Origin of the sequence: Raoultibacter timonensis (assembly GCF_022845715.1) — a bacterium.
Taxonomy (GTDB): Bacteria; Actinomycetota; Coriobacteriia; order Coriobacteriales; family Eggerthellaceae; genus Raoultibacter; species Raoultibacter timonensis.
In genome coordinates this window covers 3229600-3344942 of the sequence record NZ_AP025564.1, presented here as the reverse complement: position 1 = coordinate 3344942, position 115343 = coordinate 3229600, and the positions used below count along the sequence as shown (strand labels likewise).

General features: G+C 59.7%; 87 protein-coding genes (2 of these 87 only partly in view). 60 read left to right on the top strand and 27 right to left on the bottom strand.

The window, feature by feature from the left end; translation table 11 throughout:
- Positions 1-1205 carry the 5' portion of an AIPR family protein gene (locus tag MWL89_RS13690; RefSeq protein WP_244386740.1) on the bottom strand. 466 nt of this gene lie to the left of the window's left edge, so 1205 of the gene's 1671 nt are visible here — the first part of the coding sequence; its start codon is at positions 1203-1205; its stop codon lies beyond the left edge, outside the window.
- Between the two features lie 917 nt (positions 1206-2122).
- On the opposite strand from MWL89_RS13690, the gene MWL89_RS13685 reads away from it, so the two are divergent.
- Positions 2123-2929 carry an SH3 domain-containing protein gene (locus MWL89_RS13685; protein WP_244386738.1) on the top strand — a complete coding sequence of 269 codons (807 nt, stop codon included), beginning with the start codon at positions 2123-2125 and terminating at the stop codon, positions 2927-2929.
- A 168-nt stretch (positions 2930-3097) separates the two neighbouring features.
- Here MWL89_RS13685 and MWL89_RS13680 read toward each other — a convergent pair whose 3' ends face one another.
- Positions 3098-4678 carry a helix-turn-helix transcriptional regulator gene (locus MWL89_RS13680; RefSeq protein ID WP_244386736.1) on the bottom strand — a complete coding sequence of 527 codons (1581 nt, stop codon included), beginning with the start codon at positions 4676-4678 and terminating at the stop codon, positions 3098-3100.
- A 155-nt stretch (positions 4679-4833) separates the two neighbouring features.
- On the opposite strand from MWL89_RS13680, the gene MWL89_RS13675 reads away from it, so the two are divergent.
- From MWL89_RS13675 to MWL89_RS13665, 3 genes are all read left to right on the top strand, one after another.
- On the top strand, positions 4834-7113 hold the full coding sequence (locus tag MWL89_RS13675) for a molybdopterin-containing oxidoreductase family protein (RefSeq protein WP_244386734.1): 2280 nt from the start codon (positions 4834-4836) through the stop codon (positions 7111-7113).
- Between the two features lie 27 nt (positions 7114-7140).
- Positions 7141-7785, top strand: coding sequence for a 4Fe-4S dicluster domain-containing protein (locus MWL89_RS13670; protein WP_102379907.1), 645 nt, complete (start codon positions 7141-7143; stop codon positions 7783-7785).
- Positions 7786-8065: 280 nt separating this feature from the next.
- Positions 8066-12460, top strand: coding sequence for an SdrD B-like domain-containing protein (locus MWL89_RS13665; protein WP_244386728.1), 4395 nt, complete (start codon positions 8066-8068; stop codon positions 12458-12460).
- A gap of 98 nt (positions 12461-12558) precedes the next feature.
- Here the strand turns inward: MWL89_RS13665 and MWL89_RS13660 are convergent, their stop codons facing one another.
- Positions 12559-14400, bottom strand: coding sequence for a flavocytochrome c (locus tag MWL89_RS13660; RefSeq protein WP_244386726.1), 1842 nt, complete (start codon positions 14398-14400; stop codon positions 12559-12561).
- Positions 14401-14636: 236 nt separating this feature from the next.
- Here MWL89_RS13660 and MWL89_RS13655 point away from each other — a divergent pair, with 236 nt between their 5' ends.
- The 11 genes from MWL89_RS13655 (at position 14637) to MWL89_RS13605 (ending at position 29297) form a co-directional block, all read left to right on the top strand.
- Positions 14637-16124 (top strand): response regulator transcription factor, encoded by a 1488-nt coding sequence (locus MWL89_RS13655; protein ID WP_244386724.1) that lies wholly within the window; start codon positions 14637-14639, stop codon positions 16122-16124.
- Between the two features lie 287 nt (positions 16125-16411).
- Positions 16412-20050 (top strand): InlB B-repeat-containing protein, encoded by a 3639-nt coding sequence (locus MWL89_RS13650; protein ID WP_244386722.1) that lies wholly within the window; start codon positions 16412-16414, stop codon positions 20048-20050.
- 267 nt (positions 20051-20317) lie between these two features.
- A complete protein-coding gene (locus MWL89_RS13645) occupies positions 20318-21589 on the top strand; it encodes an ammonia-forming cytochrome c nitrite reductase subunit c552 (RefSeq protein WP_244386720.1) in 1272 nt (423 codons plus the stop codon).
- Positions 21590-21867: 278 nt separating this feature from the next.
- A complete protein-coding gene (cgr1, locus tag MWL89_RS13640; RefSeq protein ID WP_102379903.1) occupies positions 21868-22575 on the top strand; it encodes a cytochrome c-type protein Cgr1 in 708 nt (235 codons plus the stop codon).
- A gap of 297 nt (positions 22576-22872) precedes the next feature.
- A complete protein-coding gene (locus MWL89_RS13635) occupies positions 22873-23538 on the top strand; it encodes a cytochrome c maturation protein CcmE domain-containing protein (RefSeq protein ID WP_102379902.1) in 666 nt (221 codons plus the stop codon).
- 3 nt (positions 23539-23541) lie between these two features.
- Positions 23542-25857: a heme lyase CcmF/NrfE family subunit gene (locus tag MWL89_RS13630; protein WP_244386717.1), complete on the top strand. Its 2316-nt coding sequence runs from the start codon at positions 23542-23544 to the stop codon at positions 25855-25857.
- Positions 25858-25862: 5 nt separating this feature from the next.
- Entirely contained in the window at positions 25863-26579 is a 717-nt protein-coding gene (locus MWL89_RS13625) for an ABC transporter ATP-binding protein (protein WP_102379900.1), read from the top strand.
- A gap of 1 nt (position 26580) precedes the next feature.
- Positions 26581-27297, top strand: a complete 717-nt coding sequence (locus MWL89_RS13620) for a heme exporter protein CcmB (protein ID WP_102379899.1) — start codon at positions 26581-26583, stop codon at positions 27295-27297.
- Positions 27298-27382: 85 nt separating this feature from the next.
- Positions 27383-28153, top strand: a complete 771-nt coding sequence (locus MWL89_RS13615) for a cytochrome c biogenesis protein (protein WP_102379898.1) — start codon at positions 27383-27385, stop codon at positions 28151-28153.
- Positions 28154-28168: 15 nt separating this feature from the next.
- Complete coding sequence (locus tag MWL89_RS13610) at positions 28169-28357, top strand: hypothetical protein (RefSeq protein WP_244386714.1); 189 nt, start codon at positions 28169-28171, stop codon at positions 28355-28357.
- 127 nt (positions 28358-28484) lie between these two features.
- Entirely contained in the window at positions 28485-29297 is an 813-nt protein-coding gene (locus tag MWL89_RS13605) for a UTP--glucose-1-phosphate uridylyltransferase (RefSeq protein ID WP_244386712.1), read from the top strand.
- Positions 29298-29396: 99 nt separating this feature from the next.
- Here the strand turns inward: MWL89_RS13605 and MWL89_RS13600 are convergent, their stop codons facing one another.
- The 3 genes from MWL89_RS13600 to MWL89_RS13590 form a co-directional block, all read right to left on the bottom strand.
- The gene (locus MWL89_RS13600; protein ID WP_244386711.1) at positions 29397-30359 is read right to left on the bottom strand and encodes a D-2-hydroxyacid dehydrogenase; all 963 of its coding nucleotides are present in this window, start codon (positions 30357-30359) and stop codon (positions 29397-29399) included.
- Positions 30360-31731: 1372 nt separating this feature from the next.
- Entirely contained in the window at positions 31732-32046 is a 315-nt protein-coding gene (locus MWL89_RS13595) for a hypothetical protein (RefSeq protein WP_244386709.1), read from the bottom strand.
- Positions 32043-33929: a hypothetical protein gene (locus MWL89_RS13590; RefSeq protein WP_244386707.1), complete on the bottom strand. Its 1887-nt coding sequence runs from the start codon at positions 33927-33929 to the stop codon at positions 32043-32045. Before MWL89_RS13590 ends, MWL89_RS13595 begins: the two co-directional genes overlap by 4 nt.
- A 623-nt stretch (positions 33930-34552) precedes the next feature.
- Between MWL89_RS13590 and MWL89_RS13585 the strand changes: the two genes are divergently transcribed.
- The 3 genes from MWL89_RS13585 (at position 34553) to MWL89_RS13575 (ending at position 37295) form a co-directional block, all read left to right on the top strand.
- Positions 34553-36013, top strand: a complete 1461-nt coding sequence (locus tag MWL89_RS13585) for an APC family permease (protein WP_244386705.1) — start codon at positions 34553-34555, stop codon at positions 36011-36013.
- 134 nt (positions 36014-36147) lie between these two features.
- On the top strand, positions 36148-37038 hold the full coding sequence (locus MWL89_RS13580; protein WP_244386704.1) for a homocysteine S-methyltransferase family protein: 891 nt from the start codon (positions 36148-36150) through the stop codon (positions 37036-37038).
- Between the two features lie 8 nt (positions 37039-37046).
- Positions 37047-37295: a hypothetical protein gene (locus MWL89_RS13575; protein WP_244386703.1), complete on the top strand. Its 249-nt coding sequence runs from the start codon at positions 37047-37049 to the stop codon at positions 37293-37295.
- A gap of 7 nt (positions 37296-37302) precedes the next feature.
- Here MWL89_RS13575 and MWL89_RS13570 read toward each other — a convergent pair whose 3' ends face one another.
- Positions 37303-39618 carry a putative bifunctional diguanylate cyclase/phosphodiesterase gene (locus MWL89_RS13570; protein ID WP_244386701.1) on the bottom strand — a complete coding sequence of 772 codons (2316 nt, stop codon included), beginning with the start codon at positions 39616-39618 and terminating at the stop codon, positions 37303-37305.
- Between the two features lie 508 nt (positions 39619-40126).
- Here MWL89_RS13570 and MWL89_RS13565 point away from each other — a divergent pair.
- The 4 genes from MWL89_RS13565 (at position 40127) to MWL89_RS13550 (ending at position 45069) form a co-directional block, all read left to right on the top strand.
- Entirely contained in the window at positions 40127-42457 is a 2331-nt protein-coding gene (locus MWL89_RS13565) for an anaerobic ribonucleoside triphosphate reductase (protein ID WP_244386700.1), read from the top strand.
- A gap of 162 nt (positions 42458-42619) precedes the next feature.
- Entirely contained in the window at positions 42620-43165 is a 546-nt protein-coding gene (nrdG, locus tag MWL89_RS13560) for an anaerobic ribonucleoside-triphosphate reductase activating protein (RefSeq protein WP_102379887.1), read from the top strand.
- 9 nt (positions 43166-43174) lie between these two features.
- Positions 43175-43963, top strand: a complete 789-nt coding sequence (locus MWL89_RS13555) for a mechanosensitive ion channel family protein (RefSeq protein WP_244386699.1) — start codon at positions 43175-43177, stop codon at positions 43961-43963.
- Between the two features lie 23 nt (positions 43964-43986).
- Positions 43987-45069 carry a DUF2804 domain-containing protein gene (locus tag MWL89_RS13550; protein ID WP_244386698.1) on the top strand — a complete coding sequence of 361 codons (1083 nt, stop codon included), beginning with the start codon at positions 43987-43989 and terminating at the stop codon, positions 45067-45069.
- Between the two features lie 78 nt (positions 45070-45147).
- Here MWL89_RS13550 and MWL89_RS13545 read toward each other — a convergent pair whose 3' ends face one another.
- From MWL89_RS13545 to MWL89_RS13515, 7 genes are read right to left on the bottom strand one after another with little or no spacing between them, the layout of a single operon-like run.
- Positions 45148-46221 (bottom strand): type IV pilus twitching motility protein PilT, encoded by a 1074-nt coding sequence (locus MWL89_RS13545; protein WP_244386697.1) that lies wholly within the window; start codon positions 46219-46221, stop codon positions 45148-45150.
- Positions 46222-46240: 19 nt separating this feature from the next.
- Positions 46241-46690, bottom strand: a complete 450-nt coding sequence (locus tag MWL89_RS13540) for a S4A5 electrogenic sodium bicarbonate cotransporter 4 (protein ID WP_244386696.1) — start codon at positions 46688-46690, stop codon at positions 46241-46243.
- On the bottom strand, positions 46687-47133 hold the full coding sequence (locus MWL89_RS13535) for a hypothetical protein (protein WP_244386695.1): 447 nt from the start codon (positions 47131-47133) through the stop codon (positions 46687-46689). Before MWL89_RS13535 ends, MWL89_RS13540 begins: the two co-directional genes overlap by 4 nt.
- A 2-nt stretch (positions 47134-47135) precedes the next feature.
- Positions 47136-47672 (bottom strand): DUF4860 domain-containing protein, encoded by a 537-nt coding sequence (locus MWL89_RS13530; protein WP_244386694.1) that lies wholly within the window; start codon positions 47670-47672, stop codon positions 47136-47138.
- Positions 47669-47995, bottom strand: a complete 327-nt coding sequence (locus tag MWL89_RS13525; RefSeq protein ID WP_244386692.1) for a hypothetical protein — start codon at positions 47993-47995, stop codon at positions 47669-47671. Before MWL89_RS13525 ends, MWL89_RS13530 begins: the two co-directional genes overlap by 4 nt.
- A 6-nt stretch (positions 47996-48001) precedes the next feature.
- Complete coding sequence (locus tag MWL89_RS13520) at positions 48002-49054, bottom strand: type II secretion system F family protein (protein WP_244386690.1); 1053 nt, start codon at positions 49052-49054, stop codon at positions 48002-48004.
- A 36-nt stretch (positions 49055-49090) separates the two neighbouring features.
- On the bottom strand, positions 49091-50092 hold the full coding sequence (locus MWL89_RS13515; RefSeq protein WP_425226273.1) for a transglutaminase-like domain-containing protein: 1002 nt from the start codon (positions 50090-50092) through the stop codon (positions 49091-49093).
- Between the two features lie 544 nt (positions 50093-50636).
- On the opposite strand from MWL89_RS13515, the gene MWL89_RS13510 reads away from it, so the two are divergent.
- On the top strand, positions 50637-58745 hold the full coding sequence (locus MWL89_RS13510; protein ID WP_244386684.1) for an Ig-like domain-containing protein: 8109 nt from the start codon (positions 50637-50639) through the stop codon (positions 58743-58745).
- Positions 58746-59249: a hypothetical protein gene (locus MWL89_RS13505; RefSeq protein WP_244386679.1), complete on the top strand. Its 504-nt coding sequence runs from the start codon at positions 58746-58748 to the stop codon at positions 59247-59249.
- Between the two features lie 84 nt (positions 59250-59333).
- Here the strand turns inward: MWL89_RS13505 and MWL89_RS13500 are convergent, their stop codons facing one another.
- On the bottom strand, positions 59334-59546 hold the full coding sequence (locus MWL89_RS13500) for a TOBE domain-containing protein (RefSeq protein ID WP_102379875.1): 213 nt from the start codon (positions 59544-59546) through the stop codon (positions 59334-59336).
- Positions 59547-59815: 269 nt separating this feature from the next.
- Here MWL89_RS13500 and MWL89_RS13495 point away from each other — a divergent pair, with 269 nt between their 5' ends.
- From MWL89_RS13495 to MWL89_RS13470, 6 genes are read left to right on the top strand one after another with little or no spacing between them, the layout of a single operon-like run.
- Positions 59816-60745, top strand: a complete 930-nt coding sequence (locus MWL89_RS13495) for a substrate-binding domain-containing protein (protein ID WP_244386676.1) — start codon at positions 59816-59818, stop codon at positions 60743-60745.
- 43 nt (positions 60746-60788) lie between these two features.
- Positions 60789-61652 (top strand): phosphate ABC transporter permease subunit PstC, encoded by an 864-nt coding sequence (gene pstC, locus MWL89_RS13490; protein WP_102379873.1) that lies wholly within the window; start codon positions 60789-60791, stop codon positions 61650-61652.
- The gene (pstA, locus tag MWL89_RS13485; RefSeq protein WP_244386674.1) at positions 61649-62629 is read left to right on the top strand and encodes a phosphate ABC transporter permease PstA; all 981 of its coding nucleotides are present in this window, start codon (positions 61649-61651) and stop codon (positions 62627-62629) included. The genes pstC and pstA overlap by 4 nt, the downstream gene beginning before the upstream one ends.
- The gene (pstB, locus tag MWL89_RS13480; protein WP_482124267.1) at positions 62622-63497 is read left to right on the top strand and encodes a phosphate ABC transporter ATP-binding protein PstB; all 876 of its coding nucleotides are present in this window, start codon (positions 62622-62624) and stop codon (positions 63495-63497) included. Before pstA ends, pstB begins: the two co-directional genes overlap by 8 nt.
- Positions 63498-63507: 10 nt before the next feature.
- Positions 63508-64200, top strand: coding sequence for a response regulator transcription factor (locus MWL89_RS13475; protein WP_244386672.1), 693 nt, complete (start codon positions 63508-63510; stop codon positions 64198-64200).
- A 10-nt stretch (positions 64201-64210) separates the two neighbouring features.
- On the top strand, positions 64211-65605 hold the full coding sequence (locus MWL89_RS13470) for a sensor histidine kinase (protein WP_244386670.1): 1395 nt from the start codon (positions 64211-64213) through the stop codon (positions 65603-65605).
- Positions 65606-65694: 89 nt separating this feature from the next.
- On the opposite strand, the gene MWL89_RS13465 is transcribed toward MWL89_RS13470, so the two are convergent.
- The gene (locus tag MWL89_RS13465; RefSeq protein WP_102379868.1) at positions 65695-65913 is read right to left on the bottom strand and encodes a helix-turn-helix domain-containing protein; all 219 of its coding nucleotides are present in this window, start codon (positions 65911-65913) and stop codon (positions 65695-65697) included.
- A gap of 116 nt (positions 65914-66029) precedes the next feature.
- Between MWL89_RS13465 and MWL89_RS13460 the strand changes: the two genes are divergently transcribed.
- The 21 genes from MWL89_RS13460 to dxs all read left to right on the top strand — a co-directional run bounded on the left by MWL89_RS13460 (position 66030) and on the right by dxs (position 88683).
- The gene (locus MWL89_RS13460) at positions 66030-66962 is read left to right on the top strand and encodes a helix-turn-helix domain-containing protein (protein ID WP_244386668.1); all 933 of its coding nucleotides are present in this window, start codon (positions 66030-66032) and stop codon (positions 66960-66962) included.
- Between the two features lie 485 nt (positions 66963-67447).
- Entirely contained in the window at positions 67448-68761 is a 1314-nt protein-coding gene (locus MWL89_RS13455; protein WP_102379866.1) for a replication-associated recombination protein A, read from the top strand.
- 172 nt (positions 68762-68933) lie between these two features.
- Complete coding sequence (locus MWL89_RS13450; protein ID WP_244386666.1) at positions 68934-69758, top strand: DUF948 domain-containing protein; 825 nt, start codon at positions 68934-68936, stop codon at positions 69756-69758.
- A 5-nt stretch (positions 69759-69763) separates the two neighbouring features.
- Positions 69764-71194: an AI-2E family transporter gene (locus MWL89_RS13445; protein ID WP_102379864.1), complete on the top strand. Its 1431-nt coding sequence runs from the start codon at positions 69764-69766 to the stop codon at positions 71192-71194.
- Positions 71195-71218: 24 nt separating this feature from the next.
- Positions 71219-73852, top strand: coding sequence for an alanine--tRNA ligase (alaS, locus tag MWL89_RS13440; RefSeq protein ID WP_244386664.1), 2634 nt, complete (start codon positions 71219-71221; stop codon positions 73850-73852).
- A gap of 19 nt (positions 73853-73871) precedes the next feature.
- Positions 73872-74285, top strand: coding sequence for a Holliday junction resolvase RuvX (gene ruvX, locus MWL89_RS13435; protein WP_244386662.1), 414 nt, complete (start codon positions 73872-73874; stop codon positions 74283-74285).
- Between the two features lie 41 nt (positions 74286-74326).
- Positions 74327-75475 carry an endolytic transglycosylase MltG gene (gene mltG, locus MWL89_RS13430; RefSeq protein ID WP_244386660.1) on the top strand — a complete coding sequence of 383 codons (1149 nt, stop codon included), beginning with the start codon at positions 74327-74329 and terminating at the stop codon, positions 75473-75475.
- A 27-nt stretch (positions 75476-75502) separates the two neighbouring features.
- Positions 75503-76045 (top strand): YqeG family HAD IIIA-type phosphatase, encoded by a 543-nt coding sequence (locus MWL89_RS13425; protein ID WP_102379860.1) that lies wholly within the window; start codon positions 75503-75505, stop codon positions 76043-76045.
- Between the two features lie 30 nt (positions 76046-76075).
- On the top strand, positions 76076-76999 hold the full coding sequence (locus tag MWL89_RS13420; protein ID WP_244386658.1) for a shikimate dehydrogenase family protein: 924 nt from the start codon (positions 76076-76078) through the stop codon (positions 76997-76999).
- A gap of 83 nt (positions 77000-77082) precedes the next feature.
- Complete coding sequence (aroC, locus tag MWL89_RS13415; protein ID WP_244386656.1) at positions 77083-78255, top strand: chorismate synthase; 1173 nt, start codon at positions 77083-77085, stop codon at positions 78253-78255.
- 12 nt (positions 78256-78267) lie between these two features.
- Entirely contained in the window at positions 78268-78855 is a 588-nt protein-coding gene (locus MWL89_RS13410) for a shikimate kinase (protein WP_102379661.1), read from the top strand.
- Positions 78837-79943, top strand: coding sequence for a 3-dehydroquinate synthase (gene aroB / locus MWL89_RS13405; protein ID WP_244386654.1), 1107 nt, complete (start codon positions 78837-78839; stop codon positions 79941-79943). Before MWL89_RS13410 ends, aroB begins: the two co-directional genes overlap by 19 nt.
- Before the next feature lie 3 nt (positions 79944-79946).
- The gene (gene aroQ / locus MWL89_RS13400; protein ID WP_244386652.1) at positions 79947-80390 is read left to right on the top strand and encodes a type II 3-dehydroquinate dehydratase; all 444 of its coding nucleotides are present in this window, start codon (positions 79947-79949) and stop codon (positions 80388-80390) included.
- Positions 80362-81480 (top strand): M24 family metallopeptidase, encoded by a 1119-nt coding sequence (locus MWL89_RS13395; protein WP_244386650.1) that lies wholly within the window; start codon positions 80362-80364, stop codon positions 81478-81480. Before aroQ ends, MWL89_RS13395 begins: the two co-directional genes overlap by 29 nt.
- A gap of 68 nt (positions 81481-81548) precedes the next feature.
- Positions 81549-82109, top strand: a complete 561-nt coding sequence (gene efp, locus MWL89_RS13390; RefSeq protein ID WP_102379856.1) for an elongation factor P — start codon at positions 81549-81551, stop codon at positions 82107-82109.
- 331 nt (positions 82110-82440) lie between these two features.
- Positions 82441-84336 (top strand): acetyl-CoA carboxylase biotin carboxyl carrier protein, encoded by a 1896-nt coding sequence (gene accB, locus MWL89_RS13385; RefSeq protein WP_102379855.1) that lies wholly within the window; start codon positions 82441-82443, stop codon positions 84334-84336.
- Positions 84336-85694 (top strand): acetyl-CoA carboxylase biotin carboxylase subunit, encoded by a 1359-nt coding sequence (accC, locus tag MWL89_RS13380; RefSeq protein ID WP_244386648.1) that lies wholly within the window; start codon positions 84336-84338, stop codon positions 85692-85694. The genes accB and accC overlap by 1 nt, the downstream gene beginning before the upstream one ends.
- On the top strand, positions 85687-86034 hold the full coding sequence (locus MWL89_RS13375; RefSeq protein ID WP_102379853.1) for an Asp23/Gls24 family envelope stress response protein: 348 nt from the start codon (positions 85687-85689) through the stop codon (positions 86032-86034). Before accC ends, MWL89_RS13375 begins: the two co-directional genes overlap by 8 nt.
- Positions 86035-86057: 23 nt before the next feature.
- On the top strand, positions 86058-86492 hold the full coding sequence (gene nusB / locus MWL89_RS13370) for a transcription antitermination factor NusB (protein WP_102379852.1): 435 nt from the start codon (positions 86058-86060) through the stop codon (positions 86490-86492).
- Positions 86482-86793, top strand: coding sequence for an exodeoxyribonuclease VII small subunit (gene xseB, locus MWL89_RS13365; RefSeq protein WP_102379851.1), 312 nt, complete (start codon positions 86482-86484; stop codon positions 86791-86793). The genes nusB and xseB overlap by 11 nt, the downstream gene beginning before the upstream one ends.
- 12 nt (positions 86794-86805) lie before the next feature.
- Entirely contained in the window at positions 86806-88683 is a 1878-nt protein-coding gene (gene dxs, locus MWL89_RS13360) for a 1-deoxy-D-xylulose-5-phosphate synthase (RefSeq protein ID WP_244386646.1), read from the top strand.
- Between the two features lie 183 nt (positions 88684-88866).
- On the opposite strand, the gene MWL89_RS13355 is transcribed toward dxs, so the two are convergent.
- On the bottom strand, positions 88867-90528 hold the full coding sequence (locus MWL89_RS13355; RefSeq protein WP_244386640.1) for an FAD-dependent oxidoreductase: 1662 nt from the start codon (positions 90526-90528) through the stop codon (positions 88867-88869).
- A 222-nt stretch (positions 90529-90750) separates the two neighbouring features.
- Here MWL89_RS13355 and MWL89_RS13350 point away from each other — a divergent pair, with 222 nt between their 5' ends.
- Complete coding sequence (locus MWL89_RS13350) at positions 90751-92187, top strand: response regulator transcription factor (RefSeq protein ID WP_244386638.1); 1437 nt, start codon at positions 90751-90753, stop codon at positions 92185-92187.
- Between the two features lie 91 nt (positions 92188-92278).
- On the opposite strand, the gene MWL89_RS13345 is transcribed toward MWL89_RS13350, so the two are convergent.
- Positions 92279-93811 carry a WD40/YVTN/BNR-like repeat-containing protein gene (locus tag MWL89_RS13345; protein WP_244386635.1) on the bottom strand — a complete coding sequence of 511 codons (1533 nt, stop codon included), beginning with the start codon at positions 93809-93811 and terminating at the stop codon, positions 92279-92281.
- A gap of 57 nt (positions 93812-93868) precedes the next feature.
- A complete protein-coding gene (locus MWL89_RS13340; protein ID WP_341801924.1) occupies positions 93869-94393 on the bottom strand; it encodes a GNAT family N-acetyltransferase in 525 nt (174 codons plus the stop codon).
- A gap of 183 nt (positions 94394-94576) precedes the next feature.
- Between MWL89_RS13340 and MWL89_RS13335 the strand changes: the two genes are divergently transcribed.
- The 6 genes from MWL89_RS13335 (at position 94577) to MWL89_RS13310 (ending at position 100766) form a co-directional block, all read left to right on the top strand.
- Complete coding sequence (locus MWL89_RS13335) at positions 94577-95851, top strand: ammonium transporter (RefSeq protein ID WP_102379845.1); 1275 nt, start codon at positions 94577-94579, stop codon at positions 95849-95851.
- Between the two features lie 16 nt (positions 95852-95867).
- Positions 95868-96206 (top strand): P-II family nitrogen regulator, encoded by a 339-nt coding sequence (locus MWL89_RS13330; RefSeq protein WP_102379844.1) that lies wholly within the window; start codon positions 95868-95870, stop codon positions 96204-96206.
- A gap of 312 nt (positions 96207-96518) precedes the next feature.
- Positions 96519-96935: a phasin family protein gene (locus MWL89_RS13325; protein ID WP_244386632.1), complete on the top strand. Its 417-nt coding sequence runs from the start codon at positions 96519-96521 to the stop codon at positions 96933-96935.
- Positions 96936-97128: 193 nt separating this feature from the next.
- Positions 97129-98610: an ABC1 kinase family protein gene (locus tag MWL89_RS13320; protein ID WP_244386627.1), complete on the top strand. Its 1482-nt coding sequence runs from the start codon at positions 97129-97131 to the stop codon at positions 98608-98610.
- A gap of 185 nt (positions 98611-98795) precedes the next feature.
- On the top strand, positions 98796-99221 hold the full coding sequence (locus tag MWL89_RS13315) for a Fur family transcriptional regulator (RefSeq protein WP_102379842.1): 426 nt from the start codon (positions 98796-98798) through the stop codon (positions 99219-99221).
- Between the two features lie 204 nt (positions 99222-99425).
- On the top strand, positions 99426-100766 hold the full coding sequence (locus MWL89_RS13310; protein WP_244386623.1) for a GGDEF domain-containing protein: 1341 nt from the start codon (positions 99426-99428) through the stop codon (positions 100764-100766).
- Between the two features lie 3 nt (positions 100767-100769).
- On the opposite strand, the gene MWL89_RS13305 is transcribed toward MWL89_RS13310, so the two are convergent.
- Complete coding sequence (locus tag MWL89_RS13305) at positions 100770-103568, bottom strand: EAL domain-containing protein (RefSeq protein ID WP_244386621.1); 2799 nt, start codon at positions 103566-103568, stop codon at positions 100770-100772.
- Between the two features lie 500 nt (positions 103569-104068).
- Here MWL89_RS13305 and MWL89_RS13300 point away from each other — a divergent pair, with 500 nt between their 5' ends.
- Positions 104069-107710, top strand: coding sequence for a cell wall-binding repeat-containing protein (locus tag MWL89_RS13300; protein ID WP_244386618.1), 3642 nt, complete (start codon positions 104069-104071; stop codon positions 107708-107710).
- Between the two features lie 307 nt (positions 107711-108017).
- Entirely contained in the window at positions 108018-109238 is a 1221-nt protein-coding gene (rpsA, locus tag MWL89_RS13295) for a 30S ribosomal protein S1 (RefSeq protein ID WP_244386617.1), read from the top strand.
- A gap of 126 nt (positions 109239-109364) precedes the next feature.
- Here rpsA and MWL89_RS13290 read toward each other — a convergent pair whose 3' ends face one another.
- From MWL89_RS13290 to MWL89_RS13260, 7 genes are all read right to left on the bottom strand, one after another.
- Positions 109365-110903: a LuxR family transcriptional regulator gene (locus MWL89_RS13290; RefSeq protein WP_244386615.1), complete on the bottom strand. Its 1539-nt coding sequence runs from the start codon at positions 110901-110903 to the stop codon at positions 109365-109367.
- Between the two features lie 192 nt (positions 110904-111095).
- Positions 111096-111284, bottom strand: coding sequence for a hypothetical protein (locus tag MWL89_RS13285; protein WP_102379836.1), 189 nt, complete (start codon positions 111282-111284; stop codon positions 111096-111098).
- A 43-nt stretch (positions 111285-111327) separates the two neighbouring features.
- The gene (locus MWL89_RS13280) at positions 111328-111666 is read right to left on the bottom strand and encodes a SpoVA/SpoVAEb family sporulation membrane protein (RefSeq protein WP_102379835.1); all 339 of its coding nucleotides are present in this window, start codon (positions 111664-111666) and stop codon (positions 111328-111330) included.
- A gap of 10 nt (positions 111667-111676) precedes the next feature.
- A complete protein-coding gene (locus tag MWL89_RS13275; protein WP_244386614.1) occupies positions 111677-112066 on the bottom strand; it encodes a SpoVA/SpoVAEb family sporulation membrane protein in 390 nt (129 codons plus the stop codon).
- Between the two features lie 66 nt (positions 112067-112132).
- The gene (locus tag MWL89_RS13270) at positions 112133-112465 is read right to left on the bottom strand and encodes a 4Fe-4S dicluster domain-containing protein (RefSeq protein WP_244386613.1); all 333 of its coding nucleotides are present in this window, start codon (positions 112463-112465) and stop codon (positions 112133-112135) included.
- Positions 112466-112467: 2 nt separating this feature from the next.
- Positions 112468-114711: a molybdopterin-dependent oxidoreductase gene (locus MWL89_RS13265; RefSeq protein ID WP_244386612.1), complete on the bottom strand. Its 2244-nt coding sequence runs from the start codon at positions 114709-114711 to the stop codon at positions 112468-112470.
- Positions 114712-115049: 338 nt separating this feature from the next.
- Positions 115050-115343, bottom strand: partial view of an acyltransferase family protein gene (locus MWL89_RS13260; protein WP_244386611.1) — the 3' end only. Its footprint extends 1551 nt past the window's final position; only the last 294 of its 1845 coding nucleotides appear in the window; the start codon falls outside the window, past its right edge — the gene reads right to left on this strand; the stop codon is at positions 115050-115052.

The following is a 115343-nucleotide window of genomic DNA, read 5'->3' as shown; positions in this document are numbered from 1 at the left end:
TTGCAGGAAGTTTTACGCCGGTCATAATGAAGGCCATGCTCGAGAAAGTATCTTTCAATTTTCAGATGAATTGACTCTAGTGACCGTAAATATGCTGGAGGGATAGATGTTTGCTTGTTTGTAGCAGCGATGATTCGGGCGCGAACAGCCTGGTCGTTAGAAGCTATACATTTTACCAACACCTTTCTATCGTCATGTTCTGTGCTATTGGAATCGCAGTATCGCTTTATCATATTTGAAGTTTGAAGACCATTGACGATTCGGGGGTTCGAAAGTGTAAGTGAATGGCTCATATCTCTGGTTACCGAATCTGCAACAATGGTGACGCCATTGTTGAGCCACCAAAAATCCACGTCTCCCTCTTTTTCCAAGGTGTCTTCTATCGCTTTATTAACCGCTGTTCGTCCTTGGTAATCGCGTATGTTGGCTTCGAATAGGGTCTTGTTTATCTGCCCATCGGGTGTAGAAATAAATGAATTGTAGTCATGTAGCGATACTGTCATGATTGCGCTCGATTCATCGGGGCACAAAGGCTCTTTTGTTCCAGTTAAAGTTAGGGTTTCCTCAGGCTGTCGCATAATAAGTTCAAATAGGTCGCCTGCGGTAACAAACTGAAAATTTACGGCTACATTTCCTGGAACCGAGGAAGCTACTCTGCTCTTGCAATCGTCTAGGGCTTTTCTAGTGTTCGGGTGGACCTCCTCTCCCAACGATACGACCCAGAATGAAACCGTAGTCCTTAGTTTCAATACGACAGCTTTCGTCAATATCGAACGAATGAGAGTAAAAGCGTCTATCACGTTAACGTTGTAACGTTCGAGATCTCCATCTTCGTTTTCCAGAAGATTCTGGAAAGATGAATTCCATTTATCGAACACGGATTCGCTGAAACCTGATGCGTTTTTTGCCTGAATAAAGTGAATATCCACTTCAGCTTTGGTCGGAATGTTTAAATTGCTAACGTCTTCGCCCGATATGAGCGTTTCGTTTAGAAAGACGTAGATCCCGTCGTATCCTCCGTCGCTTCCTCCGCCCGTGAGTCCCCGCTCTGTTTCGTCATCGTCTATTCCGTAGGGTTTAAGAATTTGTTGACAGGCTACATATTCGAATATTTCATCACTGCTCAGTCCGTTATCAAGGCGGTCCCTCTCACTGTCGATAAAACTCTTAATACTTGACTGGGTCATTGTAAGTTGCCTAGCCATACTGAGCCTCTACTCTCTTTCAGCGCGAAAGACATTCCATCCCTTCCTTATTATTGCAGATCGAATGGCTTATATAAAACAATTCTGGCACGTAAGTAGGGAAAAGTGTTTGTTGGTTGATTTGCTGCGCCGTCGGACGTGGACCCTAGCCTCCCTCAAAAGAAATCTGGTTGGATTACAAGGGAAGGATTTTAGTGGGTCTTGCCTATTCCTTCGGTGGTATGAATTCGCCCCATTGAATGAGGAGGGGGCACATCACAATTTTAGTTACTAAAGCAATAGTGATGTTATACGGACCTTTTGGGAGAGCATCACGTTCGCAACGTGGGGGTCGTGGGTTCGAATCCCATCCCATCCCACCACGGAAACTTGATCGGGCCGGAAGTTGCTTCCGGCCCGATTTGCGTTTTAGGCTTTCCCCCTTGGCGCGGGCGGGCACGCTGCGATGCGAGCCTGCTATTCGGTAGTGCACCGTATCGGGTTTCGTGCGCTTTCCTCTATCTCATGTTGTCCGAGGCGCTTTTGGACTTGCCAAAAGCAGCGCTCGCTCGAGACGAAACCCCACCAATGGGCTCGGTGGCAGAAGCCGTCGGGTCTTCGCGCTCAAATGCGCTCGCTCTTTGCGCGCGTCCCTCTGTTTCTCGCAACTGTTCGTTTAGGGAAGCGTGTTTTATCCGAAACGATGGGTGGCGAGAGTAGAATTGCTAGGTTCGGAGGCGCAGTCCATCGCTTTGGCCAAGGAAGCTGCGAGCTGTAATCGCGTAAAGCATCGAATGCTCTACTTGCCAAAGTGCTGTCGATGCGCATTTCGCTTGTTACTCCAAGAACACTGATGATTGCGGATGCGAACGCCGAGAAGTCTTCAACGGCCATTCGCGTAGCAACGCGCAGGACAATCTAGAGACGAGGAGCATTGCATGAGGAAAGCGAAACTGACGATCGGGGCGGTTCTTGCCGTCGGTATGCTGGTCATAGGCGTTGGCACGGCGTTTGCCATGCCGGGCGACATCGAGGAAGCGGTCAACGCGGGGGACTATGATTCCACGCAGTACCAAAACGGTACGGCAACTTACGAAGACTCGGATCTTCTGGCCATCGGCGCCGACTACGCAGCGACTGCCTATGCGAACATCCGCACGGCACCTTTCGGAGAGATCATCGGAGGTACCGTTCCAGGACAGACGTACTACGTTGTGGGGGAGTGCCCCGATTGCATGTGGTACAAGGTTTCGGGGGAGGTGAGCGGATACGTGTATGCCGACTATCTGGTTCCCCAGGCCGACTACAACGCGGGGACGAACAGCAACACCGACTCCGGCTATAACGTGCGTCCGCTCGACATGAAGATGACCGTCGATGCCGTAGCTCTTAACGTACGCAGCGCGCCTTCCCTGGATGCCCAAGTGCTGAAGTCTCTTTCCGAGGGTACTGAAGTACATGTGACCGGAAAGGTTGCGAACGCCGAATGGTACGAGTGCGATGTGGATGGGCAGAAGGTGTACCTTTCCGATAACTACCTCAAACCAGAGCTTCCCCAAACCTTGACCTGCACCGTTGATGCGTTGAACATCCGCGTCGGCGCGGGCACGGATACGGAGGTTATCGGTACGTTGCGCAAGGGGGCGAAAGTCGAAGTGACCGCCGACGAGAACGACTGGTTGAAATTCACGCTTTCTGACGGCCGGGAAGGCTACGTGTATTCCGAGTACATGGCAGTGGTTTAAACGCCGCTGAAAATCGCTTTGTCGGTTGATGCGTGAACGGCAGGGCCCGCCGATCGGCGGGCCCTGCCGTTGCTTTCGGTCCTGAGACGGCCGAAAGCAAGCCGAGGCGCTATTGTCTCGGCAGGCAACGCGGCACGCGCTTCGGCATCGAGCGCGCTTTCGCTCCGCTCATGTTTCTGTTCGCTGTGCTTTGCGCAGCTTGTCGGCCCGCGCGTCTACGATGTTCATGAGCTCTTGCTGCGAGTGCACGTCGAGCTTGCGGTAGATGTTGCGTAGGTGCGATTTGGCCGTATCCCTCGAGATCACCAGTTGATCTTGGACGATCCCGAGATTTCTGCCGTGCGCAAGCAGCATGAACACTTCGGTTTCGCGAGGCGTGAGCTGCGCCTCGGCGGCCACTTCGTCGCAGGCGATCCTGAAGGCGCCCTTTCGGGGCAGGGTCGCTTCGGCGGGTTTCGCATCGCCGAGATCTTCCCAAATCGGATTTCCTTTGATCAAGATCAAGCTTCCCAGCAGAAGGGCGAACACCGCGAGCATGCACAGGTCCGTTCCGCTGACTTGAAGCGCGCTTCCCCCTGCGCCCGCAAGGTAGCCCACCGCCTGTCCGGCTAAAAGCAGAAAACCCACGGCGGAGAAAAACACCGCCTCCTGCGGCTTTTTTCCTGCGATCAGGTGCGAGCAAAGCGTCTGTATGATGGCGAAAACGTAGAAATACCCTGCTGTGTACAAGATTTCCCCGATTACGAAAAGATCGCCGGTCATCTGCGTGTCGTTGTTGATGACGATGCCTCCGTTGAAGGAGATGACGATGAACGCCAGCGCCATGAACGGGATGCCTATCTGATAGATGAGACGTCGGAAGTTCAGATGAAGCACGTAAGCCGTAAGCAGCAGAAGCGCGAACGCCAGCAAGAAGCCGAGAATGCTGGTGAATCCGACGAAATCGAGAAACCCCAACGTGCCGAAGACGCTCGACATCTCGCGCCATATGCAGAACTCCGCAGAGCATTTGACGATGGTGACCGATTGGAATATGAAGTGCCACAATCCGATGGCGGCACCCTGCAAAAACACGGTACACATAAGGCGCCAGGGCATGTTTTTCAGCAAAGCGCTTCCCTTGGCCGGCTCTTCAAAGCGCTCGATCGGTTCGCTTGCGTTGCTTTTGCGCGCCGTTTTGCTTGCGGGGGAGCTGCCGTCGGTGCCTTTGCGAAGCTGCGGCACCAGGAGAATGACGCTGCAGAGGGGGACGAGGGAAAGCAGCATGTCCTGCTTGCTCGCATCGAGCAGGAAGATGACGATCGCACAGAGCGATGCTGCGGCAAGCGCGAGGGAGGCGATCCTGATAACGCGCCCCGAATCGTACTGCGCGATGAGCATGTTCCACGAGACGAAGAGCAGGGCGGCGAAAGCGCCCGAACAAACGCTTTCTACAGGTTGCACCAGCGCGGGGGAGACGCTCGGTATAAACGATGCGATCGTTGCGATGGCGAACGCGGCAGCCGTCAGGGGCACGATCGTGTTGATGCGTTCACGCAGGGGGCAAACGAGGAGAAAGGCGGCGAGTGCTGCGGCAACCATGATGCAGCGATCGTCGAGAAGGATTGTGGAGCTCGACACACCTATCGCGGTGCCGAGTGGTTTGACGAAAAGAAGCCAGAGCCAATTCCAGAAAAGGCCGTATCCGAGCCAAATCGGCCAATCGTTGAAAAGCCTGTCGAGCAGGCTTGCATTACGTTGTGTGTTCATCCCCGCACCTCCGTGTTCAGTATACGGCACGCGGGTGCGGTGTGGTGCACCAGGGGTGTGGAAAGAGCGTCTCACACCGCTGGTGTGATGCGGTGGTTGCAGCATCTTCTTACCTTCGTGTTCCGGTCAATCAAACGGCAGGGAAAGGGAGAGATATGGATCTGACAAGACGACAATTTGCCGCACTTGCATCATCGGCGGCGGGCGCTGCTGCGCTCGGTATGGCTGGCTGCAGCCCGAGCAAAGGCGATGCGGATTCGGAATCGTCCGACGAGCACGCTGAGTACAGAACGCCTGTAAGCGAGGGAAACATCACCAAGGTTCGTACGGCATGCGGAAACTGCCATAACAACTGCGGCATGATAGCCAACGTGAAAGACGGGGTGATCGTTTCACTCGAAGGCGACCCCGAGCATCCTCACGGGAAAGGGTCGCTTTGCCCTAAGGGGCAGGCGTTTCTCGATGTCGTGTACGCGCCCGATCGTGTGACGAAGCCGCTTAAGCGCGCAGGCGAGCGCGGCGAGGGCAAATGGGAAGAGATGGAATGGGACGAAGCGCTCGACTATATTGCCGAGAGGCTTACCGACATAAAGGAAAACTACGGTCCCGAATACCTATGCTACAGCAACGGCGCTCCCGTGCAGAACATCGTCCGCAACGCCTTCTGGGAGTTCTACGCTCGCTTCGGTACGCCGAACCAAGCAGCCGTTCCCAACTTATGCTTCGTTCCGCGCCTGGTGGCGCTCAACACCACCTACGGATTCCGAAACGAAGACGACTACAACAATGCCGATTTCATCATCCTGTGGGGCGCCAACCCGTTTGCATCCATGCGCCCGAGCTCGTTTATGTGCTACGAGCGCAAGGGCTGCCTATCCTCGCTGATCGATGCGATGGATCGCGGTGTCGATGTGGTGGCGATCGATCCGATATGCTCGGAAACTGCGAACAAGGCTACGACGTGGATTCCCATCCGTCCGGGAACCGACGGGGCCATGGCGCTCGCCATGATCTACACCGTGATCAAAGAGGATCTCTACGACCACGATTTCGTAGAGCAATGGTGTCAGGGGTTCGACGAGCTGTCGGCATTCATCGAGCAGTACACGCCCGAATGGGCCGAAGCGGAAACCGACGTTGCGGCGCAGACGATCGCCGACCTTGCGCGAAGCTATGCCACGACTCCGCGCGCAACCATTCACGACGGCAACAACTTTGCACTTCAGACGAACTGCGTGCAGGCCACGAGGGCTATCGCCATCTTGGAGGCGATCACCGGGCATCTGGACGTCGAGGGCGGCAACTGCTGCTTCCCCGATGTCATCGGAAATCCGAAGGCCGTTGAAATGGGCAACTCTGCCGGCATCAAGACGACGGTTACCGTCGATACGCCGCCTCTGGCGAGCAAATACTACCCGATGCTTGCTTCCGGCATGCCTGCAACGCTCAAGGCCATCGAAACCGGCGAGCCCTATGTGCCGAAGGCCATGATGATGTACCACACCAACGGAGCGATCACGCAAGCGCAGCCGCAACGGACGATAGAGCTTTTGCGCAAGCTCGATTTCATCGTGGTCAACGACCTGTTCATCACCGAGACGGCGCTGCAGCTTGCAGACGTGTTCATTCCCGACTGCACGTTCCTCGAGCGCTACGACTATCGCACCTATCCGTCTGCGCAGGGTACGGTGGTAACGCTTCGCCAGCAAGCTATCGAGCCGCGCGACGGCATTATGAATACCTACGACTTCGAGTATGCGCTGGCCGAGCGCATGGGATTGGCTGAGGGCTACCCGTGGACGAACCAGGAGGAATTCATCACCTACGCGTTCACTCCCTGCGGGCTCACCTTCGAGGATCTCAAGGCCAATCCGACGAAAATCGTCGGAACCCATGAGTACCGAAAGTACGAAACCGGTGGATTGCGACCGGATGGCGAACCGGGTTTCAACACGCCAGACGGCAAAGTCGATCTCGTCAACCTTGCCTTCAAGAAGAACGGCTACGATCCGCTGCCCGTCTACGTGCCCCCAGCGGCCTCGAAATCGGCGCATCCCGATGTGGCGGAGCAGTACCCGCTCGTGGGCATCAACAGGCGCGTCGTATACTACGCGCACTTCAAGTACCGCAACAACCCCTACTTGCGCGAGGTCAGGCCCGACCCCGTTGTGCTTATGAACCCCGCCGATGCCGAGGCCCGTTCGCTTGCCGATGGGAGCTGGATCAAGCTCACGTCGCCGTTCGGCGAGGCGAAGTTCCTCCTTCAGGTTTCCGAGCGCGTGACGGCCGGTGTGCTTTGGGTCGATGGCGGCTGGGGCGACCCTTGGGATTACGAGGACAGCAACTTGAACGTGCTCGTCGACGGTACGGACCTCGACCCCGTTTCTCAATCGCCGTCGTTGCATTCGTTCTTGGTGGAAGCCAGCAAAGCATAAGGAAGCGCGGGAGGAAAGGAATCAACAATGACCCATTATGGAATGACGATAGACCTCGATCGCTGCGTTGGGTGCAGGGCGTGCTCCGTCGGATGCACGATGCATAACGGACTTTCTAAAAACGTGAGGTACAGCTTCGTAAACGAGCAGGAATCAGGTGCGTTTCCCGATGTGAAAGTCGATTATCTGCCGCATGCTTGCATGCAGTGCGTCGATGCGCTCTGCATGGCGGCCTGTCCGACGGGGGCAACGTATCAGACCGACGAGGGCGTTGTCCTGGTCGATCCCGAAACCTGCATCGGGTGCCAAAGCTGCGTGACCGCCTGCCCGTACGGAGCCAGAACGCTGGTTTCCGAGCTCGAGCCGAACCATGAGGAAGGCGAGACCGCGTACGAGGAAGCGGTGTTTCCGTATCATAAAGCGAACACAGTGGAGAAATGCACGTTCTGCTACGACCGCGTTGCGCTGGGAGAGCAGCCCGTATGCGTGGCGACGTGCCCTGCGCACGCACGTCGGTTCGGCGATCTTGACGATCCGGGATCGGACGTTGCGAAGATCGTTGCCGAGGGCAACGCGCACACTGTATTCGAAAGCAACAACATGGCGCTTTCCGTGTACTACACGTACGAGAAGGACATTGATATCGACGCCCTCATGACTTCGGGGGAGTAGGTGCCAATCCGTCGTAGACGGCGGGTCCGGCGAGCAAACCGAATCCTGATAGTTGGACTGGAAACAAACGTTTCCAGTCCTTTTCGGGTCTGTGAGCCGGTCCGGGGCGCGCGCCGATTTCGTTCGGCCGCGTGGCGTTCGACCCGTCTCGTTCGTGCTAATCAGTAACTACTTATGATTTTTGTCACCAAATCGATGACAAATCACCAAGTATGTATATAATCTCTTCCATAAATATAGAACCACTTATATAAATGGTTCGGATGAACAAGGAGAGATTATGATCGGGAACGCTCAGTCCTCGCGCGGGACGGGAAAGCTGCTTGCGCTGCTCGTGACGCTGTGCTTGCTCTTGTCCCTCGTGCCGGTATCGGGTTTTGGTTTTGCGGAGGACATGGATGCGGGCCCCGCATCCGGTTCCGAGGCGGCGCTTGCGGAAGGATCGGATGATCGTGAAGCCGCTTCTGGGGAAGAGAATCAGGCGACTCCGAACGATGAGCCTTCCGCGGCTGGCGAAACCGCCTCCGACGCAGGCTCGGCTGCATCGGGCGATGCGGCCGATAGCGCATCGTCGTCCGATCCGACCACGTCGGGCTCGGGCGCCATCGCACCCTTGGCGGGCGAGATAGCCTACCTTACCGGGTCGGTAACCACGACGCCCGTCGATCCGCTTTCGGGTGCCGCCTTCAAGATGACCATCGAGCTGAACAGCAACAGCACCGGCGCTTCGACGACCGAGGGACTCAAAGACGCGAAGGTGTCGTTCACCATTCCGAGCAACGTGGAGATCCAGTCGCTTCCGACGTCGAACGGGCAGTACACGGTATCGCCTGCTAACCCGCAGCCGGGCGATACGGTAACCATTGCGTACAGCGGCGAGCTTTCGGTGGGATCGCTCCACAAACTCGAATGCTGGTTCCGCTTTCCCGCGGGCGTGAGCCTCGAAAGCGAGTCGTTCAAGCCCGCGATCGAGTTCACCGCGTCGAATGCGTTTTCCCACAGCATGGTGTCCGACGAGGTGAATCCCCAAAACCTGCCGCTTGAAGACGTGATGAAGGTAACGCCGCAGCTCATCAACCCGATCTTTCTCCATACGGCCGAGATCGACCTTACGCGCGAGGCGTATCTGGGCGGACTCAACCAAAACGACGCGTCGGTGAAGATCGAATTCCCCGGCGATGCCGAGGTGCTCTCGGTCACGTACGGCGGGGTCGATTATCCCGTCGTCGACGACGGGCTGGGCGGCAAGGTCGCTACGATCCCCATCGGCACGCTTGCAGTCGGTAACCAGGGCACGAAGGAGAAGATAACCGTCCTGTACAGCTATCCGCCGATGACGACACCCGGCACGACCGACTACGAGATCAAGGCAACCTACACGGCCACGCGCTTCGACGGCACTCCCATCGAGGAGACGGGCTTCATCAACGAAACCGTCTCCCACGAAAACGGCGGTGCCGATGCGAATGCCTTCTTCATGAAGCACGCCACCTATCAGGTATACCGTACGGGCGGGCAGGCAGTCACGTTCGAGCTCGATTACACCCCTTATGCAGACATGAGGGACGCGACGCTCACCGACGATCCGATTCGCGCGGGGGAGACCGACTTCTTCGACGCCGTCGAGTATCGGACGGTAACGTGGACTCCCTACGCTGTTCTCGATCCCGTCAACGGGCAAACGGTGCGCACCCAGATGCTCTACCAGACGAATTCCGATCCCGGCACCTGGAAGAGCGCGGGCTCCCCGAGCGCCAACGGCAGGGTCAACATCGACGACCTCGGCCTGGCGGCAGGCGATTTCGTCACGCAGGTGCAGTTCAAGTTCTTCGGCGCGACGGGCGACGAGGTTACCGCCGGGTCGAGCCCGGTGAAGATCAGGATCCTCGGCACCTCGACCGATGCCATTACGGCTTCGGGCACTTCCTTTGACGATAACCGGCTCACCAACGGCGCGTACCTGACGGGCGAGATCCGCTTTCCCGGCAGCCCGTCGTATGCGCCCATCGAAGACGAGGGCGTGAAGAACGCGCGCACCACAACTACCAACGTCGTGGCGAACAACCCCCAGGTGGGCATAGCCGGGCATGAGAACCCCTTGTCGCCCAACCCCATCGTTCCCGGTGAAGAACTGACGTACAACATCCGCCACTACATCCAGAACTCGGTGCTGCGCGATGCCGTATCGTATCTGATCGTCGATCCGAACATCGAGATTCTCGATGTGGAGCTCGATAGTCGCTTCCCCGATGCCACGTGGTCGGTCACCACGGCGAACAACGGCTACCAGCTCGTCAAGGTCGAATGGAACGGCGATATCACAAGCGCATGGACCCAGTACGGCATCGGTCTCAAGGGCATTGCGAAGCCGGGTATCGGGTCGAGCGCATACTTCCGCTACCTCGTGGCGAGCGACGATCCGACCCAGCTGTACTCAGGCGGCGGCGTCATCGATAACTGGTGGCTTAACCAAGGGGCCGACTGGGCCATCATCGATGCGGCATCGGGTGACGGATTCGGGGCAACGTACCGCAACTACTACCCCGTGGACAACGGCCTCGGCATGAATCCGCAGAAGCTCGCTTCGCTCGATGGAGCCGACTACGCCCTGACCCAGACCGTCGACACCTCGTCGGGTGCGACAACCGGCTATTACTCGCTCGATGTGACTAATCCCGAATCGACCAATCTCGAAGAAGTGCGTATCATCGATATGCTTCCCCTGGTGGGCGACCAGATGACGCTCACCTCCAATGCGAAGAAGAGCACCGTGCAGCTGCAGGTCGACGGCATGACACTCGCCGACGGCAGCGCGCTCCCCTCATCGTGCGAGCTGTACTATTCGGAAGACGCCACCCCGGCCACCAACCTCGTCGAACTCACCGATTTCACGGTTCCGTCGGGTGCGACATGGATTCCGTGGGACGGTGCTTCGACGCTTCCCGCGAGTGCTAAGGCGGTCAAGCTCGTGAAGACCGACGGCCTTAACGCCACCGAATCGTTCGGCGTCCGCTTGCAGGTGACCATTCCGAAAAACGATTCGGGTTCGACGCTTGTCGGATGGAACGCGATCTCGGCGGGCGGCAAGCATGCAGGCGGCTACATCGTTCCGGGCGAGCCGCACAAATCGGGCTTCTACATCAGCGAAAACGCTGCTACCGAGAAGCTCGCGGGCATCCTCTGGGAAGACGACAACGGAAACGACGTGCGTGATGAGGGCGAACCCGTCTTTGCGAAGAAGACCGTGCGCCTCTACGACTGGGACGACAGCCTGGTCGCACAGACCGAAACCGACGACGATGGGCGCTACGAATTCGATGGGCTTCTGCCCGAGCGGTACCGCGTCGAGGTCGACATGCCGTCGAACTTCGAGGTAACGGGCTATCGGGTGGGATCCGACAAATCCGTCGATAGCGATTTCGTGCGCACCGGCACCTACCTCGTCGGCGCGACGGTCAACCTCGCTACCGAAACCCATCCGCTTGCCATCGACGGGGGCTTTTACAAGAAGGCGAGCCTCGGCGACTACGTGTGGGAGGACTCCAACGGCAACGGCCTGCAGGATTCCCATGAGACGGGGATTCCGAACGCGAACGTCACGCTGTACCGCATGACCGATGGCGCGCCTTCGGTTGCCGGCACGGCGACAGCGAGCGAAAGCGGGCGCTACTCGTTCACGGGCCTCAAACCGGGCACCTACAAGATCGGGGTCGACGCGCTCGACGGGTACATTCCGACGAGCCATGCGGCCGGCGGCGCAGGAGCCGAGAACGACTCGAAGCTCAAAGATTCGTGGGATACCGAGGAGCTCGCCCTTGCGAGCGGGCAAGCGCGTACCGATGTCGATGCGGGTTTGGCGAACGCGCTCGACGGAACCGTCACGCTTGCCAAGGTCGACGAAAGCGGAGCTCCGCTTGCCGGGGCCGAGTTCGGCATCTGGCACGCTTCTGCCGATCCGGATAGCGACGCGCCGCTCAAGACGGTCGAGAGCGGCTCAGACGGCGTGGTGGCCTTCGCCGATATGCCGAGCGGAGATTACCAGGTCAAAGAGGTGGCCGCACCGTACGGCTACGATGCGGTGGATACGGTGTACTCGGCGAAGATCGTGAGCAACTCCCAGCTTTCCGTCGATCTCGGGGAAGTTGCCAACACGCTCAGCCTCGGGTCGGTCGCGCTCGTGAAAACCGACGGAACGTCCCCGCTCGCCGGAGCCGTGTTCGGCATCTGGCCCGCTTCGGCTGATCCCGAATCGGACGATCCGCTCGAAACCGCCGAAAGCGGGTCGGACGGCTCGGTCGTGTTTGCGGACATGGATCAAGGGTCCTATCTCGTCAAGGAGATAACCGCTCCCGAGGGGTACACGATGAGCGATGCGGTGTACCGGGTGACGCTCGACCGTATGACGCTTTCGTTCAGCATCGGCGAAGTGGTGAACCAGAAGATCGCCGATCCGACGCCGCCTGATCCGACGGATCCGACCGATCCTGCCGATCCCGCCGACCCCGACGATCCTGCAAATCCTATACCGGGGAAGGCGCCGAGCGCCAAAGGCGGTGCCGCGGCGGTTACGGGCGATGCAGCCATGCCCGTCTTCGTTGCGATCGGGGCCGCCATGGTGCTTGCCCTCTGCGCCTTAGCGGTTGTAGCGGTGAAGCGCAGGGCTTCTCGTCGGTAGCGGATGCAAGCACATCCGAGGGAATAAAGAAGGATGGGCGGTTTCGGCCGCCCATCCTTCTGCGTGCGAGGATATGCTCGTGTTCGCCCGCCGATCGATCAGGCGCCCGCGTTCGCCGCGGCCTGCTTGCCGGCGACTCTGCCGAACGTCATGCAGTCGGCGATGGCGTTGCCGCCGAGGCGGTTGCTGCCGTGGATGCCGCCCGTGCATTCGCCGCAGGCGTACAGGTTCTTCACCGGCGCCCCCGTCGCATCGAGTGCGTGGCAGTCCACGTCGATCTTGATGCCGCCCATGGTGTGATGGACGGTCGGAACCTTCTTGCAGGCGTACCAGGGGCCTTCGGTCAGCTGCGTGTCGGCGGTGTTGCCGGCCTTGAACCCGAACTCGTCTTCGGCTTCGCCTGCCACCACGGCGTTGTACGCATCGATGGAGGCCTGCAGCTTCGCTGCGTCCATGCCGGTCTGCTCGGCAAGATCCTCGATCGTCTCGCCCTTGACGATGTGGCCGAGGGAGAGCATGTTCTCGATGGTCGCGCCGTTTGCATCGGGCTCGGTCTCGGAAGGGTAGCGCACCTTGTTGACTACGATCCAGTACGTCGATTCGGGCTGCGCGAAGATGGCCTCGCACAGCTTGTCGCGCTCGGCGCCCTCGTTCACGAAACGCGATCCTTCCTTGTTGACGAACACGCGGTTCCTACCCGACGTGCGGATGTCTTCCATGAGGCCCGTGCCCGGCGTTCCGCACGGATGCAGCTGGATGTCGGAAAGGCCGATCAGTTCGGCACCGGCTCCCTCGGCCAGTTCGAGCCCCTCGCCCTGTGCGCAGGGTTTGATGTTCGTGCAGCCGATCGTGTCGTCGAGCTTGACGCTCGACCATACGCCGGTGTTCACCTTCTGGCGGTACTCGACGTTCGCCCCGAAGCCGCCGGTGGCGATGATGACCGACTTCGCTTCGACGGTGACGGGCTTCGTGCCGCGATGCGTTGCCTCCACGCCGGTTACGGCACCGCTCGAATCGGTTACGAGCTTGGTAACCTGCATCTCGTTGAGCAGGGTGATGGTGTCGGAATTCTGTTCGATGTAGGAAACGAACGAGCGGATGTAGGTGTTGCCCGAGGGGGTTGCGGGGTAGTGGCTGCGCTCTCCGAGCGATCCGGTCGCCGAGCCCACTTCGTCTTTGAACTGCACGCCGAGCGATTCCATCCAATGGACCGAATCGAGCGCGTTGTCCGTCAGGTAGTGGACGAGCGTCGGGTCGCCGAGGTTGTGGCCGCCCTCGATGGTCGACTGGTAGAACGTATCGACGGAGTCTTCGATGCCCTGCTTTTCCTGGCGCTCGGGGTCGACCGCGTTGAGCGCGCCCTCCGAGACGTTGGTGGAGCCTCCGGTGATGCCGCATTTCTCGACGACAACGACCTTCGCTCCTTCCTGGGCTGCCGATATCGCTGCAGCGAGTCCCGCGCCGCCGCCGCCGACAACGCATACGTCGGCGGAGTACGTATCGGCGATCTCCTCTTCGGGCGCCGGGCTCGCTTCGAGGTCTTTGAGCGCGCCTGCCTGTTCGGCGCAATCCTTGATGCCCTGCTGCAAGCACATGCTCGAGAGGGTGGCGCCGGTGACCGCATCGAGGTTGAGCGTCTGGTACTCCATCATTTTCGCAGTCAGGTCTTCGAGTGCGTAGGCACCCACGCCGAGCGATTCCTGGTTCGTACTGGCATCGATCGCCGTGATGGCGGTGTCGGAGAACGTCACGTCGATGGTGAACGGTGCGTTGTGGCCGACTACGTCGGCGCTATACGTTCCGGCCTTCCAGGCCGCTGCAGCTTGCTCCTCGGGTTTCGCCGCGCATCCGGTCAGTCCGAATCCCATCAGTCCCCCGTATATGCCGAGCATGGCGGCGCCCTGCACGAACGTCCTTCGGCTTATACTCCCTGGCATCATCTGCCTCCTTTCGCCCGTTAATCGGGCTCCGATTGTACATTTGCTCGAGTGCACGAGCTCGGGCCAGCTTAGGATCGAGCGCTGCGCCAGGATAGGCTCGAAAGGTATCTCGCGGTGTCCAAAATGTACCTTTTTCAAAAACCGCAGTTCAGAGGGCCGACCGTGCGAGCAACGATATCGCTGAACCAGGAAAAGCGCGGCGGGCCAATGCTATAATCCCTTCTTCGGGGGTGCGCATGAGGAAGCGGTCACAACAGGCGGATACCGATCCCGATTTGCATACGGGGTCGTTCGCAGACTTCAAGGCAGTGTTCCTGCCTGGTCTCTCCATTGCCTTTTTCGGTATGGGACTCATGCGGCTGTGGTACCAGTACAACTTCTACAACCTGCATTTCTCGGCCGATTACGGGTATGTGACGGTGGGTGCCAACATCGTGCGCGTCGGCGTTATCGCCCTGCTTTTGTTCCTGTCGTATCGAACGCGGTTTTCGCATGGTGCCCATTCGATCTTCGTGTGGTCGGGGCTTGTGCTCATGACGCTGTCGGGTGTGTTCTATCTGGTCGATCTGTTTTTCGGCACGGTGACGTTCGAGGTGGCACGCTTCGTCGTGGGGGGCATGGGGCTCGTGGGCGGCGAGATCATCTGGGTGTTCTTCCTGCAGCGCCTCAAGCCGGGCGAAGCGTTTCTCTATGCGGCAGGCGGCCTGGCCCTGTCGTGCTTTCTTTCGCTGGTGGCGGGTTATTTGAGCGCGGAGGTCGTCGGCATTCTCAACCTCTTCATCCCCGCCCTCTCGGTGATCGCGTACTGGCAGTCCATGGCGATTCTCGATAAGCGGGGCGATCCTGCGGTCGCGAAGTGCGATACGGTCTACACCGATCGGTATCGCCCTTACATCCTTCAGCTCGTCATCGCCTTCTTCCTGTACGCGCTGCTGCTCGGCTTGGCGCTGGGCTATCCCGACGGTCGCATCCGCGAGCTGTCGCAAACGGTGCGTTCCGTCCATCAGCTTCTCGTGATTGCCTGCATCGTCTTTGCCGTGTGGTGGGTGCTCGTGAGGGGCCGTGGCTTCAGGCTCTCGACGTATTGGGGTTTCGAGAACGCGATCATGATAGCCTGCATCGGGTTTCTCATGAGCGGATGGCCCGGGTCCCAAGAGATCGGGACGTTTTTCGCAACGAACGCCATCACCTGTTTCTACATACCGCTCGTCTTCTTCATCTATCTGATCGGGCGGCATTCCCGTAGGGATACGGCGCTCGTATACGGCATCGTCTACGGTGGTTCCCTGCTCGCGATGAGCATCGGGCGCATCATCGTGTACGTGGTCGGTCCGACGCTCGATCACAGCCTGTGGCTGCTCATCTGCATGGCGTTTGTCGTGCTGATCGAGATGGTGCTCGTTTTGCGCCCCCAGCCCCAGATAACGCAACCGCTCGCCTACGAGCTCAAGGCCCTGCCGCGCCATTCGCCAGGGCCCCTTGTCGAAGAGGGGGTCGCCCGCGATCACGGCACGCTGGATTCGTTCGGCGAGGCGTTCGGACTCAGTGCGCTCGAAGTGGACATCGTGCGCCTGATTGCGCAGGGGAGAAGCAGGGGCGTCATCGCGAAGCAGCTCAGCTACTCGGAAAACACCGTGCGCAACTATACGCGCAACATCTACCGCAAGGTGGGCGTGCACTCGAAGCAGGATCTGCTCGACGCGCTCGATCGGTTCGACGGCTGAACCCGCGCCGCTGATCTTCTAGCCCGCTTTTCTGTTCTGCGGCTGCTCGGATGCCTTTTAGCCGGCACCCGCTTTGTCTTGCTCCTTCGCACTCGGCAGGGACGGCACGTCGTTGCGCAGCTTGCCAAGGCAACGGGAGCGGACGGTTGCCAAAGCCTTCTACCTGCATTACGTATCAAGTTATGAATTTTTTAACGCAAACCCTGCGCAATCGTATCATCGAAATATACTATGTTATATTGTAACAAATTACATAGCATATGGATTGAGGTGCGACGGGAATGCGCATGGATATAAAAAAGAAAGCGGCAGCAGCGCCGCAACGGGCGATCGCGTTGGCTCTCGCGCTCGTTTTGACCCTTTCGCTTGCGGGCGTGCCGGGTACGCTCGGCGGCATCGCCCTTGCCGAAGCGTTTGCTGCGCCGGTTGCGGTCGATGCCGGCGGAAGCGACGGGGCCGATGCCGGAAGCGAGGGTGCCGCCTCTCTCGACATCGGCGGTGCCGATGCGAACGACGGGAACGCTTCGGGCGAATCCGGCTCGTCAGGCGAGGGGTCGGGCGAGGGAGCCGGGGCCGAAGGGCAGGGCGGCTCCGAAGGTTCCCAGCAAGGTTCGGACCAGGCGGACGGGCAGGCGGCCGAAGGATCGGATGCCGGGGACGCGTCTGCAGGAGAGAACGGCGTTGTCGGCGAGGGCGCCGCGGCGCTGCTTTCGGACGAACGGGGATCCGCCGGCGAGAATAACGCTGCCGAAGACGGGGCGTCGCTTCTGAGCGCGAACGAGGCGTCGACCCTCGCCGAGCTGAAAAACGCGATCTCGTCGGCTCCCGACGGAAGCACCATCCAGCTCAAAGCCGACATAGCCATCGACAGCCAGGTGAGCATGGGCATGGCTACCGCTAAAAGCCTGACGATCGACGGCAGCGGTGCGCCGGCGGGCTCCTTTGCGCTCGAGCGGGGTGCGGGATACTCGGGCTACCTGTTCCGCATCGATAACGGCAACAGCCTTTCGTTCGAGAACGTTAGGGTGGACGGTTTGGGCATTGCCGGGGCCCGCTCGCTCGTCTACCTGACGAACGGTTCGGTAAGGCTCGGTTCGGGAGCTCTGTTCCAAAACAGCTACTCGATCGGCAACGGCGGCGCGATCAACGCGATCGGCGGCTCGGTCGAGATCGGGGCGGGGGCAACCGTTGCGAACAATCGGGCGGCCGGGGGCGGGGGCGGCGTCAACATGACCGCGGGCAGCCTCGTGCTCGAAAGCGGATCTCTGATTTCGAACAACAACGCGAGCGGTGACGGCGGCGGCGTCAACGTCTATACGGGCGCATCCGGCACGTCGCGGATCTCGTTTACCATGGCGTCGGGAGCGACGGTGCGCGACAATTCGGCGGCCAACGGCGGCGGGGTGGTGGTCAGGCCGACGCGCGCCGACGATTCGATTTCGGTTGCCGGAACGATATCGGGCAACCGGGCCTCGACGCACGGGGGAGGTCTGTTCGTCAACCCGCGAACGGCGTCGACGATGCCGGTTGCGATTGCGGGCGCGGTCCTTTCGGGCAACTACGCTGAAAACGCGGGCGGCGGATTCTACCTTGCGAGCAGCAACCCGCGCGATTCCCTCACGCTCACCGGTGTGTCGATGACGAACAACACGGCGAAAACCGGAGGCGGAGCATACATATACCATCGCGACAGCCCGATGCTTTTCGGGCTCATCGTCACGGACGCGACGGTTTCCGGCAATTCGGCATCCGATCTGGGCGGCGGAATGTACGTAGCGGCCGACGGCGCTCTGGATGCGGCGTTTGCCCGTACGGCAGTTGCCGGCAACGGGTCGGGCACGCAAGGCGGAGGCCTGTGGCTCATCGGGAGGGCGCCCGGTGCGTCGAGCGCGCTTTCCCTGATCGATGGAACGTCGATCACATCGAACACGTCGGGAACGGGCGGCGGCCTCTACTATCGTGCGACTACCGAAACGAGCTCATTCGGCCTTTCGGGCGGTGCCGCGATCGAAGCGAACGAGGCCGTGTCGAACGGCGGCGGTGCATATTTGCAAGGCTCCGATACGGTGCGCATGCAGGCGCTCGTCGAGCATGCTTCGGTATCCGACAACGAGCAGACCGGGCAGGACGGGCTCGGCGGGGGAGGCCTGTACCTTTCGTCGGTCGATGCGACGTTCGGTGCAGCCGCAAACGTAGCCGACAACCGCGCGGCTATGCGCGGCGGCGGCGCCATGGCGGCGCATTCGGCGATTGCCATGGAGCCGGGCTCGGCGGTGTCGGGCAATACGGCAGGACATAACGGCGGCGGCTTCTTCATCCAGGCAGACGGCTCGCTCGCCACGGCGAAGGATAGCTCCGTCGCTTCGAACAGCGCCGTCAACGGCGGCGGCGCGTTCGCCATCGGCGGCTCCGTCTCCATCGGCGGTTCGGTGAACGATAACACGGCAACCAGCAGGGGCGGCGGAATCCACGTGACGAACGAGGGCGAGCTTTCGCTGCTCGAAGGATCGCTCGTCAGCGGAAACGTCGCCGCCGACGGCGGCGGTGTCGCGCTGACGGCGTTTTCGCAGGGCACGATTGCGGGCACGGTATCGAGCAACCAGGCGGGAAGCCTCGGCGGCGGCGTTTTCTACGGATGGCCGTGGAACTACACTCCGGCAGCGGTGCCCGCTACGCTCGACCTGCGGTTCGCCGCCACGGCGCGCATCGAGGACAACGGCGCTGCGAACGGTGCGGGGCTCTACGCTACGGGGGCCGGCAACGCAGGCGCCACTGCCGTGCGCGCGACGATCGAAGGTGCAACGTTCGAGGGCAACGAAGCAAAAGCCAAGGGCGGCGGCGCCTACGTTGCGACGGCTACGCTCGATATCGAGTCGGGCTTGCTTGCGGGCAACGCATCGGGCGAGAACCGGGGCCACGACCTGTGGGTCGATCCGGCTTCGCCTTCGGGCGGCGCTTCCGAAGGGGCTACGGTTAACCTCGATGTCGGAGAAGAGTCGTTTTCGGACGATGCTGACCGCGATAAAGTGCTTATCGGCGCAGGGCCTTCGGGGACGGTGAGCTTCTTGCAGGATTTCACCATGAAGAACCATCTGCTGCTGCAGAGCACCGCAGCCGACCGTTCGACGGCGACGGTTGCAGCCGGAGCGGTTCTGACGCTATCGGGCAAGCTTACCGTGGGCGTTGACGGCGGCGGTGCGAACCACGAACTCGTCGTCGATCCCAACGGCGGATCGGTGCTGTATAAAAACGACGCGGAAGCGTCGGGGGCCGATCCCCTAACCGGCGATACCGTTGCGGATATGTACGCCTTTCCCGGTTCGAGCGCGACGGTGTACCTCCAGTGGCCCGATCGGCTGCCCGACCGCGCAGACGAGCCGTTCAAGGGCTGGAGCGACGATGGCAGCGCGCTTGCGAACCGCGGTGTAGAATATCTTACGCTTGCGGGCGATGCCGCGGTAGCGGCGCAATGGGGAGCTTATGCCATCCGCTACTTCGACGAAGACGGCGTGACGCCGCTCGGCTCCCTCGAGCCGTCGGAGTACGCGTACGGTGCCGAAACGACGACGCTTCCGGAGCCCGTGAGAGAGGGGTATCGATTCGTTGCCTGGTACGAAGGTGCGGATCATTCCGGAGCGCCGGTAGCATCGTTCGCGAACGCCGATCGCGAAGATAAGGCCTACTTTGCGAAATGGGAGGCAAGCCCCGTTCCCCCGGGGCCGACGCCGCCCGACCCGGACCCGGATCCCACGCCGGATCCCGCTGATCCCAAACCGTCTTCGAACCCCGGTTCCGGTTCTGCGACGGGCAAGGGCGCGAGCATGGCCGTTACGGGAGATTCGCTTATCGGGCTCGGAGTGTTGGGCCTCCTGATCGTGCTGGCAGGTGCGATCGTCTTCGCGGCACGACGGAGAAGCGAAAACTAGGCTGGTTTGGACGGAGCCTTCGCGCCTTCGGGCGCGAAGGCTCCGCTGTCGTACGGCGTTTCGGACGAAAGGGCCCGTCAAGGGGTGTGCGCCCTGCCGCGGCTGCATGCGCATCTGAGACAGCCGAATCGATCTCTCGCGTCTAAGGATAAAGGGTTTTCCCCTAATCTTGGACGGTGCAAATTCCCATGACGTAACGTCGCCGCCGTATTCCCCACCGAATGTGTGTATATTTCGTGATGGAGAGACGTGGGAGAGGAGAGATTTATGAGAAAACGCAACAAACTTGCCCTCTGGTTGAGTTCGATGTGCGCCATTGCGCTGTTCATGGGCTTGGTGGCCTGTGCTCCGCAGGCGGACAACTCGGCAGACCAGAACAAGGGCGCAGACGAGCCGAAGGAAGAACCCAAGCAGGTCGAGACTCCCGAGCCGGACAAGTTCGGCGTCGTGACCGCGGAGATGTGGAAAGACATCTATCCGAACGAGTACGCTACCTACGAGGAGAACGCGGCGAACTCGCCCGATTCGGGCAAGCACAACTACCTCGAGCTGTATCCGGCGCTCAACACGATGTACAAGGGCTATGCGTTCGCCTTGGGCTACGACGAGGCATCGAGCCACCTGTATTCGCTCGAGAGCGTGAAGAACTCGCCGAGGACCATCGAGAAGGAGCAGCTCGCCAACTGCATCAGCTGCAAGACTCCGCAGTTCACCAACATGGTGAACACCGAGGGCGAGCAGGTGTACACCGAGAAGTTCAACGATCTTATCAACGAGTTCACCGAGCCCATCAGCTGTGCGAACTGCCACGCGAACGACCCGCAGTCGCTCACGGTGGGCAACCAGTTCTTCGTGAAGTCCATGGGCGGCGACACGAAGAACGTCCCCATGGAGGCCCAGGTATGCGGCCAGTGCCACAACGAGTATTACTTCGATCCTGACACCAAAGCCACGAGCAATCCTTACACGGGCACCGACGCCATGACTCCCGACGCCATCCTCGCCTACTACGACGAGATGGGCTTCAAAGACTGGGAGCATCCGGACACCGGCGCAGCGATGATCAAGGTGCAGCACCCCGAGTTCGAGACGATCTACGGCGGTAAGCAGACCCAGATGGCCAAGAACGGATACAGCTGCTCCGACTGCCACATGGGAACGACCACCTCCGACGACGGTACCGAATTCGTATCGCACGAGTGGAAGAGCCCGCTCGAGAACCAGGAGCTGCTCGACGGCGACTGCAAGAACTGCCATGCGGACCTGAAGAAGCAGGTTGCCGATTGGCAGGCTGAGGAAGAAGAGCGCGTTACGGCTATCAGCGAGAAGATCGAAGACATGATCAACAAGATCGCCGAACAAAAGGATTCGCTCCCCGAAGATCAGCTGGCCGAGCTCCAGAAGCTCCATCGCACGGCACAATTTTATTGGGATTTCGTGATGGTTGAAAATAGCGAGGGCGCCCATAACCCCGAGCTGACCTTCGAAACGCTCGATAAGGCAGAAGCCGCCGTCGACGAAGCTTTGGGCATGCTGTAAACCATGCATCTTTGAGTCTCTCCTAATGGGAGGGAGGTCCAGTGGGCCTCCCTCCGCGCAATTACCCCGGCAAGATTGGATAATTCTGCCGTTTCACTCAAAAATGTGGGGCATTTCGGGCTAATTCCCCCTAAATGGGTGATAGGTTTTTGGGGTCTTGTCGGATACCATTCGTGTGGTAAAGTGCTTTTGTTTCGTATTGCGGCGAAGTTGCCGCAATGCCGCGAGGGGCACAACCTATATAAGCGAGAGAAATGAAGAAAGGGGGTAAAGAAGAGATGAGCGAAGAGGAATCCAAAGTGGAAGCCGCCACTGAAGAAGAAACCGTAGCGACTCCGGAGGCCGCTCCGAAGAAGAAAAAGAAGAAGTGGCCTATCGTTGTAGGCGTCGTCGTGGTAGTTCTCATAGCAGCCGGTGCCGGCTTCTGGGTTTGGCACGAACAGCCCAGCTTCTGCAACGCCATTTGCCATACTCCGATGGACCCGTACGTACAGGGCTTCGAGCAGGAGCCTGGTGCTGCTGGCGTCGACAAGTACGGCAACGAGGTCACGAACACCAATGCCATGATGGCAGTGGCGCACAAGGTCTCGAAGGACGAAGGCGGAGCTGGTACCGATTGCCTCGGCTGCCACGTTCCGACTCTGGGCGAGCAGATCTCCGAGGGTATGAACTGGATCTCGGGCAACTATCAGTATCCGCTCTACGAGCGTACTGACGAGGACCTGGTCGAGGCCCGCGGCCTCGAGGCCGACGAGTTCTGCCTCAACGAGGGCTGCCACAACCTGACCCGTCAGGACCTGATTGCGGCAACCTCCGACATGGAGCGCAACCCGCATGTGGCTCAGCACGGCGAGATCGCCTGCACCGAGTGCCACAAGGCTCACCGCGCGTCGGTGAACTACTGCTCGCAGTGCCACAGCGATGCAGAGATCCCGGATGGCTGGCTGACCACCGCCCAGGCTAACAAGCTTGAGGGTGTAGCGTAGTCGAAGGGTCCTAACCGCCGCGAGGGTTCGCCTTCGGCGACGGGCTGCGAGACCGTACGGTTGAGCAGCGAACACAATTGCATATGCAAGAGGGAGCCCGCCAAGTGCATTTAGCGATGCCTTGACGGGCTCTTTTCAAGAGCCGGGAAGCTCGATGGAGCACAAGAGCGGTCTGTCGGATGTCCGAAAGGCGTAATGATGCGGATCATTCGGTAAAAACTCTGTTTTCCTCGCGCATCGCGCTTTCCCGGACGTAAAGGTGTTAGACAATTGACGAGTTTATTCGAGGAGGCGAACGTGAACGCGAAAACGAAAAGGCGTATGGTTGTAGTGACCGGCATCATCGTCGTCGTGTTGATCGTCGTGCTGGCCGTTGTGGGCGGCTCGACGGCGGCGAAGTCGATATCCGTAGCGCAGGCTGCCGATGGCAGCCATGCCAACGAACGTGTGCAGGTTTCCGGCAATGTGGTCGAGGATTCTTTTTCCACCACCGGGAACATGTTGACGTTTGCTATTTACGATCCGGACGGCGATTCGTCCGTCCACCTGTCCGTGAGCTATGAGGGCGGCGTGGCGGCAACGTTCGGAAACGACGTGACGGCAATATGCACCGGCAAGATCGACGAGGACGGCGTGCTGCATGCCACCGAACTGGTGACCAAGTGCCCGTCGAAGTACGAGAATGCAACCGATGCCCTGAGCGTTTCAAGCCTGCTCGACTATGGCGAGAGCGTCTACGAGAAACCGGTGAAGGTCGCCGGTACGGTGAAGGAAGGAAGCCTTAAGGCCGCAGGCCAAGGCGACCGCTTCATCCTCGTCGATGCGTCCGACGGCACCGAGATGGCGGTCTTGTTCGATGGGGCCCTCTCCGACGAGATCAAAGACGGCTCATCCCTTGTGCTGACCGGCTCGCTCAATTCCGATTCGAAATTTAGTGCAACCGACGTTGCGCTGGAAGGATAATTCATGTCGACATACGGTTTGATCGGCCTGCTTATCGCCTTTGCTGGCGTTGCGGTGTCCATCGTGTGCCTGCTCGTGGGGCACCTAATGGGTCGCAAGCGTACGAGTAGCGCCGCCGAGACGCTCACCTGGGGCGGCTACATCGCCTCCATTCTGTCCGCGGTGGCGCTCACGTTCTGCTGCGCCCTGCTCGTGTACTGCTTCATGACGGGCGATACGTCCATCCAATACGTCGTCCAGAACCACAGCGACGCTTCGGGCGAGCTCGGATGGCTCTACAAGCTTTCGGGACTCTGGGGCGGTCGCGAGGGCTCTCTCCTCTTCTGGGCATGGCTGATTTCGGTGTTCAACGCCGTCGTCGCCATCCGCTCGATGAAGAAGATGGAAAGACTCGACAACATGGCGCTGTTCGTCTCGCAGATCGTGCTGGCCGCTTTTACCGGCGTGCTTCTGTTCTCTGATACCAACATGCCCTTCACGGCGCTGCCCGCCATGTACTTCGATTCGACGGGCGCGCTCACCAACGGCGCTCAGATCTGGGGAATGAACGCGCTTCTCGAGCACTGGGCCATGGCCATCCATCCGCCCACGCTGTTCATCGGCTACGCGGGTCTCACGATCCCGTTCGCTTACGCCATCGCGGCGCTCATCGTGAACGATCCCTCGAAGGCGTGGGTCGAGCGCAGCTCCCGTTACGCCATCTTCTCCTGGCTGTTCCTCGGTATCGGCATCGGCCTCGGCGCCGTGTGGGCCTACGTCGTGCTCGGTTGGGGCGGCTACTGGGGTTGGGACCCGGTCGAGAACGCAAGCTTGCTCTCGTGGCTCGTCGGCGTCGCTCTCATCCACAGCTTCACGGTCTACCGCCAGCGCGGCGCGTTCAAGCGCTGGAGTGTCATGTGCACGTGCCTGACGTTCGCCTTCGTCATCGTGGGCACGTTCATCACCCGCTCGGGCCTCGTGCAGTCGGTCCATGCGTTCGAGGGCGATAACGTCTCGCTCGTGCTGTTCTTGGCGCTCATCATCCTTTCGGTGGTCGCCGGCATCGTCGGCCTCGCCATCCGCTGGAAGAGCTTCGGTCCCGCCAAGGGTGGCGAAGACAGCATCGAGAACATGATCTCGAAGGATGCGGCCTATTACTTCAACAACGTCATCATGGTGATCTTCGCGTTTTTGCTCGCCTACATGACGGTTTCCTCGGCGCTGCCTTCGTGGCTGCCGTTCGGCGGCCAGTCGCTTTCGGCCGGGACGTACAACGCGATCGCCCGTCCGCTCGGCATCCTCTACTGCCTGATCCTCGCTGTTTGCCCGCTGCTTTCGTGGGGCAAGACCGAGGGCAAGCAGTTCTGGAAACGCGCCCGCGTTCCCGGCATCTGCGCGCTCGTGCTCTTTATAGGCCTTATGGTGTACTTCGTCACGTACTTGCTCCCGAGCTACAACGACATGGTCGCTGCCGGCGGATCGACCGCTTCGAGCGTAACCGACTACGGCCCGTCGTGGTACTACAACGGCCTTGCCGTCGTCGGCTTCATCGTGGCGAGCCTGCTGTTCTTCAACTCGCTTTTCATGCTCGGACGCGGTCTTCGCGCCTATAAGAAGAAGCATGGCAAGAACGTGTTCGCCTCGCTGTTCGGCATGTTCAAGGATCATGCGGCTACCTACGGCGGGTTCGTTGCCCATATTTCGATGGCCCTCATCCTCGTAGGCCTCATCGGCTCGTCGATGTACGTGACCGAGAAGGTCGAGTACCTCACCTACGATCCCGAGATCGACGGAACCACCGAAGACTTCGTCATCCAGGACTTCACGCTCAAGTACACCGGCAACTCCATCGAGGAGCTCGAGAACGGCACCGACGTTCTCTATACCCTCGAGTTCGACGTGTACAAGGGCGACGACTACGTCGGCCATGTGAACCCGTCGGTTCAGCTTGTGACCAGCACCCAGCAGCAGAAGCTGCTCGCGAGCGTTATCAGCTATCCCGAGGAAGACCTGTTCGTGGTCTACCGCGGCGTCAACACCGACGGCGACTACGCCCTCGATGTGCGCGTGAACCCGTGCATCTCGCTCGTGTGGGTCGGGTTCGGCCTCATGATGGTCGGCATCCTGATCGCCCTTATCGGCAAGCGCAGGCCCATTAAGAAGGGCAAGCCCGGCGAGATCGATGCGGATACCGAGAACGGCACCGCCAAAGTGGTTGCCGTAATGGAATCGGTCGAGATCGCGCAAGATGCCGACGGCGGCGTTGCCGTCGTATCCGAGAAGGTCGTTGTGGCCGAGACGGCTGACGACGAGATGCCGTCTTCCGGGAAAGAGGCGTAAGAACCGTGGGCGACGCTGCCATTACAACGTCGAAGCTCTCGAAGGTGTTCGGCAACCGCAAGGCGGTCGACAACGTGACCTTCGATCTTCCGAAAGGTGCGTTCCTTTCGATCTTCGGACCGAACGGAGCGGGGAAGACGACGCTTCTGCGCGTGCTCTCGACGCTGTCGAGGGCCACGTCGGGGAGCGCTGCGCTCATGGATATCGATATCAAGGAGGAGCCCGATAAGGTGAGGGACCATATCGGGCTCATCTCCCACAATTCCATGCTCTACATGGATTTGACCGCCGAGGAGAACCTGCTGTTCGCAGCGCGCCTTTACGGCGTTGAGAACCCCGAAGAGCGGGTGCTCGAGCTGCTCGAGGCGGTCGAGCTCAAACACCGTCGCCTCGACACGGTGCGCACGTTCTCGCGCGGCATGACGCAGCGCCTCTCCATCGCACGTGCCCTCATCCACGATCCGGACGTCGTGTTCCTCGACGAGCCGTATTCGGGGCTCGATCCGCATGCCGTCGAGATCTTCGACGGGCTGATCGATCAGGTGCGCGAGAACCGCACGTTCGTGATGGTGAGCCACGATCTGCAGAAGGGCTTCTCCATGTGCTCTCATGCGCTCGTGCTCGCAAAGGGGCGCATCGTTGCGTTCGACGAGAAGGAAAACCTCGATTTCGACGAGTTCTCGCAGATATACCGAGCGACCGTCGGCATGGGGGTGGCGTAACATGAGCGTTACCGTCAAACGCCCCTCGACGTTTACCCAGTACAAAACACTGCTCGTGAAGGATCTCAGACAGGAGTTCCGCACCAAGGAGATGCTCACGTCGATGGGCATCTATGCGCTGCTCGTGCTCATCGTGTACGGTGCCGCCCTTGCGCAAACGGCCCAGGTTTTCGACATCCTGCAGATGAGCGGCGGTCTTCTGTGGGCACTCATCGTGTTCACGTCTCTTCTTGGCTTGAACCGCTCGTTCACGGCCGAAAAGGAGCAGGGATGCCTCGAGGGCATTCTGCTCGTGCCGCTCGACCGTTCGGTGGTGTTCCTTGCGAAGGCCACGTCGAACCTGTTGTTCTTGCTGGTGGTCGAGATCATCACCATTCCCTTGTTCTACTTCTTCTTCCTTACGTCGACAACGCCGTCGGACAGCTTCTGGCTCATCGTCGTGCCGCTCGTCGTGGGGACGATCGGCGTTGCGGGCATCGGCACGCTGCTCTCGACGATCACCATCAACACGCGCGGCAAAGACGTCATGCTCGCCGTGCTGTTCATCCCGCTCATCTTCCCGCTCTTGTACGCTTGCGTTTCGGCTACGACGGCGGCTATCGTGGGCGGCGATCTGTTCATGGAAACGTTTACGATGTCGCTTGCGCTCGCTGCCGGATACGATGTGATCATGGTTCTGCTGAGTTGGGTTCTCTACGATTTCGTAATCAGCGTTTAGGGTTACAATGGGCGGGACTTCGCTCGCCTTGGGATAACGGAGTCAGATGTGGCTAACATGCCGCACGGAGAAGAAAAGGAGTGTTATGGCCGAAAAAGCGAAAAAGGCCCTCAAGCTGCCCGAATCGGGTCAGTGGCCCGATTCTGTCGTACCGATTGCGCTCGTTGGCGCTGCGGTGTTCCTTGTGGCCGGGTTCCTTATGGCGTTTCTGTACGCATCGCCTGTCAACGGAGCTGCGCTCAGCGAGCCGGTTCTGGTCGGCGATCAGATGGTGACCAACGTGCAGCTGCTGTCCCAGAAGATCTTCTACTTCCATATGCCGGTTGCGCTCGTTTCGTTCGGCGCACTGGCTTTCGCAGGGTTCTATAGCGTTCGCTTCCTCATGACGAAGGAGCAGCGCTTCGATACCTGCACGAAGATCGCAATGGAGATCGCGCTTCTGTTCGTTGTACTCACCATGATCACCGGTGAGATGTGGACGCGCTTCGAGTGGGGCTTGTGGTGGACGTGGGATCCGCGCCTGACCACCTACCTCATCCTCATGATCATCGTGATCGCCTACTTCATCCTGCGCAACGCCATCGACGATCCCGAGCGCCGTGCCACGTACGGCTCGGTTATCGCGATCATCGCACTGGTGGATGTGCCGATCTGCTACATGGTGACGCGCGTGATTCCCTCGAGCATCCACCCAGTCGTTCTGCGCGAAGGCGGCATGACGGGGGATATGGGCATGACGGTTGCCGTCGTCATGATCGGCATGATCATGCTCGGATTCGTCCTGTACCGCATGCGCTTCCGCCAGGTGAGGCTCACGCAGCGTGTCGAGGCCATCAAAGAACAGCTCGAAGACTAGAAAGAAGGATCGCATATGAATGCCGTTCTTGTAGAGATATACAGCACCGTCATCCCTTCCGCTCCGTACATCATCGCAGCGTATGCGCTGCTCCTCCTCGTCCTGTTCGTGTATGCGTTCATGATCATGCGCGGTACGAAGAAGGCCGAGGCGCAGATCGCCGTGCTCGAAGAGGCTTTAGCGGAGAAGAACGCGGCCAAATAGCCGTTCTCACGTATCATGATACAATCGACCGATGCGCCCGATGCCGTATGGCTCGGCATCGGTCGATTTGCTTTGTTCGGATCGCGCTGCCGTTTGAGCGGCGGCGCAGTCGAGATCGAGGAGGAACATGAAGGCTCTCATTCCCGCCGCAGGCATGGGTACGCGGTTTTTACCTGCGACCAAGGCGCAGCCGAAGGAAATGCTGCTGGTCGTTGATCGGCCGGCTATCCAATACGTCGTCGAGGAGGGGCTCGCCTCTTCGGCCGACGAAGTCGTCATCATCAACAGCCGCGAGAAAAAGGCGATCGAGGATCATTTCTCGCCGGCACCCGAGCTCGAGGCGGCGCTGCGCGCCAAGGGCAAGGATGCCTACGCTGACGCGGTCGCGCATGCGGGAAGCCTCAATGTAAGCTACGTGTATCAGGACGAGCCCCTCGGTTTGGGCCATGCCATTCGCTGCGCTGCCGAGAAAACCGCCGACGAAGCGTTCTACGTGCTTTTGGGCGATGTGCTCGTACCCGACAACAAGATGCTGCCGCGTATGAAGGAGATCTCCGATGCGCATAGGGGGGCGAGCGTCATTGCCGTCGTGCCCGTACCGGACGATCAGGTGAGCCGATTCGGCGTGATCGCGGGCGAGGCTGTCGCAGACGATGTGTGGAAGATCGATTCCCTTGTAGAGAAGCCGGCGCTCGAAGACGCACCGTCGAACCTCGCCGTATTCGGTCGCTATCTGCTGAGCCCTCGCGTGATGGAGCTTCTGGCCGATGTGCAGCCAGGTGTGGGCGGCGAGATCCAGCTCACCGATGCGCTCGATGCCGTGCTCCGGGAGGAAGAGATGTATGCGCTCATCATCGATCCCGCCGACGGCTTCGATACCGGAACGGTCGAGAGCTGGCTCGAGACGAACAACGTCCTGTACCAGCGGATGCACGGGTAGGGCGATATCCTCGTCGGCGCATTTCCGCGCAATACGTGGGGGTCTCAGATGCTTGCTGAGACCCCTTGTATGTTCGGATGGCTGCTGCTCACACGGAGCTCAGCTCACCACGTTTTGCGGGTGCTTCTCGATGAACGCTCGGATGTTGGCGAATACCGTATCGAGGAGCCGTGCGCGGGCCTCGTGGGTAGCCCAGGCGATGTGGGGCGTGATAACGAGGTTCTTGTCCTTGGCCTCGAGCAGCGGATTGTCGGCTCGCATGGGTTCGACCGCCACCACGTCGGCACCGAAGCCGCCGAGTTTGCCCGAGAGCAGCGCATCGGCAACGGCCCGCTCGTCAACGAGCGTACCGCGCGCGGTGTTCAGCAGCATCGCGCCATCCTTCATTTTCTCGATCGCTCTCGTGTCGATAAGACCGTTCGTCTCTGGGGTTGCGGGCGCATGAAGGGTAACGATGTCGGAATCGGCAAGGAGGGTGTCGAAGTCGACCTGCTTGCAATGCTCGTTTTCGCAAGCAGGTTTTGCGGAGCGATTGTTGAACAGCACTTCGAGACCGAATGCGTTTGCAATGCACGCCACCGCCTGGCCTATGCTGCCCATCCCCACGATGCCGATCGTCTTTCCTGCGATTTCGATGAGCGGATGGCTCCAATAGGAAAAGTCGACGCTTCGAACCCAGGTGCCGGCCAGCACGTCATGGGAATGATCGCCCACGTGCAAGCACAATTCGAGCAACAGCGCGAACGTCATTTGGGCAACGTCGGGCGTGGAATAGGCGGGCACGTTGCATACGGTCACGCCGCGCTTCCGTGCCGCTTCGAGGTCGACAACGTTGAAACCCGTTGAGGTGAGGGCGATGAGCTTGAGGTTGGGGCACGCGTCGAGGGCGGCAGCGTCCCAAGCGACCTTGTTCGTGACCGCGATATCGGCATCTGCTGCACGCGTTGCAACCTTGTCTGCCGATGTGCGGTCGTACAGGGTTACCGTCCCGAATTGCTTCAGGGGCTCCCAGCTCAAATCGCCGGGATTGTTGACGTAGGCGTCTAATACGACGATGTTCATGGCGCTCCTCTGCATAGTTTTCCTGATGGCATGCCGAAATTGTAGCACTTGGCCGCACTGCCCCCTTTGAAAGCACTGCACTGTTCGGCGGATGCTGATAGGCCTTGCTGCCGTTAACGGAAGTGCGGTAGATCGTGCACGGTCGACGAAGGATATCGAAAAATCGTTCAAGTATGGCAGAGATTTACGATTCTGATCCCCTAATGGGAGGTAGTTATATTTTGACCTGCATATCTCATGCGATCGCACAAAAGTATCATCCTCGCATAAGCCCGAAAACCCCGTTTCGCGGATCACAATCGTAAATCTCTGCCAAGGTTGGGCGTGTTTTAAGGTTTTCGCCGGCACGTTGCGTCCGAACTCTTGCGGGCGCATGCGGTGCCTTTCGGTTTTTGTGCGTGCAATGGCGGCTAAACTCGTTTGGAATGAAAATCGGTTCCTTGAGGGGACCACCGACTCGAGTCCGCAGGGACGCAACCGGTCTCAGGAAAAGGATCGGCCCGGGGGAGAGGGGAGCTCCACCCGGGCCCACAAGGAGGGGATGATACGGTGCCTAGCACCGCTACTGCTTTATTGAGGGGTAAAAGCAGTGCAAACTGAAGGGGGGATGAACCTTCTTTTGTTTGCGTGAGGCCAGTATAAAATTTCGCCTTGCAGATGGTATGTACGGTGAGTGTGCGAATTGTGAATTGGATATCAGAACGGTAACAAAGGGGAACAATAGGCTATTTGAACTGGGAAAACACCTTTTCAAAATACGTTCTAAACACAAAACCAACTGTGGTGAAGATATGAATCGCTGCGATTGCGACCGCGGTCGGTCGCTGCGCGGCGGTAAGCGGAATCGTTGTCCGTTTCCGGTCTCGGTCGATTTTGCACCCGCTTCGACACGGGGCATGCCGTTCGTTTGCAAACAGTCGCGTTCTCCCGAAAAAAGGAATCGCTTCCGTGATGAGCTCAGCCGTGGGCTCGCAAGGACGCAGCCTGCTTCGGGAAAAGAATCAGCTCGGGGACGGGACTTCCGCCGCGGGCTCGCAAGGACGCAACCGGTCTCAGGAAAAGGATCGGCCCGGGGGAGAGGGGAGCTCCACCCGGGCCCACAAGGAGGGGATGGCGGTGCTGTGCATCGCTACTGCTTTAATGAGGGGTAAAAGCAGTGCAAACGAAGGGGGGATGAACCTTCTTTTTGTTTGCGTGAGGCCAGTATAAAACCCCGCCTTGCAGATGGTATGTACCGCGAGTGCGCGAATTGTGTAGTGGGTGTCAGAACGGTAACGACGATGGTAAACAATGTATTTGAACTGGGTAAACGAATCTTCAGTCATCGCTGAGAACATCGAAACCGATTGTGATGGAACTGTGTAGCGATCTTTCAGTCGGCGTGATCGGCGGTCAGCGGCCGGGGAGCGGCGGCGAGAAGCCGTTCAGCATCGTTTTCGACGGTGGCCTTCGAATTCGGGGGGAGCTCGGGCGGCTTTGCGTCGATGCGCTCGTAGGTCGGCGGTTTGCGGACGGTTGGTGCAGAGCGGGTCTGGGGGTTGTTCGAGCCGCCCGTAATGAACCACAGAAGAAGCGTGGCGGCTACGATGGCCGCGAAGGCGATCCACCGCATCCTCTTGTAGCGCGAGCCCTTCGGCGCCCCCGACGCATCCGATGCTTCCCTGTTCGTCAGACGATGTGTTGTCATTCGCGCCCATCTCCTTCGCTCACGATGCTCCATCTTGGGAGGATATCTGCCAGTTCGCTTCGAAATTGCAGCAGATCGGCGGTTTTCACCACGACGGTGACCACCGAGTCGTTTCCCGCATCAAGCATGAGCGCCCTTTTCTTGCTGTCGCATTGGCGTGCGAGCAGTTTGTGCAGAAGGCTTTCGGCCGACTCGTCGGGATCGAAGCAGCGCTCGTCTTCGATGAGCTCGATGTCGAGAAGGGAATCGAACATGGCATGCGTTTCGAGCATTTCCCTATACAGCCACAGCGTATCGTTTGCTTCGAGCTTCCAGTCGTATTCGACGGCGGCATAATGGTCGTATAGGGCGATCATCGCATCCGAAGGCTGGGCTTCTTCGAGGGGTACGCCCCATTCCTCGCCGATATGCGGGAGCACTTCTTCGATGTCGCGAGCTGCGGGAACATCGAGCAGCTCATAGAGGTGGGCAAACCGGGCGCGCTGTTCGGCGCGCAAGGGCTCGATCCTCCTTTCGGCTTGCATGCGGGCCTCTTCTCGGGATTTCCTTGCAAGCTCGCGCTCTGCGGCCCTGCGCTTCTCGCGTTCGTACTCGGTCAACTCGTCGGCATCGGCTACCGTATCGCCGAAGGAAAAAGTGACGATCGCGACGATGGTCGTGAGCGTGCCGAGCAGGAATTGGCCTTGGAGGAAGCTCGATGAAAGCGATATCCCGTGAACGAACGCGACGGCGAACGTTGCAATGGCGACCACCCATTTCCAGGTGGGTTTGCTCGCGTTCAGTGCGACGATCGCCGCCGCGGCGATGAAGATGGCGCTTGGTGCAACGGCAAAGCATATGTTGAGCACGACCATTCCGGGGTTGGCGAGCGTTTGCTGAACGGGCGGGCTGAGCACGAATGCTATCGTTGCGGCGAGTGCGACGGCAAGCGCGATCGTCTGGATGACGAGACGATGCTTGGGTGCGATGGCGTATTGCGGAGCAGGGGGCTTTCTCGCCTCATCGGCCGCCGGGAGGGCTTCGTCCGATTGGTCCGATGGTCTTGCCGCAGCTGCATTGCGGACAGGACCCAAGCCGCTCAGATCGGCGAAACGAAGGTACAGTCCGGACAGCAGGTAGACGGCGGCGAGAAAGAAGGCGGGAATGTTGCCGACCACGATCATGCAGAACGTGATTACGCCGGCGGTGTATGCGATCCGCCGGCAGTCGCGCTCGAAAAGCCACTGGTTGAGCGATGTCCTTTCTCGGATAAGCGAGCGCACGGTGCTTGTAAGCAGCGCAGTGAGCACGATCGATGCAAGCGCCATGGCGTTTGCAAAGCCGATTTCCTTGGGATCGACGAGGTTTCCCCACGAGTATGCCGCATAGCAGCCCGCAACAACGGAAACGATCCAGAGCAAGATGGTGGCCATCATGAGTTTGTGTTTGGCGAGCGGATGCTTCAGAGCCGATTTCTGCGGAGGCGATTGCATCGAGAACGCGGCGTCTTCGCTGCTGAGGGCGATCAAGCGTATGCAGTACGCCGCGCATGCGATCGAGCATATCTGCGTTGCGTAGGCAAGGCTGCCGATGGCGAATACCGCAAGGCACGTAGCGAGGTTAACACAGAACGCCGCCCCCGACGCAACGCGCAGCAATCGTCTTCCTCGCGCCAGCGTTTCGTCTCGGGACGATATGCCGAACGCCAGGGCTGCCAAGACGGCGCATGAAGCGGGAGCGGCGAGCGCCAGCAAAACGGACAGGGCGTCTTTGCTTTCGGCTGCCAAGACGGCGCTTGCGGCGGCGCACAGGCAGAACAGCACCCCGCCGAGCTTGGCTGCATTGCGTGCTTTCTGCCGCAGGTCATCGCTTGCGTTGCCCATCGACTCGCTGTATCGGTGCATACGGGTTCCTTGTTCGGCTTCTCAGGCCATCGCGAGACAGCGTCCGTTGTGTCGCCTGCGGGCCCATGTGAACACGCATGGCGAACCGAGCAGCCGTTCGCTTGGGTGCATGGCAATCATATTGTAATCGATACGGTCAACTTTACCTGCGCCGCCGTTGCCTGCGGCCCGTCCGGGAGAAGGGTCGGCCAAGACAGCCTCCGATGCGCATCCGCAAAGAGTCGCAGCCAGCCTCAGGGAAAGGATCGGTCCGGGAGGCGGGGCCTCCGCCGCGCGCCCGCAAGGACGCAGTCTGTTTCAGGAAAAGGATCGGCCCGGGGGAGAGGGGAGCTCCCACCGGGCCCACAAGGAGGGGATGGCGGCGCCTTTGCGCCGCTACTGCTTTAATGAGGGGTAAAAGCAGTGCAAACCGGAAAGAGGGGAGCTTTCCGTTTGCTGAGAACAGTATAAAAGTTAGCATTGAAGAACATATGCATCACCCATGAATGTCTTGTGGATTGGCGGCTAAAACACGGCCAACGGCTCCCTCATCTGGGGTATATCGGTTTTCGTTACCGCTCACCGTCCAAATCGTTGCGTTCGCGTTGATGGATTATGCGCCAGGTACGCGTATAGTATCTCCCATGAATGATACCAAGCAAAACATGACGGAATCGGGGCAGGACGGCGAAGCGTCTCGGCTGCTGCAACCCGAAGGCGAAAGCCGGCGGCCGCCCGTGCAAAAGAAATACGGCTTCTTCACGGCGCTCGCTATGATCATCGGCATCTGCATCGGGTCGGGCATCTTCTTCAAAAGCGATAACGTGCTCGCCGCAACGGGCGGCAGCATCGTGCTCGGCGTGGCCATGTTCTGCCTCGCCGCGTTCGCCATCGTGTTCGGCGGCATCACGTTCAGCGAGCTCGCCGCGCGCACCGAAGGCCCCGGCGGCCTTATCGCCTACGCCGAGACGTTCGTGAGCAAGCGGTTCGGGGTCGCCGTCGGCTGGTTCACCATCTTCGGCTACCTTCCCTCGATCGTCGTCGTGGTGTCGTGGGCGGTCGGCATATACACCTGCATTCTGTTCGACATCGATGCGGGCATCGGCCTGCAGATGCTCATAGGCTGCGCGTTCATGATCCTGTGCTTCGTTTGGAACATGCTCGCGCCGCGCTTTGCGGGCGCTTTCCAGAACGTCACGACGATCATCAAGCTGTTGCCCCTGCTGCTCATCGCGTTCTTCGGCCTCGTGTTCGGCGATCCCATCGCGGGTCTTTCGCAGCACGGAAGCCAGGCGGCGGGCGCTTCGCTCGCATGGATCGCAGCGGTGGGGCCGGTGGCGTTTTCCTACGACGGCTGGATCGTATCGGCTGCCATCGCGCCCGAGCTCAAGAACGCGAAGAAGACCTTGCCCATCGCGCTTGTCGTGGCGCCGATCATCATCCTTGCCATCTATGTGGGCTACTTCGTCGGCGTGTCGTCGTTTCTCGGGCCCGAGGCCGTCGTGGCGATGGGCGACGGCCACGTGTTCTACTTGGCCGAGCAGCTGTTCGGTTCCCAGTTCGCCCGTGTCGTTGCCGTGTGCGTGGTGGTGGCGGTGATGGGCACGGTCAACGGGCTTACCCTCTCGTTCGTCCGCATGCCCTATGCGCTCGCGCTCACCGACGACATCCCGTTTTCCCGCTACGTCAGGCACCTGAGCCGCCGCTTCGACATGCCCGTTGCATCGGGCATCCTCGCCCTCGCCGTTTCGATCTTTTGGGTGCTCTTGCACGTGGTCACGCAGCTTGCGGGCCTTCTGCCCAACTCGGATGTGTCCGAGATAACCATCGCTACGAGCTATATCCTCTACATCGTGCTCTACGCGAAGGTTTTTCAGCTGTGGCGCTCAGGGGACGTGCGCAGCAGGTTCAAGGGCGTCGTGGCCCCGGTATGCGCCACGATCGGCTCGCTGTTCATATGTATAGGTTCTATGCAGAATCCCGCATTCTGGAGCTGCCTTGCGGCAAGCCTTGCCATTTGCGTAGCGGGCGTTGTGTATGATAGGTTCAAACACAAGCCGGCCGATGCCGGGACGCAGTCCGAGGACTTGTCCGAAAACCGGTAGGAAGCGCTGTGCCGGTCTGCCGAGAGCCCACGCCGATCGAGGCCGGCGGTTTTCGCATCGGTCGGCGGCTCGGCTGAAGCCCGTACGTGCATGAGCCGCCTGCGCAGGCTGGCGTTCGCGAAGAGGAGGTTCGTATGCCCGATATCGATATGCGATTCAATAAGGATATGCTCGTTTTGTCCGCGCCGATCGACGAGGTTCTTGCACGTCAAGGCGTCGACATCGAGAAGGATCGCGAGTTTTTGAGCCTTCTCGAACCCGAGGCGGTGCGCAACGCCTATCGCCTCGAGTCGGTGGCGGGCGCTCAGTGCCTGGTTTCGAATACGGCCGGCATCACCTCGGCACGGCTTGCCCACGTGAACATGGAGGAACGCGCAGCCGAATTGGCCAAAGCTTCGCTTTCGGTATTGCGATCGCTGCGTCCCCAGCATATGCTTGCGGAGATCGGCCCCACGTATCTGCCGATCGATGCGTCGAGCGCCACATCGCTCAAGCAGAATCGCGATCAGTACGCCGATGCGGTGCGCGCTTTCGGCGACGGCGAGTTCGATGCGGTTTTCCTGAACGACATGGTGAGTCTGCCCGATGTGCAGTGCGCGCTCATGGGCGTGCGCATGGTCTACGATGGCCCTGTGTTCGCTTCGGTCGACATCGATGGGGACGGAAACGTCGCACGCCGTGACCAGTCGATCGAGGAGGCCGTATCCCTTATGGCCGAGTACGGCGCAAGCGTTGCGGGCTTTGCGACTGCGGCGCCTCTCGACGCAGCGGTCGCCGCGGTGAAACGGGCGCGTGTGGTGTGGGACGGGCCGCTGCTCGTGCAGCTCGCGGTGCGGAAGAACGATCCGAAGCAGGGCATCGCCACCGATGAGAACCCCTACTATTGCCCCGACGTCATGGTCGAGGCCGCGACGAAACTCCGTGGCGCGGGCGTTCAGTTCCTGCGCGCAACGGGGCATGCTACGCCCTCGTACACCGGTGCGCTGGTTGCTGCGAGCGCCGGCTTCGACGTTATCGGCTCGTAGGAGCGCGCATGGCAATCGAGAAAAGCCCCGATTACGGCATCATGCAAAAGCTCGTCGACGACCTGTTCGCGACGGACGAATTCGTTCGTCGCCTCGACGCGGTGCTCATGGCCGAATCATACGATCTGCCGCCCGATCTGATCGAGGTGGTGGAGCTGCTGCCTCCTGGAACCTACAACCGACAGCGCCTGTGCGATCAGATCAATTCGTCCATTGCGGGTCACGGTTGGGGCTACGTGTACGGAACGGTGGAGTAGAGCAGGTTTACCGATCGTCGCCCTTGTCTTGCAGGTCTGTTTGCGCGGGCTCGAGGTGCATTTTGGTGAACTCGTCGGCGGGTATGGGCCGTCCGTACACGTAGCCTTGTATGACGTGACAGCCCCATTCTTTGAGCTGCTCAGCTTCGTTCTCCGATTCGATGCCCTCGGCAACGGTTTCGAAGCCGAGGGCATCGAGCAGTTGGATGATCCCGGTCAGCGTGGTGCGGCCGCGTTCCGAATCGATCGATTCGCCGAAGAACGCCCGATCGAGTTTGATGGTGTCGAAGGGGACGTCCTTGAGGATCGAGAGCGCCGAGTACCCGGTCCCGAAATCGTCCATCGCCACCCTGAAGCCGCGTTCCCTGAGCTTGTTCGCCGTTTCAACGAGCTGCACGGTGCTTTCCGCTACGATGCTTTCGGTCAGCTCGAGCTTGATGAAGCTGTGCGGTATGCTGTAGGTGTCGACGATCTTTTCGATCCGGCCGATGAGATCGGCGCTGAACAGGTTCTGCCGTGAAAGGTTGACCGAGATCGGCACGCAGCGCAGGCCCGCATCCATCCATTGGCGCAGCCTGATGCGCGCGCGCTCGAGCATGTAGCGGTCGACGCGGTCGACGAATCCGTTCTTTTCGAAGATCGGGATGAACTCGTCGGGGCGAACCAATCCGAGAACGGGGGAGTTCCAGCGCACGAGCGCCTCGGCCCCGCAGAGGACGGGTTTGCCGCCCCGTATATCGTATTGGGGCTGGAAGTAGGCGACGAACTCCTCCTTGAGGAGCGCCGTCGACATGATTCCTTCGATATGGCGCGCCCTCATGGCTGCGGCGATGTTCTGCTCGTCGTAGAAGATGATGCGCTTGCCGGCGTGGCTTTTCGTCTGTCGGAAGGGGATGGCCATGTCTTGGGCGATCAGGTTGACGTCCTTGTCGGCATCCGCCTTCGTGAGGCGGCAAACGCAGCACTGGGAGACGATCTGGTAATGCGTTTCGTCGGAGCCGATCGCCGCATCGATGCGGTCGAGCAGCGAAAGAAGCCGCTCTTCGGCCTCTCGGGGATTCTCGGTATGGACGAGCATGAGAAACCGGTCGCCCGAGAGACGGGCGAGGAGCTCCGATTTGCCGAGATCCTGCGAAAGGATGTCGGCGACCGAGCGGATGAGGGACGAGCCCCTTTCGTATCCGAAGATCGTGTTGTACAGAGAGAAGCCCACGAGGTTGAACAGAACGAGGGAATGGGTTCCGTCTTGGCAGTCGGAACGAGCCTCGTATTTGGTGCCGAAGGCGAGCGCGTTGTCGATTCCGGTCAAGTCGTCGACCAGCGCCGCGCGGGCGAGTGCTTTTTCTCCACGGTTCTTGGTTCTGAACGCAGTGGCCATCAGCAGGATCGCAATGCATACGATGAAGCCGGCCATGATGATCGAGGCGAGCAGGATGGTGCGGTTCTTGGCTTCGAGGTAATCGCTCGGCAGCACCACGCCGATGAACCAGTCGTTGATGCCGATGGGCTCGTATGCAACGAAGCGGGAGTCTCCGCCCTCCCAGGTAAACTCCGCCGAGCCTCCCAACCCGCGGGAAAGGTCGTCCTTCACGGTGTTGGACGCTTCGGAGCGCGCGTACTCGCCATCGAGCAGGCTCGTGTTCGAATCGGCGTTTACGCCGCTCGACTTGAACAGAACGGTGCCGCTCGAATCGATGATGTCGATATGGCCGTGTCCCTCGAACAGGCTCGCGTCGATCGCATTCGAAAACGCTTCGACCGACATCGTGCCGATAAGCGCGCCGATGGGCGCACCCCCATCGTGCTTGATATCGTAGACGGGCACGGCGAATACGACGCCGTCACCGAGCGCCCAGGCGTCGGAAGCGGGCCCCGTCACGCAGTCTTCGCCTCGGAGCGCACTTTGCACGTAGCTTCGGTCCGCGTAATCCTGCTCCGGGAGCGCGCCGAGCTCGCTGTCGTAGCCGAAGCCCCTGCCGTCGGTGGTCACGATTCCCACGCGCATGAACGCACCGGAATCGACCATTTCGCGAAACTGTTCCAGCAGCATGTCGGTATCGTTGATGTTGTCTGCCACGACGAACGCCGACGCGCCGTGCAATACGCTGAACTTATCTTCGATGACGGCGTTGACGTTTGCGCTTTCGACCGCAGCTATCTCTTTCATGAAGAGGCCGAGGGAGGATTTGAGTTCGTGCGAGATGACATTCAGGCATCCGACGAGAACGATTGCGATGATCACGAGGCCGACCGCGAAGGCGGCGATCGTTGTAGCCGCGCTCTTGCGCGGCATCGCCGTGTCGGCTGTATTCCGTGCGGTCATGATCTGCGGAACCTCCGAATGGGTATTCGCGTTGCGTAAATCGAACGTTTGGATTGTAACAGACCTGCGCGAATATATGCGGAAACTGCTCCTCAATGGAGATTTTGGTCAGGGAGGAAAATTGATATGCGGGGGCTGTGAGAGTACTGATACTAAAAATATGCCATTTGCCAGCGGCGTTGCGATTTCGTCATAAGGAAATTTCAGTAAGATATTCTTAAACTATCCGATTCGTAACCTTTTTCCTCTTGCCTAAAAGCATTTGCCAAGCTACCATATATCCACGTCCGAGGGGATGAAGAACACAACATATTGTGGAAAAAACGCTCATTGTTTGTGGAAATCTCTCGGAAAATTGGAAAGCTCGTGGAAAACTTCTTGACAAGGCCGAAGGCGCACCTCGATCGGCCTGGGTGGTATGCCACTTTCAAGCACCACGTCGTGCGGTTTGGCGACGCGGATTTTTTTGTGCCGCATAACGGAACCAGAGATCAGACAAGGGAGCGACATGGTTACAACAATCATCAAACGCGACGGCCGCACCGCAGAGTTCAGACCCGAGAAGATTGCCGAGGCGATCGAGCGGGCGTTCGAAGCGTGCGGGGCCATGCAGGACCGTACGGTGGCCGAGGAGATCGCTGCGAAGGTTGTTGATAAGATCGAGAGCGGCGCCATCGAGGGTTCTCCCACCGTCGAAGGCGTGCAGGACCTCGTCGAGGAATCGCTCATCGAGGCCGGTTTCGTGCAGACTGCGAAATCCTACATTCTCTACCGTGCCGAGCGCAATCGCGTGCGCGACGTGAACAGCCGTCTGATCAAAACCCTCAAAGACATCACGTTCTCGAAGGCCTCCGATTCCGATATGAAGCGCGAGAACGCCAACATCGACGCCGATACCGCCATGGGCACCATGCTCAAGTACGGTTCGGAATCGGCCAAGCAGTTCTACGAGATGTGCGTCATCGACCCTAAGTTCGCCCGCGCCCATCGCGAGGGCGATATCCACATCCACGACATGGACTTCTACACGCTTACCACGACGTGCTGCCAGATCGAGCTCAAGAAGCTCTTCAAGGGCGGCTTCTCCACCGGCCACGGCGTGTTGCGCGAGCCCAACGATATCGCGAGCTACGCGGCGCTTGCCTGCATAGCCATCCAATCGAACCAGAACGATCAGCACGGCGGCCAGTCCGTCTGCGATTTCGACTACGGTTTGGCCGTCGGCGTCGGGAAAACCTATCGTCGCCTCTACAAGAAGCACCTCGCCGAGGCACTCGACCTGCTCTCCGACATCGAAGACGTGAAGGCGTATACCGAAGAGATGCTCGGCCGCGTCGAAGGCGAAACGAAAACCGTCGCAACGCTGGTCATGAACGCCACGTTCTCCTCCGCCGTGCGCGCCGAGCTTGTGGGTGCCGGCGTTTCCGAGGCGGTAGCCGATAAAGCCATGGCGTACGCCGAGAAAAACGCGTTCGCCGACGCCGACCGCACGACGTTCCAGGCGATGGAAGCGCTCGTGCACAACCTCAACACCATGCATTCGCGTGCGGGCGCCCAGACCCCGTTCTCGTCGGTGAACTACGGCATGGACACGTCGGCGGAGGGTCGCATGGTCATCAAGAACATGCTGCTCGCCACTGAGCAGGGCTTGGGATCGGGCGAAACCCCCATCTTCCCCGTGCAGATCTTCCGTGTGAAAGAAGGCGTGAACTACAATCCGGGCGATCCGAACTACGATTTGTTCAAGCTTGCCATGCGCTGCTCCGCGAAGCGGCTGTTCCCCAACTTCAGCTTCCTCGACGCGCCGTTCAACGCGCCGTATTACAAGGGAACCCCCGAAACCGAAATCGCCTACATGGGCTGCCGTACCCGCGTCATGGGCAACGTGCACGATCCCGAGCGCGAGGTTACGCCGGGCCGCGGCAACCTGAGCTTCACTTCGGTCAACCTGCCGAGGCTCGCCATCCGCTCCAAGGGCGATATCGATCTGTTCTTCGACCTTTTGGACGCCAAGCTCGCCCTTGCGGTCGGGCAGCTCGACGAGCGTTTCCAGATCCAGGCGCGCAAGAGGGTCTACAACGCGCCGTTTCTCATGGGCCAGGGCGTGTGGATCGATTCGGAGAAGCTCAAACCCACTGACGAACTGCGCGAAGTTCTCAAGCACGGTACGCTTTCGGTGGGCTTCATCGGCCTTGCCGAAACGCTCAAGGCGCTGACGGGCAAGCACCATGGCGAATCACCCGAAGCGCAGCGCCTCGGGCTCGAAATCGTCGGGCACATGCGCTCCTACCTCGACGCCATCTCCCGCGAACGTCAGATGAACTACACGCTCATCGCCACGCCCGCCGAAGGGCTTTCGGGCCGTTTCGTGCGGATGGACCGTGCGCGCTACGGTGTGATCGAGGGCGTGACGGATCGCGATTATTACACCAACGGGTTCCATGTGCCGGTGTACTGCGAGATCAACGCGTTCGACAAGATCTCGATCGAGGCGCCCTACCATGCGCTCACCAACGCGGGCCATATCAGCTACGTCGAGCTCGACGGCGATCCGACCGAGAACCTCGAGGCGTTCGAGGCGGTCATACGCCATATGAAGGATAGCGGTATCGGCTATGGCTCGGTCAACCATCCCGTCGACCGCGATCCGGTGTGCGGCTACAACGGTATCATCGGCGATCGTTGCCCGAAGTGCGGGCGCACCGAAGAGGAGCACGGCGTACCCTTCGAGCGCATCCGCCGCATCACGGGATACCTGGTGGGAACGCTCGACCGGTTCAACGACGCCAAGCGCGCCGAGGAATCCGACCGCGTGAAGCACCAGGTCGATAAGATGTAAAGGCCTTTCCGACAGCTTGACGCCGCAAGGCCCCCGTATCCGATGCCGTCTCGCGCTTGCTCCTGCGTACGAAGTACGTTCGGCTGTGCGGAAGACGCTTTGGAGGCGAGGGCCTTTTCACTGACCCACCTGCCAATCCGCGAGCCTGCAAGGGAGCCCTCGATGTCCGAACCGACCACCATTCGCCTGTACGGTACCGCTGCCGATTCCATCGTCGACGGACCGGGGCTGCGCTATGCGGTGTTCGTGCAGGGGTGCACCCATGAATGTCCCGGATGCCACAATCCCGAGAGCCAGCCCGCGTGCGGGGGCACGGTGCGCGCCATCGACGATATCGTCGACGAGATCGAGGCGAACGGGCTCGTGGGCGGCGTGACCCTTTCGGGAGGCGAGCCGTTCGAGCAATGCGCGGCATGCTTGGTGCTCGCCCGCAAGCTTAAGGCGCAGGGCTTGGGCTTGTGGATATATTCGGGCTACCTCTACGAGGACCTGCTTGCAGGAAGGCCCGATCCGCTCGCTCCCGAGCTTTTGGCCTGCTGCGACGTGCTCGTCGACGGGCCGTTCGTGCAGGCGCTCAACTCCTATGACCTCGCGTGGAAGGGGTCGTCGAACCAGCGGGTCATCGACCTTGCGGCAAGCCGTGAGGCGGGCGCGGTTGTATTGTGGCAAACGAGTGACAGTTTTCCCGAAGTTCCCGCTTCTTGGTAGCATAGGAGTATGGAAGAGGATTTCGACAAATTGGAATCGTTCGTGCGCAGTGAATGGTTCATCACGGCCGCATCGGTTGTGGTGATCCTCGGCATTACGGCGCTCGTTTCCTGGTTCGTCACCAAATTCCTGCGGAAGCTGTTGCAGCAGGATAATTCGCTTCTGCCCTCGAGTTCCATTTTCATCAACATCGCGCGTGCGGCGGTTTGGATCCTCGGGTTCTGCGTCATGCTCGCCACCTGCTTCAACGTAAACGTGAGTGCCGCCATCGCCGCCCTCGGCGTCGGCGGCATCGCCATATCGCTCGGTTTCCAGGATACGATCTCGAACCTTATCGGCGGCTTGCAGGTCAGCCTCATGAAGATAATCTCTCCGGGCGATAACATCGAGGTCAACAACGAGACCGGCGTGGTGAAAGACGTCACCTGGCGCCATACGACCATCGTGAACCCTCAGAACGAGACGGTGATCATTCCCAATTCGATCATCGGCAAGAACGCGCTCACGAAGCTACCCCCGACCACGCTCGTTACGATCAGGTTCGTCGTGCGCGGCGATGGGGGAGACCTCGATACCGTGGCGGCCGCCATCGAGGCGGCGTGCTCGAAGGCGGCGGGCTCCATCACAAAGGTAACCCAAAAGCCCAAGGCGATATTCACCGAGATCACCGAGTTCGGTTATTCTGGGAAGGTCACGTTCAAGGTTTCGAGCGCATCGAAGGCGGGGGAGGCGAGCGATGCGGCCGTGCGGGCCATCGCACCCATCACGCGCCCCGACGGCGATCGCGGCAGTAACTAGTCCTACGACGAAGGAGGCAGCCCATGCAGGAGCACCGCATCGAAACGGTCGGACCGCTTCATCGCGCAGACGGATCGCTCGCCGAGCCGGGGTACGCAACATCCCTGCTGCTCAACTACAACCGCTTCAAGGTGCGTGCGCCCAAGCACCGCATCAAGGAATGGGACTACTATCTCGTGAACGATGACGAGTACGCCGTCGCGCTCACGGTGGGCGATCTCGGTTACATGGGCCTCATCTCGGCCTCGGTCGTCGACTTGGTGGAGTGCTGGTACAAGACCTCAAGCGTCATCACACCGCTGCCGATGGGTCGTTTCTCCCTGCCCGAACGCTCGACGGAAGGCGTCACCGAGTTCAAGAACAATCGCGTTCACCTGCGGTTCGAAGTGAAGGAGGGCACCCGCACGCTCCGCGCTCGGTTCGACCGGTTCGATGGGGACGAGCCGCTTCACATCGATGCGGTGCTCGATGAGGAGCCGCGCGATTCGATGGTCATCGCCACCCCGTGGGCCGAGGATCCGAAGGCGTTCTACTATAACCAGAAGATCGTCGGCATGCGCGCCCAGGGCAGCTTCAGGAAAGGCCTTACCGTTCACGGATTTCGACCCGACGATTCGTTCGGTCTGCTCGATTGGGGCCGCGGCGTGTGGACGCGCGACAACACGTGGTTCTGGGCGGTCGCCCAGGGCTGGCAGGACGGCAGGGGGAACCGCACGGTCGGATCGCATCGGTTCGGTCTGAACCTCGGCTACGGGTTCGGCGATACGTCGGCTGCTTCGGAGAACATGGCGTTCGTCGACGGCGTAGCCCATAAGCTCGGGCGCGTCGACTTCGGGATAATCGACCGCGCGGGTGCAGCGGAGAAGAACGTCGAGCGAAGGTTCGACCTCATGGCTCCTTGGCACATGACCGATGACGAGGGGAGGCTCGATCTCGTGTTCACCCCGTCGGTCGACCGGAAGGACTACATCAATCTGGCGCTCGTGATCACCGATCAGCACCAGGTATTCGGCACGCTGTCGGGCAAAGTGGTGCTCGATGACGGCAGCGAGTTCATCGTCGAGGGCCTGCACGGCTCCGCCGAGGTCGTGCGCAACAAGTACTGAGGGTGGCTTTTGCCGTTTGGCTCCGATGGACCCAACCTTGGTCTGAAGAGGCGTTTTCGCTTGTTGAGGCTCCGATCTCTATACGCCTTCGACTTCGAATCGCGTTTTGAGCGCTTCCTGATGAATGGCGTACTGCAATGCGGTTTCTTTGTCGACGACCCCGTCTTTGCACAGATCGAACAGGCTCTGATCCATTGTGCGCATGCCCTGCGCCGATCCAGCAGCGATAACGCTGTCGATTTGGTGGGTCTTCTCTTCTCGAATGAGGTTTCTGATAGCGGTGTTCGCCACCATGATCTCGAAAGCGGGGACTTCGGTGCCGTCGATCGCAGGTACGAGCTGTTGGCTTACGATCGCCTGGAGCACCATCGAAAGCTGGATGCGAATCTGACGTTGCTGCGAGGGTGGGAAAGCGTCGATAATTCGGTCGACGGTGCCGGCGGCTCCCGTCGTGTGCAGGGTGGAGAACAGTAGTTGCGCCATCTCGGCGGCGGTAACGGCGGTCTCGATAGTCTCGTAATCGCGCATTTCGCCGAGGAGGATCACGTCGGGCTTCTCTCTCATGGCCGAGCGAAGCGCCTCGGAGTAGGTTGCAACGTCGGTGGGAACCTCGCGTTGAGTTACGATGCACCGACCGTGTTTGTGGATGTATTCGATCGGGTCTTCCATTGTGATGATATGCCCTGAGCGCGCATGGTTCAGCTTGTCGATGATGCAGGCGAGCGTCGTCGACTTGCCTGCTCCTGCGGGCCCCGTAACGAGTACAAGGCCTTTCTGATACTCTGCGCATCGCATGACGGCATCGGGGATATGGAAAGCTTCGGGATTGGGCAGACCGAATGGGATAACGCGGATGACCGCGCTGAACGAACCCCTCTGTCGGAAGACATTCGCTCGGAACCTGCCGATGCCCGGCAGGGCGAACGAGAAGTCGTCGTCGTGGTTCTTGCAGTCGGTGAAGTTTGCAACATCTCTGCCTGCGGCTTCGTAGATCGCACGAACGTAGCTTTCCGTCTCTTGCGGAGTGAGCCCTGGGGTGTCGACGCGTGTTTGCCGCCCGCTCACTTCAAACGAAAGCGGCAAACCTGCGACGATGAAGATGTCGGAAGCGTTGGCGTCGACCATCTGCTTCAAGAACTGTTCGATGTACATGAGGTGCTCCTTACTGTTGCTAATTGCTTCCGGACCAGAGGCTAATGCTGCTCTCATCAAGATTCCATTGTGTCGAAGTCCGCCATTCGACGATGCGGTAGCCTCCGCTCCCGTCGATTTCAATTGCGACGGTGAGTGTGCGCCCGCCGTCTGAAACGAACTGCGCCGTTACCGTGTTGCCTTCGAGAGCTGCGTTTTCGGGCAGCGCTGAGGCGACGGCCTCGAGGGGGTCACCGCTATCTGAAAGCGCAACGCCGATAAGCGTTTCGTCAAGCTTGGCAACGAATTCCTGTGCGGCGATCTCATTGGCATAGGTTGCTTCGGTGTAATAAGCTTGCTTTTGCGCCGACGCGAACGTTGCTTGGGCTGTGGAAACCGAAAGAACCGATAGCACTGCAAGGCAGATGAGGATGATCAGGGAAAAGAGGCTGATTGGCCCGATACGGACGGATCCTTGCGCCTTGCTCATCGCGCCGCCTCCTCGTTGCCGACGTAGCGCGCGGTAGAGATCTCGTATATCGTCTCGTTGCCTTGCGATACGGTGATATCGGCGTAGTACATGATGCCGTTGTCGCGCACTTCGGTGTGGACGCTCCGCGTGACGGCAAGGGCGTTCAGGTCGGTCTCGTTCGCGATGGCGATGGTTCCGTCCTGCACTGCGTAGTAGAACGTCTCCGTCGGAAGCGTGGGATCGGCAGCAAACGTTTCGGCGTCGTTAGTTGCGAGCGCAATGGCACCTGTGAGACGCTCTGCCTCGATGCTGCGGCTTGCGGTTGCCGCGAAGAGCTGCACGAGTACGACAGCGAACGCCATCATGAATACGAGCAGCGCGAGGGCTTCGAGGATAAAGGCAGCACCGTGCCAAGCTCGATGGCCGGCAAGTTGTTTGCGGATGGGAAGTCGCGGTTCCATGATCACGCATCACCTCCCGATAAGGCGCTGCGCAATGCGATGCGTGTCGCGCCCTGATCGGTGTAGACAGTGAGGAGCCCGTTTGCGTACTCGAAATCGAAGGTGCTCGAAGCGACCACGTCGCGAGCTTTTTCGGGTGTGTACGCGGTGCCCGCCGCAGCATATTCCTCGACTATAGTGCCTTGGTAGGAATAGATGCGTGTTTCGTACGAGCCCGAGTCGAGGTTTTCGGTCAAAACGAGCGATTGCCCTTCGGGTCCGTTACCCACGCCGACGGCGTTGGCAACGTCGTTCAGGTGGATGGAATTGTTGATGAGGGAAAGCCCGAGCCGCATGTCGTTGCCCTCCATACGTGCGCTGTTCGCATTGCTGTAGGAGCGGATCCCCAGAAGCAATAGCCCGAGCAGGGCGAGTATCATAACACCGAAGAAGAGCGTGCCGAACACGCGCCCGTTTTTGTCGGCCGCGCTGCGTGAATCGTTTTTGCTGATGGCAATGGGCACGGAGGCCAGGGGGCCGAGTTGGTTGGTGTCTCTCATTTCGGTAACACCACCACGCTCGGCATGACGTTCTCTGCAAACACCTGGTAGGTGATAGCGTAATCATCCCTATTAATTGACAAGCCGTAGTTTTGCTCGAGATACTCGATGGATGTGGGGTAGGACCCCTCGATCGCACACGCTTGCTTTGCGCTGTTGAGGATGGCGTTGCGTACCGATACGGCACCCTGCTCGCGCAGGTTGGCATTAATGGCGTTGTTCGCAAACCAGCAGCCGCATACGAGTGCGACGATGCAGAAGAACGTTGTAATGCGCTTGCGGGTGCGTCTTCTGATCTGCTTGGTCGTTAGCTCGTGATACATGGTTGTCTATCCTATCGATCCCATGATCCCGATGAGGGGGAGCATGACGGCGATGAGGGTTGCTCCGACGCTCACCGTGAGAAATGCTGCAAGCGTCGGTTCGACGTTGTCGATGATGCCGTCTACCTGAACGACCGAATCGTCGAAGAACGTATCGGACAGGCGCTCGAGCACCGCCTCAGTGCTGCCGCTGCGGGAGCCGATGACCAACATGCGAGCATAAATGGGTTCGTATATGTTGTTGTCGTAAATCGCTTGCGCAAGGCTCTTCGCCTGGGCGGGATCGACCATTTCCTCCCGTACCGTTGCCAGTTCGCGCCCGAGGGACGCATGGTCGACCATTTTCGTGGCTTCGCACATCGCGAGATTCGTATCGATCCCTGAAGCGACGTATGTTCCGAGCGCAGAGGTGAATCGGCCGAGCGCCATCTGTCGCATGGGCGTGCGCGAGATCGGAAGGTGCTCGAAAAGCGTCAGCAGCTTCAAGCGTCCTCTCTGGGAGCGGGAGAGGACGATGCCCATTATGACAGCTATCGTGCAAGCCAGCGTGATGACAAAGGCGATCCATCCGATGAGAATGGAGGCGTTCACAAACGCGTAGGATCCGGTTGCGAGATCGCCCGTGAGACTGCTGTATACGTTGACGAACACCGGCAGTATGACGGCGGTGGTGAACAGGAGGATCACGCACATTACGGCAAGGAGCGCCGCAGGATAGGCGATCGCGCTTTTGACCTTGGAAAACAGGCGGTTTTCTTCGTCGTAGTATTTAGCGAGGCTTGCCAGCACGTTCTCGAGCCGTCCGGAGAATTCTCCTGCGCCGACCATGTTGACAACGTGCTGGGGGAAGGCGCCCGTGACTTCGAGTGAACGGGCAAGGGGATAACCCGCTATCAACTGGCGGTACACCTCGTCACAGGTTCTCTTGAAGTCGGAGTCTTCCATGTTGTCACTCAGAAGGTATACGGCCTCATCGGTTTGGATGCCGGCCGAGAACATGATAGCGAGGCTTTCGCAGAAGGCGGATAGCGCGCTGCTCTCAAGCATTTTGGTGGCCATGTCGTATTTGCTCCTTATCGCAATCTCGTACCGTTGTCAGTACGTATACTTGTCGGTGTAGGTCATTCCATCGCCTGCATAATCGGTTGCTCCCCCAGCGGCGAACGTGAAATCGACGCGCGTCCAGGTGTTGGATTTAACGCTGACTTTTGCGCTTATCCATTCGCCGTTAAGGTATACCATATTCCATGCGTGGTAAATACTGTCGGGGGAGACATAGCCGGTAATTATCTTGCAGGGTATTCCTTGGCTGCGCAGCATCGCCGCTGCAAGCGAAGCATAATCGAAGCAGATGCCGGTTTTGCTCTGCATCGTGGCATCGGGATCGGGTAGGTAGCCGTCTGCGATCGTGCCGTTCACGACGCTCTTTGCCTTTTCGTTGTCGTAGCTTACGTTTTCGACAATCCAGTCATAGACCGCCTTAAGCACATCCGCCTGGTTCCGAGCTCCTTCCGAAAGCTTGTTGGCTTCCTCGACGACGAGGCTTTCGGCATCGTAATCGCAATAGATGTTCGGTCTCAGGAAGGGCTGGAACTCGTCGGCTAACCGCACCTCGGCATCCACTGATTCTCCGAGTCCGACGTAGAGGTTGTCTCGGGTGTTCTGCATGATCTGGAACGTGTAGGATCCGTTTCCCATATTGAGGGGAACCGAAATCGGCGTGCCGTCCGAGGGGAGATCGTAGTTGTACTGCATGTCTCCGCGGGTAACCTGTAGTTTGAGCCGGCTTTTGCTTGTTGCCGTTGCGCTCACGTACCCGTCTGCGAGGTGCGATACGTCGATGCCCGCTTCGGTCGACCCGATGAGGACATCGAGGTCGATGGGGGACAGGGTTAGCTCGGGTCGGGAGAACGTTTCACCCGTGGCTTCCGAATCCGCTTCGGTTCCCGCCGCCCCGGCAAGAAGCCCCGTCGGATCAGCGCATCCGGTGACGAGTCCCGTGGCAAGGACGCATCCGACCATCGCGATGCCGACGGTTCGAAGAACCGCTTTTGCATCGGAGCCTATGCTGCAAGGGTGCGGGCGTTCCACGGGCATCCCTTCGGGTGTTTTGCGTGTTGCTTCAGGGCCATTTGTCGGATCGGGCAGACCAAACGCCCGACTGTGGCGATTATAGCTCTTATTATGATTGCAATTGTCAGCATTTGATGGACGAGTCAAGCCGCTTTAAGGGAGCGCTCGCCCGGCGTCATACTGAGGGGGTAGGCAAAGAGATTCGCTTGCATCGATGGCATCGGCAAGCAGAATATCGGCATGAAGCACTCCATCGCGGTAAAGCCGCCCTGCTCACGACTGTGCTCATTTCTACTACGATCGGCTTGGGGCGAGCTGGATAATAATCAATGCCTTACCTCGATAAACGTAAAAGGTTATTTGCAAGGTAGTAATTTATGTAGAAGCGGGGTTTCGATTAAAATGTTACTTGCAAATGACAAGCTTTTTAGTTAAAGATGATATAATCAATAACAATTAAGCGGATGCGATTTTGCAATCCGTACCACGGCTCTCACTTACACTGGCACGTTCGACAACGTATTAGCTTATTTTTCATATCGGTTCTTGTTGCGAACGTGGTGGTCCCATGGATATAGTTGAGCGCATTCTCGATCTTAAAAACACCTTCGAAGGCAAATGCCTGGCGGTTCTGATGTCCGTCATGCTTGTGATGTCCTGCGTGAGCTTTGCCGCTCTTGCGGATGACCATGCGGGGCAGCCTGCCGCTACGGCGACTGAGCAGAGCCCAGCGAGCACCGAGGATTCGGCCGACCGCGATTCTGCGTTCAGTGCGTCGGCCGGCGAGGACTCGTCGAATGGTGGTCAGGGTTCGAACGACGAAGGCTTGGCTCAGGGCCAGGGCGTTGTTTTGGGGTCAACCGAAGAATCCGAGAGCGCCCAGCCTCCCGCACCCGAGGCCGCGCCCGAAACGAGTGAGACTGTTCTCTCCGACGAGGCCCTCGTAGCCGTAGTTGCCGAGAACGCTTACGTTGCGATCAAGGGGCAGACGGTCGACTCCTCTCAGCTGAAAACGGTTCTGCACCAGAAGCTCGAATTCGTCGTGGTCGCCGACACCGGATTTTCCATCGATGCGGTGACCGCCCGCAATAGCGCATCCGACACCGAGGTTGCGGTCCGCGAAGCTGATGGCGTTTACAGCGTCGATGCCGATCAGGTCGATAGCAACTTGGTGATCGCCGTTGCAACGAAGGCGGATGAAGTGCGATCCGAATCAAATGAAGGAGAGACCGAGGCGACTCCTCTCGATCGCAAATCCATCGTTGCCCGCAGCGTTCCTCTTTCGAGCACCGATCTTGGACTTGCCATCGGTTCGAGTGGCGCAATCGAGGGGTCCACGGGCGGAAACAACCATCAGTGGATCGCTCTGCAGAATGATGGCGTCGTTTCGATTGATTCTGCGTTGAACGGTGCGACAAGCATTTCGATAACCGGCCTTAAAGCGGGTACGGCAACGTTTAAGCATACCTGGTATGGTTTTATGACCAACTGGAAAGACAACGAGGAGCATTTCACTGTCACCATTTCGGAGCCTGTTGGACTCGCTAGCGCTTCGATTGCGGGTGTCGCTTCGATGGAAATTGGAACCGAGGCGACCCTTTCGATCCTTGCTCGTCCCAGCGGTGCGACGATTAACTCCGTTACGTGGTCTTCGAGCGATGATAGCATTGCTTCCGTTGACTCGTCGGGCAAGGTTTCTGCAAAGCAGAAGACGGGTACGGTGACGATAACTGCGTTTGTCGACGCATATGGAAAAAGCGAACCGATGGAGATTAGCCGTTCGATCATTGTGACGCGTGCGTATATCGCAGGTGTGTCGGTCGAGGGGCAAGGATACGTTACTGCGGGGGGCAGCATCGGTCTTTCGGCGGATATATCTCCGAAAGATCTGGCTTTGGCCGGTGTCGAATGGCAGTCGAGCAACTCGAAGATAGCAACCGTCGACAAGGACGGCAAGGTGACAGGTAAGGCGGCTGGCGAGGTTACCATCACGGCGACGGCTCGTGACGGCAGCGGCGTATACGGTTCCAAGAAAATCACTGTCTACGGTGCCGATCCGGTGAACGCGGCGGTGAGGTGCGTCGTAACGAACATCGGCATCGACCACGGCTACGACATCATGGTCCCCTCTGACGGTACGACGGTTTCAGCCCAATCGGCGATGCAGCCAAGATTCACTGCGAAATCGACGAATTCGAGCGGGCAGGTTGACTATACGTTTAACGGTTTGGTCAAAGTGACTCAATCGAGCAGGATTGAGAGCGCGTATGCTGACGGTTCGCTTCCTGTCGTCGAAGAGCTCAAGTCCGATGGCGAAAACGTGTATTACCGTGCAAGCGGTTCTGAAGATTTCACTCAGATGGGCTCCGGCGAAGTTGTCGTCGCGTTCTACAACATGGTGTTCGCCGATTCTTCGGGAGATGGGTCTCTGTCGGTCGGGGTGGCGGACTGGCCCGGTTCCGGTCCGCACCTCCTTCGCTTGGTTATTAAACAAGTTGACGAGCGGGGAAGAGAAACGGGTACATTGTACTCGTCATACAACAGCATGATGTACTGGGAAGGCACGGCGGCTGTAAACGGCGTCACGTTTAACATCGACAGCTCGCGCTACGATTTCGCCTACGATATGGTTGAGAAGGGCAAGCTGCCCATCTTCGTCGAGGGTTGGTTGGCGATGGACGGCAATTTCGACGGTGACGTAAATAACCGAATCACAACGATCGAGCGCCATGCTGTTTCGGAAAGCGATTACGAGAGCGGTGGCTTGACGGTTCCATTTCGGACTGCAGGTGCGGCAACAACAGAAATCAACGTCGTTACGGCGTACGTGACGGAGAAATCGTTCACGGTGAGCTACGATGCAAATCTGCCTGAGGGAATAACGGAGGTAACCGAGATCCCTGCCGCCGAACAGTATAAGTGGAAGGAGCAGGTCGCCGTTTCCTCGGTTACGCCGACGTGCGAGGGCTATACGTTCATCGGCTGGCGCAACAACGGGGCCACGTATGTGGGCGGCAACAGCTTTGCTATGCCGCAATCCGATGTAACGCTGCAGGCCCACTGGGTTCCAAACGAGCAAGCCATCAAATACCTACCGAACAACGAAGATTGGGGTGCGGTATCTCGCGGCGGCGATGTCATCTACGATGAGAGTTCGGACATCATCGGCTCGGAGGCGCAGCCTAACGACGGATACCAGTTTATCGGATGGTACAAAGCGATCGACGTAAACGGCAAAGGAATGGGAGAGCCGGTCTCAACCGATCTTCTCTACCGTCCGACCGATCGCACCTCTGCTACCTACTTTGCCGTGTTCGAGCCAGAAAGCGTTCCTTCTATCGATCTTGCCCTTAAGGCTGACGATAGCGAGGGGCTCGTTTACAACACCGAATACCAAACGTGGCACAAATACACCATCGCCGAAGGCGCTTTGAAAGACGGCGATACGCTTGAAGTGTCGTTTTCAGGCAAAAGCCAGATAAAAGACGCTACTGCTGGGTCGGGGGGCATGATTGTCAACGAAGTGGAAAACGTTATCGAGAGCGCTAAGGTCATGCGCAACGGCACCGATGTGACGAGCGAGTACGGCACGATCACGTTTCTGCCGGGAACGCTGACGGTTGCTAAGGCGAAGGCGTACCTCCATGCGCCGAGTGCGCGCAAATACTACGACGGCGAAGCGCTGACGGCGTCTTCTCTTGCCGCTGGCAACGCGATTCGGTACGGCGGCGGGCTTGGCGGCTCGTTGATCCAGGGTGACGGCACCTATGACACGGGCATTTGGACCGAGGGCATTTACAAGAGCGATTTCGATTATGTGGACGGAAGCGTTGTCGTTGTTCGTGGAGAACCACTGGGTTCGAGGACCAACGCTGGCGTATCGCCGACAGACTGCAGCAAGGGTTCTGCTCCCGTTTTGCATATCAGTAAAAACTACGATCTCGAGTGGGTGCAGGGCTCGATCGAGGTACTCCCGCGTCCCGCCACCATTATCGCGAACAGCATTGCCGAGGAAATACCTTATGACGGTGCGTCGCATGCGTTGGCGGGCTACACGGTTAGCGGCATGGGGATCGTGGACGGCGAAACCCTAACTCCCTCATCCGACGACGTAAGCGTTTCAGGTACGGAGCAGGGCGTCTATACGCTCGATCCCGAGACATACTCCTTCAGGGTAGCACATGAGGGCGGAGTCGATAGCGAGGCAGGTGTCCGCGCCACCTCTTCCAGCCAGGATTATTCCGATTTATATCCGCTTGCGGATGCAACGGACAATTACGTGTTTTCCTACGTGACGGGCCGTATGACGATCGGCGAGCCGATCGTTTTGCCCGAGATCACCCTGCAGGCGAAGTCTGATACGGTCGTCTACAACGGCGCCGAGCAGAGCGTCGAAGGACTCTCCAAGAACACGTTTACATACGAGGGTGAGCGTTATACTGTCAAAGTTGACGTTTCCGCTCGTGGCGTCGATGCAGGCACCTATACCACCAAGCAAACGGGGAGGGCAGCCGTCACGGACACGCGGGGGAACGATGTAACCTCCAAGTTTAACATTACCATCGTTGCCGGCACGTTGACCGTCAAGCAGCGGGAAGTCACCATGAAAGCCAACGATGGTGAGAAGGATTACGACGGCACGCCGCTCGAAGCCTCCGGATTTACCGTTTTGGCGGGCGTGACGTCCGACGAGGGGCTGCTTTCGGGCCACGAGGTTGAGGCGGATGTTTCCGGCTCCCAGACGGCTCCCGGGTCGAGCGCGAGCGTGGTCGACGAGAACAGCGTGGTGATCACGGCTGCCGACGGCCAAGAGGCCACGGATAACTATGCCATCATCTATAAGCCTGGCACTCTGCGCGTGATGCACAATACGGACAAGCTGGTCATCGACGTCGAAGCGCAAAGCGGATCGTTCATCTACGACGGAACCGAGCGGAGCGTCTCCGGTCTCATATACAATGGTGTCGAGACAGAAAACGATGTGTCTGTCGAGTTGACTATCGATGGGGAAACCTATACTGTTTCGGGCCTTTCGGCAAGTGCTAAGGCAACGGACGTTGTCGACAGCAAAGCGGTCGATATAGTCGGCGCTGTGCAGATTCTCGACTCGAAGCAACAAGATGTGACCAAGACATTTACGGTCAATAAGATAGACGGGGAGCTCACGGTAAAGCAGCGCCCTGTTACCATCACGGCAAATACCAATAAGACGAGCATTCCGTATGACTTTACCGCCCATACGCTTTCCGGATACACCGTCTCTACGGGAGATGACGAGGGCATCGTTTCGGGCGAGGCGCTGTCGCCGGCTTCTGAAGCGGTTTCGGTTACTGGCACCGAAGTGGGCGAATACGAACTCGATCCCGCGGACTGCGCCTTCTCGGTTGCGAAATCGGATGGGACGGACTCCACGGTCAATTACGTCTTCAGCTACGTTCCCGGCACGATGACCATCGTCGCCGCAACCGACAAGCCCGCAGTCGTTCTGCAGGCGAAATCGGATACGGTCGTCTACGACGGAACCGAGCAAAGCGTCGAGGGCCTTGTCGAGGATGCGTTCGAATACGCCGGGCAGACCTATACGGTAACGGCTGCAGTATCGGCTAAGGGCGTTGAGGTCGGACCGTACGATACGGTGCAGACGGGGTCTGCTACCATAGTGGACGCGCAAGGAAAAAACGCGACATCCAAGTTCGATCTGACCATTTCGTCCGGCAGGCTGACCATCGAGCAGCGCGAGGTTACGGTAAAGGCCAAAGACGGCAAGAAGGACTATGACGGCACGCCGCTGGCGGCATCGGGTTACGACGTGATAACGACCGCCGATTCCAACGGGCTTCTTGCGGATCATTCGTTGACGGCTGAAGTCGTCGGTAGCCGGACGCTGCCTGGCTCATCGCCGAGTAAGGTCGTGAAGGACAGCGTTGCCATCGTCGACGCTTCGGGTGCTTCGGTAATCCGTAACTATAGGGTAGTGCTTGATGAGGGAGAGCTCGTCGTCAGCAAGAGCGCAGAGGCTCTCGTGATCGATGTTACGGCCGCCAGCGGATCGTTCGTCTACGACGGAACCGAGAAGAGCGTCTCCGGTCTTACGTACAACGGCGGAGACGCCGTTGAAAGCGGCGCGTCGGCCAACGTGGAAGTGGGTGGCGTCCGTTTCACCGTTTTCGGGTTGACGGCGGGCGCTTCGGGCACGAATGCGTCCGAGAGTGCAATGGTCGAGGTACTTGGCGACGTCAAGATTCTCGATGCCGATCAAAACGATGTTACCGAGCTTTTCACAGTTAACAGGCATTCCGGTGATTTCTCGATAGCAAAGCGTCCGGTGACCATTACGGCGAACAGCAATCTCGTGAGCATTCCTTATGACTTTAAAGAGCATACGCTCGTCGGCTATACGGTATCCTCTGGCGAAAATGAGGGCATAGTAGCGGGTGAGACGCTCCTGCCGGAATCCGACGACGTGAGAGTGTCGGGCACCGAAGAGGGCGTCTATGCGCTCGATCCCGAGACAGTCGGCTTCACGGTTGCCAAGGAAGGTGATATCGAGACAACAGAGAACTACAGCTTCAGCTACGTTCCCGGCACGATGACCATCGTCGCCGCAACCGACAAGCCCGCAGTTGTTCTGCAGGCGAAATCGGATACGGTCGTCTACGACGGAACCGAGCAGAGCGTTGAGGGCCTTGTTGCAAGCACTTTCGAGCACGAAGGCGGTACGTATGTCGTTGAGGTTAGCGTGTCTGCAAGGGGCACTGATGCAAACGTGTATGACACTGTCGTGGACGGCGATATCGTTGTAAAGGATGCGTCGGACAACGATGCTACTTCGAAATTCAACGTTACGGTCAACCCCGGCAAGTTGACCGTCGAAAAGCGCAAAGTTACGGTGAAAGCTAAGGACGGCGAAAAGTACTTCGACGGCACGGCGCTTGAGGCATCGGGATTCGAAGTCATCGAAAGTGCCGATGAGAATGCGGGCCTTTTGCCCGACAGCAGCCTTACAGCCGAGGTCGAAGGATCTCAACTCAGTCCCGGATCAAGCGCGAGCACCGTTGTTGAGAGCAGCGTTGCCATCGTCAACGGCTCCAACGAGGCGGTAACTGACAACTATCTCGTTGAGCTCAACCCCGGTACGCTGACGATCAAGCATAATCCCCAGGCGCTCGTAATCGATGTTGTGCCCAACAGCGGGTCGTTCATCTACGACGGCATGGTCAAGAATGTTTCGGGACTCGCCTATAACGGCGTTGCTTCTGAAAACGGCGAGGTTGTCCAGGTTGCCGTCGACGGGGAAGCGTTTGAGATCTCCGGTCTCACGGCAGGAGCTGGGGGCGTAAACGTATCCGACAGTGCGGCGGTCAACGTCGTGGGGAACATCTCCATTGTCGATTCGCGTGGCAAAGACGTGACGAGCTTGTTTACCGTTAACAAGGGATCCGGCGCGTTCGCTATATCGCCGCGCGAGGTTACCATTACGGCTGCCACCTCCAGCAAAGACTACGACGGCAGGCCTCTGACGGATTCTCGTTGGTCTGCCGAGCGGGCCCAGGCGGGTGGCGATACCGGCTTGATCGACGAAGACGATCTTGTATCTGTAACGGTGTCCGGTTTGCAGACCACACCCGGCTCGTCTGCCAACATACCCTCGGGTGCAGTATTCGGTGAAGACGTAGCAGGAAACTACGAGCCTGAATACGTAAACGGAACGCTGACAGTTCGCGATACGAGCGATGCCGATCATCGCATCATCGATATCGCTGCCAATTCGGGCATCGTTGCCTATAATGGCGTTGTGCAGGGCGTTTCCGGTCTGACCTATAACGGATCGGAATCCAATGAGGTGACGTTCGATGATGTAACCTATACCGTCGAAGGTCTTTCAGCCGCCGCTTCCGGAACGCAGGCTGGCACGTACGCAGCGCCGATAAAGGGCCAAGTTGTGGTTCGCGATCCGAGCGGCAACGACGTAACGCAGTTGTTCACGGTAAACCAAGCGCCTGGCTCGCTTGTCATCGAGACGGTTTCGCTGACGGTGAAGGCTGCTTCCGACCAAAAGGTTTACGATGGTACGGCGCTAGTCAACGAGGCCTATGAAGCGAACGGTCTCATCGAGGGAGAAAAGGTCGAATCGGTGCACATCATCGGTAGCCAGACCGAGGTTGGATCTTCGGCGAACGTTGCATCACAAGCGGTTGTAACTCGTGGCGGAGCCGACGTGACCGATAACTATGCGATTGCCTACGAAGATGGAGTGCTTACAGTTCTCGCCGCATCGCCCGAGCCATCAACGCCGGTTAACCCGTTGCCGACGCCCGACAACCCGACGGTACCTGCGGACAACCCGCTTGATGCTGTTGTCGCTCCCGTTGCAGAAACACTTTCCAATGTCGTCGAGACGGTCATCAACCCGAATCCGACTCCGCAGGCTGGCGTTGGCGAAGGTAGCGGGGAAACGGCTATCAACGACGACGAGACACCACTCGGCATGACCGACCATGGCGTTTTCTGCTGGGTTCACTACTACATTATTCTGGGCATTATCATTACGCTCATCTATGGTCTCGCTGTGATCGGTCGTCGCCGTAAGTTCATCGGCACCCTCGATGGCTTTGAGCGCTCAATGCTCGATAGCGAACAGGGATTCCGTGGCGGCGATGACGGGAGGAACGCATAAATGAAAAAGAGCAATTGGATTATCGCCGTCGTACTCGTGCTTGTTTCCGCACTGCTTTTGTGGCTTTGGTTCTATCTTGGCCTCAACCGCATCGACAAGCCGGTCGATCTCATGTTAAGCATTCTCTGGTGGGTCGTTGTCGTTGCGTTGATCCTTCTTATCGTGCGATCGGAGCGAATACGCAAAGAGCGCATTCGCACTATGTATGTAGCCGAAGGCATACTGTTCAACAGCGAAGCGGGATTGCTGAACTTTGCCGGCAGTGATCAGCTCGTTGCGGTCATGAACCGGGTTTTACGCGACCTTGACTACGATTTCACCACGCAGGAGCTTCCGGAGCGCGAGGAGTTCAAGCCCGGGCTTCTCGTTAAGACCGAAAAGTACGGCAACGATAACTGGACGGGTGAAGTGGTTGTTATCGAGTCTCAGGAGCAGCAGCCCTTCGAGAGCAAAGAGGAGCTGGCCTCTCTTTTAGATGACTGCTTGGGCTGCTGTACCCGATAAGCTGTCAGCATGACGCACGTTTGCTGAGAATCGAAGGGCCCGGATGCATACCCGGGCCCTTCTCGGTTCGATCGGTTTAGCTGCTCAGTCGTCGATGCCGATCATGACGTTCGACGCCTTGATGACGGCGTACACTTCTTTACCCACTTCAAGTCCGAGATCTTTGAGCGATCCCATCGAGATGGTCGAGGTGATCTGCTCCCCTCCGGGAAGCTCGATGATCACGATGGCGTTCACCGCACCCGGGTGAAGCGCGATGATGGTGCCCTTGAGCTGGTTTCGTGCCGATAACTTCATGTTTGATTCCCCTTTCAAACGCCTTGCTCCTTCCATTGTAGCGCTCGGTTGCAGTTTCTCAAGAAACTCGTCGATTGTTTATTCCCAACGCGTGTCAGCACACGTGAAATCGCTGGTTTTTAAACGTATCGGTCAAACTTTACTCAGATTTGACGTACGCCGAACAGGTATTTGATCGGCACGCGCGACTATGGTTGCACTGCATTGGTTGCATTACGTTTAAGAAAATTCAAACGCTTCGACGGTTTGATCGGTTTGAAAGGAAAGAAATGAAGAAGAAGGTTATCGGTGTTCTGATGTGCGCCCTGCTCGCTGTCGGCGTACTGGGCTTTGCGGGCTGTGCGGGCGGCAACGGCGGCTCGGGAAGCGGCACCGGCGCAGGAAGCGACGCTTCGTCCGGCGCAACGTCGCCTTCGGGTCAGATTTCGGTCTACTCCCGCGAAGACGGATCGGGTACCCGCGGTGCGTTCATCGAGCTGTTCGGTATCGAGGAGAAGGATGCCAGCGGCGAGAAGGTGGATATGACTACCATGTCGGCCTCCATCACCAACTCCACTTCGGTCATGATGACTTCGGTGTCGGGTGACGAGAACGGCATCGGCTACATTTCACTCGGGTCGATGAACGACACGGTGAAGGCTCTCAAGATCGACGGTGCCGAGGCGACTGCCGAAAACGTGAAGAGCGGCGACTATAAGATCGCCCGACCCTTCAACATCGCCACCGGCGATAACGTTTCGGAGGTTACGCAGGACTTCATCGCTTACATCATGAGCGCCGACGGTCAGAAGGTCATCGAGGACAACGGCTACATCGCGGTCGACGACGCTGCTGCCGCCTACACCGCATCGAGCAAGAGCGGCAAGATCGTTATCGCCGGCTCCTCTTCGATCTCGCCGGTTATGGAGAAACTCGCCGAGGCGTACAAGGGGCTCAATCCCGAGGTGACCATCGAGGTGCAGACGTCCGATTCGACGACCGGCATGAACATGGCATCCGAGGGTACCTGCGACATCGGCATGGCTTCGCGCGAACTCAAGGATTCCGAAACCTCCGGCGGCCTTGTGCCGACGGTTATCGCTCAGGACGGCATCGCGGTCATTGTGAACAAGAACGCTTCGATCGACGAGCTCTCGAGCGAACAGGTGAAGGCCATCTACACCGGTGAAGCCGTTACGTGGGAAGACGCCCTCGCCTAGCGCGAGGCACCTTCCGGCCTCAAGGTCAGCGGAGTATAAAGACATGGCAAACCTATCCATAAAAGAAGGCGTAGCGAAGGCGTTCTTCATGGTGGCCGCAGGGGTTTCAATCCTTGCGGTTGCCCTCATATGCGTCTTCCTCTTCGCAAACGGCGTGCCCGCCATCGCGCAGATCGGGCTGCCCGACTTCCTGTTCGGTACGACCTGGCGTCCCGGAAACGACGTCTACGGGATCCTTCCCATGATCGTTGGCAGCGTCTACGTGACGGCGGGCGCGATGATCGTCGGCGTTCCGACAGGCATCCTCTGCGCGATCTTCCTCTCCCGATTCGCGAGCGGTCGCGTCGCCCGGGTGCTCAAGCCGGGCGTCGAGCTCCTTGCGGGCATTCCCTCGGTTGTCTACGGTTTCTTCGGCCTCGTGATCATCGTACCGTTCATCCGCGCGACTGCGCCCGTCGGCAACGGGCTTTCGCTTCTCGCGGCTGCGATCATCCTGGGGATCATGATCCTTCCCACCATCATCACGGTTGCGCAAAGCTCGCTTGACGCCGTTCCCCGAAAATACTACGAGGGAGCGCTCGCTCTCGGCGCCGACCATGAGCGAGCGACGTTTCGCGTGCTTGTTCCCGCAGCCGCCTCGGGTATCGTCGCGGCGGTCGTGCTCGGCGTCGGCCGCGCGATCGGCGAGACGATGGCGGTCATCATGATCGCCGGAAACCAGCCGGTCATTCCCGAGAGCATATTTTCGGGCGTGCGCACCATGACGGCGAACATCGTGCTCGAGATGGGCTACGCCGCCGACCTCCACCGCGGTGCGCTCATTGCAACCGGCGTCGTGCTGTTCGTGTTCATCCTGCTCATCACTATGTTGCTCAACGTTATCAAGAGAAGAGGCGAGGTCAAATGACGCCGAAGATGGACCTTGCCTCCCAAACGGCCGCAGATGCGCCCGTCAATGCCTCGTCTGCGGCGCTCGGCGTGTCGGATCGCATCGATGCGATGTTCGCGGAGCGCGAGGTGGCCCATGCGCGCAATCGCGTAATCGTATCGCTTCTGCTGCGCCTGCTCGTGTACCTGGGCGCTCTCCTGACAGCGGGCGTACTCGCGTTCATCGTCGGCTACATCCTCGTGATGGGCGTACCCTACCTGACGCCGAGCCTGTTCGAGTGGGAATACACCTCCGAGAACGTCTCGCTCATGCCCGCGCTCGTAAACACGCTCATCATGGCGGGGCTCTCCCTTGCCATGGCGGTTCCGCTCGGCGTGGGATCGGCGATTTACCTGGTGGAGTATGCGCCTCGCGGTAGCAGGTTCGTCGGCATCGTACGCACGACGACCGAGACGCTGCAGGGCATCCCCTCGATCATCTACGGCTTGTTCGGCATGCTGTTCTTCGTGACGGCGCTGCACTGGAACCTGTCGCTTCTCGCCGGTGCATGCACGCTTGCCATCATGATTCTTCCCGTGATCATGCGCACGAGCGAAGAAGCCCTGCTCGCCGTACCCGACGCGTATCGCGAGGGCGGCTTCGGGCTCGGCGCAGGGCGTTTGCGCACGGTGTTTCGCTGCGTGCTGCCCTCGGCGGTGCCGGGTATCCTCGGGGGCGTCATCCTCGGGCTCGGTCGCGTAGTGGGCGAAGTGGCGGCGCTTCTGTTCACGGCTGGTTCGATCGCCCAGATTCCCGGTTTCGCTACCGAAGGCCTGGCCGCGGTATTCGATTCAACGAGGACGCTCGCCGTCCACATGTACGTACTTGCAAGCGAGGGCCTGCATATCAACGAAACGTATGCGACTGCGGTGGTGCTGCTTGTTTTGGTGGTACTGCTCAACATGCTCGCGACGTTTGCGGCCCGCAAGATGAAAAAAGGAAACAGAGATGACTGAAGCCTTGGTTGAGAAGAAAGCATCCGCTCAGGAAGTGCGCGTCGATGGTGCGATCGCCTATCGGCCCCATGTTGAAGTCCGCCATGCGAGCGTCGGCGACAGCCCCGTCGCCGACGCTCCGGCAAAGATGGGCGTGCACGGCCTCGATCTGTACTACAAGGATTTCCATGCCCTCAAGAACATCGAGCTCGATTTCCCGCAAAACCAGGTAACGGCGCTTATCGGGCCGTCCGGCTGCGGCAAATCGACGCTGCTCAAGAGCCTCAACCGCATGAACGACCTCGTGGAGGGGTGCCGCATCGAGGGCGAAATCACGCTCGACGGCAAAAACGCCTACCGCGACGTCGACATCAATTCGCTGCGCCGTCGCGTGGGAATGGTGTTCCAGCAGCCGAACCCCTTCCCGATGTCGGTGTACGACAACATCGCATTCGGCCCGCGCACTCATGGCATCAAGCGCCGCGAGGATCTCGACCAGATCGTGGAGCAATCGCTGCGCGATGCAGCCATCTGGGACGAACTCAAAGACCGCTTGAAGAAAAACGCCTTGGGACTTTCCGGCGGCCAGCAGCAACGCCTGTGCATCGCCCGCGCGCTGGCGGTGCGCCCCGAGGTGCTGCTCATGGACGAGGCGACAAGCGCGCTCGACCCCATCTCGACGGGTAAGATCGAACAGCTCGTCGGCGAGCTCAAAAGCAAGTACACCGTGATCATGGTTACGCACAATATGCTCCAGGCGCTGCGCGTGTCCGATAAAACGGCGTTTTTCCTTCTCGGTGAGATGGTGGAGGCGGGGTCGACCGACGATATCTTTACGAGTCCGCACGATAAGCGCACCGAGGATTACGTATCGGGCCGTTTCGGGTAGAATAGCACTCATGATCTACTACGTTGAAGACGACACCAATATACGCGATCTGACGATCTACGCGCTCAAGCAGGCCGGGTTCGAGGCGGTCGGGTTCTCGTGCGCCCCGGAGTTCTTCTCCGCATGCGCCGAGCGAGTGCCGCGCCTTGTGCTGCTCGACATCATGCTTCCCGAAACCGACGGCATCGAGATACTCAAAATGCTGCGCGAGGATCCTGCGATCAAGCACGTGCCCGTCATGATGCTCACGGCGAAAGGCACCGAGTACGATACCGTCTGCGGCCTCGACGCCGGTGCGGATGACTACCTGGCTAAACCTTTCGGCATGATGGAGCTCGTATCACGCGTTAACGCGCTTTTGCGCCGTGCGGGCGAGCCGTCGAGCAACACCCAGGACGCGATTTCGTGCGGCAAACTCGAGCTGTCGGCGTCAGCCCACACCGTCGAGGCGGACGGGGTGCCCGTCGAGTTGACGCTCAAGGAGTTCGATCTTTTGCGCGCGCTTATGCAGAACAACGGCCAGGTTCTTTCGCGCAGCCAGCTGCTCGAAGACGTGTGGGGTATGACGTATGCGGGGGGCACCCGCACCGTCGACGTGCATGTGCAGACGCTGCGGCAGAAACTCGCGGCGGCATCGCCCGGTATCGAGTCCTGCATCCAAACGGTGCGCGGAGTCGGCTACTGCGTGAAAACGCCCTCGTAAGGCCGAAGCGATGAGCCCGACCCATTTCAGCGTCAAGAGCCTTTCAGGAAAGATATTCAACACCGTTCTCGTCTTCACGATCGCCGTCATCCTGGCGTTCTCGGCGATCATCACGGTGCTGTTCTATTTCAGCTACGAGCAGGAGGCCGAAGCCGCCCTGACCGAACAGGCTCAAGACGCCGCAGCCTATCTCAATGAAACGCCGAGCGACGAGAACGTCCCGTCGCTGTTGGCCCAATTCGCGGGGACGGTGCGCTACACGCTGATCGCTGCGGATGGGAGGGTTCTGTTCGACAGCGCATCCGCCGACGCCTCTGCGGCCGAGAACCATAGGAGCCGCCCCGAGGTGCGCGAAGCGCTTGATGACGGGCATGGCAGCGTGGTGCGCTACTCGGAAACCCTCAAAACCGACACCCTCTATTCCGCCGTCAAGCTCGATGACGGCAGCGTGATCCGCCTGGCTGAAACGCGGCACTCCCTGGTGGCTTTCGCCACCACGATGCTCGGCCCCCTCGCCGTCGCCCTCGCGGTGGTCGTACTGCTCGTCTTCGTTTTGTCGCGGCTGCTCACGCGCCGTATCATGAAGCCCATCGACGCGCTCAACTTCGCCGAGCCGCTCGAAAACGAAATCTACGAGGAGATGGATCCGCTCCTCGAGCGCATCGACGAGCAGCAGCGGATGCTCAAGCAGCAGACCCGCGAGATCGCCCGTGCCGAAACGATGCGCCGCGATTTCTCGTCGAACGTGAGCCATGAGATGAAAACACCGCTCCAGGTGATTTCAGGATACGCCGAGCTCATGAAGAACGGTCTGGTCGATCCGGCCGACAGCAGGAAGTTCGCCGGCCTCATCTACGAGGAGGCCCAGGCGATGCGATCGCTCATCAACGACGTGCTCATCCTCTCGAGGCTCGACGAGGCGGCGGTGGGGGATCGCGATCAGGCAATCGATCTGTACGCCATGGCCCAGTCGGTGGCGAACCGTCTTGTTCCGTTCTCTGATTCGGAAGGGGTGCGCGTGCTGGTCGAGGGCGAATCGACCTGCATTGCGGGAACCGATACGCTTGCCGAGGAGATGCTGTACAACCTCGTGGAGAACGGGATCCGCTACAACCACGAAGGCGGCAGCGTGAGAGTGATCGTCGGCAACGACGGCGCAGGCCCGGTCGTGCGCGTGACCGATACGGGCGTGGGCATTCCCGAGGAGATGCACGACAAGGTGTTCGAGCGCTTCTTCCGCGTGGACAAGAGCCGCTCGAAGGAGACGGGCGGCACGGGGCTCGGCCTTGCCATCGTCAAACACGCCGTCATGTACCACGGCGGATCGATCGAGGTCAAAAGTACGCTCGGCGAGGGGACGACGTTCATCCTGCGATTCCCTGCAATGGACGAAAGGGCGAATTAACGGATTCGTCTGCCGGTTTGCGGAAGAGGCCGCGGGCTCGGTTTCTGCACGAAGGCATGCGCGGGTCGGGCTTGAGGCGGACCCGCGCGTCAGATGCCGGATAAAAGAGAGGAGACGGGAACGCCGAGCGCCTCGGCGAGGGAGAGCAGCTTGCCGATGGTGGGGTTGGCGATGCCCTTTTCGACCTCGCAGAGGTAGCCCTCGTTCATGTTGGCCATATCCGCAAGGCGATGCTGCGTCAAATTCTGACGCTTCCGCTCGTTGGCGATGTTCTTCCCGATCGCTTCTATTTCCGCCTTGAATTCCATACCGCGAGGCTATGCGATGGCCGTTAAGGCTTCTTTGGATATAACCGAAGAATTCGGATATAATAGAATAAATCTTCAGGATACCCGGGCGCATGCGATGCGGGAGGGAGGCGGCGATGGCGGAAACCGACGTTCTGTTCACGCCCGATCTGGCGTCGGTGGTCGTCGATCTGCAGCGCCGCAGCGCCGCGTGCTTCGACAGGGAATGCGGGGTGTCGTATTTGCCCTGCTGTCTGCTCGCGTTGTTGGGCGCCAGCAAAGACCCGATGACGATCTCTGATTTCCCCCGGTCGATGGTAGCAAGCGAGAACACGGTGGTCGCGGCGGCGATCAAGCTCGAGCGCGCGGGGTTGATCGAAAAGGAGCATTGCGATAGTGATCGGCGTGTTGCCGTACTGCGGGGAATTCCTGAAGGAAACGCCCTGGCGAAACGCGCCTTCGAAAGCGCCTATCGGCATCTGCGCGCCACCGTGTGGCAATGGTGCTCCGACGACGACGCCGCCCAAATCGTGGGTGCGTTCCAGGAGGCGGCGGAAACGTTGGGGTTGACCGGGCGTAAGGAAAGACGTGCGGTTCATCGATGCCTGACCCCCTCCTTCTTCATGGCCGTTGCGGCGATCATCAGGCAGTGGGTGCAAACATGCGCTGCGGCGGGGGTCGCGTTCACCGAGTACCGGTATCTCGCCCTGTTGCAAAGCTGCGGGCAGCCGCTTTCGTGCTCGGCTGCAGCCGATGCGCTGATGGTCGATCGGAGCACGGTTTCCGTTGTGGCAAAATCGCTGATCGATAAGGGGTTGGGGTTGTGTGGAAGGGGGTCTGACAGGCGACGGCGCATGATCTCGATCACCGAATCCGGCAAGGCGACTGCTGAATTCGCGACATCGATGCTCGAGGATCGGACTGCGGCTCTTTACGCGGGGGCAGACCCCTCTTCCACAGCCGCCATCAACGCCCTGCATGCACGCATGTACGCCGAACTGGCCGCATGGGTGCGCAGCGATCGCGAGCCGGGTATTAAAGCGATCGAGAACGCGCATGCTCCCGCCTGAGTCGCCCAATAATGTAAGAACTTAATTATACATGAAGGTTGACGAGGGACACGGGACTCTTGCGCAGGCGGGAGCATGCGCGTCGCGCTTGACGAGGGACACGGGACTCTTGCGCAGGCGGGAGCATGCGCGTCGCGCCGCAGGGAAAGCGAAAGGCGCCCGATTAACGGACGCCTTCGATAGCCCCACCCCTGGTCTAGGATGAACCCACCTCAAAAGGTGGGTGCTCGCAGCCGGCTTCCTGGCTTTCGCATCAACGGATACGAATCTCCATTCCACCTGCTATCTTGAGCTCCCAAAAAGTTAGCATCGGTCCATCGCAATGTGTGACCGAGGAGCAGAGCGTACCCTGAGTATATGAGTCCTTTCCGAGGAATGAAAGTCTTGACATTCAACCGTTATCTTGCATTGCGGTTCTTATGGGCATCGTCCAACGATGCGAACAAAAGTTTGTGCTTCCCGGTTACTCACGGTACAATGATCGAATGGATAATCTGTTCACCGAAATCGAAAACGACGCTAGGCGGTCGGTCGCCCCGCTTGCCGTGCGCATGCGTCCGCGCTCGCTCGACGAGCTCGTGGGACAAGAGCAGGCGGTCGGACCGGGCAGCTGGCTGCGAACGGCGATCGAGCAAGATACTTTGAGTTCGGTCATTCTGTTCGGGCCGGCGGGCACGGGTAAGACCTCGCTCGCGCACGTGATCGCCGAAACGACGAAGGCGACTTTCGTGGAGGTATCGGCGGTCGGCGGCACGGTGTCCGATCTGCGGCGTGAAATCGATGCGGCCGAAAAGCGCCTCACGATGAGCAACTTGCGAACCATCCTGTTCGTCGACGAGATACATCGGTTCAACCGCAACCAGCAAGATGCATTGCTCCACGCGGTCGAAGACCGTATACTCGTGCTCGTGGGCGCCACCACCGAAAACCCCTTCTTCGAGGTCAACTCGGCGCTTATTTCCCGTTCGCGCGTTGTGGAGCTTCAGGGGCTTTCCGACGACGACATCCGTGAACTGCTTTCCCGGGCCGTCGCCGACGAGCGGGGCTTGGCGGCGCAGTACCGGCTCGACAAGACGGCCGAAGATGCCATCGTGCTGCTTGCGGGCGGCGACGGGAGAACGGCCCTTACCACCCTCGAGCTTGCGGCGGGCATGGTGGGGGCGGGCACGGGGAAGAAGCCCGCGGTGATCGAGGAGGAGGCCGTCCGTGCTACGACGCCCCATCGGTCGCTTCCCTACGACAAGAACAAGGATATGCACTACGACATCATATCCGCGTTCATCAAATCGATGCGCGGCAGCGATCCCGATGCTGCACTGTACTGGCTCGCCCGCATGATCGACGGGGGAGAGGATCCGAAGTTCATAGCGCGGCGCATCTTCATCCTCGCTGCGGAAGATATCGGCAACGCCGATCCGCAAGCGCTGCTCATCGCTGAAGCCGCATTCAAATCGGCCGAGGTGATCGGCTATCCCGAATGCCAGCTTATCTTGGCCCAGGCGGCAACCTACATGGCTCTTGCGCCCAAATCGAACGCGGCATGCGGCATCTTCGATGCACTTTCCGAGGTGCGCAACGGGCCGCTGCGCAGTGTACCCGACTACCTGCGCGACCGGCATCGACCCGGCTCCGACGAATACGGCGAGTACAAGTACCCGCATAACTACCCGGGCGGTTGGGTCGACCAGCAGTATCTGCCCGACGGGCTCGAGCGGGGTTCGTTCTACAAACCGGGGGAGCGCGGTTGGGAGGCCTATCGCGTCGACGCGACGGCAAGAGATCGCAAGCCCCGCGCGTAACCTCGTGCGGCGTTGATGCGGACGCGCTGCGCCGTTGAATCTTCCATGCGTCCTTCACGCAGGTAACGTGACAGAAACGCACTATGAACGCACCGTGGAAAGCCTTCGCGCGGATATAGAATCTGATACCAACGTGGTATAGTTATGGACTCGAAAAGCGAGGAGGAGTTCAATGGATTTCGCTGAAATAGTACAAATCGCGCTTCCGGTCGTATACGTCTTGGTGGGTGCCGCCCTCGTGTGGCTTGTCGTCGAACTCGTTATGACGATCAGGAAAACACGTAAAACCGTCGATGACGTGCAGCGCCAGATCGAGCCCACGCTCGCCAACGTCGAAGAGATAACCGAATCGCTTAAACCCGTCGTGGCCAAGGTCGATCCGCTCGTCGAGCGCGTTTCGCTCACGGTCGACGCTGCGAATCTCGAGATCATGCGCGTCGATCAGATCCTTGAGGATGTCAACGATATCACCGGTTCGCTTTCTTCCGCCGTCGAGGCGGTCGACACCGCAGCCAACGCGCCGCTCGAGCTGGTAAACAGCGTTTCGAGCAAGGTGCGCAGCGTGTTCAAGACCCGCAAGGCTTCGAGCGAATCGGTAACGCTCGGACAGGATAGGAAGACCGCAGCTTCCGAGCAGAGGCGCGGAGCGCATGAAGACCGTTCCGTCGTCGAAGCGGCTCAGGATACCGTCAAGGCTGCCGGTGCCGTTGCTCAGGATGCCGCAAAGGTCGCTAGCGCCGTCGCGGGCGATGTGGCCCAGGCCGTGAGCGATGGGGCAGACGAAGCGCATGCGCGCACGCAGGAACGCAAGGCCGAGCGCGAATCCGCCGCAGCCGAGCGCCAGGAGGCGTCTGCGAGGGCGAATGCGGCCGCATCCCAGATGGCCGATGCGGTTCATGCCGTGGTCGAAGCCGATGCGACCGCTACGAAGGAGAAGTACTTCACCTACGGCGGCGACGCATCGCCCGCCTCTGAAGCCAAAACCGAAGCGAAATAGCGCCCATGGACAAGGCCGGCGTTGCGCCCGTAGACGAGGCGCAAGAGAAAGAGATCGAACGGGAACGCAGCCAGAAAACGCGCAAGCGGTTCTATCAGGTATGGACGGTGGTCGGCGCCATTCTGCTTACGGCGGTGTTCGCCTACGCGATGAACGTCCTGTCGGTTCCCGTCGGCATCGTCGTGTGGACCTGCATCATCGTGTTCTGCCTGCGTACCCCGGTGAACCGGCTCGAGAAGCTCGGCCTCAACCGCGCTGCGGGCACCACCATCGCCTACGTGCTCATGTTCGCGGTGCTCATCGGCATGGGAGCGCTCATGTTCTCGCCGGTGTTCGGCGTGGGCGATCAGTTCATGAACCTCGTGCAATCGATCCCCACTTACGTGCAGCAGATAACCGATTGGTACAACAGCGTCTATCCGCAGTACGAGCATCTGTTCCAGAATGATTTCGTGAGCAGCTGGATCGACGACCTTTCGAAATCGGTCGGTGCATGGGCGAGCGAAACCGCCAAGGTGAGCGCCGAGGGCATCGTTTTGGTCGGGGGAACGATCGCGAACAGTTTCATGGTCGTCGGCTTCTCGATGGTCGTGGCGTTCTGGATCCTCATGGAGCTGCCCGCTCTCGGGCGGGAATGCCGTCGCCTCATCGGCGAGAAGCGCAAGGAAGACGCGATGATGCTTCACGTCACCTTCACCCGCGTGATGGGCGGCTACATCAAAGCAACCCTGGTGCAGTGCTTCCTCATCGGATTGGCCTGCGGCATCGCTTTCGCCATCATCGGCGTGCCCAACTACGCCGCGCTCGGCGGCATCACGGGCCTGCTCAACATCATCCCCGTCGTCGGCCCCTGGCTCGGCGGCGCCCTTGCGGCCATCGCCTGCGTGTTCGTGAGCCCGCTGGTTGCGCTCGTGGCCGTTGTGGTGACCATCGCCATCCAGCAGTTCGTCTACACGTTCGTGTCGCCGAAGCTCATGTCGAATTCGGTCGACGTGCATCCCGCCCTCGTCATCATCGCCCTGCTTGCCGGTTCGGCTATCGGCAGCGCCATGAGCGGATTTATGGGAGGCCTTGTGGGAATGCTCGCATCGATTCCCGCTGTGGCTGTTGCCAAGTCGGTTTTCGTGTACTATTTCGAAAAGCGAACCGGACGGCGTATCGTGTCGGAGGACGGGGTGTTCTTCAAGGGAACGCCGACCGGCACCGAAGGCATGCTCGTCGATCCGCTCGCCGATATGGCTCCTTCGATGCGCGACGGGGGGAACGGCAAACGGAAGAGCCGTCGCCGTTCGCACGGGGAAAAGGGGTCGGCAGATGCCGTCGGCTCGGCGGACGACGTCAAACGGGAACCGGGAAGCGAAGACGGGTCGTCTTCGGCGAAGCCATCCGAGGGCTCTGCCGAAACCGATGCGTCTGCAATGAACGATAACGACTGATATCGAGAAAGAGTACGAACGACAATGGAATACCTAAGCACTGCTGACATCCGCGAAAAATACCTGCGTTTTTTCGAGGCCAAGGGCTGCAAGCGCATGCCCTCGTCCTCGCTCATACCCGACGATCCGTCGCTGTTGCTGACGAGTGCAGGCATGGTGCAGTTCAAGCCGTACTTCCTTCAGCAGAAGCATCTCGAGGCCCCCTACGTCGGAACGACTACGGCGCAGAAGTGCGTGCGTACCAACGACATCGATATCATCGGCACGACGGGCCGTCACCTGAGCTTCTTCGAAATGCTCGGCAATTTCAGCTTCGGCGATTACTTCAAAGAGGAGATGTGCGCTTGGGCGCTCGAGTTCTCGACCGAGGTGCTGGGGCTCCCGGTCGAGCGCCTCTATTTCACCGTGTACGTGGACGACGACGAGACCATTGAGATCTGGAAATCGCTCGGCATTCCCGAGGAGCGCATCTCGCGCCTCGGCGAAGAGGACAACTTCTGGCGCGCCGGCCCCACCGGCCCCTGCGGTCCCTGCTCCGAACTCTACTACGATCAGGGCCCCGAGTTCGGCTGCGGCAGCCCCGACTGCGCGCCAGGGTGCGATTGCGATCGGTACCTCGAGTACTGGAACCTCGTGTTTACCCAGTTCGACGGGCAGGAAGACGGTACGCTCGTTCCGCTTCCCAAGAAGAACATCGATACCGGCATGGGGCTTGAGCGCATCGCGGCCATCATGCAGGGGGTTCAGTCGAACTACGAGATCGACCTCATGCGCGACCTTCTGGCGGTGGGCGAGCGGTTGACGGGCAAAACTTACGGCGACGATCCGGCGGACGATCTGAGCTTGCGCATCATCGCTGACCACAGCCGCTCGGTTACGTTCATGATTTCCGACGGCATCCTGCCCGCGAACGAGGGCCGCGGCTACGTGCTCAGGCGACTTTTGCGCCGCGCGGTTATGAAGGGGCATCTGCTCGGCATCGAAGGTGCGTTCTTGAACGAGTACATCGACAAGGTCGTCGAGCTCATGGGCGACGTCTATCCCGAGATCGTCGAGAACCGCGAGCTGACGCGCCGCGTCGTCCTTTCGGAGGAGGAGCGCTTCGGCTCGACGCTTCGCCAGGGTCAGGCCTACCTCGATGAAGCGCTGGCCGAGCTTTCCGGAACCGAGCTTTCCGGCGAGACGGCGTTTACGCTGCACGATACGTACGGATTCCCGATCGAAGTGACCGAGGAGATCACCGGCGCTCGCGGCATCTCGGTCGATCTCGAGGGATTCGAGCGCTCTATGGCCGAGCAGAAGGCCCGTGCCCGCGCCAACGCGAAAGACGCCGATAAGGCGTGGTCGACGTACGGCGGCGTGATGAGCGAAATCCTTGAAGAGGTCGGCCCGACCGAGTTTCTCGGTTACATGAAAGACTCCGCCGAAGTGACCGTGCTCGCGCTCGCCCAGAACGGCGAGCGCGTGAGCGAGCTTGCCGCAGGCGAGACGGGCGAGATCATCTGCGATAAGACGCCGTTTTACGCCGAAAAGGGCGGCCAGGTCGGCGACCAGGGCACGATGGACGCGCCGGACGTGCTTGTGCTCGTCAGCGATACCCAGGAGCCCGAGAAGGGGCTCATCGCCCATTCGGTCACCATCGAAGAAGGTGCCGTGCATGCGGGAGACGTGTTGCATGCGGCTATCGACGTGCCGCGCCGCGAGCGCATCCGCCGCAACCATACGGCAACGCATATCCTGCATTGGGCGCTGCGCCAAGTGCTCGGTGAGCATGTGAAGCAGGCGGGCAGCTACGTTGCGCCGAACCGTCTTCGCTTCGACTTCACGCATTTCGAGGGCATGAGCGCCGAACAGATCGCCGAAGTCGAGCGGCTCTCCAACGAGAAGATCATGGAGAACCACGCCGTACGTGCTTACGAGACGTCGATTACCTCGGCTCGCGAAGCCGGCGTCATCGCGCTGTTCGGCGAGAAGTACGGCGAGTTCGTGCGCGTGCTCGATATCGAGGGAGTCTCTCAAGAGCTCTGCGGCGGCACCCACGTGTCGGCGACGAGCGAAATCGGGTTCGTGAAGATCACGAGCGAATCGAGCGTCGGCGCAAATCTGCGCCGCATCGAGGCGATTACGAGCTTCGATGCCCTGGCGTATATGAACAAGGTCGAGGCGGAGCTCGAAGAGGCTGCTGCCGCGCTCAGGGTCCCGCTGTTCGATGTGAGCGAACGCACGGCGGCCAACATCAAGACGATGAAGGAGCTTGCCGATAAGCGCAAGCACAACAAGCAGGCGGCAGCCGATGGCGAGGTGCTCTCGATGCTCGAAAACGTGCTCGACGCCGGCTATCCGCTCATCGTTGCCAACATGGGCTCCATCGATGCAGGCGGCTTGCGTAACGCGTGGGACATCGTACGGGCTCGCATGGACGCTCCCGGTGCGGTTGTGCTTGCGGGCGACAACGACGGTACGCCGATCCTCCTTGCGGCCGGCACGCCCGAAGCGGTCGACGCCGGGTTCGACGCCGGAGCCGTCATCAAAGCCATCTCGCCTTCCATCAAAGGCGGCGGCGGCGGCAAGGCGGCCATGGCGCAGGCGGGCGGCAAGGATGCTTCGGGCCTCGAGGCGGCGCTTGAAGCGGCGCGCGCCATGCTCGTCAAGGCGTAAGCCGGATCGGGACAAAGCGATGAGAGTCATGGCGCTCGATATCGGGCAGGTGCGTGTCGGCGTGGCCATAAGCGATCCCGACGAGCAGGTTGCAACGCCGATCGCGGTGCTTCCCGCAAGCGAGGTCGTCGCCAACGCTACGCCGTTTCGCCGCCTGCTCGAGGATTGGGATCCTGAGCTGTTCGTGTGCGGACTGCCCTACACGATGGGTCGGCAGGAGGGTCCGCAGGCTAAGGGCATCAAGCAGACGGCCGAAAAGATCACCGATGCAACGGGCATCCCGCACGTGTTCGCCGACGAGCGATTGAGCTCGAAAGAAGCCAAACGGAGTTTGCGTGAAAAGGGATTGAGCGAACGGGAAATGCGCGGAAAAGTGGATATGATAGCTGCGAGCTTATTCCTCCAAGCATGGCTTGACGCTCGCCGTGCTTAAGGCGCGCCGCTTCCGGTGTTGGCCCAATAGAAAGGTTTCCGATGACCCCTCGTAAACAGGTCACGTACTCGAACCGACCGAACCATGCCGCCCGTGCGGCCCATCGGGCGGGAGAACGTCAGTTCAAGACCTACGACACGAGCCACATTCGCCCGAAGAAGAGCAAGGCGCCCATCGTGTTCGCCATCATTCTCGCCGTTATCGTGATCGGCGGCTTGGGATGGGGCGGCTACACGCTGTTCACCAGCTGCTCCGCCAACGCTCCGACAGCGGTTGAGACGCTTGCCGAGGGAGAGAGCGTGACCGTGATCATTCCCGAGGGATCTGGTGCGAAAGCCATTTCCGAGCTGCTGCTCGACAACCGCGTGATCGGCGATTCGACCGAATTCGTGAACCGCGTGACCGAAACCGGACAGGAGTCGGCGCTCAAGCCCGGCACCTACACGTTTGCCGGCCCGGTAACGCTCGACGGCGTCATCGACACGCTCGTGGCGGGTCCGAGCGCCGAATCGTTCACCGTGCCCGAGGGCTTTACGGTGTCCCAGACCGCCGAGCGCGTGGCCGAGGCGTATCCGGGGACGATCACGGCCGAGGAGTTCCTTGCCTGCGTAAATGACGCATCGGCGTATGCGGTCGATTATCCGTTCGTCGACGGCGCGTACAACAACTCGCTCGAGGGATTCCTGTTCCCCAAAACCTACCCGCTCGTCGACGGCGCGACGGCCGATTCGGTTGTGCGTCAGATGCTCGACCAGTACAAAGCAGAAATCGCGGGTATCGACTTCTCCTATGCCGAGCAGCATAATCTGAGCCAGTACCAGGTGCTCGTCATTGCCTCGCTCATCGAGCGCGAAGCTTCGCTTGACGACGAGCGTCCGCTCGTTTCCTCGGTCATCTACAACAGGCTCGCGGCCGACATGCTGCTCCAGATCGATGCGACGATCGCTTACGCAGCCGGTACGACCGAGATCACGCAGGAGGATCTCGACACCGACGGGCCGTTCAATACGTACCTGAACCGAGGTCTGCCGCCCGGGCCGATCTGCTCGCCCGGACTCGCATCGCTTACGGCTGCCGCTGCGCCTGCCGACACGACGTATCTGTACTACGTGGTAACGGGCAGCGGCGATGGGTCGCACAACTTCAGCGAGACCTACGAAGAGCATCAGAACAACGTCGCGCAGTCGTAAGCGCACCGTTGTCCAGTCGAGGCGCTCATGTCTTTCGTCGAGCCTGAAAGGTACTTTTCGCGGATATCGATGATCGATATCCAAAAGGACATCGTGGATGCGGGTTTTTCGCACGTGCTGCTCGACATCGACAACACGATCCTCACGCGCGATACGCACGAGGTTCCCCGCGATGTGTCGTTTTGGCTCTCTAAGGCCAGGGGCGCAGGTCTGACGTTCTGCCTCGTGTCGAACAACTGGCATGAGAGCGTCTACGAGTTGGCGGGGCGGCTCGATTTGCCCATCGTTGCCAAAGCGGTCAAACCGTTGCCGCCGGCGTTCCTCTTGGCGCTCAAGAAGATCGGCGCGAAGCGCAAGGATACGGTGGTTATCGGCGATCAGCTTGTAACCGACGTACTCGGTGCCCATTTCCTCGGCATGACGGCCTACATGCTGCAACCGCTCGTCGAGCAGGATCTCAAGCATACGCTGCTGCTTCGCAACGTGGAGCGGGCGTTCATGGGCGATCGGGAGCCCGAAGGCGCATCGTGCGAAATATCCGAGACGACCCAAACTAAAACGGCTAACTGAAAAGGCGAAGCAAGGCGGGAAAGGACCGATATGCGCGAGAAGCTCTACCTCTTGGGACATCCGATCGGACATTCGAAATCTCCGATCATGTACAACGCGCTGTACGAGAAGCTCGGTCTTTCATGGGAGTACGCGCCGATGGACTGCGCGACGGCCGATGAGGCGCGCGCGTTTCTCGATGCCCGCGATTTCATGAGCATCAACATCACCACGCCGTACAAGCCCCTTGCCTACGATGCCGCAACGGTGCGAGCCGCCACGGCGAAGCTGGCACGCGGCGCGAACGTGCTCGTCAAGCGGGGAGATGCGCTCATCGCCTACAACGTTGACGGCGAAGGCTGCATCGATTATCTCGAACGCACGGGGTTTTGCTTCGCAGGCGCTCAGGCGGTGGTGTGCGGTACCGGTCCGACGGCGCTTTCGATCCTGCACGCTTGCGCGATCGCGGGGGCGAAGCGGGTGGTGCTCGTGGGCCGCGATAAAGACCGCACCCGGGAAGTCCTCGAATCGTACGTCGAAGAGTACGGCACGCTTGCCTATGCGGCGATCAATCCCCCCGCTGCGCGCGACGGGCGCCTGGGTTTTCGACAGGCTTACGATCAGGTGGATTTCGCCTACGGCAGCTACGCCTCGTCTACGCAGGCTTTCTCGGCGGCCGATCTCGTGATCAACGCGACGCCGCTCGGTATGCAGCCGGGCGATCCTTCGCCGTTCGACACCGCGGTGCTCCACGAGGGGCAAACCGTGTTCGATGCGGTGTACGGCCATGGGGTCACGGCCCTTGTGGCGAAAGCGACGGCGGCCGGGTGCGCGGTGTTTGACGGGCGGGGTATGCTCGTGGCCCAAGCGGTGGCAACGGCGGTCATGCTCTTGGAGATCGCGGGGGCAGACGTGGGCTTCTCGCGTGAAGAGATGTTCGACATCATGGCCGAGGCGGCTGGATTCGACCTGTAGCGGTATAATCGTCAACAAAAGAAGCATCGGTCTGCACTCGGTGAGCCGTGCGATCGGGATTGCATGAAATACCAGGAGAAGCTATGCACTACATAACAGCGGGAGAGAGTCACGGTCCGGCTCTGACGGCCATAGTCGACGGCGTGCCTGCGGGATTGAATATTTCGCTTCGCCAGATCGACAGCGATCTTGCCCGCCGCCAATCGGGTTACGGGCGCGGCGGCCGGCAGGCGATCGAGAAGGATCATGCCGAGATTCTTTCCGGCGTGCGGTTCGGGCGAACGAACGGGGCGCCCATAGCGCTGCAGATCAGAAACAAGGATTGGGAGAACTGGACCGGGCGCATGGCCCCGTTCGGGGATGTGCCAGAAGATCTGGTGCGCGAGGTGACACCGCGTCCGGGACACGCCGATCTGGTGGGTGCACTCAAAACCAATACCGACGATTGCCGCAACATTCTCGAGCGGGCAAGCGCCCGAGAAACGGCGGCGCGCGTCGCCGCGGCCGGCATCGCCCGCGAGCTGCTTGCCGATCTGGGCGTGGAGATATTCTCGTACGTGACGCGCATCGGCTCGGCGGAGTTCGCCGAAGAGGATCCCCTGACCGCCGCGCCCGACTACAAGCCGCTCGACATCGAGATGAGCGATGTGCGCTGCCCCGATGACGATGCGACCGAGGCGATGAAAGCCGCCATCGATGCAGCCCGTGAGGCGGGGGAGAGCTTGGGCGGTACGTTTCGCGTCGTGGTTTTGGGCCTCTTGCCCGGCATCGGCGGATACGCGACTCCGACCGAGCGGCTGACCTCGCGCATCGGCGCCGCGCTGTTCTCCATTCCCGCCATCAAGGGGGTCGAGTTCGGTCTGGGCTTTGCCGCCGCCGCCTCGGCCGGCTCGAAGGTGCACGATCCGATCACCCAGAGCTCGAAGGACGGGTTTTCGCGTGCGAGCAACAACGCGGGCGGTCTTGAGGGCGGCATGACGACGGGTATGCCCCTCATCGTAACCGCGGCGATGAAGCCCATTCCCACGCTTACGAATCCGCTTATGACGGTCAACATGGATACGCTCGAACCCGAGGAGGCCTCGAAGGAGCGCAGCGACGTGTGCGCCGTCCCCGCTTGCGCGGTCGTTGCCGAAAGCGAAGTTGCCTTCGTGCTCGCCAACGCCTACCTCGAGCGGTTCGGAGATGCGAACATGACCGATATCAGGGCGGCGGTGAAGGCGTATCGCCAGCGCATCAAGACCATGTCGCGGTAAGCGGGCGGCGCTATGACGAAAAACACTCCAACGGGTTCGCCGAAGCAGCCCCCGAAGCGGCCTGCATGTACCTTGTCGCGCCCCGTGTTTTTCGTCGGCTTCATGGGTGCCGGAAAAACGTCGGTTTCCCGACGGCTTGCGCGCATGTGCCACATTTCGTCGATCGACCTCGACACCTACATAGAAAGGCGCGAGGATAAAAAGGTCAAGGATATTTTCGCCGAGGCGGGCGAGGACGGTTTCCGCGAGATCGAGACCGCCGTGCTTCGCGAGTTCACGGCCAACGATCCGCTGCTCGTCTCGTGCGGCGGCGGTGTGGTGAAGCGTCCCGAGAACCGCGAGATACTCAAAGGCGGCGGCTTCGTCGTGTACCTCAAAGTGTCGGCGGACGAGGCCCAGAGCCGCATCAGCGATCTGTCGACGCGCCCCTTGTTCAATGATCTGGACCAGGCGAGGAGAACCAGCGCCGAGCGGCTTCCCCTCTACGAGGAGGTGGCCGACGCCGTGATCGATACGGCGGGCAAAAGCGTGGGAAGAATCGCTGCCGAAGTGAGAGACGTGCTCAAAAAGGAAGGAATCCTGTGGCAATCGCAAGAATAGTGGTCAACATCGCCGACGCCGCGAGCTACGACGTGCGCATCGGAGCCGAACTGATTGAGAAACTCGGCGGGTATCTGAGAGACGTGAACCAATCCGATACCGCGCTTGTCATCACCGACGAGAACGTGGGTCCGCTCTACCTCGGCGCCGCAAAGGCGTCGCTTGTCGAAGCAGGCTATCGGGCGCTCGATATCACGGTACCCGCAGGCGAGGGTGCGAAGTCGGTTGCGGTTGCGAGCGAGATATGGGCGGCTATGGCAGACCTCAAGCTCGGGCGCGACGTGCTCGTCGTGGCGCTCGGGGGAGGCGTCGTGGGCGATCTGGCCGGGTTCGTCGCCGCAACCTACATGAGGGGTGTTGCGTTCGCCCAGGTGCCGACTACGCTGCTTTCGATGGTCGATTCTTCGGTCGGCGGCAAGACGGGCGTCAACCTCGATCAGGGCAAGAATCTGGTCGGATGCTTCAAGCAGCCGATCCAGGTGTGTGCGAGCACATCGGCGCTCGCGACGCTTCCCGAACGCGAATGGACGTGCGGATGCGCCGAGATCGCCAAATCGGCGGTCATCGATTCCGACGAGTTCTTCTTCTGGCTCGCTGATTCGGCGGAAGCGCTTGCGAGGCGCGATGAGGGCGTCGTAGCCGAGGCTATCGCCCGTTCGGTCGTGTTCAAGGCGAACGTCGTTGCCGAAGACGAGACGGAGAGCAAGGGCGTGCGCGAGTGTCTCAACTACGGGCACACGCTCGGCCATGCCATCGAGGCCCTCGCCGGGTTCGGCACGTTCTCGCACGGCGAAGCGGTGGCCGAGGGCATGCGCTTCGCCATGCGGCTCGGCGCGGCTTGCGTCGGCACGCCGACCGATGTGGTGCTCGCTCAAGACGAGCTGCTCGACAACTTGGGCCTTCCCGCGCTTTCGTGGTCGGCAGAGCCCGAAAGCGTGCTCGACGCCATGAAGGGCGATAAGAAGGTACGCGGCGGCCGCCTCCGCTTCGTGCTTCCCCGCGAAGTGGGCTTGTGGGAGGTGGTCGAGATCGATGACGAAACGGTGCTCGAACATCTGGGGGCCTGGGCGCGGTCGAAGGAGGTGTAAGGCATGGCGATGAGAAAAGTGCTGCTGCTCAACGGGCCGAACCTCAATATGCTCGGCGTGCGCGAGCCCGCGGTGTACGGGCGCGATACGCTCGAATCGATCGAGGCCGAAGTTGTTGCCTACGGCGCCGGGCGCGGCGTGGAGGTGGACTGCTTCCAATCCAACCACGAGGGTGCGCTCATCGACAAGATCCACGAGGCGCATACCTGCTACGACGGCATCGTCTACAATCCCGGGGCGCATACGCACTACTCGTATGCCCTGCGCGACGCGATCGGCTCGATCGACACTCCGGTCGTCGAGGTGCACCTTTCCGATATCGAAGCGCGCGAGGAGTTCAGGCGCATCTCGGTGATTGCGCCGGTATGCATCGCACAGATCAAAGGCAAGGGCAAGCTCGGATACAAGGAGGCGATCGATGTCCTGCTCGAACACGAGGATCGATAGGCTTCGCGCCTGCACGGCCGATCTTGGGGCCGATGCGTTCTACGTTCGCGACCAATCGAATCTGAGGTGGCTGACCGCGTTTTTCGGCGTGTTCGACGACGAGGACGCCCATGCCATGCTCGTCGCGCCCGAGAGGGCGGTACTGCACACCGATTCGCGCTACGACGAGGCTTTCGGGCGTGCCGCCGAAGGTACCGAGATCGAAATCGACGGTACGCGGCAAACGCATGCGGCGTTCGCCCGCCGCGTGTTTGCGGGCGGCGGAAGCGGAGTGATCGAAAACGATGCGTCGCTTGCGATCGAGACCTCGATTGCCCTTTCCGAATATCGGGCGCTTGGAAAGGCATTTGCCGAAGACCGGGTGCGCCTGATTGAAACGAGCGGCGTGATCGTTGGTTTGCGCGAGGTCAAGGATGCCGATGAAGTGGCTCGCATGAAAGCCGCGCAGGCTATCACCGATGCGGCGTTCGCGCATATCGCGGCGTTCGCGAAGCCGGGCATGACCGAGCGCGAAGTGCAGATCGAACTCGAAGATTTCATGCTGCGTCACGGCGCGGAGGGCCTTGCGTTCTCGTCGATCGTGGCAACAGGCGCCAACGGTGCATCGCCCCATGCGATTCCCGGCGAAACGAGGCTCGAGGCGGGGCAGTGCGTCGTGCTCGACTTCGGCGCGCGGGCGCACGGGTACTGCTCGGATATGACGCGTATGCTGTTTCTCGGCGAACCCGATGAGCGCATTCGGCGCGCCTACGAGACGATCCGTGCGGCAAACGAGCGGGTCGAGGCTTCTTTGCGGCCGGGTGTGACCGGAGCCGAAATGCATCAGCTTGCCGAAGACGTGCTCGCCCAAGGCGGGTTCGGCAAGAAGATGGGCCACGGGCTCGGTCACGGTGTGGGCATCGACATCCACGAGGAGCCGGTTTTAGCACCCCGAAACAACAAGCCGCTCGTTTCGGGCAACGTGGTCACGGTGGAGCCCGGCATCTACCTTGCGGGCGATTTCGGCATGCGTTTGGAGGATTTCGGCGTGATCACGCATGACGGATTCGAGGTTTTCACGCAATCCACCCATGAGATGGTTATAATATAGCGGCTTTAGGTTATGAATGGGATGCAGGGCATATGATCCTCGTGTCCTGATCTGAAAGGATTTGATAGATGGCAATTTCAACCGCCGATTTCAAGAACGGCATCTGCATCGAGTACAACGGAAAGCTCTGCACGATCGTCGAATTCCAGCATGTGAAGCCTGGCAAGGGCGGCGCGTTCGTCCGCACGAAGCTGCGCGACATCAAGACTGGCCGCGTGGTGGAGTACACGTTCAACGCCGGCACGAAATTCGAGCTCGTGCGCCTCGACAACAAGAAGATGCAGTACCTGTACAACGACGGGTCCGATTATTACTTCATGGACAACGATACGTTCGAGCAGATCTCGATTCCCGAGGACGTCATCGGCGAGAACGCCCAGTGGCTCAAGGAGAACGACGAGGCGTCGATCCTCTATGCAGGCGACGAGCTCATCAGCATCGAGCCCCAGATGTTCGTGGAGCTCGAGGTTACGGCAACCGAACCCGGCTTCAAGGGCGATACCGCCACGAACACCACCAAGCCCGCTACGCTTGAAACGGGTGCTACGATCCAGGTTCCCACGTTCGTCGAAATCGGCGATGTGCTGCAGATCGATACGCGCGACGGCCGCTTCATCAAGCGCGTGTAGAAGCGGCACTGAAATCATTGGTTTCGAAACGGGGCGGTCTTCGGATCGCCCCGCTGCTGTTCGACGGAGCCTGCTCTGCGAGCGGCTACGGGTTCTGACGGTTGGCTGCTTGCCCGAGAGCGGCCGCCGCCTGCGCCTTCCACCCCTCGAATATGTTACTTGTCCACGAAATCAGGCCACGCCTCGTGGTTTTGGCCTGCGTTCTTATATAATGCTCTAATGCCTGAATGGCGCGATGCCGTATGGTTCGGGAAAACCACCGCATAATGAGGCTTTATGGGTGCCGTTCGGGTCCGTTCTTTGACTATTACTAAGAGGGAGGTGTGAGTTCATGCCAAGACTTCAGATTATGGATACCACCATCCGTGACGGCCAGCAGAGCCTGTGGGCTACCCGTATGCAGATCGGCGATATGCTTCCGATCCTGCCGAAGATGGACCGCGTCGGATATTGGGCCATCGAGGCGTGGGGCGGCGCGACATTCGATACGTGCCTGCGCTTTTTGGACGAGAACCCGTGGGAGCGTTTGCGTTCGATCAAGGCCAAGACGCCGAATACGCCGCTCTCCATGCTTTCCCGCGGCCAGAACTTGGTAGGATACAAACATTATTCGCGCGAGATATGCAATCGGTTCATCAAGGCCGCCCATCGCAACGGCGTCGAGGTGTTCCGCGTATTCGACGCTTTGAACGACATCCGCAACGTCGTCGACAACGCCGAGGCCATCAAGGAAAGCGGTGCCCATTTCGAGGGTGCGATCTCGTACACGATGTCGCCCGTCCACACGCTCGACAGTTTTCTCGAGTACGGCCAGGCCATGAAGGATCTCGGTGCCGATTCCATCGCCATCAAGGACATGGCGGGCATGCTCACCCCGTATCGTACCGAGCGTATGGTCAAGGCGTTCAACGCCGAAATCGGCTTGCCGGTGCATATCCACTGCCATTATGTCGGCGGTATGGCTCCTGCGAACATCATCAAGGCCGCCGAAGCCGGTGCCGCCATCGCCGATACGGCCCATGCGCCGCTCGCGTTCGGCAACAGCCATCCGGCCGTCGAGATGATCGTGGCCGCCCTGCAGGAAAGCCGCTACGATACCGGGCTCGACCTCGACCTCCTGTTCGAGATCGCCGAGTACTGGGAAGAGGTGCGCAAGCGCGGCCATTACAAGCGCGGCGTTTCCTCACTCATCCACATGCAGGTGTATTCCCATCAGGTTCCGGGCGGCATGATGTCGAACCTGGTCTCGCAGCTTGAGATCCAGAACGCCGGCAACCGCCTGCCCGAGGTTATGAAGGAGATCCCGAAGGTGCGCGCCGAGGTGGGCTATCCGCCGCTCGTGACGCCGCTTTCGCAAATCGTCGGCACGCAAGCCGTGTTCAACGTTCTCACCGGCAAACGCTGGAGCGTCGTATCCAAGGAGATGAAGGATTACATCTGCGGATACTACGGCAAGGCGCCGGGTCCCATGGACAAGGAGATCGTCAAGAAGGTCGTCGGCGATTCCGAAATGCTGCCGCCCGATGTGGCGCCCGGATCCTTGGTGACCACCACCTACGACGAGGTTGCCGAAGAGATCGGCGATCTCGCCAAGACAGAGGAAGACGTGCTCATGTACGCGCTGTTCCCGAACGAGGCGCGCACCTACCTGAGCAAGCACCGTACATCCGAAAAAGTCGATTTCCTGCTGGAGCAGGAGTCGAGCGGTACCAAGGAGGACGATTACGTGGATATCAATCAGATTCGCGAGCTGGTTCGCGTTGCCGAGGAAAGCGGCGTCGGCGAGATCGTCGTCGAAGAAGAGGGCACGCGCATCGCGGTCCGTATGCCCGGTGCCGCTTCGGCCGAGTTCGCTGCTCCTGCGGCAGCGGCACCCGTCGCCGCAGTGGCGCCCGCCGAGACGGATGCCGGTCAGGCGTCTGCCGCGGCCGCCGATGCGACCGATCGGCCCGCATCGTGGAAACCGGTTATCGCTCCCATGGTCGGTACGTTCTACGCTTCCCCCTCGCCGGGCGAGCCTCCGTTCGTCGAAGTCGGCGATGAGGTTGCCGCCAACCAGACGCTCTGCATCGTCGAGGCCATGAAGCTCATGAACGAGATCGGCGCCGAAGAGATGGGCACGGTTCGCGAGGTGTGCCTCGAGGATGCGACTCCCGTCGAGTTCGGAACCGTCATGTTCTACGTCGAGCCGCTGGGAACCCCCGCACCTGCGCCGGAGACTGCCTAATGTTTAGCAAGATATTGATCGCTAACCGCGGCGAAGTGGCGCTGCGGGTTATGCGTGCGTGCAAGGAGCTCGGTGTAAAAACCGTTGCCGTCTATTCCACCGAGGATGCCGATACCTATCCGGTGCAGTATGCCGACGAGGCCGTCTGCATCGGCCCGGCTCCCGCAAACCAGAGCTATCTCGTGATGTCGAGCATCATTGCCGCGGCAAAGAACTCGGGTGCCGAAGCCATTCATCCCGGGTACGGGTTTTTGGCCGAGAACGCCGCGTTCGCCCGCGCATGCGCCGAAAACGGCCTCGTGTTCATCGGACCCGCACCTGAGTGCATCGAGCGCATGGGCGATAAGAGCGAAGCGCGCGAAACCATGAAGATGTGCGGCGTGCCTACGGTGCCCGGCTCTGACGGCTGCATCGATACCGTCGAGGAGGCGCAGGACTTCGCGCGTCGCGTCGGCTACCCCGTGCTTATCAAGGCGACGGCTGGCGGCGGCGGCAAGGGCATGCGCGAGGTGCATCATCCGAACGATCTCGAGGCGCAGTACAAGGCCGCCCGCAACGAAGCGGGCGCGGCGTTCGGAAACGACGGCGTCTATCTTGAAAAGCTCGTACTCCGTCCGCGCCATGTCGAGATCCAGGTGCTCGCTGACGACTTCGGCAACCGCGTCGCATTGTGCGAGCGCGATTGCTCCATCCAGCGCCGCCATCAAAAGCTGCTCGAAGAGGCTCCGAGCCCGGCGCTTACCGACGAGATCCGCCGTTCCATGGGCGTTGCGGCCCTGAAGGCGGTCCGCGCGGTCGACTATCGAAACGCCGGCACCATCGAGTTCCTGCTCGATCAGGACGGACGCTTCTACTTCATGGAGATGAACACGCGCGTGCAGGTCGAGCATCCGGTCACCGAGCAGATCACCGGTACCGACATCATCAAGGAGCAGCTGCGCATCGCTGCGGGCGAACCGATGAGCTGCGCCGATCGTGCGCCGTTCACGCCGATGGGCCACGCGATCGAGTTCCGCATCAACGCGGAAGATCCCGATTACGATTTCCGCCCGTGCCCCGGTACCATCACGGTATTCGATATGCCTTCGGGCCCTGGTGTTCGTGTGGAGAGTTACGTTCGTGCCGGTACGAAGATTTCTCCGTATTATGATTCGTTGGTAGCTAAGCTCGTGGTGTACGGGCAGGATCGCGAAGAGGCGATCGCGCGCGGCAAGCGGGCTCTTGACGAGTTTGTAATCGAGGGAATCAAGACGACCATTCCCTTCCACAAGAAGGTGCTGGAGAACGCAGCGTTCGTGGGGGGCGATTTCTCGACTGATTTCCTGGAAACGCAGATGGGAGATGCTAGCAATGGCTGATCTGAACGTTGACGGCATGGCGCTTGCGCCCGGTGTCGTGGAAACCATAATCTCGATTGCGGCCAAAGAAGTGCAGGGCGTTGCGTCGGTTGGACCTTCCGGTGTGGGCGGCCTTCGTTCCGTGTTCGCATCGAAGCCTTCGACGCAGGGCATCGAAGTGGACGTCGATGACAACGATGCGCTTCACGTGTCGGTGCGTATCGATGTGTATTACGGCCATGTTCTGCCCGAGGTCGCCGACGCGGTCCGCACGGCGATCTCCGATGCCGTTGCAAGCCAGATTGGCATTCCGGTCGGTAGCGTCGATGTGTACATCGACGGCATCCAGTTTGCCGAATAAGCAAAATATAAAGGTAGTGATGCATGTCCGCTAAGAGACACGAGAGGACCCTTGCGCGCCGTGCGGCGTTGCAGGTCCTCTACCAAGGAGAGATCCTCGACGAATCGGCGGCGGCAATCGTCGCCGATGATCGTTATCTGGCCGACGATGGTCCGCTTCCCGCGTACGCCTGCGATTTGCTCCGGGCCGTAGAGGAGCACAAGGACGATATCGACGGGCATCTGAAGGCGACGTCGGAGAACTGGACGCTCGAACGCATGCCGGTTGTCGACCGCTCGATCCTCCGGTTGGCAACCTGTGAGATGATGTACGTAGACGACGTGCCGCTTTCGGTTTCGATCAACGAAGCGGTTGAGCTCGCAAAAGACTTCGGGGGAGAAGACGATTCGCCCCGCTTCGTCAACGGCGTGCTCGGGCGCATTGCGACGTCGTTGGAAGAGGAATGCGATGGCAAGTGAGACGAACATCACGTTTGAAAGCGTGAAGGAGCGCCTCGACGAGATCGTCGATGCCGTTAACGACGAGAGCATTTCGCTCGATGACGCACTCGACCTGTACGAGGAGGCCGTCAAGCTCGGCATGCAAGCCAGCACCCTGCTCGAGGAGGGCATTGCGGCGATGGACGGCGAGGTCGAAGGCGAAAGCGCCGATGGCGTGGCCGACGATGCGGCCCTCGATGCTGTACAGGATACCGCCGATGGGGGTAGTGCCTCGGCGGCTGCGGATGAGCAGGCGGGCGACGCCGTCTCCCAACTTTAGCAGGTGACACCCATGGACGACCGTATTCTCGATATTATCAGCTCGCCAAGCGACCTCAAGCTCCTTACCGATGAGGAGCTCGCCCTTCTGGCGAACGAAATCCGCGAAGAGATCATCACCGTTACATCTGAAACCGGCGGCCATGTGGCCTCGAGCCTCGGTGCCGTCGAGATCATCCTCGCTGCACATTCCCTGCTCGATTGCCCGACCGATAAGCTCATCTTCGACGTGGGCCATCAGGCCTACGCGCATAAGCTCGTGACCGGCCGCCAAGGCATGTTCGATACGCTGCGCTGCTACGGCGGCGTGTCGGGTTTCCCGAAGCCCACCGAGAGCGAGTACGACGTGCATCCTTCGGGTCATGCCTCCGACTCGCTGTCGACGGCGCTTGGCCTCGCCCTTGCACGCGATCTGCGGGGTACCCATGAGCGCATCGTTGCCGTGATCGGCGATGCGGCTCTGTCGGGCGGTATGGCGTTCGAGGCGCTCAACCACATCGGCCAGGCGCAATCGCCCATGGTCATCATCCTGAACGACAACGAGATGTCCATCTCGCGCAACGTCGGCGCCCTCATGAAGCACCTCGGCTACATGCGCGCGTCGAGCCAGTATCGCCAGACGCGCGATTCGGTGCAGGAGAAGCTCGAAAGCAGCGGTTGGCTCGGCAACGCCATGGCGAACTTCGGTCGCAACATGAAGGAGTCGATGAAGCAGTTCGTGATTCCTCGCTCCATGATCTTCGAGCAGCTCGGTATTCTGTGCACGGCCCCCATCGACGGACACGACATCCCGCTTCTCAGGGAAACGCTCGCCAACGTGATCGATACCGATGTGCCGGTGCTGGTGCACGTGGTAACCAAGAAGGGCATCGGGTACGGCCCGGCAGAGCGCTCTCCCGAAGTGTTCCACGGCGTATCGCCGTTCGACATCGCAACCGGCGAGGTTAAGAAGAAGCCGAGCAAAGCTCCTTCGTACACGTCGGTTTTCTCGAAAGCCCTCGTTGCGGAAGCTGCAAACGATGACGATATCGTGGCCATCACGGCGGCGATGAAGGATGGGACGGGGCTGGCCGAATTCGCCGAGCTCTACCCCGACCGATTCGTCGATGCGGGCATTGCCGAGGAACATGCCGTCGGCCTCGCCTCCGGCTTGGCTGTCGGCGGGAAGAAGCCCGTGGTGGCCATCTATTCGACGTTTTTGCAACGCGCGTTCGATCAGATGATCATCAACAACGCCCTGCCCGAGCTGAACGTCGTATTCGCGATCGATCGTGCGGGTATCGTCGGAGAAGACGGCCCCACCCATCACGGCATGTTCGATATCGCGTACACGCGCATGATTCCCCACATGAAGGTGCTCGCGCCCTCAAACGAGGCCGAGCTGACCCGATCGCTGCGCACGGCGCTTGCGATGGGCGGACCGTTTGCGATCAGGTATCCTCGCGGCGAGGCCGAGGGCGTCGAGATTCCCTCGGAACCCGAGCCGTTCGAGCTGGGCAAGAGCAGGCTTGTGCGCGAGGGATCCGATGCGGCCATCCTCGCATTCGGGCGCATGGTGGGCAGAGCCGAAGAGGCGGCGCGAATCCTCGCCGCCGAGGGCATCGAGGCGCGTGTCGTCGATATGCGCTGGGTGAAGCCCCTCGACGCGGATGCCATCCGCAAGGCGGCGAAACTGCCGCTTGTCGTCACGGTTGAGGGCGGTGTGATCTCCGGGGGAGCAGGCGAGGGCGTTCTGGGCGAACTTGCACGGATGCGCGCGAACGTTCCCGCAGTAACGCTTGGAATCGACGATGCGTTCGTCAGCCAGGGGAAAACCGATCTTCTGCTGCGCGATCTGGGCCTCGATGGCGAAGGCATCGCGAAGTCGGTGAAGAAGGCGCTCGGGCGCTAGGAGTCCGAATGCCGAAACCCCGCCGTAGGCGGGTATCGAAGCCCGACTCATTGCTGGGGCGAAAGACTGGTCCATCGAGGATCTCCATGCTCTTATCTTGGGGGTCCTCCTGGTTTCGAAGCACCGAAGATGCGGCTTCCGATAAAAAGACGGCCGCACGAGCGGCCGTCCCGATGCCTCGATCTATTCGTTCACGATATTCTCGGCGGCAACGTAGCCCCATGTCATTGCCGATCCGTGGCTATTGCCGTTGATGAATACCGGGTAGTCGACCGCATAGCGCCCGCCTGAGACGTTGCCGACGGCGTACAAGCCTGCGATGGGATCATCGTTTTGGTCGAGCACCTGCAGTTCGCCGTTGATCTCCAAACCGCCCGGCATGGCCAAGAGCGAGGGGCCGAACTTGAGAGCGTAGAAAGGGGGCTCCTTGATCTCGGTAAGCAGCTCGGCGCGCTTATGGAACCGCGTATCCTCCTTTTGGGCGAAGAGCTCGTTGTACTCCTCGACTTCGGCGAGAAACGCTGCCTCGTCGACGCCCATGGCCCGCGCAAGCTCTTCAAGCGTATCCGCTTTGACGGCGTTGCCGCTTTCGAGTGCGCCTTCGATGACCTTGGTGGCCGATTCGGGGTTCCACTCTTCGGTGGTGCGGGACATGTCGTCCCAGAACTGACCGCCGCCGAGGGGGATGGATGCGGCAACGTCGGTGGGCCAATTTGCGTCGAAGACGCTCCACGCATATTCGCCGCCGGGCTGTTCGAGGATGCGGATCGATTTCGCTTGGATCCAAGTATCCTCGTTCATGAAACGTTTTCCCTCGGCGTTGACGTACATGAATCCGAAGCAAAGGCCGCAGAAGCGGATGAGGTGGATCATGGTGGGAACGGGGTATTCCTGCATGCGTCCGCCGGCCCACATACCCATCTTATGGCCGTCACCTGTGTTCGCCCCCGCAGGCGTGTAAGCGTTGACGACGGGTTTGAGGCCAAGATGGTCTCCGTACGCTTCGATCATCTCGACATCGCCCGAGATATCTCCCGTGGCTAAGACGACCGCCTTCTTCGCGACAAACTTCTTGTAGCCGTCTGCGGCTTTGGCGATGACGCCCGTAACGGATTCGCCTTCCTTGACAAGCTGCTCGGCTGGCGTGTCGAAGTAGAACGCAGCGCCGTTCTCTTCGGCCTTCTTCCACATGAAATAGACCGGTGCGCTGATCTTGTTTTCGTTATCGGCAAAATCGCCCCTGATGACATGGGTGCCGATATGCTCGTAGTACTGCGGTCCCGCGTAATGCGTGTAGATCGGGATGATGTTGAGGTCGTCGCCCGACAGGTCGTCGAGCCAATCCATTACTTCGCTCGAGCGGTCGATGAACAGCCATGCGAGTTCCTCTTTGGTCCTATCGCCTGAAAAACGAAGCCAATCTGCGACGATCTGGTCTTTAGGGTCGTTCGTCATGCCCGCTTTCGTCATGGCCTTCGATTGGTAGGCGGCGTAGTGGCCGCCGCGACTGCTCGGGAATGCCATCTTCTCGACGACCGCGACCGTTGCACCGAGCTCGCTTGCCCGGCACGCTGCGGTTACTCCCGAGATGCCTGCCCCGACGATGACGATATCGGCTTCGACGGTTTCGGCTATATCGTTTTTGGCGACCGCTGCGGGCGGCGTATCCCAGGACCAGCCGCCATTTTCGGCGGATCCTGCCGCTTCGTTCGAGCTTGACGGCTGGGGTTCGGCATTGCCTTTCTCGTTGGCGGGCGCGCATCCCGCTACAGCGCCGATAGCGGCTAGGGCCCCCGTCGCTGCAGCACCGGTGAGAAAGCCCCGTCGAGTCAGTTCATGAGACATATGATCTCCTCCTTGATTCTCTCTTTCGAACGCATCCCTCGTGCGTCCTCGATGCCACCCTACGAAAACGATCTTGGTTCGGCTACGTACGGATTGGCCTATTCGGCCCGAAAACGCCAATATGGTACGAATGGTGCCATATGCTTTCGGCCCGCACGGAACCCGTTTTTGCTATGCTTGTGCATCGGAAGGGAACTCGTTGTGCCGAATGGAGTGCATGCGATGGGAAAGCAATCAAGAGAAGCATCTGAATCCGGCGGACGCATATCGTTTCGGTTGTTCGGGTTCAGCTTTTGGCAGGCATGGTGGGTTCTCGCCATGTGCTCCGACATCATTCTTCCCGGAAGATCGATGTCGGCTACGCTCTTCAATCCGTTTTTCTGCATTACGATTCTAACGACGGCGAGCTATCTGCTCGTTGTCGTGCTCAGCCGCCGTTTCGGCCCGTTCAGCAGTCGAAAAGTCTTCTATGTGCTTGCAGGCGGGCTTGCTACGGTCGGCTCGCTGGGACTGAGCTCGTTTACGCTCGTTTCCTATCCCGGCGACTTCTTCCCCCTCTTTATCGCATGTGCGGCAGTGTTTTCGGCTGGCAATGCGCTGCTGCTCATCATGTGGGGCGAGCTTTGGTCGACGTTGGCAACGGGTCGGGTCGGTCGTTACCTCTATGCTTCGTATGCGTTCGCCTTCGTTCTCTACTTTGCCGTTATCGCCTTACCCCACGCCGTTGCAAGTTTTACGACTTGTCTGTTCCCCATCGTATCCACGGTTATCCTGAGGTTGTCGCAGCGGGAACCGAAAAGAAGCCCTTCCCAAGTTGATTTCGAGGTGGAGTCGTTTTCTCCCCTCAAGATCGCGGTGGCGGTCGTGTCTCTCGGGGCGGTACACGGTTTCGTGCAGCGTTACCTCAACGTATCGGGGACGGTTCCCGATACGACTATTCAGAGCTCGCTGGTCATTGCGGGCGCGGCGATTCTGCTTTTGGTTGTCTACATGGTTGTTGTACAGCCTGCAGCAGAGCCCTTCGCCCTTTACAAGCCCATTCTCCCCTCGTTCGCCATAGGTTTGATCTTGCTGGCGATCTTGCCGTCCGAGTATGCATTTGTGGGGAACGGTTTGATGCTGCTGGCGATATACAGTGTCGACATGCTCGTCATGCTCGTGTCGACCGATATCGCGTTCAGAACGCGAAAGCCGGTGGCTCTCTGCTTCGGTCTCGCCTTGTTCGGCATGAGGCTCGGCACGACGATCGCATCCGCTTCGGTGTATGCGCTGACTATCTCGTCGACGCTCACTGCCGATACGAGTTTCATCGCTTATTCGGTGTGCGCGATGATCGTCGTAGCGGTAGGAAGCCTTGTGTTCACCCAGGTCGATCTCATGAAGCTGTACCGCCCTCAGCCTATGGAGCATACGGGGGAGGGTGTAGCTGCAAACTGCAAGCGAATTTCCGAGGCCTGCGGACTGACGCCCCGAGAGAGCGAGGTGCTGGGGCTTTTGGCGGCGGGAAGAAGCGGGCCGTATATTAGCGGGGAACTATGCATCGCTGAGAGCACAGTGAAGCACCATATCAGCAGCATCTATCGAAAGATCGGCGTGTACGATCGGCAGAGCTTGATGGACGTCGTCTTGCAGGGTATCGCCGGAAAAGGTGCGCTGTAGGGCGATGGGATGGCTCAGGCGGTTGCCGTAGCGGATGGAGCATGGAAGCGCGCCTCTTCGGGCGTTCGGCGCCGGAGCTTGATCGGATCGGCTATCCGACGTTGTGGATCGTCTCTTCGGTTATCTCGAGGATCTGCCAAGGTCCGACCAGGTCGGTCGCTGTGAACGTTGCTTTCATTGTTCCGGTATCGCCTTGGCCCATGACGAGGAAGAACGATCCGTCACGATATGAAATGCCGTCCACGTTCGAGAGGTACTGGATCTCGGGAGGCAGGCTTTCATAAGGAAGTTCGATGCTGTTCCACGTATCGCCGGTATCGGCGGTGGCGTACAACAAGGGGTAAGACCCGTCGAGCCCCGAGCTCAAGGCGACGACTCCCTGCCGCTCGTCGACCATGGCCATATCTTCGAGCGTACTGCTTGTCATGGTGAGAGGAAGCCCCTTCGCGCTCCACGTTTGTCCGCCGTCGAAAGTGAAGTAGCACATCTTGTGCTCGCCAGCGCCCATCGACCAATCGGTTCCCAGAGCCGCATAGCCGAATTGCGGCGAAACGAACCCTATCGCGCGTTTGGTGACTGCCCGCCCGTATTCCGCCGCCGTGGCGAGGGGAACCGTGCTCCAGGTTTCCCCCTCGTCGAACGTAAGCTTCAGGGTGGGTGCGCCGCCGTAAAAGTACGCGATGGGCAGGCTGTCGTCGGGTGAGATGAACACGCTTGCCGGGGGCAGATAGAGGCCGCTGCGATAGAAATCGAGGGTTTCGGCCAGCTCGGTTTCCGTGAGGTCCGATTCGATCCAGCGCTGTCCGTGGGTTTTTGTGAACTTGAGCGTTCCGCCCGAGATGGCGTAGTCGCACTGCATGATGGCCACGGGATCGCCCTCGGCTGTTTCGGCTTCAAGGGGGTCGAAGACATAGAGGTACTGCTGACCTTCGACGGTACTCCATCCGTTATAGAGGCGAAACACGACGTTGGTGTTCCCGTCGCTCGTTCCGCCTTCGCCCGCGTTGTACCGAGCGGTATCGAGGATCGGAAACGAATCTTTGCCCCTTCCGTCGAAGATGGGCGTGTTTTCGTCGATGAGAGTATGGGGTCGGTACTGCAGAACAAAACGCTCCAAACCGCTTGCGCTTATCTGATCGGCAAGCGGAATCCTATTCAGCTGTTCGCTGAGATAGTCCAGGGTGCTGTTGGGGTTCGGGGTATTGACGAGGCTCGAGCCGTTTTGCGCGGGAGGATCGTAGGTCAGAGATCTGTCGGCGTACGAGTAGACCGCTACGCCCGAATAGTCTCCGTTTTCGAAGGTGTCGAGCGAAAGGGCGAAGGTTTTAACGGCGCCGTGCTCGTCGAGTTCCGCTTCGAAAAATGCGACCGTGTATTCTTCCGTCATGCCCCTTGATCGCTCGATCAGGTCTTTGAATCCATCCAGCCCCTGCTCGTCGAGACGATAGTATCCGATCAGACACAGATTCTCTCCAGGTACGATGGTCGCAGGGCTGTAGACCGCGAAGCGCAGCGCAAGGAAGGCGGCAACGAACAGAACCGCAAGAGCACCGAGCACGAAGGTGACGATTCTGCCCGTGTGCGGGGCGGTGGTCTGGGAAGAATGTGAGGGTGATCGTTTCAAGGGGCCTCGGTATACGGTCGTGTGCGGGCGGAACGAATGCGATTCCGGCTGCGGTTGCTAGGCTTTTTCGGTACCGACGCCCTTCTCCATGATGTAATCGTCCATGATGAACCCCTCGCCGATATCGGTTTCGGCAGCCTCGATCGTCTCGAACCCCTTGGCCTCGTAGGCGCGGATCGCAATGTCGTTGTGCTTGTTCACTGTGAGGTACATGGCATCGAGGTTGCGCATGTTGCAAAGCCTCTCGTAGAAGCGGATGACGCGCGATGCGTAGCCTTTGCCCCGCTCGTTTGCGTACAGATAGATTTTCGAGATGAAGAATCGGTTGGTTTCCCGCTCCACTTTGCCGCCCGTGTAGCCGACGAAGCGGTCTTCGCCCGACTCGTCGTCGACGAGGAACCAATACTCGTATTCGCCGTTGCGAATGTCGCGGATAAGCGCCATGAAGCTCTGGAACTGCTCGACCATGTAGTCGGTCTGGTCCTCGCCGATGAGCGCCGGCCAGTATTCGTGCCAGATCTCGTCGGCCATGGCCGCAAGCTGCTTGATCTGATCTTCTGTTCCGACGGGTTCGAATCTCATGGGCATCTCCCTTTGGTGCGCGTTCCGTTTTGTCGTGTTTCCGTATTGTAACGCCCGGGCTTCGCGTTTGTTAAAAGACTTTCTCGAAACCGTTAACAGTTTCACATGCGCCGCCTGCCGTGCTTTTGGCGTGGGACTATCGGATTGTCAACCATGTGCATCGAATACGAAGGAGGTAGGTTTATGTACGATTCAGGATCGACGGGCTTTATGATCGTGTGCGCGATGCTCGTCTTGTTGATGACGCCGGGCTTGGCATTCTTCTACGGCGGGTTGAGCCGTCGTAAGAATGTGGTGAACACGATGATCATGGTGTTTGCGGTTATGGGCATTGTGGGAATCACGTGGACGCTGTGCGGGTGGTCGTTCGCGTACGGTGGGGACGGCTCGATTCCGTTCTTCGGAGGCTTCGACCAGATCGGTTTGCAAGGGCTCGTGTCCAACATGACGAGCGGGGCTTCCGAAGCGCTGAGCCACGATGCGTACCCTGCGATTGCGGATGTGGTATTTCAGCTGGCTTTCTGTATGATCACGACCGCCATCATCACCGGTGCGGTTGCCGGGCGCATGAAGTTCGGTGCGGTGTGCGCGTTCGTTGCTGTCTGGACGATCGTCGTCTACCCGCCTTTAGCCCATATGGTATGGGGCGGCGACGGCAGTCTGATCGGCGATGCGATCGGTGCATTGGACTTCGCAGGCGGCGATGTCGTGCATATCAGCTCGGGTTTGACGGGCCTTGTCCTGTGTCTGCTCTTGGGCAGCCGCAAGGGCTTTGGCATGATGAGCTACCGTCCGCACAACGTTCCGTTTGTGGCATTGGGGGCAACGCTTCTTTGGTTCGGCTGGTTCGGATTCAACGCCGGGTCCGAATTCGCTGCCGATGGCGTTGCCGCTTTGGCCTTGGTCAACACCGTGGTTGCGTCGGGTGCTGCGCTGGTGTCCTGGATGATCGTCGAGCGCCTTAAGGTGGGCAAGCCCACGCTCGTCGGTGCCGCCACCGGCCTGATTGCCGGTTTGGTGGTCATAACCCCGGCTGCCGGTTTCGTGGAGCCGTGGGCCGCTATCGTCATGGGCCTCGTCGTTTCACCTGTCTGCTACTTCGCTATCTCGTTCTGCAAGAAGAAGATCGGTTACGACGATGCGCTCGATGCGTTCGGTTGCCATTGCGTCGGCGGCATCGTGGGCGGCGTCTTGACCGGTCTGTTCTGCGTACCGGAGCTGTCTTGGACCGATTACGGCGGGTTGCTCTATACGGGAGACCCCTCGCTGCTCGGCTCGCAGGTGCTCGGCATCCTTGTAACCATCGCGTTCGTGGGGGTTGCCGATCTCGTTCTCGGGTTCGTCATCAAGGCGCTGTTCAGGGGAAGCCTGCGCGTGAGCGAGGAAAAAGAAGCCGCTGGCCTCGATGTCGCAGAGCATGGCGAAAGCGCATATCCGGCATACATCGGCCTCGATTAACGAAGGGAGAGGGAATATGAAGAAGATTTCTGCGATCATCCGTCCCGAAAAACTCGAACCCCTGAAAGACGCGCTCTTTGCCGCAAAGGTTTCGGGAATGACCATCTCGCAGGTGCACGGATGCGGAAACCAGCACGGATGGAAGGAGTACTACCGCGGTACGGAGGTGATGCTCAACATGGTTCCGAAAGTGAAGTTCGAGATCGTCGTTGACGAAAGCCGCGTGGACGCCGTCGTCGACCTGATCTGCGAGACGGCGAAGACCGGCGAGGTGGGCGACGGTAAGATATTCATCTTCCCCGTCGAAGAGGTCGTCCGGATACGTACGGGCGAGAGAGGCATCGACGCGATATAGCGCGCTTGCCGCAACGGTGCAAACGCTTGCCGAAAAAGCGAACGATCGGTCCTGCCGAGCAGGGTTTTCGGCGGGGCTGATCGCTTTTTTCTGCCGCGATTCGGCCCCTGCCGTTTTTTAGCTGGGATCGGCTCGCCATGGTTGCGCTTCCGGCGGCATTTTCGGGTTCGCGTGCAAGGTGGTGCGAGCCCCATGATTTTGCTGCAGTTTCGTTGATTGCGCTTTTGCGCGCCATGCGGCATCATAGATGAAAGATGCCGCATGCGCATCGTCGCTTGCGGACCGATTGCGCTACACTCGAAGGAGGCGTATATGGCAAACCTCGGTGACGGATTCAAAGACATTTTCCTGGCCGGAGTCGGCGCCATGGCGATCACGGGCGAGAAGGCGAAGGACCTTATCGACCAGCTGATCGAAAAGGGCGAAATTACGGTCGACCAGGGAAAGCAGATCAACAGCGAGCTCAAGCACAAGGCGGAGGACGTTGCGGCAACGCTGCGCTACGACGCGCTTGAAGCGCGCATGGCCGCTATGACCCCCGAAGAACGTACCGAATTTGCAGCTCGTGCAGCCGATCTTGCCGCCAAGGCAAACGCGGCCGCGGCTGCGAAAGAGGCTGCCGTCGGAGACGCTTCGGCGGTGTCGACTGCCGAAACCGTTTCCGCAGAAGATGCGGAAACGCAGGAAGCGTCCCAGGAGAACGGCGACGATTCGACGCCGACAGCGTAACTGATCGTATCGCTTCGGGATCATGGCAGACAACACGGTTCTTCGCTATTTTTTCAGTTCCGGTGCGGGCATCGACCCCGAGAACCGTTTCCACCTGAACCGGAAAACGAGGGCGAAAAGGCTTCGCGAGATATCGAGCATTCTTCGGAAGCATAAGTTTTTGCGCGGTTTTTCGCCCGAGGAGTTTCGGGCTATGCTCGAAGATCTGGGACCGAGCTTCGTCAAGATCGGGCAGACGCTCTCGACGCGTTCGGAAATTCTCCCGAAGGCGTTTTGCGACGAGCTCGAAAAGCTTCAGACGGCATGCGAACCCTTGCCGTTCGACGAGATGCTCGCGGCGCTCGATGCGCAGTTCGGGAGCCTTCGCGAGCAGATTTTCGTGACGATCGACCCCACGCCTTTGGGCAGTGCGTCGTTGGCCCAGGTTCACCGTGCGGTGCTGGAATCGGGTGAAATCGTTGCGGTGAAGATCCAGCGCCCCGGCGTCAAGGAGACGATGGCGCTCGATATCGATATCATGCGCATGCTCGCTCGTCAGGCTGCTCGCTTCATGAAAGACGAGCAGATGCTCGACCTGCGCGATGTTGTCGAAGAGTTGTGGGCGACGTTTCTCGAGGAGACCGATTTTCGACGGGAAGCGGAAAATCTCGCCGAGTTCGCGCGTCTCAACGAAGACGTTGCGTTCATCGATTGCCCGAAGGTGCATCCCGAACTATGCAGCGAATACGTGCTCGTCATGGAGTACATCGACGGCATTCCCATCTACGATACCGAGGGCTTGATGGAGAAGGGCTATCACCTCGAAGAAATCGGCAGCAAGATGCTCGACAACTATGCGACGCAGATTCTCGATCATGGGTTCTTTCACGCCGACCCCCATCCGGGCAACGTGCTCATCAGGGCAGGGAAGGTCGTCTACATCGACCTCGGCAATATGGGAAAGCTCTCTGCGCGGGATCGAGCCGGGTTCGGCGACATCATCGAAGCGGTCGGCAAGCTCGATTCGTCCGAACTCAAAGAGGCGCTCATGCGCTTTGCCGTTTCCAAAGACAATGCGGTTATCGACCATACGCGGTTTCTTGCGGACCTCGATCTGCTGCTTGCCGATTACGGCTCGTGCGATGTGTCGGAAATCGACATCGGTGCTTTTCTCAACGATATCCTCGCGCTCACGCGCCAATGCAAGGTAACGCTGCCTTCGTCGATTACGAGCGTTTCGCGCGGGATCGTGACGATCGAGGGCACGGTCGGCCCGTTCATTCCCAACCTCAACATCGTCGCCATCATCAACGATCATATCCGCCACAGCAAAAGCGATCGGGACGAGCTGATCCGTGCGCTCGAGGGTCTCACCCGGTCGCTTCGTTCTTCGGCCACCGGATCGCTCGATGCGCTTACGTACTCGGGCGACGCCCTGAAGATGCTCACGCGCGGCCAGCTTAAGATGAACATGGAGGTGTTGGGGTCGGAGGCGCCGCTCGCGCGCATCTCCAAAATCGTCAACCGCTTGACGATAGCGCTCATCATTGCGGGCTTGTTCATCGGTTCGAGCATGCTTTCCCTTTCGACCATGGAACCGCGTTTGCTCGGGGTGCCCGTTCTGGCCTTTTTCGGCTACCTGGGCGCAGCGGTTCTTTCTCTGTGGATCGTATTCGACATAGCGCGCAGGAAATAAAATCGGCTGGATACATGTGTACGTGCGGTGCACGCCGTCCCGTGCGCTTGCACCGGGCGTGTTCACGTGGTATCTTAACGATATAGAATCCTAATAGGATGTATGTCTGATTTGACTCCGCCTGATCGAATGTCCGATGGAGCGGCTCGGTATCGGTCGAGCGGGTTTGAGAGAAAGAAGCGGCCATGGCTTTGGCGACCAACCAGACCGGCGAGCGCAGGCCGGCTACGCGCAATACAATCCAACGGGCCCTTGTCTTGGAGGCGGTGCAATCTCTGCACGAACACCCCACGTCGGCCGATGTCTACGAAGAAGTACGGGCAAAGCATCCGAACATCTCGCGTGCGACGGTGTATCGCAATCTCGGGGTACTTGCCGACAAAGGCGAGGTGCTGCGGGTCGAGGTGGCGGGCGGGGCCGATCGCTACGATTTCTTCAACGAGCCCCATTACCATGCGCGCTGCAGGCAGTGCGGTCGGATCTTCGATATCGACATGCCGTATAGGTTCGATTTGACCGACGAGGTGGTCGATGCTCACGGGTTCAAAATCGAGGGGCACCAGATCATGTTCGATGGCACCTGCCCCTCATGCCAGAAGGATTCTCGGTAGCTCGCATATCCCTGATTTTCGATAGCGGGGGGTTTCACTCGACTTCAGCCGACGGGTTTCGCGCTGCCTGCGCATCGGTTTCACGGGGCGGCTTTCGGTAAAATATGCCGCATATCGTTATATATATGTTATACACTTATACTATCGATAAAAGGACTCCTCTCGGCGCGGTATCGCTGGGGGGGGGTTCTCTGCGAGGTTTTAATGCCGGATCCGTACAAGATTTTCGATGCCCTAGCCGAACTGGTCTACATAAGCGACATCGAATCGCACGATCTTCTTTACATGAACGAACCGATGCGGAAGCTTGTCGGTCCCGAGTGGCGCAGCATGAAGTGCTACGAGGCGTTGCACGACAAAACGGAGCCGTGCGGCTTCTGTAACAACGATTCCCTCGACGCCGACGCATTCGTCGCCTGGGATCACTTTAACGAGAAGTTCAAAAAATACTATCTTCTCAAAGACAAGCTCGTCGATTGGGAGGGGCGCTCGGCTCGTTTCGAGGTCGCGTTCGACGTATCGGAGCAGCGCGAACGATCGTCGGTCCTAGAGGTTCAGCTCGGCCTCGAACGGCTTCTCGTACAGTGCGCGATGAAGCTGCAGAGCATCGATGGCTTCGCGGGCGATATGACCTTGGTTCTCGAGATGATCGGCCGGTACCTCGAGGCTGATCGTGTGTACATCTTCCAGGTCTCGCCCGACGGCAGGTTGTTCAGAAACACGCACGAATGGTGCGCCGAGGGGGTTGTTCCGCAGATCGATGGGCTGCAGGATGTGGGAATGGATTTCGTCGGACAGTGGCTCCCTTTGCTTTTAGGGCGGCGAACCGTGATCGTGAAGGATGTAGAGGAGCTGCGCGAAACGGCACCGGCCGAGTACGAAATGCTTTCGACTCGAGGGATCGCGAGCGTCGTGGACGCACCGCTGCTCGTCGGCGACAAGCTGATCGGGTCGATCGGCGTCGACAATCCGGCTGCGGTCCACCTCGACCATTGCGAGTCGTTCTTTACGAGCCTTTCGTATTTCCTTTCGATCGAGTTGGAACGCTATCGGACTAAGGAGCGGTTCAAGACGCTGAGCTACACCGATTCCATGACGGAGCTTTCGAATCGCAATCGGTTCATCGAGGATGTCGGAAAGCTGGATGGCGAAGGAGCCCGAAGCGGATTCGGCGTAGCGTACGTCGATCTGAACGGGCTCAAGGATATCAACGATCACGAAGGCCACGCGCAAGGCGATCGGGTGCTCAAGCTGGCGGGCGATATTCTTAAAGAAGCGTTTTCCGATGCGCTCGTGTACCGTATGGGCGGTGACGAGTTTCTCGCGGTAGCGCTCGATAAGGACGAGTCCGAATTCGCCGAGCAGGTTGCCGAAGCGCGTCGCAAGCTCGCCGCCCAGGCGTGCTCCATGGCCATGGGCGTGCACTACGCGCGCACTCCGTGCTTGGTGGACGATGCCGTGCGTTGGGCCGATAGCGCGATGTACGCCGATAAACGCGTGTATTACGAGTCCCATCCCGCTTCTGCGCGGTATCGCGAGGCCTAGGCGCTAGACCGTCTTCGGCTCTTCTTCGACGGGAAGCAGCGCGCCGGCATCGAGTTGCGCTTCGGAGGCTGCGCGGGTAACCGGCCTCGAATACAGGTATCCCTGTATAACCAGGTGCGAGCCGTAGGATCTCAGCATGGTTTCCTGCCGGATGGTTTCCACGCCTTCGACGATTACGCTCACATCGAGGCGGTTCGACATTTCGATGATGCCCTCGAAGATGATCTTGCTTCGTTGGCCGCTTTCGCTGTTCACCAGGAGGCTGCGGTCTATCTTGAGCACGTCGATGGGGAGATGCTGCAACGCTCCGAGCGAAGAGTACCCGCTTCCGAAATCGTCGATGGTGATACGGAATCCGAGATCCTTCAGCGCACGGCACATGGATTCGGCGCGGGCGAGATCCTCCATGACGATGCTCTCAGTCAGTTCGAGTTCGAGCAGATCGATGGGCACGTCGTATTCGTCGACGATGCGCTTGAGCGTCGAGGGGAACCGATCGTCGAGCAGGTGAAGCCTCGAGAAGTTGCAGGCGATCGGCACGATCGGGAGGCCGGCGTCGATGCGCTCTTTGATGTATGCGCAGGCTTGCCTGAACACACAGAGGTCGACTTCGACTACGAACCCGTTGCGTTCGAACAAGTCGATGAACTCGACTGGATTGCGGATGCCGCGGTCGGGCACGACCCAGCGCACCAGCGCCTCGAGGCTGACGATCTCTCCCGTCCCGATGGCGACTTTGGGCTGATAGTAGGCGACGAACTCGCCGTTTGCCAAAGCAGCGACCGCCTCGCCCTGCAGCGTTCGCTGCTCGATATCCCGTTCCTTCATATCGGAAGTATAAAGAGCGACCGTGCTGCGAGAGGCCTCGCCGATGCTCTCGCGTGCGTATCTCGCGCAGTCGATGAGTTCGGAAACGGGGTCTTTTCGCGTTTCGCCTCCCGCTTCGAGCACCGTGATGCCGCCGAATACGAGGACGCGGTATCGGTGCTTTTCAAGGATGCCGAGGCCGTTAAGCTCCTTGTCGAGCCGCTCGAATCTCCGCTCGAAATTTTCCTTGCCCGTCCAGCGGAGAAGCGCAACGAATTGATCGGCGCTTACGCGAGCGACAAACTCGTTTTCGTCGACGAACTGATCGAGCAGGTTTCCCATGGCGACAAGGAACCGATCGCCTTCGGCGTATCCGAAGGCTGCGTTGAAGTTCTTGAAACGGCTGATGTCGAAGAAGAGCATCGCGTGGGCGTGCCCGCCGTCCTCCTCGAGAACCCGAGACGCTTCTATCTGGAATCGGTTGAGGTTCCAGCCGCCGGTGAGGGGATCGGTGTAGACAAGGCGGGTGATTCTCTGCGCATTGCTCGTCTTGCTGCGGTAAATGTATACGAAAATGCCCGTTCCCGAGATGAACAGCAACGCGATCCCACCGATGATCTGCAGCGGGTACTGCCTGATGATGTCGGCGGGGCTGGTGGGGTGTGAGATCAAAGCCGTTTCGGTAACCCATCGCGTCATCGTTGAATCGGAGGTGAACTGGACGCACCGATCGAGAATGCTGACGAGCAGGGGATCGGCTGAAGCGGATACGCCGATGGCCATGTTGTTGGTGTAATCGGTCAGGGCGAGCAGGCTGAGCGAATCGTACTGGGGCTCGGTAAGCAGGTAGTCGGCAACATGGATGTCGGCGTACGCCATATCGGCCTTTCCGTCGAGGATCGCATCGAAGCACTGTTTCGGCGTTTCGTAGTAGGTGGACTCGTGGTCCTGCGAATCCTCGGCGATTTCGGCGGCAAGCGAGAACCCCTTGGGCAGCGCAATGCGCGTCCCGGTCGGATTGCTTCCGACTATCTTTGCCATAGGGTCTTTGAGGTAGGGGCCGGTGGTGCGCATCGAGCTCGACGAAGAGAGTTCGACCGATTGGTCGACGGCGTAGACGATGTCGGCTTCTCCTGCTTCTACCATCGCGAGCGCCTCGTCGTGATCGTCGACGGGCACGTAGGTGAACTGCAGCCCAGTAATGCGCTCGATGTCTTCGAAGAGCATCGCGGTGACGCCGGCGTATTCTCCCGTAGTCGGATCGGTGTAGGAAAGCGGGGTTCTGAAAGAGTCGTAAGCCACCGTCAGCGTGGGCGCGTTCTCGATGTATGCGTACTCGTCGCGCGTGAATACGGGATCCTGCCTCGTGTTGATGCTGAAGTACGTTTCGTAGAGCTCGGTGAAGTAATCGGGATTGCGAATCAGCAGGCGGTCGGTCGCATCGTCGATAGCGGTTTTCAGGTCGTCTCTGCTTTTCGCGATGGCAATGTAGAGCGGTTCGGGCGAGAATTGCGCAACGGTTTTGTACTGCGTGTTGACGCCGAGGTAGGTTATGGCGATCGCGTCGAGCTCGCCTTGATCGAGGGCATCAGTGAGAAGGGGCGTTTCGCCGAAGGGCACGATTTCGACTGAGACCCCGTTTTTCTCGCAATAGCTTTCGAACGCACGTGCGTCGAGACCCCCCTCGATGACCCCGACCCTCATATTTTGGAATGCGGAAAAGTCGTCGTAGGCGAACCGATCGTCGTCGATGCGGACGTTGATTGCCGTGTAGATGCTGCATACGGGCGTTTTCGAGAAGAGCATGTCTGCGTCGCGCGCATCGGAGTGGTAAACCGACGGCAGGATGTCCACCTCGCCCGCCGCGATGGCGTCGTACGCTTCTTCCCAGGTTTCGAAATCGACAAACTCGTACGACCAGTCAGCATACCGTGCGATTTCGTTGAGGTAGTCGATGTTGTACCCCGCATACGATCCGTCGTCGTTGCGATGCATGTAATCGCCATCTTCGTAATAGGCGACTGAGACGGCTTTTTTCGACGCCGGATCGTCAGTGCTTTCCGCAAATGCTTCCGGGAGGGGCTTTCCTATGCAGGCGATCAGGCAAACGGCCACAAAACCTGCCGCGAGGAGGTGGCGTACGCTTTGCGCGATAAATACCGATGCTCGGATGGTGATCGTCTCGCTTTATTTCATCGAACGTCTGCCGCTCGGTCGACCGACGTGCAGCGGGTTGCTGCTACGTCTATGATAATACAAGTGAAATGATCATAGAACGACGATTGGCAATTCTGGTTTGCGCGCAAAGGTGGCCGTCCTGTCGTATTGAGGGATCACGGGAATGCTCGATAGGCGCTTTACGGGCGGGCGATGCCTCCGCTGAGGGTTTGTCTGCATTGCGGTACGGGCGCGATCGTGCGGCTCTCTCGAGCGCGCCGTTCCGGGAAAAGGCAGTATAATTGCAAGCGTATCGGTAATATATGAATGGACGACAAATGAACGAAAAGGCCGCACCCTTGCTTCATGAGATGCCTCGCTTTGCACGTCGAGCCCTTTCGGTGGGATTGGCTGCGCTGTTGGCGCTCTCCTTTACGCCCCGGTCGTTGGCTTATGCGGATTCCACTCAGCCTGGTTCGGATGCTCGGATTGAGGCCGCCTCGGACGAGGGAAATGGGAGAGCGGCCGATTCGGGGGGAGATGCCGACCTCTTAGCATCGTATCCGATGCCGACGGTTCGCGCGGATGCGACAGTGCGCTCGAGCTTGGTTCTGCTCGTGAAATTCAAAGACGACGCATGGGGGGATTCCGATTTCTCCCATACCGGGTTTAACGCCGCGTACCCCTACGGGGGATTCCGAACGTATTGGGAAAAGTTCTGCGCGTCTCTCGATTCCGTTTCCGGAACGCCGGTTCAGCGGTCGTTCAGGAGCTATATTCGCCTGATGTCCGACGGCCAGCACGATGTGCAGAGCTTTTTCCCTCAGACCAACGAGTCCGACGGAACGGTGAGCTGCCTTTCCCTCGATTACGAGGCGTCCCACTACGTCGATAACGACGAGGAGATGATTGCCGAAGCATTGGCGAAGTTCAACGATGCGTATGCCGACTACGATGCATCGGCGCTCGATGTCAATGCCGATGGCTACGTCGATAACCTGCTTATCGTTCCCGTGGTGGGGCGAGGGGGCACGTTTACCAGCCACGAGGCGGTCAGCTACGGACAGCCGTCGATCGGGTCCGTATCGCCCAAGAAGATCGGATCCTACAACGTTATCGAAGCTTACATCGATCCGACCACTGGCGAGGTCAGCACGATTTTCTTCGAGGGCACGGCTGCGCACGAGTATCTGCATACGCTCGATGTTCGAGACTACTACCGCCTCGGCGATGGCGATGCGGATTTGGGCGTTCCTGTGGGCGTTTGGGATGTTATGGCCAATTCGGGAGCGTTCTCGTGGCCTCTTGCCCTTACGCGGCAGACTGCGGGGTGGTGCAGCATTGCCGAAGAAGCCCCTGAGGGAACCTACACGCTGTATGCTCCTGCGGATGCCGGCTCCGAAGAGGGGCGGGCTGCCGGCAAGCGCCAGGCCGTCAAGATCAAGACGCCGCTGTCGTCTTCCGAATACTTTGTGGTCGAATACCGCCAGAAAACGAGCGGCGTTTCGAACTACGACACCAAAATCGGCGGCTCGGGCTTCATCGTATATCGGGTGAACGAAAAATACGTAGAAGAGGGTAACGTTACCGCACGAGGCGACTACGTATACGTGTTCCGCGAAGGCGAAACGGGCATGACGAACGGGCGGGCGAACGGAGCAGGCGATATCGTACACGCTCAGGTCAGCACGCCCGATCGTTGCGAGGGGGGCAATCGCACCGAAATCGGCTTCACCGATGTGACGAAGGGTCTGACCGATGGTGCGATTTGCTATTCGGATGGGCGAAACTCCGGGCTGCATATAAAGCCCGTCGAGCAGACCGATGGATCCATTACGATCGAAGTGAGCCATGCCGATTGGTCGGGGACCGATTTTTGGCAGGAGGTTGCGGACCCGTCGGGCAATGTGCCGTTCGGCACGATGGGGGTGCCTGCTGTCGCCACGGCAACCGACGGCGCAAACGTGTACGTGCTAGCCAAGAGCCAGATGCTGGGGGGAGATCGGACGCAGCATCTCGGCCGTGTATGGAAGTACGATGGCGGCGCTCGTTCGTGGGGCGCTTGCGGTGCCGAGATAACGGGGATCTCGAACGCGCAACTGGCATGGTTCAACGGGGCTCTCTACCTGGCCGGCGCGGATGCGAACGCGCGAACCGTGAGGTTGATGCGCTTCGATGGCGCCTCCTCTTGGGTCGATGTTGCCAGCACTCCCGGGACCCCGACGGGAGCATCGTTTCCCGGCCTCGCCGTATCGGGCGGCGGTCTGTACGTTCTTGCCGACGACGGCGGCAGCAACACCAGGCTGTACCGACTCGATGGGGCGAATCTGGTCCAGCAGGGTGGGAATATCCCCCTCGGAATGGCGGCAAACTCCACGGTATTCGATTTGAACGGAAGCCCTGCAGTGGTTGCGGGCGACATCGACGCGATGCCATGGGAAACGGGCATATACCGTTTGGCGGAAAGCTCGTGGACGAAAACGGCAACGGTTGGTGCGGGTGCGGCGGCATCTATCAGCGCCGTTTCGGTTGGCGACACCGTCTATCTGTATACATTCGAATCCGGCAGCGGCACCGCGCGTCTTTCGTCTCTCGCCGACGATGGATCCGTCTTATCTGACTGGGTCGTTTCAAATGAGGTAGCCTCGGCTCTCTCCCTTTCCGGCTGCCTTGCGGCCGACGATGCCCATCTGTACCTTTGCGGCGTGAACAGCGAGGGGTCGGTGGCAGCGTATGCCGCACCAGTGGATGACGTTAGCGAGTTTATCCAGCTCGGTGACATGGTGTATCGAAGCGGCTCGGGTCTTTCCGTCGCTCTCGTCGAAGGCACGTTGTACTGTGCCGTTGCCGACGGTAACGGCAAGACAATCGCCGTGCGCTCGCATGACGCTCTGTCTGCCCCGAAACCGCCGGTCGACCCCCCGGTCGACCCGCCTGTCGACCCGCCGACCGACCCGCCTGTCGACCCGCCGACCGACCCGCCTGTCGACCCGCCGACGGTCCCCGATAATCCTGGCGAGACGGAACAGCCCGTGCAGAAAGCCGAAAAGGAGCTTTCCGGCTCGACGCGCATCGGTACAGCCATCGCGGTGGCGCGGGAGACGTATCCCGGGGGACCGAAAGGCGTCATCGTCGCCAAGTCGAACAATTTTCCCGACGCGCTTGCCGCTTCGACGCTGGCGGGAGCGAAGGGGTACCCCATTCTGCTGAACCCGTCGGACGCCCTGGACCCCGACCTGCGCGCGTACCTGCGTGCGACGAAGGGGACATTGGGCGAGATCATCCTGATCGGCGACAAAAACTCCCTGTCGAGAAAGGTGGAGTCGGACATCCGCGCGATCGTTCCGTCCGTGCAGAGGATCGGCGGCGTCGACCGCTTCGATACGGCAAGGCTGCTGCGGGAGGCGGCTAAGAAGGCGGGAGCTGCAAGCGACACCGCTGTTGTCGCGCGATCGGACAGCTTTCCCGATGCGTTGTCCGTCTCGCCGTACTGTGCGGCGACGGGTGCACCGCTTTTCATTGCGAGTCCCGGATCTTCGCTCGATAAGGCTCTCCTGAAAGAGCTTTCAGGCTATAAGCAGGTGCTTATCGTCGGCGATACGAACTCCGTTTCGGCGAAGGTTGAAGCTTCGTTGAAGTCGACTTCTGTGCGGGTGGTGCGGCTTGCGGGCGGGGTGGGCAACTCCTATCCCAAAACCCGCTACGGCACATCGGCGGCCATCGCCAGCTGGCTTGTCTCGAGTGCGGGATTCAGTGCCGAGCGGATTTCATTCGCGACGGGGCAGAACTTCCCCGATGCGCTCTCAGGCGGCCCGCTATGCGGTAGCAAGCGGTTTCCCATCCTGCTCGTCGATGCGGACGACTACTCGGCTATTCGAGTCATTCCCGCCGGGCAGGCAAAGGGATTGTACTGGCTCGGTTCGACGAATACGCTTTCTGCTGGTCTGAGAACCAAGATCAAGAAGACGATGGGATACTAACGCTGCGCGGCGTCGATGGCGAGCGGGCGGTCGCGATGCAGCGGAAGCGAGTGCGTTTTTTGCGTCCCTTTCGCGCGATTTGTGAAATACCGCATTGAGCAAGCGAATCTGAGCTCCGAGTGAAAGCGCCTATGCTATACTAATTCAGCTTGTATCGCAGATGCGGTATAAGCGTGAAAACTGTAGGCCCCCGAGACATGTTTGTAGCACGGTGATAAACCAGGCTTCATTGCATAAGCGAACATGGTGAATGTAGCAAGCAATCATGACGAAGGGTCCCCGATTTTTGTTTTGAAAGGGGTCCGTTTTGACCGAAATCAAGAACACGTCCGTTATCGAGTTCGACGACATCTCCGATGAGCAGATGAACCAGATGATCGACGGCACGCTGACCGAGTTCGACGAGGGCGATCTGGTCGGTGGTACGGTCGTTAAGATCGAGCATGACGAGGTGCTCGTCGACATCGGCTTCAAGAGCGAGGGCGTCATTCCCTCCCGCGAGCTGTCCATCCGCAAGGATGCCGATCCTGCTGACATCGTGAACTTGGGCGACGAAATCGAAGCTCTCGTTCTGCAGAAGGAAGACAAGGACGGCCGTCTCATCCTCTCGAAGAAGCGTGCCGAGTACGAGCGTGCATGGATTCAGGTTGAAGACAAGTTCAAGGCCGGCGAAGTGGTTACCGGCGAGGTTATCGAAGTCGTCAAGGGCGGCCTCATCCTCGACATCGGTCTGCGCGGCTTCCTGCCTGCTTCCTTGGTCGACCTTCGTCGCGTGAAGGATCTCGACATGTACCTGGGCACCGAGATCGAAGCCCGTGTCATCGAGATGGATCGCAACCGCAACAACGTCGTGCTGTCCCGCCGCGTGCTCCTCGAAGAGGGCCGCAAGAACGAGCGTGCCGAGATTCTCGAGAAGCTCTCCAAGGGCATGCGCCTCAAGGGCACCGTCTCCTCGATCGTCGACTTCGGCGCATTCGTCGACCTCGGCGGCATCGACGGTCTGGTGCATATCTCCGAGCTTTCCTGGAACCACGTCAACCACCCCTCCGAGGTCGTCAAGGTCGGCGACGAGGTGGAGGTCGAGGTTCTCGACGTCGATCTGCAGCGCGAGCGCATCTCCCTCGGTCTCAAGCAGACCACCGAGGATCCGTGGATCAAGCTCGTCGAGGCATACCCGCTGGGAACCATCGTTGATGGCCGCGTGACCAAGATCGTTCCGTTCGGCGCGTTCGTCGAGCTGGGCGAGAACGTCGAAGGTTTGGTGCACATCTCCGAGATGTCGCTCAAGCACATCGATTCGCCTGCACAGGTCGTGCATGCTGGCGACGAGGTGAAGGTCAAGGTCATGGAGATCAACCCCGAGCGTCGTCGCATCTCCCTGTCCATGAAGGCCGCCGCTGAGGAGCTCGGTTTCGAGATCGAAGTCGACGAGAGCGTCGTCGTCGAGGAGAAGCCGGCCAAGAAGAAGGCTGAGAAGGTCGAAGAGGCCCCCAAGGCCGAGGCTGCCGAAGAGCCTGCTGCCGAATAACACAGGTTCGATAGCGCATTCAAGAGGGCGTCCGAGAGGGCGCCTTCTTTTTTGTAAGGAGGATGCTGATTGACCGCGCAGGGAGCCATTTGAGCTCGGAGGATCCCGCGAAAGCTCCGATGCCTGCTAGCCGTTGAGCGGTTCCTTCTTGTCGAGCAGACGCTTCTCGTTCGCCTTCGCCTCTACGAGCGTGATGATCTCCTGCTGCGAGTGCACGTCGAGCTTTTTGTAGAGGTGATAGCAGTGGGTTTTTACGGTATGCGAGGAGATGAACAGGACATCGTGGATGTACTCGGTGTCCCTGCCCCGCGAGAGGAGCTCGAGCACCTCGGTTTCCCGCGGTGAGAGGTCGGCCTTTTCGGCGATTTCCAGAATGCTCTGCTTCCAGTAGTTCTTGCGATCATCCTCGATCCTGCTTGCCGTGTAGTCGGGCCAGCGGACGAACGTGAGGATGACGACGAGCAGAAACACGCAGCTGAGGCATGCCGTCGTGAAGACCGCATCGCCGAAGTCGCTTGCGAGAAGCACGATCGACCCTACGATCCAGCCGATCACCACGCCGATGGCGTTGGCGAACCTACCCAGCGCGAAGTATTTGGCGGGACGCAGCGATTCGGCGCGGATGATGCTTGCGAGGACGCTAAAGCTCAGCATGTCGTAGCAGGTAAAGCCAAAGATAAGAAGCGAACAGCAGACGATCCTCCAGAACGTATCGAGAAACGGGAGGGGCAACAGGATGGCGGCGATGCAGGAGAGGAGCACGCGCGATACGGTGGCGGTGCCGATATGCCGGTTGAGGACCGTGCAGTACAGCAGCAGAAAGACGCCGGGGAGTCCGAGTGCTATCCAAACAAAACCCTGACCTTGGTTGTGAAGCGAGAACGATACGCCGATGCAGAGGGCGAGACCGAATACGACCGAAAAGAAAAAAAGCTCAAGCGAAAGCTGCTTGAACGCCCGCGATGCGCCGGTGGTACGCGTTTTGACGATTTCGTTATCCTGCGAGGTGCAGAGGCGCGGCGCTCCCCAGAGAAGCGCTCCGGTGCTGCACGCGAGCGTTGCGATGGCGATAACGGCTGCAACGCCTTGCATGTTCGCAACGGCGAGGTAGATAATTCCAGCGAGAATCGTGCCCGTTGCTACGGCGTAGGGCAGCCGATCGCCGTCGATGCGGGTGATGAGCGTGCCGAGTTGTACGAGTGCGGCGGCGGTTCCGCATCCCATGATCAGCCAGAGGACGGCTGTCGGCAGAGGCCAGGGGCCGAAAGCTGAAACGCTGCTGACGATCGGGGGAATGCAGGCCGCAAGCCCGCAGGTAAGGGGAAGCAGTTTCGGGGCGATGCTCCTGGTCCCTTGCGAAAACCAACTGTGGGTCCGGTATGCGACGAACAGAAAGAGGGCCGATCCTGCGAGCCCCGCCCCTTTGAGCAGCAGATCAGGTGCTTCGGTTCCCTCGAGCGGCACCATGAGGATATCGGTGAAGTACGTCGAGAATATCCACGCCCAATACAGGGCTACTGCAAGAAAGCCTGCGAGGAATTTCGGGGTGAAGTACGAAAGGGTGTTACTTGCTGCGTCGGGAATCGCACCCGACTGATCCTCGCTGCCCTGTGCGCTGTTCCGGCGACTTTGCGCTTCGCTTCGGTTGCTGTCGTATTCCGCCACGCGACCCCCTGATGTACGTAAAATGCAAACCGATCACATGATACTACCGAATGGCTTTGGGCAATCGGCCGAACGCAACCCCATACCGAAACCTTCGATCGTCGGCACCCTGCGAGCAAGGGCAAAAGGGTTCGAGCGATTCGAACCCTTTTGCGGGTGGGCGTTGTGCGCGCCATCGTGCGGATGCGCGCCTTATTCCGCTGGCTGCTTCAGCGAATCGGCCGATCCGAGGCGGCTGCCGCATGCCTTGCATCGCTTGGCGGTCGGGCCGTTCATGTGCCCGCATGCATTGCAGTACCCCGGCACCTCTTCGAGCGCCGGTTTCGGGCGGGCAGGCTTCTTGCCGCACCGCCCGCAGTTCATGCACGCGTATCCGCACATCCGGCACCTCCTTCATTCGTGCGAAACGGGCTCGAGGCCGCGTTCACACCTTGTTCTTCTTGCAGTACACCCATCCGGCGGCTACGCCGAGCAGGATGAGGGCGGCGAATATGCCGAGCACGAGCGCGACCATGCTCCAGTCGCCCATGAGCGCCAAGGTGGTTGCGCCGAACACCGCATCCCCCGCGCCGACGGCCATGATGAGCATCCCGGCAGTGTTGAACGAGAGGAGCGACCCCATGATGCCGAGCGCTGAGAGCAGGCCGCCAAGGCCCAAGCCGAAGATGAGAAGCTTGGGCGGTTCGAGCTTGGTCACCATCATGATGGCTTGGAATACGAGGCAGGTTGCCCCGCCGATAAGAAACGCGTTGAGAAATTCCATGTACGGTCACCTATCCGATCAGAAACGCGACGAGGCCGACGATGACGACGATGAGCGAGCCTGTTCCGAGAACCCATGCTGCAAGCTTTACGCCGGCGAGCATCGAGGCTCCCATGGCCGCCCCGTCCTCTTTAGCCCGCACGACGGTTCCGGCAACAGCGGCGGCGAGTCCCGAGAACGGAAGCGCTGCACCGAAGCCGCCTACCTGCTCGATTTTCTGGTACACGCCGAACACGAACAGAACCGCGCCGACGAGGCCGACACCCACGAGCGTAGTTGCCGCAAGAAAAAACGAATCGGGTCCCAAAACGGCTACCGCGATGCTCATGAACGCCTGGCCGACCATTGCAAGTATTCCCCCAACGATAAACGAACCCACCAGTGCTTTAACCGAGTCCATCTGCTTCCCCCAATCGAGTGGGCTGCGGTGACCAAGGGGACTTGGACACCGCAGCGATACGAGTCCTTACGGTACGATGAGCAATTGCTGCGGCTTCTTCTCAAGCTCGCTTGCAAGCTCGGCGACGGGGCCGTAGGTGAGGCATTTTGCCTGACAATGCGCGACGCACGCAGGAAGCTTTCCCTTTTCGGTTCGCTCGCGGCACAGGTCGCACTCCTTGCTGAACAAGGGAACGTTCGCATGCTGCCAGTTCTTCTCCCCCATCTGCCACGGGCCGAGCTCGAACAGCTTCGCCCCGAAGCGGTCTGTCGGCAAACCGTGCTCCATCTGGCAGGCGACCTCGCAGGTGTGGCATCCGGAGCACCATTCGTAATCAACCAGTATTCCATAGCGGGCCATGGCTATTCCCCTTCCTCGATCTTGTAAACCTTGCACAGAAGCGTTTTGTAGTTGCAGCCGAATCCGGCTTTGCCGGGGATGTACTGGAACAGGTTGTTCACATTCAGGTCCCGTACATCGAAGAGGTTCTCGGGATCGGCCTCCGGGTACCACCAGCCGTGGTCGGTCGAGACGGTCATCTCGTTGACGATGGGCGTGACTTCGAGGCGGCGCTTGCACCGTCCGCGCGCGTTCTCGACCCAGACCCAATCCTTGTCCTCGAGGCCGAAGCGAACGGCGGTTGCCGGGTTCATCTGCACGATGGGGTCTGGGTGGACGGCGCGCAGATGGGGAACCTGGCGGTTTTCCGAATGGAACAGAGTGAAGTTGCGGGCGCCGGTTGTGAGCACGAGCGGATACTCCTCGAGCAGCTCAGGCGTGGCGGTGGGACCGGGTGTCGGCTCTTCGAAGTAGGGCAGCGGGTCGAGACCAGCGTTGTTGTAGAAGTTGCTCCACAGCTCGATGCGGCCGGACGGCGTATCGAAGCCGGGTTGTCCGTCGGCGCGAAGCAGGCCCTTTTCGTACTTGCGGTATTCGAAGGGGATGTAGGCGGGCGCGTTTTCCTGCAGCTCGTGGAAGTTCATGCCGACGCCTGCATCTTCTAGGATAAAGGAGAACATCTCGTCGACGTCGGCCCACGGCCACGCGTCGGGGTTCAGGCGCTTGCCGAGCTCGAGGTTGATCTCCATGTCCGATTTGCATTCGCCGATCTGGGTCACCTTGTTGATGACCTCGCCGCGCTGGACGCCGTCGCCCACGCGCAGGCCGTCGCGTTCAGGATAGGTGCAGGCGGGAAGCACGATATCGGCCAGCGCCATGGCGGTCGGCGTCATGAACAGGTCGGTGACGACGATGAAGTCGAGTTTCTGCCACGCGGCCATCGTGCGCTCGGTGTCGGGAGCGGTGCAGGCGAGGAAATTCGTGGTCTGTAGCCAGGCAGCCTTCATCTCGTAGGGCTTACCGGTCTCGAACGTTTTGATCATCTCGTCGGTAGACGCCACCTGGAACCCGAAGTTCAGAAGCGCGTACTTGTCGAGGCCGATGCGCTTTTTGGCGATCTCGGGGTCGAGCAGCTCGTTGCCCCAGCCGCCTGCGTAGTACAGGATGGAGGGCGGGGCGATCATGCCGCCTGGGTTGTCGATGTTGCCGGTGATCTCGAACAGCGCCGAAATGGCCTGGCAGGCGGGCAGCGCTTCTTTGGTGGTGTCGATGGCAAGGCCCCACTGCATGATGGCGTTCTCGGCGTTCGCAAAGGTGCGCGCTGCTCCGATGATCTCCTCCGCGGGTACCCAGGTGATCTCCTCGACCTTCTCAGGCGTAAACTCGGCGACGCGCTCTTTCAGCTCGTCGAAGCCGTAGCACCAGCGATCGACGAAATCGTGGTCGTAGATATCCTCGTTCATGATGACGTTGAGCATGCCCATGGCAAGTGCGGCATCGGTGCCGGGGCGCAGCTGGCAGAAGTGCTCGGCTTTGCTCGAGAGCCAGGTGCGGCGCGGGTCGACGGTGATGATCTTCGAGCCCATCTTCATGCAGTCGACGATCCAATGGCCGTAGAGGCCGTCGGAGTTCGACACGATGGGGTTGTTGCCCCAGAGCATGATGACCTCGGGAAGCTTCCAGCGCGCGTCATCGTAGCGCTGGGCGAACTGCTGCGAATAGTCGCCGAGCCAGAATGCACCGGTGGTGGCGAAACACCCGGCTACGCGGGGAAGATAGCACGACATGCCGCTCATGCCGAACAGGTAGTTGGGGCTGCCGTACGACCAGGCGAGACGCGTGATCCATGCGGCGATGTCGCGGCCTGTTCCCTGATAGAACGCCACGCGCTCGGGACCGAACTCTTCGCGGATATCGATGAACTTGGTTGCGATGGTGTCAAAGGCCTCGTCCCAGCTGATGCGCTCCCACGTGTTCTTGCCGCGGTCTTCGCGGGCTCGCTTCAGGGGGTACTTCAGGCGATCGTCGTGGTTGGTGCATTCGGGCAGGGCGAGACACCGCGGGCAGAGGCGCCCTTCGTTGAAGGGGTTCTCGGGATCGCCTTCAACCTTGACGAGCTTGTCGTTTTCGTCGGTATAGAGCAGAACGCCGCAGCCGATATGGCATCCGGGTCCCGTCCATGCGCTTCCGCGCGTAACTTTGAGACCGTCCTCCTCGTAGTGCCATGGCTTCTCATGCGCTACGAGCTCAAAGCCTTTGTCTTCCATGTTTCCACATCCTCTCGTCTTACGTGCCGTGTGCGATGCATGCGGGCGGCGACACAGTTTCGGGCTTCCGAACCGCATGCGGGCTTGGGTGCATCATGGGCGGGTAAGGTGTGCAGCGCAATCAAGCGGGGCGCGCCATTATGGGAAAAAGGGCAGAAGCAGGCTCATACCAGCGATGTGAATCGTCGGTAAGACGGGCTGTGTGAGTGTGGATAACGCCTGTTAGAATTGGTTTACGGGAAAGGCGCACTGTCCGATTGCATGCGTTCCCGACATCGGATCCGGCATCGGACGGGCTGCTTGCCGTATCGCGTGGTGCTCCGGATTGCCGAGGGGGTTCAGCCTTCGAGTGCCTGCTTGATCATGTCGACGTAGACCCGAGCGCCCTCTTCGGTCAGATGGGTTCCGTCTCCGTCGAAGTAGCTTTCCTGCCCCGCGCTCAGCGCCGACCAGTCGATGAGGTGCACGTTTTCATAGCGATCGGCCGCCGCTGCAAGGGCTGCGTTGGTGGCGTCGATCCACGATTCGGGAGCGCGTGCGGTGATGAAGTAGATCTGTCGATCTTCGCCGACCTCGGCTACGAGCTCGTCGATCTGATCATCGGTAGCTACGCCGTTGGTTCCCAGGGCGAA

Coding starts and splice junctions, on each gene's coding strand:
- MWL89_RS13270 (WP_244386613.1), bottom strand. CDS start 112,465: ATGGCCCGCTATGGAATACTGGTTGATTACGAATGGTGCTCCGGATGC.
- MWL89_RS13605 (WP_244386712.1), top strand. CDS start 28,485: ATGAAGGCTCTCATTCCCGCCGCAGGCATGGGTACGCGGTTTTTACCT.
- MWL89_RS13505 (WP_244386679.1), top strand. CDS start 58,746: ATGAAAAAGAGCAATTGGATTATCGCCGTCGTACTCGTGCTTGTTTCC.
- MWL89_RS13375 (WP_102379853.1), top strand. CDS start 85,687: ATGGCTGATCTGAACGTTGACGGCATGGCGCTTGCGCCCGGTGTCGTG.
- ruvX (WP_244386662.1), top strand. CDS start 73,872: ATGAGAGTCATGGCGCTCGATATCGGGCAGGTGCGTGTCGGCGTGGCC.
- MWL89_RS13530 (WP_244386694.1), bottom strand. CDS start 47,672: ATGAGAGACACCAACCAACTCGGCCCCCTGGCCTCCGTGCCCATTGCC.
- MWL89_RS13470 (WP_244386670.1), top strand. CDS start 64,211: ATGAGCCCGACCCATTTCAGCGTCAAGAGCCTTTCAGGAAAGATATTC.
- MWL89_RS13580 (WP_244386704.1), top strand. CDS start 36,148: ATGCCCGATATCGATATGCGATTCAATAAGGATATGCTCGTTTTGTCC.
- dxs (WP_244386646.1), top strand. CDS start 86,806: ATGGACGACCGTATTCTCGATATTATCAGCTCGCCAAGCGACCTCAAG.
- MWL89_RS13620 (WP_102379899.1), top strand. CDS start 26,581: ATGAGCGTTACCGTCAAACGCCCCTCGACGTTTACCCAGTACAAAACA.
- MWL89_RS13325 (WP_244386632.1), top strand. CDS start 96,519: ATGGCAAACCTCGGTGACGGATTCAAAGACATTTTCCTGGCCGGAGTC.
- MWL89_RS13280 (WP_102379835.1), bottom strand. CDS start 111,666: ATGGAATTTCTCAACGCGTTTCTTATCGGCGGGGCAACCTGCCTCGTA.
- MWL89_RS13555 (WP_244386699.1), top strand. CDS start 43,175: ATGGAAGAGGATTTCGACAAATTGGAATCGTTCGTGCGCAGTGAATGG.
- MWL89_RS13595 (WP_244386709.1), bottom strand. CDS start 32,046: ATGACAACACATCGTCTGACGAACAGGGAAGCATCGGATGCGTCGGGG.
- MWL89_RS13630 (WP_244386717.1), top strand. CDS start 23,542: ATGTCGACATACGGTTTGATCGGCCTGCTTATCGCCTTTGCTGGCGTT.
- accB (WP_102379855.1), top strand. CDS start 82,441: ATGCCAAGACTTCAGATTATGGATACCACCATCCGTGACGGCCAGCAG.
- MWL89_RS13340 (WP_341801924.1), bottom strand. CDS start 94,393: ATGAGATTCGAACCCGTCGGAACAGAAGATCAGATCAAGCAGCTTGCG.
- MWL89_RS13355 (WP_244386640.1), bottom strand. CDS start 90,528: ATGTCTCATGAACTGACTCGACGGGGCTTTCTCACCGGTGCTGCAGCG.
- MWL89_RS13610 (WP_244386714.1), top strand. CDS start 28,169: ATGAATGCCGTTCTTGTAGAGATATACAGCACCGTCATCCCTTCCGCT.
- MWL89_RS13450 (WP_244386666.1), top strand. CDS start 68,934: ATGGATTTCGCTGAAATAGTACAAATCGCGCTTCCGGTCGTATACGTC.
- MWL89_RS13545 (WP_244386697.1), bottom strand. CDS start 46,221: ATGTACATCGAACAGTTCTTGAAGCAGATGGTCGACGCCAACGCTTCC.
- accC (WP_244386648.1), top strand. CDS start 84,336: ATGTTTAGCAAGATATTGATCGCTAACCGCGGCGAAGTGGCGCTGCGG.
- MWL89_RS13675 (WP_244386734.1), top strand. CDS start 4,834: ATGGATCTGACAAGACGACAATTTGCCGCACTTGCATCATCGGCGGCG.
- MWL89_RS13540 (WP_244386696.1), bottom strand. CDS start 46,690: ATGAGCAAGGCGCAAGGATCCGTCCGTATCGGGCCAATCAGCCTCTTT.
- pstB (WP_482124267.1), top strand. CDS start 62,622: ATGACTGAAGCCTTGGTTGAGAAGAAAGCATCCGCTCAGGAAGTGCGC.
- MWL89_RS13275 (WP_244386614.1), bottom strand. CDS start 112,066: ATGGACTCGGTTAAAGCACTGGTGGGTTCGTTTATCGTTGGGGGAATA.
- alaS (WP_244386664.1), top strand. CDS start 71,219: ATGGAATACCTAAGCACTGCTGACATCCGCGAAAAATACCTGCGTTTT.
- MWL89_RS13410 (WP_102379661.1), top strand. CDS start 78,268: ATGACGAAAAACACTCCAACGGGTTCGCCGAAGCAGCCCCCGAAGCGG.
- MWL89_RS13655 (WP_244386724.1), top strand. CDS start 14,637: ATGAGGAAGCGGTCACAACAGGCGGATACCGATCCCGATTTGCATACG.
- MWL89_RS13285 (WP_102379836.1), bottom strand. CDS start 111,284: ATGTGCGGATACGCGTGCATGAACTGCGGGCGGTGCGGCAAGAAGCCT.
- MWL89_RS13310 (WP_244386623.1), top strand. CDS start 99,426: ATGCCGGATCCGTACAAGATTTTCGATGCCCTAGCCGAACTGGTCTAC.
- MWL89_RS13420 (WP_244386658.1), top strand. CDS start 76,076: ATGCGCGAGAAGCTCTACCTCTTGGGACATCCGATCGGACATTCGAAA.
- pstA (WP_244386674.1), top strand. CDS start 61,649: ATGACGCCGAAGATGGACCTTGCCTCCCAAACGGCCGCAGATGCGCCC.
- MWL89_RS13315 (WP_102379842.1), top strand. CDS start 98,796: ATGGCTTTGGCGACCAACCAGACCGGCGAGCGCAGGCCGGCTACGCGC.
- MWL89_RS13535 (WP_244386695.1), bottom strand. CDS start 47,133: ATGGAACCGCGACTTCCCATCCGCAAACAACTTGCCGGCCATCGAGCT.
- MWL89_RS13510 (WP_244386684.1), top strand. CDS start 50,637: ATGGATATAGTTGAGCGCATTCTCGATCTTAAAAACACCTTCGAAGGC.
- nusB (WP_102379852.1), top strand. CDS start 86,058: ATGTCCGCTAAGAGACACGAGAGGACCCTTGCGCGCCGTGCGGCGTTG.
- aroQ (WP_244386652.1), top strand. CDS start 79,947: ATGGCGATGAGAAAAGTGCTGCTGCTCAACGGGCCGAACCTCAATATG.
- MWL89_RS13590 (WP_244386707.1), bottom strand. CDS start 33,929: ATGCACCGATACAGCGAGTCGATGGGCAACGCAAGCGATGACCTGCGG.
- MWL89_RS13395 (WP_244386650.1), top strand. CDS start 80,362: ATGTCCTGCTCGAACACGAGGATCGATAGGCTTCGCGCCTGCACGGCC.
- MWL89_RS13475 (WP_244386672.1), top strand. CDS start 63,508: ATGATCTACTACGTTGAAGACGACACCAATATACGCGATCTGACGATC.
- MWL89_RS13685 (WP_244386738.1), top strand. CDS start 2,123: ATGAGGAAAGCGAAACTGACGATCGGGGCGGTTCTTGCCGTCGGTATG.
- MWL89_RS13265 (WP_244386612.1), bottom strand. CDS start 114,711: ATGGAAGACAAAGGCTTTGAGCTCGTAGCGCATGAGAAGCCATGGCAC.
- MWL89_RS13645 (WP_244386720.1), top strand. CDS start 20,318: ATGAGAAAACGCAACAAACTTGCCCTCTGGTTGAGTTCGATGTGCGCC.
- MWL89_RS13660 (WP_244386726.1), bottom strand. CDS start 14,400: ATGATGCCAGGGAGTATAAGCCGAAGGACGTTCGTGCAGGGCGCCGCC.
- MWL89_RS13305 (WP_244386621.1), bottom strand. CDS start 103,568: ATGCATCGCAACGACGACGGATCGTATGCGGGGTACAACATCGACTAC.
- cgr1 (WP_102379903.1), top strand. CDS start 21,868: ATGAGCGAAGAGGAATCCAAAGTGGAAGCCGCCACTGAAGAAGAAACC.
- MWL89_RS13570 (WP_244386701.1), bottom strand. CDS start 39,618: ATGACCGCACGGAATACAGCCGACACGGCGATGCCGCGCAAGAGCGCG.
- MWL89_RS13425 (WP_102379860.1), top strand. CDS start 75,503: ATGTCTTTCGTCGAGCCTGAAAGGTACTTTTCGCGGATATCGATGATC.
- pstC (WP_102379873.1), top strand. CDS start 60,789: ATGGCAAACCTATCCATAAAAGAAGGCGTAGCGAAGGCGTTCTTCATG.
- MWL89_RS13585 (WP_244386705.1), top strand. CDS start 34,553: ATGAATGATACCAAGCAAAACATGACGGAATCGGGGCAGGACGGCGAA.
- MWL89_RS13335 (WP_102379845.1), top strand. CDS start 94,577: ATGTACGATTCAGGATCGACGGGCTTTATGATCGTGTGCGCGATGCTC.
- MWL89_RS13575 (WP_244386703.1), top strand. CDS start 37,047: ATGGCAATCGAGAAAAGCCCCGATTACGGCATCATGCAAAAGCTCGTC.
- MWL89_RS13520 (WP_244386690.1), bottom strand. CDS start 49,054: ATGGCCACCAAAATGCTTGAGAGCAGCGCGCTATCCGCCTTCTGCGAA.
- MWL89_RS13665 (WP_244386728.1), top strand. CDS start 8,066: ATGATCGGGAACGCTCAGTCCTCGCGCGGGACGGGAAAGCTGCTTGCG.
- MWL89_RS13300 (WP_244386618.1), top strand. CDS start 104,069: ATGAACGAAAAGGCCGCACCCTTGCTTCATGAGATGCCTCGCTTTGCA.
- MWL89_RS13550 (WP_244386698.1), top strand. CDS start 43,987: ATGCAGGAGCACCGCATCGAAACGGTCGGACCGCTTCATCGCGCAGAC.
- MWL89_RS13445 (WP_102379864.1), top strand. CDS start 69,764: ATGGACAAGGCCGGCGTTGCGCCCGTAGACGAGGCGCAAGAGAAAGAG.
- MWL89_RS13565 (WP_244386700.1), top strand. CDS start 40,127: ATGGTTACAACAATCATCAAACGCGACGGCCGCACCGCAGAGTTCAGA.
- MWL89_RS13670 (WP_102379907.1), top strand. CDS start 7,141: ATGACCCATTATGGAATGACGATAGACCTCGATCGCTGCGTTGGGTGC.
- MWL89_RS13680 (WP_244386736.1), bottom strand. CDS start 4,678: ATGAACACACAACGTAATGCAAGCCTGCTCGACAGGCTTTTCAACGAT.
- MWL89_RS13330 (WP_102379844.1), top strand. CDS start 95,868: ATGAAGAAGATTTCTGCGATCATCCGTCCCGAAAAACTCGAACCCCTG.
- MWL89_RS13460 (WP_244386668.1), top strand. CDS start 66,030: ATGGCGGAAACCGACGTTCTGTTCACGCCCGATCTGGCGTCGGTGGTC.
- aroC (WP_244386656.1), top strand. CDS start 77,083: ATGCACTACATAACAGCGGGAGAGAGTCACGGTCCGGCTCTGACGGCC.
- MWL89_RS13455 (WP_102379866.1), top strand. CDS start 67,448: ATGGATAATCTGTTCACCGAAATCGAAAACGACGCTAGGCGGTCGGTC.
- MWL89_RS13495 (WP_244386676.1), top strand. CDS start 59,816: ATGAAGAAGAAGGTTATCGGTGTTCTGATGTGCGCCCTGCTCGCTGTC.
- MWL89_RS13320 (WP_244386627.1), top strand. CDS start 97,129: ATGCTCGAAGATCTGGGACCGAGCTTCGTCAAGATCGGGCAGACGCTC.
- MWL89_RS13615 (WP_102379898.1), top strand. CDS start 27,383: ATGGCCGAAAAAGCGAAAAAGGCCCTCAAGCTGCCCGAATCGGGTCAG.
- mltG (WP_244386660.1), top strand. CDS start 74,327: ATGACCCCTCGTAAACAGGTCACGTACTCGAACCGACCGAACCATGCC.
- MWL89_RS13500 (WP_102379875.1), bottom strand. CDS start 59,546: ATGAAGTTATCGGCACGAAACCAGCTCAAGGGCACCATCATCGCGCTT.
- efp (WP_102379856.1), top strand. CDS start 81,549: ATGGCAATTTCAACCGCCGATTTCAAGAACGGCATCTGCATCGAGTAC.
- MWL89_RS13600 (WP_244386711.1), bottom strand. CDS start 30,359: ATGAACATCGTCGTATTAGACGCCTACGTCAACAATCCCGGCGATTTG.
- MWL89_RS13465 (WP_102379868.1), bottom strand. CDS start 65,913: ATGGAATTCAAGGCGGAAATAGAAGCGATCGGGAAGAACATCGCCAAC.
- MWL89_RS13650 (WP_244386722.1), top strand. CDS start 16,412: ATGGATATAAAAAAGAAAGCGGCAGCAGCGCCGCAACGGGCGATCGCG.
- MWL89_RS13515 (WP_425226273.1), bottom strand. CDS start 50,092: ATGCCCGTGGAACGCCCGCACCCTTGCAGCATAGGCTCCGATGCAAAA.
- MWL89_RS13525 (WP_244386692.1), bottom strand. CDS start 47,995: ATGTATCACGAGCTAACGACCAAGCAGATCAGAAGACGCACCCGCAAG.
- xseB (WP_102379851.1), top strand. CDS start 86,482: ATGGCAAGTGAGACGAACATCACGTTTGAAAGCGTGAAGGAGCGCCTC.
- MWL89_RS13350 (WP_244386638.1), top strand. CDS start 90,751: ATGGGAAAGCAATCAAGAGAAGCATCTGAATCCGGCGGACGCATATCG.
- nrdG (WP_102379887.1), top strand. CDS start 42,620: ATGTCCGAACCGACCACCATTCGCCTGTACGGTACCGCTGCCGATTCC.